Consider the following 108412-nt stretch of genomic DNA (forward strand, 5'->3'; position numbering starts at 1 on the left):
AGGAAAAGAAGGACCGCGTCGATGACGCCCTCAACGCGACCCGTGCGGCCGTCGAAGAAGGCATCGTTCCCGGCGGCGGCGTCGCACTGCTGCGAGCTTCGCTGAGCATCAAGGCAACCGGCGCCAACTCCGACCAGACCGCGGGCATCAGCATCGTGCGTCGCGCGCTGCAGGCTCCGGCCCGTCAGATCGCGGCCAACGCCGGTGCGGAAGCATCGATCGTTGCTGGCAAGATCCTTGAGAACAAGGGCGCGACCTTCGGCTACAACGCCCAGACCGGCGAATATGGCGACATGATCGCCATGGGTATCGTCGATCCGGTCAAGGTTGTGCGCACGGCCCTGCAGGACGCGGCCTCGGTCGCCGGCCTGCTGGTCACCACCGAAGCCATGATCGCGGAGGCTCCGAAGAAGGAGTCGGCTGGCGGCGGCATGCCTGGCGGCATGGGCGGCGGCGGCATGGGCGGCATGGGCGGCATGGACTTCTAATCCAGCCAATCTCGCAAGCTTACGGAAAGGGCGGCAGCGATGCCGCCCTTTTTCGTTGATGTGGCGGAGATTGAGAGGCCGTCCGATCCCAAGTAAGCAGGCGCGTATCCCGCAGGACGCGTCTGTTCGGCCACCATGCCGTTACTTCCAGGCGTCGCGGCGGCGCAGAACATGAATCGTCGAGCTGCAGCCTTGGCCCTTTTGGCGGAACGCCGCGCCGCCTTCGATGCGATGAAGGTATAAACGTCAATGCACCGCGGCAGTGGCACTCTTGGCCGGCAATGCCCCCTCAATCAGCGCCGCGACCTCATCGGCTACCGCCAGCACCGGGGCGCGGTCGTGGGTGGCGCGTGCGATCACCATCAGTCCTTCAAGCGATGATTCGACCAGCAATGCCAGCGCGTGTGCGCGTCGCTCGGGCACCCCTGCCCTGACGAAGGCCGCCCTGAGCAAGCCTATCCATTGCTCGAAGGCGGACCGGCACAACTCGGCCAGTTCCGGCATGTCGATCGGCGAGTCCAACACCACGGGTGCGATCGGGCAACCGAGCGTGAACCGATTGTCTTCCAGCATGCGCGCGACCGACTGGTAGATGTGGTGGACAGCCACCGCCGGGTCCTTTTCGGCAGCGAGCGCGGCGTCCAGCCTCTGCGTCACGTCGGCGACGCTGTCGCACGTCACCTCGATGACCAGCTGATCCTTGCCGCCCGGAAAGTGAAAGTAGAGCGAACCTCTCGGTGCGCCTGAGGCGCTCAAAATATCGTTGAGCGACGTGCCGTGGTAGCCGCGCTGCCTCAGCAGCAGCCCCGTCGTCTCGAGTATGCGGGTGCGGGTGTCGTTCGCCATGTCAACCTCTGTCAGGAGTGAGCATTATAGGCCTTGCCTCGAATATGACAATCGGTCTACATAATATGTAGATCAGTCTACATATTCGAGAGGCAAATGCGCTGTTATCGTCTTGAAGGAACCTGCGGTACCAAGTGCCTGGTGATGCGCGACGAGGCGCAGCCGACGCCGAAGCCGCACGAGATCGTCGTGCGTGCCCGCGCCACCGCGCTCAACCGCCGCGATACGATGATCCTCAACGGCACCTACCCGCTGGCGCCGCGCCAAGGCGTTATCCCGCTGAGCGACGGTGCCGGCGAAGTCGTTGCCGTCGGCGAGGCCGTCACACGCTTTGCCGTCGGCGACCGCGTCACCGGCAGTTATTTTGCGCGCTGGATCGATGGCCGCATCAATGCCGGTCTGATCGACCAGCTTGGCTGCACGCTGGACGGGATGCTGGCCGAATACGCCGTGCTCGACGAGCAATGGGCGGTGCGGCTTCCCGATCATCTCGACTGGCATCAAGCGGCGACGCTGACCTGCGCCGGCCTGACCGCCTGGAATGCCGTGACGGCGGCCGAAATGCCGAAGCCCGGCCAATGGGTTCTTGTCATCGGTTCAGGTGGCGTCGCGCTATTTGCGCTGCAATTCGCCAAGCTGCTCGGCTGCCGTGTCGTGGCAGTCAGCTCGCGCAACGAGAAGCTGGACCGGCTGCAGGCGCTGGGCGCCGACCTCGTCGTTTCGGGAAAGTGGTCGTCGACGGCGCCTGACTGGTCCGCCCCAAAATCTGATCGACCTCAAATCAAAGGAGAGACACAATGACCATTCGTGAAGCAGAGGCCCAATGGCAGGGATCGTTGAAGGATGGTTCGGGCCGGCTGAGGCTCGGTAGCGGCGTCTTCGAAGGTGCCTACTCGTTCCCGTCGCGTTTCGAGAACGGTGCCGGCACCAACCCAGAGGAATTGATTGCGGCGGCGCATGCCGGCTGCTTCTCGATGGCGCTGAGTGCCGTCCTCGGCCGCGAAGGTTACACTCCCGCACGCATCCACACGATCGCGAAAGCGCATCTCGGCGCCACCGCGGCTGGACCGACGCTGACCCGTATCGAGCTGGAGACCGAGGCAAGCGTCGCCGGGCTGGCGGCGGGGGAGTTCGAGCGGCTGGCGCAGACGGCCAAGGAGAGCTGCCTCGTGTCGCGGGCGCTGGCCGGCGTCGCAGTGATCACGCTCAAGGCCCGCCTCATCGAAACCGCTACCGATCACTGAAGGGAAGGAATATCCAATGACACAGGAACTCATCATCGACATCGCCGCAGCCAAACGCTCCGCCGAAACGGCCGAGATCATGCGGCGCTACAACGACGTCTTCCAGCGCCACGACCCGTCGGCGCTCGACGATCTGGTGGCGGAAGATTGCGTGATCGAGAACACCACGCCGGCCCCGGACGGCGCCCGCCGCATCGGCAAGGGCGCCTGCGTCGAACTGTGGTCGGCGATCGCGACCGGACCCGGCACGCGCTTCGACATCGAAGAAACTTTCGTCGCCGGCGACCGGGCGACGATCCGCTGGCGCTACTGGATGGCCGACGGCAATTCGCTGCGCGGCGTCAACCTGATGCGCGTGGCGGACGGGAATATCGTCGAGGCCATGGGCTATGTGAAGGGTTAGGTCCGCGATCTTCCTGTCTACCGGTCCGCCAGCGCCAGTTTGGCGCCGAGCATGACAAAGGCTCCGGCGAAGGTACGGCGCATCCAGGTCAGCACCTTTGGCCGCGACACGACATGGCTGCGGATCGACGCGGCAAAAATGCCATAGCCGACAAAGACCACGAAGGTGAGCAGCATGAAGATGCTGCTGAGCTCCAGCATTTTCGACAGCGCGTAGGGCTCGGTGGTGCTGACGAATTGCGGCAGGAAGGCAAAGAAGAAGATCGACAGCTTCGGATTGAGGATGTTGATGAGGATGCCCGAAGTGATCACCTTGCCGGCCGAGCGCGGCGCCACATTTTCGTCGACGCTCAGGCCGCCCTTCTCCTTCAGCGTGTTCCAGGCCATGTAGAGAAGATAGGCGACGCCGAGATATTTCAGCGTCTCGAAGGCGACGGCACTGGTATGCAGCAGAGCCGCGAGGCCGGTGATGGCGGCCGCCATGTGCGGAATGATGCCGAGCGTGCAGCCGAAAGCGGCAATGATGCTGGCGCGCGCACCACGCGAAAGCCCGGCGCTCAGCGTATAGAGAACGCCGGTACCGGGCGAAGCCACGACAATCAGCGACGTCAACAGAAATTCGATGCTCACGGATGGTCTCCCGGTGCTGGCCCTGCCGCCGGCAGCGTAATCAGCGAAACGTGCGGGCACAAGTCAGCCTGAGAGCCTATGCGCATTCAGATCATGCTGTTGGCGTGCAGCTTGCTATCGGCTATAGGCTGCCGAACTTCCCAGTGTTCGACCAGCTTGCTGTCCTTCAGCCTGAAAATGTCGACAATGGCTAGGCCCTCCTCCTCCGGTTCGCGTTTTGCGTGCATGTGCACGATGACGAAATCCCCTTCGGCAAAAATCCGCTTCACCTCTCCCTTCACGAGGGGCAATGACTGTTTGAGCTGCTGCAGATAGGCTTTGAAGCCTTCCGCACCATCCGCAATGTTCGGATTGTGTTGGATGTAGCGTTCGCCAAAATGCATCGAAGCAGCTTCGATGTTGCCTTGGTTTACTGCTTTGTCGATGAAGTCCAGGACGATCGCCTTGTTGGTGTCGAGCGAATTATGGATCTTGGCTGGAACTGGATTTGATGGTTCGTCACGCATGTTCTTGCTCCTTCAGGTGCCTGCTTCTGCCTGTTGTGGACAGGAGCGTCCGCAGGCCCGGCCGACATTGCCAACATAATCAGCCACGCTTGTGAGATGGTCGATATGCTATTCGCCTGGATTCTTATCCAATCGTCTAATATCGTCTGGTTCATTGTCGGAGGATGGTTCTCATGGACGCCTTGTCCGAACTTCTTGCTTCGCTGCGATTTGGCAGCGCCATGATCGGCAGCGCGACCCTGCATCGGCCATGGGGTATTTCAGTCGATCCGACAAGGAATGCCGCCATCCACGTCATACAGAACGGCGAATGCTGGCTGCGGTTAGCCGGTGAAAGGGAGCCGATCCGCTTAGGCGAGGGAGATGTCATCCTTGTCGCGAGCGGTATCGGGCATGCCCTTTGCAATCCGGCGGATGCACCGACGGCATCGATATCCGCCGTCCTTTCCGCAAATCGGAGCGGACTGGAACCGAAAAGCGAGAGCGGCGCGACAACTCTTCTTTGTGCGAGATATTCACTCGACGGCGTCGGGCCATATCCGATGGTTTCGCTGCTTCCTCCGCTGATTCATTTGACCCGGAATCAGATCGACACCAGCGAGCCGCTGCGGCTTGCCCTGGAACTTCTGCAGGTCGAAGCGAAAGGCGATCTCGGCGGCCACGACATTGTCGCCCCACGCCTTCTCGACAGCACGTTGATCTTCTTGTTGCGCGCCTGGATCGAACATCAGCCACTCGGAACAGGGGGATGGTTTGGCGCCTTGCGCGACAAAGGCATTGCGCAGGCTTTGCGCCTGATCCACGAGCGGCCGGGCAATCCCTGGACCATCGCTTCCCTTGCCAGCGGCGCAGCACAGTCCCGGGCCACCTTCGCGCGTCGCTTCGCTCAACTGGTAGGACAGCCGCCGCTGTCCTATGTGACCCGGTGGCGGATGAACCTTGCCGCCAAGGCTCTGCGGGAAACGAACCAGAACATTGGCGAGATCGGGCGCGCCGTCGGATATGAATCGGTGCCGTCGTTCTCGCAGGCATTCAAACGATTGACCGGACGATCGCCCGGCCTCTACCGCAGCGACTTTCGCCCATCTGATTGACGAAATTCAAACTGAGACGCCAGCCCGAGGGCCGTCATTACAGCGTCGGCAGACCTTGAGCCCGACGCGCGATCAGGCAGTCGTCATCGCCCGGCATGCAGGCGCGGCAGACGTCGGGGCGGATGTCGTAGATGCCGCAGGCCGTTGACTTGCCGACCTCGCCGCACAGTGCCGAACAGCGCGCGCCGTCGCAGCGCATACCGGCTTCGTCGGCAGCCACGTATTTTTGCGGGATAAGGTCGAGCTGCGCGTCATCCTCGGTGGAGAAGCGCGGCCATCTGGACGAGTAGGCGCAGCAGGCGCCACAGGTCTGGCAATCGAAGGCAATCGGACCGGCGCCCTCTTGTGGCGACGAAAACTCCTCTGCGACCGCCAAGGCAAGCAGCCTTGGCGCAGATTTCCGGTCGGCATTTTGCTGCAAGGGCGCTATTTCTTCTTGGGCTTGCGCGGCGGTGCTTCCGCCGGCGACCTGAACAGATCGGTGCCCGCTTCGGCGGCTTCGCCGGTTTTTGGCGCGGCGGCCGGCTTGGCCGGCTTCACGGCGGCAGCAGGCGCTGCCGGCTGGCCCTTGGCGGAAAACTTGATTGCCATATCAATCCTCGTCAGAGAAACGCGATGATGGCGCATTCGGATTGCGAAGGCGGCCGATGAGCGCCGAAACGGCCGTGATATTCATTTCTTCGGGCGACCAGTTCCTGGCTTCCTCGATGTGCCGGGGCGCCAGCTCGCGATGCGTGCTGCCGCTGTAGGCGGCATCCTGAAAGGTCACGCGCTCGCGGGTCTTGGCGTTTTCCCGGACGTATTCGATCAGATAATTGGGGCATTCGGCACGACCGCGCACGCCGAGCCGAACCTGGGCATCGCCGTGGACACGCCTGCAGCGCTCGAGCTTTTCGAGCACGCGCCGGACATATTCGACCGGCTTGTCTAGTTCGCCCACGACATCGGCGATGGTCGAATCTGCTGCGATCGCCTTTTGAGGCACGCGTTTGGTGGCCATCAGCGTTTGCCTGCGCGTTTCGGCGAGGCCGCGAGCGCAACCGCCGCCGCCATGTCGTCGGCTTCCTTCTCCAGGCGCAATTCGCGCAGCCGCGCGGTCTTGGCTTCGCGGGCCTGGCTGACGGCATCCCGTTCGGAATTGATGCGGTCGAGCGACATCGACTGGGTCCGCGTCTTGCTGAAAATGGATTCGGCCTGGTCGCGGGGTTTTTTTGAAGTTGCGGTCAAGGTCTTTCTCCCGGTTCGGAGCACGCCGCCGAAAAGTGGCGAGACTGGTCTTTCGGCCAGGATCCCGCACAAAGCAATACGGCAGCCGGTTTCAAATTGCTGGAACGTCCTTAGCACGTCCGGGCCGTCGAGCAGCGCTCTTTCGGCGATCGAAGCGCAAAAATGAAAAAGGCCAGGCACCGCCTGACCTTCCATGAGAGCGCCCGCGCATCCCGAGAGACGCGCAAGGAAACGTTCTTCTCATGCGCATGAGCGGGGACTTAACATCCCCGCGATCATGCGCTGGAATTTGCCATTCACCGGTGCCAGTACATCCGTGGTCACCGGTGAGGCTTAATTCCGTTTTAGGCCGCCTTCAACTGGTCGGCGGACATCTTGCCCGACTTGTTGTCGCGGACCATCTCGTAGCCAAGCTTCTGGCCCTCGACGATGTCGCGCATTCCGGCGCGCTCGACGGCTGAGATGTGGACGAAAACGTCGGCAGAACCGTCGTCAGGCTGAATAAAACCAAAACCCTTGGTGGCGTTGAACCATTTAACTGTGCCTGTGCTCATAACGAACCCTTTCCATGGCAAATATTCGTTCGCCGTCATGCGGATGCACAACAACGTTTGTCTCGATTTTGATGGGGGAAGTTCGCCAAAGGCGCGCCTAAGCACGCGGATAACAAAAGTCGGTCAAACAAATATCGACAAAATTCTTATAGACTTCTTTGCGCGTTGTGTCAATTTTTTTGATTTTCCACACTCGCGGAGACGCGCGGCGGCGGCCCGCGCCAGCACATCGGACGGCGAAAGCCGGGCTATTGCCCGCCGAAAAAACCAATCAGCCGGGAACCATTTTGGCACCGCGGGCATTCTTTCGGTGTCGAAAGCCGTTCTTGAAAGAGCGATCTTGAGAGAGGCGGACGACAAACAGGACGCCCCCCGCGCAGATAAAAGGCACGAGGGGCGTTCCTGTGATGCGACCATTCGCGCCGCTGCACCCTGCCCCTCACAGCATGGCCCGGCTGAACCCGCCATCCGCCGGCAAAGCCACGCCGGTGATATAGGCGGCGTCGTCGCTGGCCAGGAATGCGGCAACCGCGCCGAATTCGGCGGGGGTCCCGTAGCGCTTTGCCGGGATTTCGGCCTGACTCTCGCGGCGATCACAGCAGCGTCCACACCCCTGTCGGCGGCGTCCATCGCGTCGAACTGTTTCGTCCGGTCCGTCGCAAAACGGCCAGGCAGCAACAGGTTGACGGTGACGCCGTCCGCCGCCACTTCGCCGGCCAGCGTCTTGGCCCAGCCGGCAAGCGACGCGCGCAACGCATTCGAAGCGGTGAGGCCGGGGATCGGCTCGCGGACGGACGTGGAGGAAACGGCGATGATGCGCCCCCAGCGCCGCGACCGCATGCCTGGCAGGAAAGAAATGGCGATGCGCATCTGGCTCAGCACCATGCTGGTGAACTGCTTCTCCCAGACGCTCGCATCGAAGACGCTGGCCGCGAAGGGCGGCGGGCCGCCGCCATTGAGCAGGACGATGTCGATCCGCTGATGCTCGTCCTCGATGGCACGGATCAGCCGGGAGACGCTGTCGTTATCGGAAAGATCGGCGCTGAAGGTCGAGCAGACGGGGCCGGCGGACTCGATCGCGCGCCGCGCCGCATCCAGGGTCTCCTTCCCTCGTCCGGCCAGGATGATCTCGGCGCCTTTCGCCGCGAGCGCTTCGGCGACGCCGAAACCCAGGCCCTTGCCTCCGCCGAGAACCAGCGCCTTCCGCCCCTCAAAATTTGTACTTATCAAGCCAAGCCTCCCCTGGTTTCGCTGCGCACTCCCGGATAAGCCCTGAGTGCATGCTTTGGGCGTGCATCAGCGGACATGCACAATGGCGTCGGCTTCGACCGGAAAATTGGCCGGCAAGCCGGCCATGCCGAGCGAGCAGCGGGCATGCTCGCCACGCTCGCCGAAAACATGGAGCAGAAATTCGGATGCTCCGTTGCCGACCTCCGAATAGGCCGCAAAGCCGGCCGCCGCGTTCACATAGACGGTCAGCTTGGCGAATTTCACGACGCGGTCGAGATTGCCGTCCAGTTCCTTGTCGAGCCAATAGACGATGTTGGCCGCGCAGAGCCGGGCGGCGTTCCGCGCCGCGGCCAGATCGATCTCTGCGCCAACCTGGCCGATCGCAGCGATCTCCTGCCCGATCTCGGGGATCTGACCGGAGACATAGACGATGTCGGCGACCCGAGCCGTCGGCGAGAACGGCAAAGCAGGCCGATCGAGCGACGGCCAGGCGACACCGAGCCCCTCAAATCTTCTTCTGTAGGACAAGGTGGCTGCTCCTGTTTTCGTTGGCGCGAGCGGACCTTGAATTCAGATCGGGCTTTCGGATAGCCTGATAGTGCTGACACAGCTATCAGGAATTCTTATGACTGGAGATATCGACGTCCGGCTGTTGCGCGCCTTCGTCACCGTGGCCGATACGGGAACGGTGAGCCGGGCCGCCGATCGGCTTGCCCGCACGCAGGCGGCGGTGAGCATGCAGCTTCAGCGCCTCGAGGGCGAAGTCGGAGCCGAGCTGCTGCGCCGTTCGCCGCGCGGCGTGACGCTGACCGAGGCCGGCGAGATCCTGCTCGCCTTCGCCCGCAAGGCCATCGCGATCGGCGACGATGCCAGGCGCGAGATAGAAGGCCGCAGGCTGGTCGGCCGTGTCCGGCTGGGCATCGTCGAAGATTTGGCGGTGACACGGCTGCCGTTGATCATCGCCGACTTCCGCCGCCGGCATCCTTCCGTGGAGATCGAGCTGACGTCGGCCAGCAGCAGCGATCTCAGCAAGTCGCTGGGCGAAGGAAAATGCGACATCGTCATGGCCGATCCGGCGCGCTTCACAAAGGCGCCGCGAGGCCATCTGTCACGACAGTTGGTCTGGGCGGCAAGCCGCATGATCGAGATCGATGACGAGGTCGAGCTTCCGCTGATCATCTTCGAAGGCGCCTGCTCCTGGCAGGACAGGATGCTGGCCTCGCTCGCCGAGGCCGGGATCGGCTGGAAGATCGGCTGCCGCGTGTCGACCTTCGCGACACTGATCTCGGCGCTGAGGGCCGGGCTTGGCATCGGGCTTCTGCTGCAGGAAGGACTACCGCCCGACTGCCAAAGCCTCAACGGACGCTTCAACCTGCCGCCGGCGCCGATGGCGGATTTCGGCGTCTATCGCGAGGGACCCGTCGCGGCTGGTCGAGGAGTGTGGCGATTTCCTGCGAGCGGGATTCGAAGCGTAGCGAAATATCTGACGCCGTTCACGTTCCTGGTCGGTCGGGCGGATGACGATCTCGTTGACGTTGACATGTGCCGGCTGGCTCACGGCGTAGAAAATGGCCGCGGCGATGTCCTCGGCGGTCAGCGCCTCCATGGCGGCAAGCCGCTTATCCAGATCAGCCTTGAACGCCGGATTGGTGATGTGGTCGCCGAGCTCTGTGCGCACCAGGCCGGGCTCGATGACGGTGACGCGAACCTTGTCGGCGTAGACTTCGCGGCGCAGCGATTCGGAAAAGCCGACGACACCGAACTTGGTTGCCGCGTAGCCGCTGGCGCCCGGATTGGCGACACGGCCGGCGACCGACGAGACATTGACGATGTGACCCTTGGCGGCCCTCAGATGCGGCAGCGCCGCTTTGGTGACGCCCATCAGCGCCAGCAGGTTGAGCTCGACCATGCGGCGCCAGTCGTCGAGCATCGCCTCGGCGGCCGGCGACAGAAGCATCACTCCGGCATTGTTGACGAGGATGTCGAGACGGCTCCATTCGGCGACAACCTTGTCGACCATGGCCGTGACATCGTCATTGCTGGTGACGTCGGCCTCGATGCGGAGCGCCGTGCCGCCGGCCTTTTCGATACGCGCGGCCAGCGCTTCGAGACGATCGGCGCGGCGTGCGGCAATCGCAACCTTGGCCCCGGCGGCGGCCAGCGCCACAGCCGTTGCCTCGCCGATGCCCGAGGAGGCGCCGGTGACAAGCGCGACCTTGCCGGCCAGTGCGGAAGAAACAGCTGTCATTGTGAAATCTCCAAGGCCCCTGCCCGATCTTCAGATAGGCCGCGGGCCGCGAAGTGGAAGACCGGCTTTGCTTGGTTCTACTCGTCTGGGCCGGGCTCCGGCCAAGGCTCTTTCGCCGCCTCGGCATACCAGTGGCGCATCGCCGGCATCGAAAGCACGGCGTCGACATAGGCGCGGGTATCGGTTGCCAGCGTGCCACCATAGGTGTCGAAGCGGGTGACGACCGGCGCGTACATGGCGTCGGCCGCGGTGAAATGGCCAAACAGGAACGGGCCGCCTTTGCCGTGCTTTTCGCGGCATTGCCGCCACAAATCCTCGATGCGCGCCCGTTGCGCCTCACCTTCGGCGTCGAGCGGCCTGTGGCCTTTCGGCCGGCGCAAATTCATCGGCCAGCCATAGCGGACCTCGCGAAAGCCCGAATGCATCTCTGTCGCCGCCGAGCGGGCCAGCGCACGAGCGCCGATGTCGGCCGGCCAGAGCTTTTTCTCGGGAAACAGCTCAGCAAGATATTCAAGGATGGCAAGGGTTTCCCAGACGATCCGGACCTCGCCAGTCGGCAGCCGATGGTTCAGCACCGGCACCTGGCCGGTCGGCGATATCCTGGCCAGATTGGCCGCGGTCTCGGGCGTGCGCAGGCGCACAAGACCTTCCTCGAACGGGATCTCCAGATGCTTCATCGCCAGCCATGGCCTCAGCGACCAGGACGAGAAGCATTTGTTGCCGATGAAGAGCGTGAATTCAGCCATTGTCCCTCCGGCCCTGTCTGTTCGGGCTTCTCGCGCACCCTATCCTGTCGGCTTCGCGGCCGGAAGCTATCCCAATCGACGGGCAGAACCCGGAACCTAAGCGATCCGCGACCGTTTCTCCAGGCGAACGGTTCAGGAGATGCGAGATGGTGAACAAGGATCAGGTTGCCGGCGTTGCCAAGCAAGCCAAGGGCTCGGTCAAGCAGACCGCCGGCAAGGCCACCGGCAACAGGCGCACCGAGGCCGAAGGCGACGTCGACAAGGCGACCGGCAAGATGCAGAAGGCTTACGGCGACGTGAAGGACAAGGTGAAGAAGGCGCTTTGAGGGTGGCCCTTCGCAAACCAGGAAAAGGCGGCTCGGCCGCCTTTTTTGCGTCCTCTCCTGCCCGTCAGAAAGTCAGGCTTTTGCTGTATGCATTGGTGAAGGTGACCTCGCCATGATCTCCTGCGGCTTCGCCCAGCACCACATCCATGCTGTTTCCGGTCACCCGCGCCAAGGCAAAGCCGCCCATGAAGGCGGCCTTCGGCTTGAACAAATCGAGCCCGTCACGGTGGTAGATCATCGGCGTCGCGTGCTGGTGACCATGGAAGATGCCGACGACGTTGTAACCCTTCAGCACAGCCAGCAGCGCCTGCCTGTCAGCTTCGCTCCACCAGTGCGGCGGACCCTTGCCGCCTTCGTCGAAGGTCTTCTCGGCTGCGTCCCATCTTTCGATCGAAAAAGTATCCCAGCCATAATGCTGGAACAGGATGACCGGGCGGCCGTCGCCGGCATAAGTCGCCAGGTCCTGCTTCAGCCATGGCAGGCTGCTGGCGGCGCCATGGCCGGTATCGCCGGCAAAACGGTGCGTCTGGACAAGATGCAGACCGCCCCAATCCCATGAATAGCAGTCGGTCCCGACGTCGTAGTCGGTCGCCGGCGCGGGCGGCTTGAAGAACACGCCGGGGCGGTGGTTGACCTCGACGTAGTCGCGCATTTCGCGGCGGTACCAGTCGACATGCGAGCGCGGGCCGTTCTGGTCGAGGTCGTGGTTGCCGAGGCCGACATAGACCGGCATGTGCACATGGTCGGGGCCGACACCTTGCTGATAGCGCTGGCTGAACTGAAGCAGCTGCGTGCCCTCGCTGGGCTGGGTGATCTGGCCGCCGCCATCATCGGTGATGTCGCCGCCAACGACGAGGCCGAGCGGCGTGCCGATGTTGCCCGTCGAGCGCAGGGCGGTGGCAACGCCATCGATTTCAGCCGGCCATTGCCTGTCGCCGACGCCGTTGAGTGCGGCGACATTGCGCAGCAAGGCAGCGTCTGTCTTGCCCTCCTGCTCGCAATGCGGGCTCAATCCGTTTGCCATGCGGCAGGCATGGACATCGGCGATGAACAGAAAAGTGGCGTCGATCGGCGGGATGCGCTGCCCGGTCTGGCCGAAGGCCGGGCGCGAAACGGCGCCGGCCGCGGCAACGGCCGCTGCCTTCATCAGGAACCTGCGCCGGGAAACCGGCCGGGCGGAAATACGATGCATCATGCGCTAAAATTCAGCACGACGCGGACCGGCAGTCCAGTTGCTCGCAAAGTGTGTCGACACGTTCTCCCAGGTCTGGCATTGCTTTCGGCATTCAACTTGCGCGGGCAGAGGAGGACGCCATGAAAGCTACATCCATCGGCATGACAATGGCGATTCTGGCGGTGACGAGCGCAGCGCATGGCGCCGGGTGCATCGACGCCAAATCGGCCAAGGCCGGCTTCATTCTCGAAAGGCCCGGCATCCACAGCGAATTTCGTCCGGCGGCGGGCGGAATGGTGGCGGTTGCCAACAAATACCAGTCGCAATCGCCGCAGTCGCAGTACCTGTTCGGCGGGCTGATCGAAGTGTTTCGCGACAGCAGCACGGGGCAGCTGGCGATGATCCCGTTTTCCGATCTCAGGAAGGTGTTCCCGCTGAAGGCGGGTGCCAAGAGCAAGATCGTATTTGCCCGTCTCGCACCGAACAAGCCGCCGAAGGGCACCGAGACGCTGGAGATCAACGTCAAGGGCAAGGAGACGTTCAGCCTGGGTGATTGCAAATACTCCGTGCTCGCGGTCAAGCAGACGATCAGGAGCGAGGCCGGCGAGACGCGGGACGAATTCATCGCGCTTTACGCACCCGACCTGCAGGCAGTTGTGGCCAGGCGCTATGACGAGGGCACCAGTGCCGAAAGCGTGGTCGGCTACGAGCTGATCAAGCCGCTGCCGAATTAGGAGAGCTCGGCCTCCCCGCCTCGGTCGCGATATCAGCGACTGCGGCCTCTGTCCTGCCAGCGTTAAAGCGCTCTGTGCAGTATCCTGCGACGTCGCCTCGTGACTCCCTGTTCCAATGCCATCAGGCAATCGCGCAGCACGCTTGCGTCCTGCGCGGTCTTGGCCATCGACATGGCGCCGGAATAGCTGGCGACAGCCAACGCTGCGAAGCGCTGCGGATCGATGCCCTGCTCCCGGCCCGCCTGCTGGTCGGCCCTGATCTTGTCGGCGATCGCCTGACGCCAGGTAGAAAAAATGCTGGCAAGGGCAATGCGGAAATCCGGATCGGCAAGCGACAGTTCATGCGCCAGGTTGTTGAGCGGGCAGCCGCGCACGAAACCCTGCCGCTCCAGCTCCGCCGCGACGGCCGCGAACACGGAGCGCACGCCCTCGCGCGCTGAGGGAGCCATCCGCATCGGCGCGATCCATGTCTCTTCTACGGCGGCGGCGACCCGCTCCTCGATCACTGCGAGCGCGAGCGCCTTCTTGGTTGGGAAATGGTGGTGCAGCGCGCCGCCGGTGACGCCCGCCGTCGCCATCAGGTCGCCCATGCTGGACGCATGATAGCCGCGTGCCTGAAACGCCTCCTCGGCGACATCGAGCAGCTTTTTGCGCATGCCTTCGGGGTCGTTGGTGCGTTTTTGAGCACGCGAACTTGGGCGAGCGGATATCTCTGCTGACATCTTCACACGATAGCAGATTGACAAAACAGGACAACCGGTCTGTTTTGTAAAACAGGATGACTGTCCTGTTTTCGAGATCGCGCAATGAACCTGCCTTTGAACGCCCTACCTAATCCCGATCTGCTCGCCTCGCCCGTTGTCGAACTCAGGCAATACACGCTGAAACCCGGCCGGCGCGAGACGCTGATCGGTATCTTCGACAATCACCTGATCGAGGGCCAGGAAACCGCGGGGATGACCATCATCGGCCAGTTCCGCGATCTCGACCGGCCGGATATGTTCGTCTGGCTGCGCGGCTTTGACGGTATGGAAGCGCGGAAAAACGCTCTGACCGCCTTCTACGACGGGCCGGTCTGGGCTGCCTGGCGCGACGCCGCCAACGCCACGATGATTGATTCTGACGACGTGCTGCTGCTGAAGCCGGCTTGGCCAAGCGCCGGCCTAGACCTCTCGGGATTGCAACGATTACCCCAGGCGGACCTCGAAAAACCAAGCGCAAGCAGCGATTTGCAGGCAATTGTTGTCATCAGGATTCATCATTTGCAACCGGGCCTGGAAGCCCGTTTCGCCAACGACTTCCAGACCGCGGCCCTTCCGGTGCTCGTCGCATTTGGCGCGTCGCCGCTCGCCGCCTTCGTTACCGAACATGCCGAAAACAGCTTTCCGCGGCTGCCGGTGCGGGCCAGCGAAAACGTCTTCATCAGCATCACCGGTTTCGCCAGCGCCGATGCACATGCCCGCCACGAGGCAGCCTTGGCTGCCTCCCCGGAGTGGCAAGTGTTCGAGCAGAGCGTCCAGTCACGTATGGCCAAGCCGACTGAGACTTTGCGGCTGTCGCCAACCTCACAATCGCTGCTTGGGCGGTGAGACGAGGCGAAGTTTCATACGCTGGGATAGGCAGGCGACTTGACCCGGAGTGCAGGCAGCGCTGCTCTGGGGTCATGCCGCCGGCGGAAGGCGGCAATGCGCGGGAGTGTTGGATGAGACTAGGCGGCAAACGGGCACTGGTCACCGGTGGCTCGGACGGGATCGGGCTGGCAATCGCCGAGGCGTTTTTGCGCGAAGGCGCGGACGTGCTGATCGTCGGCCGCGACGGCAAAAAACTCGACGCCGCCCGCAAGCAGCTCGGGGATAATGTCGAAGCGCTTTCGGCCGACCTGTCGGCCAGCGCCGGCATCGATGCCGTGGTCGAGCATGCCAGGCGCGGCCCACCTGTCGATATCCTCGTCAACAATGCCGGCGTGGCGTTTCTTGTGCCGTTCGAAACCGTCAGCGAGGATCAGTTCCAGCAGTCCTTCGCACTCAACGTCACGGCGGTATTCTTCCTCACCCAGCGGCTGTTGCCGCATCTCGCGCCGGGCGCGGCCTCGGTGATCAACATCTCGTCCTATTTCGCGCACAAGATGATCCCGAAGCGGCCGTCCAGCCTCTATTCGCTGTCGAAGGGCGCGCTCAATTCGCTGACCAAGTCGCTCGCCTTCGAGCTCGGACCGCGCGGCATAAGAGTCAACGCCATCGCGCCCGGCACGGTCGACACAGCGATGCGGCGCAGGTCGATCGAAAACCTGCCTGAGGCCGCGCAAGCCGAGCTCAAGGCCTATGTCGAGCGCAGCTACCCGCTCGGCCGCATCGGCCGAACCGGCGACCTTGCCGGCATCGCCGTCTATCTCGCCAGCGACGAAGCGGCATGGACCAGCGGCGGCATCTTCGCCGTGGATGGAGGATACACGGCGGGGTGAGGTTGCGATCTCCCCCCTCGAGGGGGAGATGGCCGGCAGGCCAGAGGGGGTCGTCTCGCGTGGAACACCAGCCTGTTCCGTCCGCTATGGGAGTTGCGTCAAGACCTACCGACCCCCTCTGTCGCCTTCGGCGACATCTCCCCCTCAAGTGGGGAGATTGCCAGCACCTTCAACCGATTTGCATTCCCGTCACCCGCAATCTCCGCTTGAAGGCATTTGTGCAACGCGATACGCCGTTTGCAAATTGCAAACCGGAGAGACTTCGTGAGCGCGCCAGAGACCAGAACCGAAACCGACACGTTCGGTCCCATCGAGGTCGCCGCCGACCGTTACTGGGGCGCGCAGGCGCAGCGTTCGCTGGCCAATTTCAAGATCGGCTGGGAAAAGCAGCCGGCCTCGATCGTGCGGGCGCTGGGCATCGTCAAGCGGGCGGCAGCGGAGGCCAATATGGAGCTGAAGCGGCTCGATCCGGCGATCGGCAAGGCCATTATCGAGGCCTCCCAGGAGGTCATCGACGGCAAGCTCAACGAGCATTTCCCGCTGGTCGTCTGGCAGACCGGTTCGGGCACGCAGTCCAACATGAACGCCAATGAGGTGATCTCCAACCGGGCGATCCAGCTTTTGGGCGGCGTCATGGGGTCGAAGAAGCCGGTGCATCCCAACGACCACGTCAATATGAGCCAGTCGTCGAACGACACCTATCCGACTGCAATGCACATCGCCTGCGCCGAGCGCATCATCCACGACCTGCTGCCGGCGCTAAGACATTTGCATGCGGCACTCGAGGCCAAGACCAAGGCTTTCGCCCATATTGTGAAGATCGGCCGCACCCATACACAGGACGCGACGCCGCTGACGCTCGGCCAGGAATTCTCCGGTTATGCGGCGCAGGTCGCCTCGTCGGTCAAGCGCATCGAACTGACCCTGCCCGGCCTGCAGGAATTGGCGCAAGGCGGCACCGCGGTCGGCACCGGCCTCAACGCGCCGGTCGGTTTTGCCGAAAAGGTGGCGGCGCGTATCGCCGCGATCACCGGCATCGATTTCGTCACCGCGCCGAACAAGTTCGAGGCGCTTGCCGCCCATGATTCCATGGTCTTCTCGCACGGCGCCATCAATGCCTGCGCGGCGGCGCTGTTCAAGATCGCCAACGACATCCGTCTGCTCGGTTCCGGCCCGCGTTCGGGCCTCGGTGAATTGTCGCTGCCGGAAAACGAACCGGGCTCGTCGATCATGCCGGGCAAGGTCAACCCGACCCAGTGCGAAGCGATGACGCAGGTTTGCGTGCAGGTCTTCGGCAACAATGCGGCGATCAGCTTCGCCGGCAGCCAGGGCCATTTCGAACTCAACGTCTACAATCCGCTGATGGCCTATTGTTTCCTGCAGTCGGTGCAGCTGCTGGCCGACGCTTCGGTGTCGTTCACCGACAATTGCGTCGTCGGCATCGAGGCCCGCGAGGACAACATCAAGGCGGCACTCGACCGTTCGCTGATGCTGGTGACCGCGCTGGCGCCGACGATCGGCTACGACAACGCGGCCAAGATTGCAAAGGCGGCGCACAAGAACGGCACAACGCTGCGCGAGGAAGCGCTGGCCACCGGGCTGGTCAGCGAAGCCGACTATGAGCGGCTGGTGCGGCCGCAGGACATGACGCATCCGGGGTAAGTTGATCGCGAAAACGTTACCTGGGTGAACAATCCGTAACCAATCTGGCGTCTTTGGTGAACAGTCGGCCTGCGCTAACTAGACGGGTATCCCAAGCCGTTTGGCCAAACCCTTCTGGAGAGTTACGCATGTCCACCAACACGTCCACCAACACTTCGTTTGCCGGTTCCGGCACCGCCGCCGGCGCCTCGGGCACGATCCTGCTCGGCCGCATCCTGCTTTCGGTCATCTTCCTGCTTTCCGGCTTCGGCAAGCTGACGGCGATTGCCGGCACGGCCGGCTATTTCGGCAGCCTCGGCCTGCCGCTGCCGATGGTGACCGCCATTGTCGTCGGCCTGATCGAACTGCTTGGCGGCCTCGCCATCCTCGTCGGCTTCCAGACCCGGATCGTCGGCTGGGTGATGGCGATCTTCACCGTTGCCACCGCATTGGTCGCCCACACCGGCTGGGCCGATCAGATGCAGATGATCAATTTCCTGAAGAACGTTGCGATTGCCGGCGGCTTCCTCGTGCTGGCCTCCTCGGGCCCAGGCGCCTATTCGATCGACGCCAAGCGCGGCTGAAGCAGTCCAGCATTGCTTGGACAAAAGGGGTGCGGAATTTTCCGCGCCCCTTTTTCGTTGTCGGTTTGTGCCCTTCGGTCCGCTGACGGAAAACCTGCTAAGATCGGGCGCCAGGCCAAGCGGCCGTCGACAACGGAGGTGAAGATGCCCCGCAATGCGCTGCTTCTGCTTTCCCGATTGCTGCTCGCCGCGCTGTTCGTTCCGTCCGGCTTCCACGCGCTTACCGACATTGCCGGCACATCAGGCTATTTTGCCGGCCTCGGCCTGCCGCTGCCAACGCTCGTAGCCTGGGCGACGAGCCTGTTCGAGCTGATCGCCGGACTGCTCATCCTCGTCGGCCTCAAGACGCCGATCGTGGCGCTCCTGCTTGCCGCGTTCTGCATCGCGGCGGGCTTCATCGGCCACTATGGCCAGGGTGGCGACGATCCGACGCTGACCTTCATGCATTCACAGATGCTGATGAAGGACATCGCCATATCAGGCGGTTTTCTGGCGCTGGCGATGGCTGGCGCGGGTGCATGGTCGGCCGACGGCCGGATGGCTGCAGGGACGGGCTAAGCTGCCGCCCGGCTCGGCTCATTTGCTGTCGAGAAAGACGAACTCCGCAAGCCTGGTTATGTTTATGGGCTGAGAGAGAAAGGCGCCATGCCCCATTTGACCGACGCTGATGGTCAGGCAAACTTGTCTGCTTTCCACCGCGATCGGCAGCCATTCATATCCATATTGATCTGCGCCCTTGGGGGAGTAGCTCCGAAGATTGCTGTCAATCGCGACATACAGGTAGTTACGCAATTGGATCAGGCTTGCCCTCTTCAGGTATGGCAACAGGTCGGTTCGGCCCACGACAGGGTCAAGAAAGTTGCCGAGGGGCTGATGAACGGACAGAGTTCGATCGACAGCGCCAGGACAGAGATTAACGTCCGCAAAAAACGTGTTCATCGAAATCGATCTTTGAAATTTGATCATTTCGTCGCTTATTCTAAATACAAAGTAATTTATCTTTTGCCCACTTTTAGGTTTTAAAAAACCTTTGAGCAGATTGAATGGTGTTTTGCCGTCTGCGCCTTTTGGATAACTCTTCTCAAACTCAAACGCGCCTTTTGCAGCAACGGAAACCTTGGAAACCGTCTGAGCTCTGGCCGCGTCGACAATCAACAATGACAGGACGGAAAGCAGCAGCGGCAGGATTTGACTGGATTTCACGATCTTCTCCCAAGCGTGGAGCTTGCAGCGAATTGCCACATGCAATTGGCGTCGTGCCTGAAACTACTTCACAGAAACGCTTGGCCCGCCCTCGACTGCCAGCACCAGCCGGCGATTGGTGACCCTTGCCAGCTGTGCCAGCCGGCCGGCCGGCCGCTCGCCGTAAAGATCGGCCAGCGCTGCCGGCAGCACCAGCGCCAGCACGCCATTGCCGCGGTTTTCCCATTTCAGCCGTGGCATGACGCCCGGCATTGCCGCGGTCAGCAAATAGACGACGCGCAGCAGCGCGGCCAGCACGCGGGCGCGCTCGAGATAGCGCGGTGTCGCCAGTCCGCGGATTTCCGGAGCGGCTTCATTGAACACGCCCTCGTGGCGAAACAGGCTGACAAGCGCCAGGAAGGCGCGGCCGGGATGATCGACGCCGATGAACGAGGCGTGGGCGATGATGTTGAGCGATTGCTTGCCGCGATATTCGGGATGGGCACGCCAGCCGATATCGGCGAGCAGGCAGGCGGCGTGGCGGTAGCGCGCCTCATCCCTGGTCTCGTCGATGCCGAAGGCGGCGAACGCCTTGCCGGTCCACTCGACAAGCTCATGCGCGTGGTCGACCGAGCGCGAGCGCAGGCGGGCAAGCTCTTCCGCCGCCGAGATCAGCGGATCGGCCTTCTGCTCGGCCTCGTCGAGCAGCGAGTAGAGAAAGCCCTCGCGCACGCCCAGCGCCGACACGATGATCTTCGACGGCTGCATCGCCGCCATGATCTCCTGCAGCACGATGGCGCCATAGGGCAGCAGCGAACGGCGGTTCTTGGAGATGCCCTCGATGCCTTTGATCTTATCTATCTCGACCTTGGCGACCTGCCGGAGGAAGTTCGCGGCGCTTTCGATGCCGATCTCGTAATGGTGCATGACGCCGAGCGGGTAGTTGGTCATTTCCATGTGCAGTCGGGCGAGGTTTCGCCAGGTGCCGCCAACCGTGTAGAAGGCCCTGCCCTGCCCGGCTTTCAGCAATTTCGCCCGCGCCAGTTGCTCGCGCGTGATCTTTGCCGCCTGGGTCAGCGAGTTCTTCGCCATGTCCTGCAGGCGCAGGCCGCCCAACGGCAGCGTGATGCCGTCACCGATCGTCTCACCGTCGATGTCGATCAGTTCGAGGCTGCCGCCGCCAAGATCGCCGGCGATGCCGTTGGCCGGATGGAAACCGGAGATGACGCCGAGCGCCGAATAATGGGCTTCCTCGCGGCCGCTCAGCACCTGGATCTCGGTCTTGAGCACATCCTCGGCGCGGTGGATGAAGTCGGGGCCGTTGACGGCCTCGCGAGCGGCGGCGGTCGCCAGCACATATATGCGCTCGGCGCCGGCCTGGTCGGAGAGCGCGCGGAAGCGGCGGAACTCTTCCATCGAGCGCGTCACCGCCTCGGGATCGAGTTTTCCGGTCGAAACGATGCCGCGGCCGAGGCCGGCCAGCATCTTTTCGTTGAACAGCAAGGTCGGCGAACGCGCCAGCCCCTCATAGATGACAAGACGGATCGAGTTCGATCCGATATCGATGATGGACAGCGGTCGGCGGTCCTGAAGCCGGCCCTGGGACGCTGAAATCATCAGCCCGTCGCTGCGTTCTGTTTCTTGCGGCGCTTGAACTGCGCGATGCGCTTGGGCGCATGCGACTTCAACGCATCGCCCCGTCCGGACAGGCTCGGATTGGTCATGAAATATTCCTGCGCGTTGAACGGTTCCTCGCCCTCCTCCAGCACAACGCGCCGGGAGGTTCCGTCAGCCAATACGTCGAAACTTTGCTGGTTGTCCATGATGTTGCCGAGCATGATCTGGCCGAGCACCTGTTCGTGCACAGTTGGATTGGTGATCGGCACCATGGTCTCGACACGGCGGTCGAGATTGCGCGGCATCAGATCGGCCGAGGAGATGTAGACGATCGCCCCGTCCGATGGCAGGCCGTGGCCGTTGCCGAAGCAATAGATGCGGCTGTGCTCGAGGAAACGGCCGACGATCGACTTCACCCTAATGTTCTCCGATAGGCCGGGCACCTGCGGCCTCAGGCAGCAGATGCCGCGCACGACGAGATCGATCTCGACGCCGGCGCGGCTGGCATCGTAGAGCGCGTCAATGACGATCGGGTCGACCAAGGCGTTCATCTTCATCCAGATGCGGGCCGGCCTGCCCTCCAGCGCGTGGCTGATCTCATCGGAAATGTGCTTGAGGATGCGGTCGCGCAACGTGAACGGCGATATGGCCAGCCGCATCTGCTCGGCCGGCTCGGCATAGCCGGTGATGAAGTTGAACAGCTGGGCGACATCGCGCGCGATCGTCGGGGCGGTGGTGAAGAAGGACAGGTCGGTGTAGATGCGCGCGGTGACCGGGTGGTAGTTGCCGGTGCCGAGATGCACGTAATTGCGCAGCCTGCCATCCTCGCGGCGCACGACCAGCGACATTTTCGAATGGGTCTTCAGTTCGAGGAAGCCGAAGACGACCTGGACGCCGGCTCGCTCGAGGTCGCGGGCCCAGCGGATGTTGGCTTCTTCGTCGAAACGCGCCTTGAGCTCGACCAGCGCGGTCACCGACTTGCCGGCCTCGGCGGCGTCGACCAAAGCGCGTACAATCGGGCTGTCGTTGGAGGTGCGATAGAGCGTCTGCTTGATCGCTACCACTTCCGGATCGGCCATCGCCTGACGCAGGAACTGCACCACCACGTCGAAGGATTCGTAGGGGTGGTGGACGATGATGTCCTTCTCGCGGATCGCCGCAAAACAATCGCCGCCATGCTCGCGGATGCGCTCGGGAAAACGCGGGTTATAGGGCGTGAACTTCAGATCGTCGCGGGCGACGGCGACGATCTCCGAAATCTGGCTGAGCGCCAGCGGACCGGTGAGCACGCTGATCCGGCTTGCCGAGACACCAAGCTCGCCGGCGACGAAGTCGCGCAACTCGGGCGGCATCAGCCTGTCGAACTCGATCCGGATGACCGAACCGCGGCGGCGGCGCTTCAGCGCCGTCTCGAACAGGCGCACCAGATCCTCTGATTCTTCCTCGACCTCGATATCGCTATCGCGGATGATGCGGAACGTGCCGGAGCCCTTGACCTCATAGCCTGGGAACAGCTTGCCGATATAAAGACCGACCGCCTCCTCGAGCGGGATGAAGCGGACATGGCGCTTGCGATCCGGCAAACGGATGAAGCGCCTCAGCGCCACCGGCAGGCGCAGAAGCGCGCTCATTTCCTCGCCGTTCTTGCGATGGCGCAATTGCAGCGCCATCGAGAAACCGAGATTGGGAATGAACGGGAACGGATGCGCCGGATCGATCGACAACGGTGTCAGCACCGGAAATACCTGCTCCTGGAAATGGTCCTCCAGCCAGGCCTTCTCGTCCTTGCTCAGCGCCTCGCGAGTGATGCTTTCAATGCCTTCCTTGTCGAGGAGCAGCATCAGCGCCGAAAGGCTGTTCTGCTGGTCCTCCTGCAGGCGCTCGACCTCGCGTAGCAATTGTTCAAGCTGCTGCTCGGGCGTGCGTCCGTCCGGGCTCTTCAGCACGATGCCCTCGCGCACCTGGCCGGCAAGACCCGCAACGCGGACCATGAAGAACTCGTCGAGGTTGGCGGCCGATATCGACAGGAAGCGAACACGCTCGAGCAGCGGATGATTGGCGTTCAGCGACTCTTCGAGCACGCGCCGGTTGAATTGCAGCCAGGAAAACTCGCGGTTGACGAAGCGGTCGGGATTGCCGCCTTCGCGGCTCGCCGCCTCGACGGTGATGAATTCGTTCTGCACCGGCTTCAGTTCGTTCATGGTTTCCGCTCTTCCCACACCGTTCGACGACCATAGCCTTAACCGGCTTAACTTATCCTCTGACAGGCTTTTGCGACAGTTTCATTTCATCGATCTTGCAAAGAGACGGGTTATGATCCAGATGCAATCGACAAGATCAGGAGACGACGATGGCAGGCGGTTCCATTCCCCATTTCCAGAACGATGCGGGCTATCCGGCAATCGACATCGGCGTCAAGGAATTCATGTGCACCGGCGCCAATCCGCCTTTCGACCACCCCCATGTATTTCTCGATATGGGCGACGACAATGAAAAGGTCTGCCCCTATTGCTCGACGCTCTATCGCTATTCGCCGAAGCTGAAGGCGTTGGAAACGCAGCCGCCGGGCTGCCTCTATCTCGACCAGGCCGCCTGATTCTTCCGCGACAAGCCTGATGCAGGAAACGCAGTCCCGGCAGGTGGTCATCGCCGGGGCGGGCGTCGCTGGGCTGACCGCGGCACTGGCCTTCGCCGAGCGCGGCTATCGGATAAAACTGTTCGAACAGGCGCAGCACCTCGAGGCTGCCGGCGCCGGTATCCAGCTTTCGCCCAACGCGACGCGCATCCTACGGCAGCTCGGCGTACTCGATCGGCTGTTGCCGACGGCGGTGCGGCCGGAGGCGGTCGTGCTCAAGGATGCCGCCACGCTGCGCAAGCTGGCGCGCGTACCGCTTGGCCAGGCGGCCGAAACGCGCTGGGGAGCGCCCTATCTCGTTGCCCACCGCGCGGATCTGCAGTCAGCGCTGATGCAGCGAGTTTCGGAGCAGCCCGGTATCGATCTGATCGCCGGCGCGCGGGTGACCGACATCGCAGCCGGATCGAAAGGTGTTACCGTCACTGCATCGGCTGATGGCGCCACGGTCGAGGCTGGCTGTCTGCTGATCGGCGCCGATGGCGTCTGGTCGTCGGTGCGAGAAACGCTTGCCCGCAACGCAGCCGATTTCCGGAGAAGCCGGTTTTCGGGCGAGCTTGCCTGGCGCGCCACGGTGGCCGCCGACAGCCCCGCCGGACAAACCTTTGCAGCGATCGGTGCGCCCGATTGCGTTACTGCATTCCTCTATCCCGGCTTCCATATGGTCGCCTATCCGGTCAGTCGTGGCACTGCCTTCAACCTCGCCGCCTTCACTGGGGGCGAGCGCATCGCCGAGGGCTGGTCGGGGCATGCCAACCCCGCCAGCCTCGCCAGCGCCATGCGCGGTACCGCGCCGGCGCTGGTCCGTCTGGCGAGCGAGGCGGCGCCGTGGATGGCATGGCCGATCCACACCGTCGAGCAGCGGCGATGGACGACGCCGGAAGGCATCGCGCTGATCGGCGATGCGGCGCACGCGATGACGCCGTTTGCCGCACAGGGCGCGGCGATGGCGATCGAGGACGCGGCGACGCTTGCCGGCTTCGTTGCGGCCTCCACAGCCGATCTTGAGGGGGCGCTTGCCGCCTGGGAACAGGCGCGGCGGCCGCGCGTCGCCCAGGTCGCCCGCCGCGGCGCCATCAACCGCCTCGCCTGGCATGCGGCCGGGCCGGTGGCGATGGCCCGCAACCTGTTCCTGGCGATGCGCTCGCCCGAAAAGCTCGCCGCCGATCTCGACTGGCTCTATGGTTGGTGGGCGTAGGACGCTCGGCGGTCCTAAGTCGCCTTGTCAATTGTAAAGCCGCATCGACAGGCCGAGCGAGGCCGGCAGCGGATTCCACCAGCCGGTGCGCAGCCCGGCCGTGCGCAATGCCGCCGCCGTCCAGGTGTTGCAGCCGATCAGCGCGTTGAAATGACCATTGGCTTCGAAGAACCGATCGAAGCGGGAATAGGCCGCACTCTCGATCGGGATGGCCCCGTTCGGCCCCTGCCGGAAGCTTGCCGCAATGTAATCGAGCAGCGCCGTAAACCGCTCCTCGCCGATGTCGAAGCCGGCGACGTCGCGATGCGGCTCGGCGATGTCGACGGAAATGTCGACATGCATTGCCGAGGCATCGACCGTCAGCGCCTTCATCACCGGCACCGCCTTCAGCTCCGACCAGGTCGGCGTCTCCAGATAGAAGGCGCGGCCGCCCCAGCCGAAGACGATGTAGCGGACCTCCGCCACGTCTGCTGGAATGCCGGCATCGACCAGGAAATGGAAGCGCCGGCGCACATCGTCGTCGACCGGGATGGCGATGTCGGTGTGGATCGGATTTTGCAGCACCAGGATACGGTGGCTTGTGCCGATCGGATCGGCAACGGCCGCCGGCCAGAGCGGGCGCGGCAGCAGCGTGCCCAGCGCCACCGCAAGGACTGCTGCAACGACCAGCAGGCCAAGAAAACGGGCAAGCTTCTTCATGGGAAAGGCATAGAACAAGCCATGCTCAAGGTGAAGCCCCTCCGAAAGGTGCACAGCTGACTTAGAGCTTGACGCGTATCCTCCCCGGGAGGATATGCTGAAGGCATGTCAGATCATCTCCACGCTTCGCATCCTTCCATCGTAAAGCGCCTGAAGCGCGCGCAAGGCCACCTTGCGGCGGTGCTGGCGATGATCGAGGCGCATCGCCCTTGCGTTGACCTGGCGCAGCAGCTTCATGCCGTCGAAAGGGCCATCAGCAGCGCCAAGCGCGAGCTGATCAACGATCACATCGAGCATTGCCTGACGGACAGCGTCGAAACCGGCGGCAACTCGCTGGCGGAACTCAAGCAGCTGGCGAAATATCTATGAATTCCATCGTAGCCCCCATTCTGGAATGGCTCGGGCTCGGCTCGCACGCCGCACATCATCACGGCGGTCACGGTCCGCACGGTCACAGCCATGGCGTCATCGACGCGACAATTGCCACCACCGACCGGGGCATCTGGGCAATCAAATGGTCGTTCGTGATCCTGGCCATCACCGCGGCATTGCAGATGGTCGTGGTTGCGTTGTCGGGGAGCGTGGCATTGCTGGCCGATACGATCCATAACATCGGCGATGCGACCACGGCGATCCCGCTATGGATTGCGTTCGTGCTGGCGCGGCGCAAGCCGTCGCGGATCTTCACCTATGGCTTGGGCCGGGTCGAGGATCTGGCCGGCATCATCATCGTGCTCATCATCCTGTTCAGCGCTGTAGTCGCTGCCTACCAAGCCATCGACAGGCTGATCAATCCACAAGTGGTGACACACCTGGGCTGGCTGACTGCGGCGGGTATTGTCGGCTTCCTCGGCAACGAGGCGGTTGCCGTGTTCCGTATCCGCGTCGGTCGCGAAATCAACAGCGCGGCACTGATTGCCGACGGCTACCACGCCCGCACAGATGGACTTACCAGCCTTGCCGTGGTCATCGGAGCCATCGGCGTTTGGTTCGGCTTTTCCTTGGCCGATCCGATCGTCGGTCTGCTGATCACGATTGCGATCTTCGGTATCGTCTGGCAATCGGCCCGCTCGGTGCTGACCCGCATGCTGGATGGAATCGAACCCGGTGTGATGGACGAAATCCGACATGCCGCCGAGCATGTTCCGGGCGCGCGCATTGTCGATGCCAAGGCGCGCTGGATCGGTCATAGATTGCACGCCGACATCGCAATTGCCGCGGACGGAACCCTGCCGCTGTCGGCGGCGAACAAGATCGCCGCAGCGCTGAAGGACGAACTATCCCAGCATATGCCGGCCCTGGCTGAGGCGAATGTGCGGTTTTCAACGGAACGTGGAGAGAACGACCATCCTCACGAGCACACGCATGACCACGGCCACATGCACTGACGCTCGCCGATTTTCTGCTAGTCTCGTCCGATGTTCCAGACGCTCGTCGAATTTCAGCGCACGATCTATCTGACGCTCGGCGAACAGATCAAGCTGCTTGCGGCCGGAGGCAATTGGCTGGCGTTCGTGGCCTTCCTGCCGATGGGCGTCGTGTTCGGGGCTGCCCATGCGCTGACGCCGGGGCACAGCAAGGCCGTCCTGGCGACTTATCTTGCCGGTTCGGATGCGAAGGTCTCGCGTGGTCTGCTCGTATCTATCACGCTATCGTTCACGCATGTGACGATTGCCGTTCTGATTGCGGCTCTCTCGCTGCCACTGGTCTCAATAGCATTGGGCAGCGTCGGCCGCGCTCCGCTTCTGGAGCACATCAGTCGCGGGCTGCTCGGCCTCATTGGCGTCTGGATGCTCTGGCGCGCTTTGAGCCACAGCCATCACCACAGGCACGAGGGCGAGGCTGTCGGCGTCATGGCAGGCCTGATCCCATGTCCGCTTACGCTTTTCGCGATGACTTTCGCGATGTCCAGGGGTGTTCCGGCAGCGGGCGTCCTGTTTGCCATCACCATGATGGTCGGCGTGGCGCTGACGCTGTCCTGCGTCGCCATGTTGTCGATCGTGTTTCGGGAACGGCTTGTACAGTTTTTCGCGCGCCAGCCACGGCTGTTCGAAACCATCTCCCGGGCCATCGAGGGCGCCGCCGGTCTCGCCCTTGCCGGCGTCGCTGTCTGGCAGATCACCTCAGCTTGAGAGAAAATTTGGCCCCAGCCACTGCATGGCGTCCGGGCCGGTGCACCGGCTGGAACGAGCCTAGGCGACGCCGGGCGCACGGTCAGCGCTCGTCGAATACGCGCGAAGCCAGCAAGACAGAGAGCCCGGTCCGCCGGTCTTGTCCCGAACCGGCGTACAGGATCAGTGCAGGATCTGCGACAGGAACAGCTTCGTGCGCTCATGGCGCGGGTGGTCGAAGAACTCGGCCGGCGTGTTCTGCTCGACGATCTGACCCTGATCCATAAAGATCACCCGGTTGGCGACTTTGCGCGCAAAGCCCATTTCGTGGGTGACGCAGAGCATGGTCATGCCTTCCTCGGCCAGCCCGACCATCGTCTCTAGCACTTCCTTGATCATTTCCGGGTCGAGAGCCGAGGTCGGCTCATCGAACAGCATGATACGCGGGTTCATGCACAGCGAGCGGGCGATCGCCACGCGCTGTTGCTGGCCGCCGGAAAGCTGGCCGGGATATTTGTTGGCCTGTTCCGGGATCTTGACGCGCTTGAGGAAATGCATGGCGATTTCCTCGGCCTGTTTCCGCGGCATCTTGCGCACCCAGATCGGCGCCAGCGTGCAATTTTCCAGAATGGTCAGATGCGGGAACAGGTTGAAGTGCTGGAACACCATGCCGACCTCGCGGCGCACCTCGTCGATCTTCTTCAGATCGTTGGTCAGTTCCTTGCCGTCGACTATAATCTTGCCCTTCTGGTGTTCCTCCAGTCGGTTGATGCAGCGGATCATCGTCGATTTGCCGGAGCCCGACGGGCCGCAGATGACGATGCGCTCGCCGCGCATCACCTTTAGATTGATGTCCTTCAGCACATGGAATTCGCCGTACCATTTGTGCATGGCGATGATGTCGATGGCGACATCGGTGGTGGAAATATGCATCTTGGCGGCATTGACCTTGATCTCTTCCGCGCTGACGGCGTTTTCTATGGCCATGACAAGGTCCCCTTTTTTAGCGTTTGTGGCCGGTGTCGAGACGGCGTTCCGTGTACATTGAATAGCGCGACATGCCGAAGCAGAACAGCCAGAAGATGAAGGCCGCGAAGACCAGGCCGGATCTGGCCGTCTGCGGCGTCGCCCAATTGGCGTCGGAGAAGTTCTGCTTGACGATGCCGAGGAGGTCGAACATCGAGATGACGATGACCAGGCTGGTGTCCTTGAACATGCCGATGAAGGTGTTGACGATGCCGGGAATGACCAGCTTCAGCGCCTGCGGCATGACGACCAGACCCATCTTCTGCCAGTAGCTGAGGCCGAGCGAATCGGCGCCCTCATACTGGCCTTTGGGGATCGCCTGCAGGCCGCCGCGCACCACTTCGGCCATGTAGGCGGCGGCAAACAGCGACACGCCGATCAGCGCGCGCAGGAACTTGTCGAAGCTGACGCCGGCCGGCAGGAACAGCGGCAGCATCACGCTGGCAAAGAACAGCACCGTAATCAGCGGGATGCCGCGTACCGTCTCGATGAAGATCACGCACAGCAGCTTGACGATCGGCATGTTCGAGCGCCGGCCGAGCGCCAGCACGATGCCGACCGGCAGCGACACAGCTATGCCGACAAAGGACAGGCTGAGTGTCACCAGCAGTCCACCCCAGAGCGGGGTTTCGACATAGGGCAGGCCGAACATGCCGCCGATCAGCAGAACGAAGGCGACGACCGGCAGTGCAAAAAAGAGAAGAATGGCATTCAGCCCCTTGCGCGGTACGCGCGGAATGAGCAGCGGCACCAGCAGCGCCACGAACAGGATGGCCACCAGGATCGGGCGCCAACGCTCTTCCAGGGGATAGCGGCCGAACATGAACTGGCCGAACTTGGCGTTGACGAAAGCCCAGCAGGCGCCGGTCCAGCCGTCCGACTGGATGCCGCCCTGCGCCACGGTGGCGCAGACCGTGCGGTCCGGTCCCGTCCACTGGGCGTTGATGAAAGCCCAATTGACGATCTGCGGCAGGATCATGGCAACCAGCACGATGCCGATGATGGTCAGGATGGTGTCGCCGGTCGATGCGATCAGATTCTTGCGGACCCAGGCGGTGAGGCCGCGCTCGCTCGACGGCGCCGGCTGCGCCAGCGCCATCTCCGTCCGCACCCAGGACATATCGTGCTCTTGCATGGCCCTACCTCTCCACCAGCGCCATCCTGGCATTGACGACGTTCATGATCGCCGACGTGATCAGGCTGAGCGCCAGGTACACCGCCATCATGATCACCACACCTTCGACTGCCTGCCCGGTCTGATTCAAGACCGTGCCGGCCGTCGCCGTCAGGTCCGGATAGCCGATGGCGATGGCGAGCGAGGAATTCTTGGTCAGGTTGAGATACTGGCTGGTCAGCGGCGGAATAACGATGCGCATCGCCTGCGGCACGACGACAAGCCTGAGGATCGATCCCGAGCGCAGCCCGAGTGCCGCGGCCGCCTCGGTCTGGCCTGCGCTGACGCCCCTGATGCCGGCGCGCACGATCTCGGCGATAAAGGCGGCCGTATAGCAGGACAACGCCAGATAGAGTGACAGGAACTCGGGCCTGACCTGAAAGCCACCGACGAGATTGAAGGTCGACTGCTTTGGAAATTCAAAGCTCAGCGGAAAGCCGCTCAGCGCGTAGGCCAGCAGCGGCAGGCCGACGATCAACGCCATGGATGTCCAGAACACCGGGAATGGCTGTCCCGTCGCCATCTGCCGCTGCCGCGCCTTGCGGGCGACGAACCAGGCCATGGCGATGCCGAGGAGCAGTGCGACCAGGATCAGCCAGGAGCCCTCGCCCCATATAGCGCGGGGAAAATAGAAGCCGCGCTGGTTGAGAAAGGAGCCGAACGGCAGATTGATGCTCTCGCGTGGCGGCGGCAGCACGGCGAGCACGCCGGAATACCAGAAGAAGATGACCAGCAGCGGCGGGATGTTGCGGAACACCTCGACATAAACGGTGCAGATCTTCCTGATCAGCCAGTTATGCGACAGCCGGCCGATGCCGACGATGAAACCGATGATGGTGGCGGTGATGATGCCGACGACAGCAACGATCACGGTGTTGATAAAGCCAACCAGGATGGCACGGAAATAGGTCGAATCCGATGAATAAGCGATGGCGCTTTCGCTGATGTCGAAGCCGGCGCGGCCCTTAAGAAAGCCGAAGCCGGAAGCGATGTGCAGCCGCGTCAAATTGGCGATGACGTTGTGGGTAACCCACCAGATACCCGCTACCAGCAGGACGAGGACCAGTGCTTGAAAGAATATGCCGCGGACGCGCGGATCATTGATGAAGGAACCGCGGCTTGGCTCCTCGCGAAGAACTTCCTGCGATGCCATTCGACAGTCCCCTGGAAAGAGAGACCGGAAGGCAGACGATCTGCCTTCCGGATCCATTTTCGATCAGCGGATCGGCGGAGCGTACTGCAGGCCACCCTTGGTCCACAGCGCGTTGATGCCGCGGGCGATCTTCAGCGGGCTGCCGGAGCCGACATTGCGTTCGAACATCTCTCCGTAATTGCCGACGGCCTTGACGATGTTGACGACCCAGTCGTTGGAGACACCTAGATCGGTGCCGATCTTGGTGTCGGCTTCCTGGCCGAGCACGCGCTTGATCTCGGGATTGTCCGAGTTCTTCATCTCGTCGACATTGGCCTGGGTGATGCCCAGTTCCTCGGCGTTGAGCAGCGCGAAATAGGTCCACTTGACGATGTGATACCACTGGTCGTCACCCTGGCGCACGGCCGGCCCAAGCGGCTCCTTGGAGATGATCTCGGGCAACACGACGTGGTCGGCCGGCGAGCTGAGCGTCAGGCGAATGCCGTAGAGACCCGACTGGTCGGTGGTGTAGACGTCGCAGCGGCCGGCGTCATATGCGGCGTTGACCTCATCCAGCTTTTCGAAAACGACGGGGTTGTACTCCATCTTGTTCGACTTGAAATAGTCGGCAAGGTTGAGCTCGGTCGTGGTGCCGCTCTGCACACACACTGCCGCGCCCGAAAGCTGCAGTGCCGAATTCACGCCCGGAAGCTTCTTGGCGTTGATCATGAAGCCCTGACCGTCATAATAGGTGACGCCGACGAAGTTCAGGCCAAGCGCCGTATCGCGGTTGATGGTCCAGGTGGTGTTGCGCGACAGGATGTCGACCTCGCCCGACTGCAGCGCGGTGAACCGCTCCTTGGCGCTGAGCGGCGTGAACTTGACTTTGGTGCCATCGCCGAAGACGGCGGCCGCCACGGCGCGGCAGAAATCCACATCGATGCCTTTCCATTCACCCTTGTCGTCAGGCGCCGCGAAGCCAGCAAGACCCGTATTGGTGCCGCACTGGATGAAGCCTTTCGCCTTGACATCGTCGAGCGTGCTCGCCGATGCGGCCGAAGCCGCGAATCCAAACGCGGCGGCGCCCAAAAGGCCGATTGCAATGTGTTTCATGACCCACTGACCCTTTTCTGTTTTTTCCAGGCGAACCTGATTTTTTCCCGTGTGAACGCAGCTAAGTATCCCGGCCCGTTACCGGAATCCCGCATCGTCACCGACGCGCTGCCTCCCATTCACGAACAACATCGAAGGCGATTATTCCTGTGAGGTCAAGGGAAATGACCAAATCCGAAAGACTTTGAAAACCAACCGCCTGAAATGCCTGAAATTGCAGACAAACGCGCTCGCAAATTGGTCAGCGCGCCAATAAAGCCGGCAAAGTCCGACCGTGAGTTGCCAAGCGCACTTGGCAGCCTTCCCGCGGATCCACGGCTCGTTGCTGAATTGGCATATTCAAGACCTTGGCCTGGCGGGTGCGGTGCGGTTGCGCGGCCAATGCCGCCGCACTATGGCTAACGACCAACCCATGGGACGAAAAGCAATGGCAAAAGACGACAGCGAGATGGGCGTCAACACGCGGCTCGCCCATTCCGGCAACAACCCGCATGACTATTTCGGCTTCGTCAATCCGCCGGTGGTGCATGCCTCGACCGTGCTCTATCCCAATGCGGCGGCGATGGCTTCACGCAGCCAGAGATACACCTACGGCACGCGCGGCACGCCGACCACCGATGCGCTGAACAGCGCGATCGATGCGCTGGAAGGTTCGGCAGGCACGGTCGCGGTACCGTCCGGCCTGGCGGCGGTGACGCTGCCGCTGCTCGCATTCCTGTCGGCCGGCGATCATCTGCTGATCGTCGATTCCGTTTATCATCCGACCCGCAACTTCGCCGACACGATGCTGAAGCGGCTGGGCATCGAGGTCGAGTATTACGAACCGCGCATCGGCGCCGGCATCGCGGCGCTGATCAAGCCCAACACCAAGGTGGTGTTCACCGAATCGCCGGCCTCCAACACTTTCGAGGTGCAGGACATACCGGCCATCGCCAAGGCAGCGCATGCCGCCGGCGCCATCGTCATGATGGACAACACCTGGGCGACGCCGCTCTACTTTCGCCCCCTCGACCATGGCGTCGACATCTCGATCCACGCGGCGACGAAATACCCGGCCGGCCATTCCGACGTGCTGCTCGGCACGGTGTCGGCCAATGCGGACTGCTGGAAGCAGCTTTTCGAGACGTTCAACACGATGGGCTGCTGCGCCGGGCCTGACGACGTCTACCAGGTGCTGCGCGGCCTGCGCACGATGGGCGTGCGGCTGGAGCATCATCAAAAGAGCGCGCTTTCCCTCGCCGGCTGGCTGGAGGGTCAGCCGGGCGTAGCGCAGGTGCTGCATCCGGGGCTGCCCAGTCATCCCGACCACGCCATATGGAAGCGCGATTTTTGCGGATCGAGCGGCATCTTCTCGATCGTTCTCGCGGGCGGCGGACAGAAGCAGCAGCACGCCTTCCTCGACGCGTTGAAGTTTTTCGGCCTCGGCTATTCCTGGGGCGGCTATGAGAGCCTTGCCGTGCCGGTATTCCTTGGCGACCGCACCATCGCCAAGGGCCCGTATGACGGGCCGCTGGTGCGCCTGCAGATCGGGCTCGAGGATGTAGGGGATTTGAAGGCCGACCTGGCGCGCGGGCTGGCGGCGGCCGCTGGGGCCTGAGCCAGCACCTTTTCAAACTGAGTCAGAAAATCGGCGTAACAGCCTGGAAAAATTGCGATCCTGAGCGATATCATGGCGACCGATCGGGCGATGATACGGCTCTACAAAATAGAGGCGGCGGTGTGGTGAAGGCGGTAGAATAGCCTCTGCCAGTCCTTGACACGGATTGAGGCTGGCCGGCGGGATCAGTCGGGAACCTTTTGTCGGCCGATGCATCCAATGTCGCGATGAGAAGCCTATCAGGAGATCGGCTATGCCTGCTGCGTTGACGGCAACGCCCGCCGCTTCGGGCGACATGCAGCTTGTCGGCCGCGCGCTGGCACGTGATGGCGATGCGTTCCGCACCATCATCAAGACGCACAACCAAAGGCTCTACCGCATCGCCCGAGGCGTCGTGCGTAACGACAGCGAGGCCGAGGACATCGTCCAGGAGGCCTATGTCAGCGCCTTTGCCCATCTCGAGGCCTTTCGCGGCGATGCCTCGCTCGCCACGTGGCTATCGCGTATCGTCATCAACGAAGCGCTCGGCCGCTTGCGCAAAAGGCGGCGAATGGTAGCGATGCCTGAAAACCCGCAAGCCGAAATCATCCGGTTTCCCCTCAACCCGAGCGACGATCCGGAGCGGACGATGGCGCAACGGCAGATCCTTGAGCTTGTCGAACGGGCAACCGACAGTCTTCCCGATGTCTACCGGATGGTGTTCGTGGCGCGCGTCATCGAGGGATTGAGCATCGAGGAAACCGCCGAACTGCTTGGCGTGCGACCAGAAACCATCAAGACCCGGCTGCACCGCGCCCGCGCGCTGGTGCGCAAGGCGCTGGACGACCAGATCGGCCCGGTGCTGCTCGACGCCTTTCCCTTCGCGGGCCGGCGCTGCGAACGGCTGACCAATGCCGTGATGCAGCGGCTTGGTCTTTCCGGATAGGCCGCGCCGATTTTCGCGGGAACGTTTGGCGGCGACCTGCATCCAATGAGCATCACTGAAAACGAAGCCCGATGCAGTTCCGCGTCGGGGCGAAGGAGAGCATCATGTTTATTCGATCGACCACGGCACTGGCCGCAGTTTTCCTGCTTAGCGCAGCGCCCTTGTCGCAAGCTGCCGACAAACCGACCGATCCGCAGATCGCACATATCGCCTACACAGCGGGCGTGCTTGACGTCGAAGCGGCCAAGCAGGCGCTGAAGAAATCGAAGAACAAGGAGGTCGTGGATTTCGCCAAGGACATGGTGCGAGATCACGAGGCGGTCAACAAACAGGCTCTCGACCTGGTCAAGAAGCTCAAGGTCACGCCTGAGGATAATCCGACCAGCAAGGCGCTGACCAAGGCAGCGGCCGAAGAACGTGCCAAGCTTGCCAAGCTCAAGGGCGCCGCGTTCGACAAGGCCTATGTCGCCAGCGAGGTGGCCTACCACAAGCAGGTCAATGGCGCGCTCGAAACACTGCTGATTCCGTCGGCCAGCAATGCCGAGCTGAAAAGCCTGCTGGAAACCGGCCTGAAAATATTCCAGGGCCACGAACAGCACGCCGAACACGTCGCCGGCATGCTGAAGTGAGGATTGGGCCGATGATGTCGAGGCGGCATCTGTGGGTTGCGCTGGCATTGGCCATGGTTGCCGCGCCGGCCAAGGCCGAAACCATCGAGGTGACGATCGAGAAGCTTGTGTTTTCGCCGGCAAAGATCGAGGCGAAGGTCGGCGACACGATCAGGTGGGTAAACAAGGACGTGTTCGCCCACACGGCAACCGTCAACGGCGCCTGGGAAGTGATGATCCCGCCGAAGAAGGCGGCGAGCCTGACGGTGAAGAAGGCGGAATCGGTCGATTATTTCTGCCGCTTCCATCCCAACATGAGAGGCCATCTGACGGTGACATCGCCCTGACTGGCTGATGCATGTCGCGCAAAAGTGTGCAGCGGTTTTGCGATAACGACATGCATAAACAACAGCCCAATGCGTGTCGCATGAGGCCGGTCTAATGCGACGCGCTTTTAGGCCGCCAGCCATGCCGTCCCTACAAGAAGCGTGACCAGCGTCAACGGCAGGCCGACCTTGAAGAAGGCGATGAAGCCCAGCGGTTTGCCGGAGACCCGCGCGTGCTCGGCAACGATCAGATTGGCGACCGAGCCAAGCAGCGTGAAATTGCCGGCCAGCGTCGAGCTCATGGCGACGACTAGCCAGGCCCGCTCGGGGTTTTCCAGTCCGGGCACGAACGGCTTCAGCGCCAGCACGGCCGGGACATTGCTCATGATGTTGGACAGCACTGCGGTGAAGCCGGACAGCCGCCAGACATCATTCAGCCCGAGGTCCTTTGCCGAGGCGACGATGTCGGGCGTCAGCAGCGTCTTCTCCGCCCCGGCGACGACGATGAACAGCCCGGCGAACATGAACAGCAGCGGCCCATCGATCTCGCGATAGATGCGCTCAGGTTTGATGGCGCGGGTCAAAAGAAGAATGGCGCCGCCGATCAGCGCTGCCTTGGCGACTGGAACGCCGGCGAAGAAGGCGATCGCCAAACCGACACAGACGACCACCGCCTTCACCACCTGCCCCGGCAGCATGCGGCCGCGATAGACTTCGGGGCTGAGCTCGGCCTTGCGCGAAAATTCGGCGCGGTAGACGATGCGGATGATGACGATGACGGCGACGAGGCCGAACGCCGCGACCGGCGCCAGCGCCGCCGAGAAGGCCGGATAGGAAATCCCCGACAGCGCGCCGATGACCATGTTCTGCGGATTGCCGGTGATGGTGGCGACGCTGCCGCAATTGGACGCCGTGGCGGTGGCGATCAGATAGGGAACCGGATTGCGGTTGATGACGCGGGTGACATGGACGACGATCGGCGCCATGACCAGGCAGATGGCGTCGTTGACCAGGAACGCCGACAGGACGCCGGTCAACAGCGTCACCATCACCAGCAGCATGAACGGCGCATGCGCATGCTCGATGGCGAACCCGCCGAGCGCGCGAAAGGCGCCCGACACTTTCAGATGCGCCACGACGATCATCATGCCGAGCAGAAGCGTGATGGTGTCGAAGCTGATGGCGCGGTAGGCGTCCTCCATGTCGAGCGCGCCGATGGCGATCATCGCCGCACCGCCGAGCAGCGCGATCCCTGCCCGGTCGAGGCGCAGCCCGGGTATCCTGCCGATTGCGACGCCGGCATAGGTCAGGACAAGGATCAGCAATGCCGCCGCGCCCATCGCTGTCATGTGTTGGAAATCCTGTGCGACTGGCGAGTGAACCTGTCCGGAATGGACATTGAAAATATTGGCGATCCCGACAGGATTCGAACCTGTGACCATCGGCTTAGAAGGCCGGTGCTCTATCCAGCTGAGCTACGGGACCGCTGGCCGGCCGCACGACCGGCTGATTTGTTCTTGGCGCCGGCACGGGCCGGCATGGCCGTCAATGCGTCCAGGGCGTCCTGCGGTCATAGCGGAAATTCTCCGCATAAGAAATCTGGCGGCGCTTGATTTCCTTCGGCTCCTCGACGCGAAAAGCGAGCCCTTCCTTCTCGGCATAGGCCACCGCCTCTTCCCTGGTGTCGAAGGTCAGCCTGATCTGGCTTCGCATGTCGCCGGACGTGGTGTAGCCCATCAGCGGATCGATCTTCTTGCGCTGCTCCGGATCGAATTCCAGCACCCAATAGCCGGTCTTGGCCTTGCCGGACTGCATCGCGGTTTTGGCTGGGCTGAAAATGCGGGCTGACATGACCACCTCATTGCTGGTTGCAAGCACACGACCCCGAGACCACATTACTGTTCTCTGGCCATGCACTAGCCCGTCATTACTGCGCAATGCCGTCGGCAGCAAGGCCGATGGCTTTTTACGCTTGCTTTGGCGGGCCGAAATCACTAGGCAACAGACCGTTCGGAGTGTAGCGCAGCCTGGTAGCGCATCTGGTTTGGGACCAGAGGGTCGGGAGTTCGAATCTCTCCACTCCGACCATTCATCAAGCAAATCTCGTCGGCAGGGCAAGCGGATCACGCTCGAGTGTGTCTCCCGTCGCCGGTCATGTTTAAGCGACGGACGGACAGCACGAGCCCGCGCTGCCCGTCCGATATGCAAGCCGTCAGCCCTGGATGAAGGCCAGCAGATCCGGATTGATGATCTCCGGATGCGTGGTGCACATGCCGTGCGGCAGGCCCTTGTAGACCTTGAGCGTGCCGTGCTTCACCAGCTTGGCCGCAAGCAGCGCAGAATCGGCGATCGGCACGATCTGGTCGTCGTCGCCATGCATGATCAGGACGGGCACGTCAATCTTCTTGAGATCGTCGGTGAAGTCGGTCTCGGAAAAGGCCTCGATGCAGTCGTAATGGGCCTTGGCTCCGCCCATCATGCCCTGGCGCCACCAATTGTCGACGGCGCCTTGCGAGACCTTGGCGCCCTCGCGGTTGAAGCCATAAAACGGGCCGGCCGGCACGTCCCTGTAGAACTGGGCGCGGTTAGCGGCCAGAGCCGCGCGAAAGCCGTCGAAGACTTCGATCGGCAAGCCGCCGGGGTTGCTGTCGGTCTTGACCATAATCGGCGGCACGGCGCCGATCAGCACCGCCTTGGCAACACGGCCGCCGCCGCCATAAAGCGCGACGTAACGCGCCACCTCGCCGCCACCGGTCGAATGGCCGATGTGGATCGCATCCCTGAGATCGAGATGCGCCGCCAGCGCCGCAACGTCGGCGGCGTAGGTGTCCATCTCATTGCCAGTCGCGGTCTGCGACGAGCGGCCGTGGCCGCGGCGGTCATGTGCGATGACGCGGTAGCCCTTTTCGAGGAAGAACAGCATCTGGTTGTCCCAGTCGTCTGAGCTCAGCGGCCAGCCGTGATGGAACACGATCGGCTGGCCCTTGCCCCAATCCTTGTAGAAAATCTCGGTGCCGTCATGGGTGGTGAATGTGCTCATCGTTCTACTCCTTGATGAAAAAGCCGGGGGGTAACAGGGAAGCTTTTAGACCCTTCAGCTGGACAAATTATAACAGTGCGGTCAGGGTGAGCATTGGCAAAACGGACATTCAACGTGGCAAAACTGACAAATGACGGCTGCGCGTGATCTGATCGAAATCGGCCTTGTCTTGTATCCCGGCGTGCAGGAAGCGGCCGTGCTCGGCCTGACCGATCTTTTCATGCTGGCAAACCGGCTGGCTGTCGAGCGGTCGCCCGAGGCGGCGAGGCTTCGCGTCAGTCATTGGCAATTGGAGGACGCGGGCCACACCGTAGTCCGCACCTTCGACAGCGACCCCGGCGCCGACAATGAACCAGCCATGGTTATCCTCCCGCCGACCTTGGGAGATCCGATCGCTCGGGAAGCAGCCGCGCCCTATGCCGGCTGGCTCAGGGACCGTCATGCGGCAGGCGCGACGCTCGGTTCGGTCTGTGCCGGCGCTTTCGTGCTTGCCGAGACCGGCCTGCTGTCGGGTCGTGCTGCGACCACGCATTGGGCCTATCGCGACGCGCTGGCGCTACGCTTTCCAGACATCCTGCTCGACGCCGACAGGCTGGTCATCGACGATGGCGACATCATCACCGCGGGCGGCTACATGGCCTGGACCGATCTCGGCCTGAAGCTGGTGGACAGGGTGCTCGGGCCGACCGTGATGATGGACACGGCGCGTTTCATGCTGGTCGACCCGCCGGGCCGCGAGCAACGCTTTTACAGCCCGTTCGCGCCGCGGCTGACCCACGGCGACGAAGCGATCCTCAAGGTGCAGCACTGGCTGCAGGCGAACGGCGCGCGCGATGTGACGCTTGGCGCCATGGCCGATCACGCCGGGCTGGAGGAGCGGACTTTTCTGCGGCGCTTCCGCAGCGCCACCGGCCTCAAGCCGACCGAATATTGTCAGCACCTGCGGGTCGGCAAGGCGCGCGAGATGCTGGAAACCACGATACGAGCGATCGACCAGATCGCCTGGGAGGTCGGCTATGACGATCCCGGCTCCTTCCGCAAGGTATTCGCCAGGATAACCGGCCTCGTGCCCGGCGACTATCGCAAGCGCTTTGGCACGGAACGAGCGGTGATTGCAGGCGGAGAGAGCTGAGGCCAGCCGCGCAATGGCGCTATCGATTCGATGCTGCCAAAGGCAAGCTCGCCGGGCGAGAACCCCAACCACCCATCTCCCGGCGAGCCTACTACCTGATTTGATACGCAATCAGGACCGGGATTAGCCGGCAAGCTCTTTGCTGCAAGACAGATGCCAGCTTTTGTTCCCGAAATGGGACAGTGGCGGAACTGGAATCGTCAAATCTCGAACTCGCCCTGCCCTTCGTCCATGGCGCTGACGGTCTCGGCGGCGAGCGCGCGGGTGATCGGCGTCTTGCGCTCGAGCGCGGTGCGGTCGAGCCGTTCGACCACGCGCATGGCAGTGGCCAGCGAGCGCTCGATGCGGCGCACCAGATATTGCACGACATGCGGCTCGACCTCGACCTGGCGGTCGGCGAACAGCTTTGTGATGACGCCGGCCAGCAGAAGATCGTCGGGTTCGTGGATCTCGACGGTCGCCGCCGCCTTCAGCCGCGACGCCAGGTCGGGCAGCCTGACGCCCCAGGCGGACGGGAAGCGCCGCGCCGTCAACAGCAAGCTCGAGCCGGCGCCGCGCACCGCGTTGATCAGGTGGAAGAGGCCGTGCTCATCGATCGGTTCGGCATCGATATCGTCGATCAGGGCCGGATGCGGGCCGAGGTTTTCGATGCAGTCGCCGATGCGGCCGGCCTCCACTTTCACGGCGTCGGCGCGGGTCCGCCAAATCGAGGCCAGATGGGTTTTCCCCGAGCCGGCCGGCCCGGCCAGCACAACGACCGGCGACGGCCAGTCCGGCCAGCGGTCGACAAGCGCCGCCGCCTGGCTGTTGGTGCTGGAGACGACGAGCTCGTCGCGCGAATAGCCGGTGCCGTGGCCTAGATCGAGCGGCAATTGACGCGGCGGATCGATCTTGTCCGGCATCTGGCTCAACCGCGCGCGCCCCCGCGGCGCCGCACCTGCAGCGGCGGCACCGGCTCGTCGGCATGGCCCTTGTAGAGCGGCGATTCCAGATAGCGGGCGATGGCGAAACGCACCAGAACGGCAACGGCGGCGGAAGCCGGCACGGCAATCAGCAGGCCGACGAAGCCGAACAGCGCGCCGAAGGCAAACAGCGCAAACATCAGCCATACCGGATGCAGGCCAACGCTTTTGCCGACCAGCCTGGGCTGCAGGATGTTGCCCTCGATGAACTGGCCGACGAAGAACACACCGGCCACCGCCGCGATCATGGTCCAGTCTGGCCAGAACTGGACGAAGGCGACGCCGACGGCCAGCACCAGGCCGGTCAGCGAGCCGACATAGGGGATGAAGGAGATCAGCCCGGCGAACAGACCGATGAGGATGCCGAAATTCAGGCCCGTCAGTGTCAGGCCGGTGGCGTACATGGCGCCGAGCACCAGGCACAGCGTGCCCTGTCCGCGCACGAAGCCGGCGGTTGCCGTGTTGATGTCCCTGGCGATCGTCCTGACGGTCTTGACGTAATCGCGCGGCACCCAGCTGTCGACGATTGCCACCATGCGGTCCCAGTCGAGCAGCATGTAGAAGGCGACGACCGGCGTTACCACGAACAGGCTGACGACCGAGACCAGCGCCACGCCGGAGCTCCAGATCGAGGTGAAGACGGTGGTCAGGAGGCCGAAGCCGGAGGTCAGCAGCGAGTTCAGGCCTTCGCGCAGCCCGTTGGCGTCGACGCCGAATTTTTCTTCCAGCCATTTCGGGTCGAAGCTGGTGATCAGGCCCTGCAGCCGGGTCAGATAGTCCGGCAGCTTGCTGGCGAAATCAGCCATCTGCGAGGCGAGCACCGGAACCAGGATGACGACGGCCAGCACCAGGACGACGATGAAGGCGATCAGGATGACCACCGTTGCCATCAGCCTGGACAGGCCGAGCCGCTCCAGCCGGTCGGCCACAGGATCGAGGAAATAGGCGAGCACCATGCCGGCGACGAACGGCAGAAGGATGCCGCTGAAGACATAGAGGAAGACGGCGAGGATGATGGCGCTGACCAGCCAGAAGCGGATCTGCCGGCGAAACGACGCCGATGCCGCAGCCTCCGCTGCCGCGGCTTCGGCCTCGGCGTCGATGGACCGTTCGTCAGGTGCCCGGTGGTCAGGTGCCCCGCGTTCAGGTGCCGGGTGTGGAGCCTTCGCCATAGCCGCTCATATGCCTCAGCCAAGCCACGAGATAGGCCGCGGCCGAAGCCACGGTCAAGACCCCGGACAGCAATATGAGGGCCGGCCTCAGCGGATCGAGACGGATGTCGAAGGCGAGTTCGCCCAACACCACTGCCGCCAGCACGATCTGGATCGCGGTGTTGGCCTTCGACACCAGGAGCGGCTTCATCTCGACGGGATGCGCCATGACGGTGGACAAAAGCACGGCGCAGACGATCAGTGCGTCGCGCGACACCATGGTAACGACCAGCCACAGCGGCAGTTCGCCGCTGAAGCCCAGGACCACGAAAACCGAGACCAGCAGCAGCTTGTCGGCCATCGGATCGAGATAGGCGCCGAGCCTGGAAAACTGGTTGAAATGGCGGGCGATGAAGCCGTCGACGCCGTCGGAAATGCCGGCAATGAGGAAGCCGGCAAACGCCCAGTCCCAGCGTTCCTGCAGCATGGCCAGCACCACGGCCGGCACCAGCACGAAGCGCATGATCGTGATCATGTTGGGGATGGTCAAACGCATATCCCGTCGCTCTTGTTTGTCGATACATGATGGAGATGGACGGTTACGGCAAGTGAGAAGCGACACCGAAGCTGCCAATCTCCCCACGAGGGCGCCAGCAATGAAATAGTTCAAGACCAATGTCGATTTCGGGGAAACTCATTCGTCTCACGATAGGAAGCCGAAGAATTCGCCCAGGCAAGGAAACGGACGCGATGACAATCACTATCACAGCATTTGAACGATCGCCCGATGGCGGCAAGGGACTGGCGCGTGATACGCGCGTTCGCTGGGCGCTCGAAGAAGTGGGGCAGCCGTATGAGGTTCGTCTTGTTTCCTTCGCAGAGATGAAGGCGCCTGAACATCTGGCCATCCATCCCTTCGGCCAGATCCCCACCTATGAGGAAGGTTCTCTCTCGCTGTTCGAGACCGGCTCGATCGTCTTTCATCTTGCTGAGCAGCATGCGGGATTGCTGCCGAAGGATCGCAATGCCCGCGCGCGTGCGATCACGTGGATGTTTGCCGCACTTAACACCGTCGAACCGCCGATCCTCGAATTAACGACGGCAAGAATATTCGAACGTGACAAGCCTTGGAGCGAGGAGCGCTTGCCGTTGGTAAAGGACCGTGTTCGCGCTCGGCTGGACAAACTCTCGGCCCACTTGGGCGTCGCCGACTGGCTCGATGATACGTTCAGCGCCGGCGATTTATTGATGGTATCGGTGCTGCTGCGACTAAGAATGTCAGGCATTTTGGACGAATATCAAAACTTGGCTGCCTATGTAGCGCGCGGGGAAGCTCGGCCGGCTTATATCCGGGCTTTCGCCGCGCAATTTGCAATCAACGCAGGGGGCGTGAAGAATAGCCAGCGTTGAACTAACCAAATGGAAGCGAGCCCGAAGCGCGCTATCCTTTGGCCGTTAGGAAACAAGGCGCAGTGGATGGACTAATAGGCCGTTAGCAAGGCACGATGCGCAACAGAGAGGGAGTGGAACCTTGTCTTTGGCCGTTGGCGAAGCGCGTAAGTATCTCGATACGTTCATGACGGGACATGGCTTTCGCCGCACCCGGAAAGGCGTCTTCGAAGTCGACCGGAGCGACGATATCAGCCTGATTCTCGAAGAGGCCTTTACTGCAAGCCATGGCGATGTTCATGTGAACATGCTCGTTTACCTGGACTTTCTTACCGTCAGGCCGTTGCTTGAAAGGCTGTACGGCAAAAAATGGATCTGGCCCGGACTGTCGCAGTTTCATCCTGAAACGATATTTAACAATGAGCTGAAAGCTTATGCTCGTTACTTCGAGCACCTTGACCAGACGAGCATAGATAGGTTGCTGGGGAAATATGTCGAGCTGGCGCGACGGATCAGGGCTCAGAACCCGGACCTCGCCAGTTACGTCGCCGGACATAGCGAGTTGCTCGACAAACCTTACGAATTCACACAGCCCTTCGCAGTTCGAATCCTCGCGCTGATTGCCTGCGAAATCGAACTTGGGCACTACGAGCGGGTGAAGCAGGCTGTGCACTGGATTCGAACGAACAATGGCGGAATAGCGCTGAGCGGCTACGCCAAGGCACAACTCGACCGCGTCGACATGGTTCTGGCGGAACGAGAGGGGCGTCCATAAGGGGGGCAGCTTGGGCGACTGTCCACTCCTTTGTCGAGCCAAGACCGTCTGATCCCGCCGTCATCCTTGCGAGGTGCGGCCGTTCATGCGAAGAGCCCGTGAAGCGACAGCCTATTTCCCCACTGCTGAATGACGATGGCGCAGAGAATCACAATCGCTTGGCGAGTAACGCTTTGTTATCTGGCCGGACTGACGGAAAGTCTTTTGGTCTTCGCATTTTTCGGAGCCTCGCACCGCAACGTGGCAGCGCAGGATCTTCTTTCGACCTTCGCTCTTTATCTGGCCGTAGGCGTGGTCGTCTCTTGGCCCCTCTGGCTGACCGCCGCTGTCGTCGCGTTCGTTTTCTCAAGGTCAGTCGCTGCAAATCCAGGTCTGTGGACTGCCGCGGCGGCTTTGATCGCCGCCGGCTTCTCGTATGGGACCCTGCCCTTCGACGGTGAGATCAGGTCTCTTGCCACCGTCGGAGGCCTCGCCGCAATTCTGGCAGGGATTTCTTTTTACTGTTGGAGTGTATCACGCCCGGTTCCGCCGTTATCCAACTGAAACACCATCATCGCGCGCTTGCCTTGCGGGGCAAAACCGTTCATGCGAAGAGCCCGCACGCGAGTGAAAACAGCGACAGGCAAGCGCAACAGATGAGCAGGCGCCGGAAATGAGCAAGCGCAAGAACGGGCTCACCTATGCCGAAGCAGGCGTCGACATCGACGCCGGCAATCTCATGGTCGAGAAGATCAAGCCGCTGGTGCGCGCAACCCGCCGGCCGGGCGCCGATGGCGAGATCGGCGGCTTCGGCGGCCTGTTCGACCTCAAGGCCGCCGGCTTCACCGATCCGGTGCTGGTCGCCGCCAATGACGGCGTCGGCACCAAGCTGAAGATCGCCATCGACGCCGGCAAGCACGACACGATCGGCATCGACCTCGTCGCCATGTGCGTCAACGACATCGTCGTGCAAGGCGCCGAGCCGCTGTTCTTCCTCGACTATTTCGCCACCGGCAAGCTCGATCCCGACCAGGGTGCTTCGATCGTCGGCGGCATCGCCGCCGGCTGCCGGCAGGCCGGCTGCGCGCTGATCGGCGGCGAGACGGCGGAAATGCCCGGCATGTATCACGACAAGGATTACGACCTTGCCGGCTTTGCCGTCGGTGCCGCCGAACGCGGCCAGCTGTTGCCGACCGACGACATCGTCGAGGGCGATGTGCTGCTCGGCCTCGCCTCGTCGGGCCTGCATTCGAACGGCTTTTCGCTGGTCCGCCGCATCGTCGCGGTAAGCGGCCTTGGCTGGGGCGATCCGGCGCCGTTCAATGACGAGGCGACGCTGGCCGAGGCGCTGCTCGAGCCGACGCGCATCTACGTCAAGTCGATCCTCAAGGCGATCCGCAACACACATGGCATCAAGGCGCTGGCCCATATCACCGGCGGCGGCTTTCCCGAAAATATCCCGCGCGTTCTGCCCAAGGATTTTTCGGCCGAGCTCGATCTCGGCGCCATCGAGGTGCCGCCAGTGTTCTCATGGCTGGCCAAGACCGGCGGCGTCGCGCCGGAAGAGATGATGCGGACCTTCAATTGCGGCATCGGCATGATCCTGGTCGTCGCCTCCGGCCAGGCGGCGCAGGTCGCTGCCGTTCTGCAGGAGGCCGGCGAGACGGTGACGCCGATCGGCCAGATCGTGCCGCGCCGCGATGCCGGCGTCATCTATCGGGGCTCGATTGGCCTATGACCAGGAAACGGACGGTCGTACTGATCTCGGGGCGCGGCTCCAACATGACGGCGCTGGTTGCGGCGGCGAGCAACCCGGCCTATCCGGCCGAGATCGTCGGCGTCATCTCCGACCGCGCCAATGCCGCCGGCCTTGGCATCGCCGCGGCGCGCGGCATCGCCACCAGAGTGATTTCGCGCTCCGACTATGCCAGCAAGGAAGCCCATGACGAGGCGATCGATGCGGCCCTCTTGTCGTTCGGCGCCGAGATCGTCGCGCTGGCCGGCTATATGCGCATCCTCGGCGCGCGCTTCGTGGAGAAGTGGCAGGGCCGCATGATCAATATCCACCCTGCCCTGCTGCCTGCCTTCAAGGGGCTGGATACGCATGCGCGGGCGCTGCGCGCAGGCATGCGCATCCATGGCTGCACGGTGCATTTCGTCACGCTCGACATGGATGACGGGCCGATCATCGCCCAGGCCGCCGTGCCGGTGATGGTCGGCGACAATGAGGACACGCTGGCCGCGCGCGTGCTCAAGGCCGAGCACCAACTTTATCCGCTGGCGTTGGGCCTTGTCGCCGAAGGCAAGGCGCGGATGGAAGGCGGCCGCACGGTGTTTTCGCGCTTCGCCGACGATGCCGACAACGCCACGTCGGTGGTGATCGCGCCCGACCCGATGCGCGAAGAGACCGATCTCGAGCACCTGGCGCGGATAACGCCGTAAGGGTCCGCAGAAACGGCCAATAAATTGTCGGGGTATGACAGAATAGATCAATGGACGTTTTCGACAGCGCGATCCGGACAAAGCGTGATCTCGCCGGCGTCTTCGAGTACGACGAGACGGACGATCCGAAAAGTGCCACGGCATATTTTTATCTCTGTCGGATCGAGGACGGACGAGTAGGTCCCGTCGTCGGTGCAATTCACGTTCGATCGGGCGATTGGGCCATCACTGAAGCAGACATTTTGGTCAGATGGGATAAAGATGAACGGCGTGTAGGCCTGTTCATCTTTGGTGCACTTTGGGCGAGTTTTGATACCGTCACAGGTGCAAGACATGGCGGCGGATATGGGAAAGACTTTCAGCCCGACATCCCTTGGACTTGAGTTGAATCCATGAAGCAACTGCTGCTCCTGCGTCACGCCAAGTCGAGTTGGGACGATCCCGACCTCATCGACGTCGACCGGCCGCTGTCCGCGCGCGGGCTGAAGGTAGCACCACTGGTCGGGCGCGAACTGGCCCGGCGCGGCTGGCTGCCGGAGCTGGCGCTGGTGTCGCCGGCGCTGCGCACCCGCGACACGTGGCGGCTCGTCTCGGCGGAATTGCCGGCGAAGGTGCAGGCCAAATTTTCCCAGGCGCTCTACGAGGCAGCGGCGGCGGACATCCTCGCCAAGGTGCGGCAAGTAAAGGCGGGGACTGGAACGCTGCTGGTGCTTGGCCACAATCCCGGGCTGGAGGAGTTCGCGCGCGGGCTTGCCGGGGCTGGATCGGACCAAGCGGCGCTGAAGAAGCTGGCGGAAAAATACCCCACCGCGGCCCTGGCTCGGTTCGACGTCGACGGCGATTGGACCGGTCTCACCTTCGGCAGCGCCCGACTGACGCACTGCATTTGGCCGAAGGATCTTCGCTAGGGACTGCCTGACAGGCCGGGGGATCGCCGACCTTTCGGCCAAACCCGGCTTCGCACAAACAAGAGCGGCGGGCCAAGCCCGCCGCTCTTCGTGCTCCGGGGTTTGAGGAACTATCGGCCCCAGTTGCCCCGGCCAGATTGGGGCACTACGGGTTGATCCGTGCCGAACCGGGTCGTCGCCTCGGTGTCGACGGCGTTGTGCTCGGCCGTCAGCGGCTTGCGGATGGAACCGGTAAACCCGCTGTCGATGGTGCCGACAGGCGCGTTGCCAACAGGCGCGGCCGGCTGGTTGACGCCGTCCGAACCATAGTGATCACTGCCTGCAAAGGCGCTGCCCGTGGCGACGAGAACGATGGTGGCGACGGTAAGAGCAATCTTGGTCATTTCAGGTACTCCAATGTACTGGTCATTCGTGAGTTGTCGTTGCTTTCGACGCATTCGAGATGAGAGCGCTGTCCGCGCCGACGAATACGCACCCGGCTTTTTCCGATGTGCACGTTGCTGGACGATTTCAGCAACCGAGATTGTGGCTACAGATGAAACCTGCAAATCAAAGTATTCGATTGGCGCAGGATGCTATTCGGCGCACACGCCCGTTGATACGCGACAGCAAGAGTAGCGGGCCAAGCCCGCCGCTCTTTGTGTTGCGGGCCGTGATAATCAGCGGCCCCAGATGCCTTGGCCGGATTCAGGCGCCACCGACTCGGAGGTTGTCTTGGCACCGGTATGCTCGGAAGTAACTGGCTTGCGGATCAAACCGGTGAAGGTGTTGTCGACGTTGGCAGCAGCAGCGGCCGGCTGGTTGAAATTGTCCGAGCCATAATGGTCGCTGCCGGCAAAAGCAGTGCCGGTGGCAACGAGGATGGCGGCGGCGGTAAGAGCGAGCTTGGTCATTTCGGGTACTCCGGTAGTTCTTTGGTCTGTCCGTCAAGTGGCGTGCCTCGGGAGGAATTCGCGTCGCTCGGACCACCCCGAGATGGGTCGGCAAGTCTGTCGTTTCCAATCACGAAAATTTTGTACGGGTGCGCCAAATTGGCCGCTTGAAATTCGACATGCAGCTCCTGGCGCCACAATGTTCTTCTTTCTTTTCAGTTGGTTATGCGGTCAGTGGTGATTTGCCGCGCGAACATTCTTTGAGCCGGCGTCCACCGCTTCCTATACGCTCCGTCAACAGAACCGAACCGTTCGGTTCGCTTTGTACTGTTTCCTGTTCCTTTCGCAATGCTGATCGCGCGGCGAGTAAGAGAGACCGGCATTGCCGCCACTTGCCGGAGTGCCGACAGCGCGATGCCGAGCCTCGCCGCGCGACACCGAAGGGAGAGAATTTTCTGCCACTTGCGCAATATCGCGCCCTGAAAGACCATGTATTTAGCGCTTGAGGGGGAATCAGAGTGGACGCGATTACTTATAACGACGTCAGATCGATTCTGAAGATGAACAGCTACGACCCTGGTGGCCAAAATTCGCGCGAGGCAACTTCTCTTTACGCGCAGCAGCAGACTGAGATCTATAAGGGAATTACCCAGGCTTTTGCGGAAAGGATGATCCGCCTGAGAAATAATGAGACCGATGTCTATAGCAGCCTTAAGGATTTCACGGATGGCTTGATCAACCACGCCACAACCACTGCGCCTGCCACAGTGCTTGAAGTTGAAGGCCGAAGCGTTCTGTTTTCTGAAATCCCGATTGTTATCAATGACTCGCTCGACGAAGCTGTGAAGATAGGTAAATCTCGACCACAAAGTTCTGAAGACATCGCTGCAGCTTTCGCTGCGGGCCTCATTTACGAGATGGGGCGATTTGTGAAACCGAGTACCACCAACACGCCATTTGCCGTTATCCGGGAGCTGGGCAGTTACGCCGCCTGGAGAGTTGTGGAAGATGCCCCGCTTGACGGAACAGGCATTATCGCTCAGAGGTTGGCTGAGATCACATCCAAATCTAACACCCTCATTGACGATGTAAGAAGCCAAGCAGCGCTGACTTCTAATAACCTTCGAGAAACCACTGAAAGTTTGACCGAACGCGCAAACGGTGCACTGGAAGCAGCAGAAAATGCCGCGAAGCAAGCAGGGGCATTTGAGAATCGGGCCAAGGATCTGAGCGGGCAGATCGAAGCGTTCCAAGCAGCCATCGACGCCAATACGCAAGATGCGGAGGATAAGCTCTCCAGCTTCCTCGATGCGGCAAAAGCGAGATCTGCCTATCAAGGCGTAAGGATTTATTGGACCGATCGCGCGGGCGCCTCCTGGTGGGCACTTATGATTTCTGGCTTTGTCCTGTTTGTTCTGCTGGTAGGACTGCCAGCCTGGGCTATTTACGACAACGACGCGGTCATCAGGCTGCTGAAGCATCTGACGGAGGCAGCGGGCATTGAAATAGGCAATGTAACAAATCCCGTTGTGTTGACTGTTGCAACAGTTAGCCGGTTGGTAGTCGTCACAATACCGCTGGCGCTCTATTTTTGGCTGATTAGACTCGTGGTCCGGTTCAATATGAGATCCATGCTGCTGATGGACGATGCCCGCCAGCGAGCCACGATCATTGAGACGTACTACAAGATGATCGAGCAGCAAGCCGCAACGAAAGAGGATCGCGCGTTGATCCTTCAAGCTCTGTGCAGACCGCCGCCAGGACATGGCAGCGATAGTATTGAACCGCCGAACTTTACTGAGGTCATTGACAAGGCGATGGGGAAATGATGCCGCCTGAATGCTGGAGCACACGGAACTGCAAGTCAGCATGCGGCACCTGGTGCCGAAGGCCGGCCGCACGGTAGGATCGGGCGGAGAGATTTCCGAAATGGAAAGACATGAAGCTTGGTTTGTGGCCATCACCACGGCGGTGATTGGATTCATCGCGGGCATGGCCTGGTCCGATTTCGATCATCAAGCCAGATGGCTTTACGACTATCAAACACTCGTCACTGGGACGCTTGCTGTGGCTGCGGCCTTCATCACCGTAAACGCGATGAACAAGACTGAAGATCGCCAACAAAAGCGCCACGATCAGCTGATCGAAATGACGGCCGATTCTAGCCGACTGAAATTCCAAAGGGCCGCATTTTTCGCTCCACTTTTTTTGGAAGAGGCTAAAGACCTCGATATGGCTTTCGCTCGAATGATGGACGCGGAGGCAACCACACAAGAAGCTGGTGTGAAAATGTTTATCTATAGCTGGACAAACATCAATCGCCACATGAAAACACGGCAGATTCAGGATGCTCGGGAACTCTTTAACGTGCGGATGACCGGCTCTTGCGAAGTGATCGAAAGGGCATGCTTGGCTGTCGATGAGACCAGAAAGAAAATCTATCGATCCGGCAATGAGCAGCTCGATGAAGATACTCTTTCTCGCACGATACAAATATTCGCAAAGATTTCGCCGTCTACGCTCATCCTTAAAGACTTTGCGAATAAGCTTGGGATGTTGAAGAGCCAGCCTTCTTAGCATCACCGCTCATCGCCCTGGCTTTGCCATTCGGTACAGATAACGATGCCGCGGTAGAAGGTCTCGCCGTTTGATCGCGCCTTCTGGAATTGCTTCATCTGGCCATCCGGCCCCTCGAAGCTGCGCTCGGCCGACTTCGAAGGCGTGATAGAGGTCGATCGGTTTTTCCTTGTCGTCGGGATTGCCGGTGACATGGCAGGCGGGCCGGATGAAGGTTCCGATCGCATCGCTTTTCCTGCCTGTATTCGTTTTGATGCGGCGCGCACGCCCGGCGGAATATCCGCCCGAGATTGAGGTATTCGACCACGCCTTCCACCATCCAGGCAAAGACCGCGTAGGCCTCGGCGCGCAGCTTGCTCGGCAGTGCCCGGTCGGTGTCGGCTCGGCGATCTGGATCGCCCACGGCACCAGGAAGAACCGGCGCCGGATGCCGTCCGAATCGTCGTCGATGCGTGGTTTTTGGTTGCCGGACAGGATGATCGTGAAGTGCGGATCGACCTCGAAGAAATCCTTGTGCAGGCCCGCACCGGGATCTTCTCACCGTAGGTTAGCGTCGTGATCAGCGCGTTCTTCAGCTTGGCGCCGGCTTCCTGCTCGAATGCCGCCACCAGGCGCGCGTCGGGCAGCCGGCGATCAGGCGTCGCCTCGCCGCCGCGCTTGTTGTCGCGGGAAAAGCTGTCGATCGATAGCGTCGCCGCATAGTCGCTGAGGATGAAGCATAGCAGGTCGACGAAGGTCGACTTGCCGCTGTGGCCGGCGCCATAGAAGAAGAACAGCACGCCTGCTCGATCGCCAATCCGGTCAGCAGATGGCCGCGAGCGTTTTCACGTCCTTTCAAAGCCCTGATCGACAGCTGTCGCTTGACCGATGCGCCGTGAAATTCACGCTGCCAGCTCAGCGCCAGCGGCGTCGTGCTTGGGCCGCGCGCTGGCCAGAAGCACGACGGGGCAGTTGCAGGCGGCTAAAACAGCGCCGGCGGTTTCACCGAAGAACAGGTCCTCACCCGGACGTTGGGTGACGCCCATCACGACGATCGCCGCGCCTTTGGCCGCCTCCCGGGTGATCGCCTTGTCGGGTGTGACGCGGGTATGGAACGCTGTGTCGATATGCAGGCCGTAGCGGCCCGCCAGATCAGCGATGTCTTTCAGGACGGCCTCTTCGCGGCTATGCGACACCGATGTCGACCTGCGGCCCTTGGCTGCCGTTTGCGAGACGTAAAGTATCTTGACCCGCGCCCGGTTTGGACGGGCCAGCGCCAGCGCCAAGTCGGCGGCGCGACGCGCCACTTGGGTACCGTTGACGGGGACGAGAATGCTGGTGCCGGCCTTCAGAGTCGGCATCTTTTCGGCAGCATTGCCACCATTCAGGACCAGGCAAAGCGGGCCGTCAAATCCTCCGGCGATGTCGTTGAGGGCCGGCGCGAAGGCGCCATCGGCGGTCAGCACATTGTCAAGCCCGACCAGCAGCAGGCCGTATCCCTTGCGGGCCTCTTCGGCGATCGTCTCACCGGTGGCTTCCAATTCGGTGCGGGCCGTCAGGTGGACTTTGCCGACAAGCGTATCTTCAATCCGTTTCACCGCCCGGGCGCTTTTTTTTGCACCCTTCTTGATTTCCTTCAGGGTGCGCTCCTGTCCTTTGCTGTCGGTTGGCCTGTCAATTCGGCCGTCCTTCGGCTGAAGCAAGGTGGTGGGCATGCCGCTGCCTCCGCCGACCAGTCCGGCGAGATAGGCAGTGAACTTGCCGATCCTGCTGTCGTCGACCAGCACCAGCAGCCGCTCCAGCCTGGAAATGAAGCCGTATTCGTCCAACGCCTCGCGCTCGACACGCTGTTGCTCGTCGTGCCCAACCGGCAGCCGGCCGAGCGCCCAGCGCAGCATCGGCGGCATGGCCAAGGTGGTGATCACGGCCATGGTGACGATCATGGTGAAGAGATTGTGCGACAGGATGTTCATCGACAGGCCGATGCTGGCGACGATCACCTCGGTCGAGCCGCGCGCGTTCATGGCACTGCCGACGGCGATTGCTTCCTTGAACGACATGCCGGCGAGCTTGGCGCCGATGAACGCGCCGCCAAACTTGCCGATGCTGGCGATGACCACGAGAGCGCCCGTCAGCATGGCAAGCGTTGGATCGGCGAGCACGGTGAGATCGGCGGAAAGCCCCGCCATGCCGAAGAAGATCGGCATGAACAGCGCGGTGATGACGCCGCGAAGTTGGCCTTCGATATGGCTGGAGAGGATGGGCGATTCCCCGACAAGGATACCGGCGACGAACGCCCCCAGCACGGTATGGACGCCTATCATGTTGGTGATCAGCGCCATCACGCCCATGATGATGAGGATCATGGTGATCACCGCAAACTCGCTGCGGAATTGATCGTTGGTCCAGCGGATCAAGGTGAAGACAAGACGGCGGCCAATGGTGAAGGAGAACACCATGAACAGTGCCACGGCGGCGATGGTGGTCACCAGCGGCACGAGCTGCAGCCTGCCATTGGTGGCGATGCCGAAGGTTACGGCGATGACCAGCCAGCCGATCGTGTCCTCGATGATTGCCGAGGAAATAATCACCTGTCCGAGGTTGCGGCGCATGAAGTTCATCTCGCGCACCACCATGGCGACGATCTTGACCGACGAGATCGACAGCGCGGTGCCCAGGAACAGCCCGGCGACGGTACGTTGCGTGGGGTCAGCCAGCAATGCGTCCGGCAGGAACTGCGCCAGCGCGAAACCGCAGATGAAGGGCACCACGACGCCGGTAGCCGAAATGGAAAAACAGGCCGCGCCAACCCGGCGCACCAGCCGCAGGTCCGTCTCCATGCCGGTCAGCAAAAGCAGCATCAGGATGCCGAGCTGCGAGACGGCGTCGATCATGCCCTTTTGCGCAGGATCACTGGGAAAGATCAGGTGCTGGGCCGACGGCCACAGCCAGCCGAACAGCGAAGGACCGAGCAGGATGCCGCCGATCAGTTGGCCCATGATTGCCGGCTGGCCATAACGCTGCAGCACTTCGCCCAGGCCGCGCCCAACAAGCAGCAGAAGCACGATCTCGGCGACGAAAGCGCCTTCGCCCGAACCACCCATGCCGGAGGCCCGGGTACCGACAACGAGCGTCTCCGCTGCCCAGGCCGCGCCCGCGGGGACGAAAGCGCAAACCAGCAGTGTCAGGCTTGAACGTGTCGGAGCCTGCCAAGCCATGAAACCCCCATCGCCCAATGCACGTGTCCAACAACGCGCGACAGGGCGTTGCGTTGCTAGACGTGGACGTCACCGAAGGAGAGTTCGCCGTCGTCGCTCTCTGTCAGAAAGGCTGTCACCAGCAGGCCTGCATAGAGGACGGCGACCAGCACGACGATGGCGCCACCAGGAACGGGACCCAGGGCAGCACTGGCGACGGCCTCACGCATCGACCCGACGAAGCCGATGCGGACGCCTTCGGCCAGAAGACTGGGGGTCGACAGTTTGAGGATCCAGGCCAGCAGCAGAATCAGCAGCATGTAAATGTAATTGCGACGCAGGCGGCGCGCCAAAGCCACGCGTTGCGAAATCAGGAATTTCGGCGCGCGCAGGCTCTCGCCGACGATCAACAGCCAATCGGACGCGAAGTCCGGCTGCGGCGAGAATATCTGCGCGAAATAGTGCCGTTCGAACTGGCGCACGCGAGCCCGATAGAAGTCGAAGAAGCGATATCGGCGGGCCTCTATCCACAGCAGCAGCAGAACAAGCAGCATGGCAAACAGCAACACGCCATGGTGAGCGCTGGCTGTCGAAAGCGAAACGGACAGCATGGCTGCGACAACGGTTATCGCCCAGTTGCTCGTCCGGTCCAGGCGGTCACGCCACCCAGCCATGCGCGCAATCTCGGCGCGATGAAAGTGGGACATCGTGGTTACGAGTTCGCCGGACGACAGTGTCCTTCCGATGGGATCCGGCGCCGGCAACACTTCTGCCATGACAATGCCTCCACCCGCCACGCGAAAACGGCCGGATGGAGATATCGTTCCGACGCTCAATCCGCCGGGCGCAGCCAGACCTTGTTGTCGTGGAAGGCGGCGCCGCCATAGGGCGCTGGCGCATCGGCGCCGGTCAGCACGTTGATGCCCTCGCCGCGCTCATGGGCGCTGTTTGGCCAGATGCCTTCGGCGACGACGACGCCGCGCTTGATGCCGTCGAACAGTTTTGCGTGCAGCACCACTTCGCCACGCTGGTTGCCGACCTCGATGCGGCCACCGTCGGCGACGCCGAGTGCCGCCGCATCATCGGGATGCACGAGCAGCTCCGGCCGGCGCTCTTTTGCCTGCGACACCGGCGTTTCGGCAAAGGTCGAATTGAGGAAATTGCGCGCCGGCGAGGTGGTCAGCCGGAACGGGTGCGCCGCGTCCGCCACCTCGATCAGGTCGACGTGATCGGGAAATTCCGGCAGCCGCTGCACAGGCCCGAACAGGCCCATGCTTTTCGGCGGCCGGTTGGGCGCTGCCTGCCCGGTCCAGTTGGCGCGAAAATGGAACTTCTTGTCGGCATGGCCGAAGCCGTCGAGGAAATGCGCCGCCTCGAAATCCGGCTGCAAATCGACCCATTTCTGCTCTTTCAGGCTCGAAAAGCTGCCCAGCCCGCGCTTGCCCAGGATGATATCGATGTGCTGCTGTTCTGTCAGGCCGAAGCCCGGACGATCGGCGACACCGAGGCGCTTGCCGAGCTCCTCGATGACGAAATGGTTGGTGCGCGGGCCTTCCGGCGGGTCGATCAGCTTCGGCCCGAGTGTGATGTGCTGGTTGCCGCCACCCTTGTAGACGTCGTCATGCTCGAGAAACATCGTCGCCGGCAGCACCACATCGGCGAGCTTGGCGGTGTCGGTCATGAACTGCTCGTGCACGCAGGAAAACAGATCGTCGCGCAGAAAACCTTGCTTCACCAGCCGCTGCTCCGGCGCGACATTGACCGGATTGGTGTTCTGGATCAGCAGCGCCGTCACCGGCGGGCCGCCATAGAGCGCATCCTCAGCCCCGGTCAGCACCGGGCCGATGCGCGAATGGTCGAGATGACGGATCGCGGGGTCGCGCATCCGCGTGCCTTCGAGCAGTTCCTGGTTGAGCTTGAAGATGCCCGAATTGGTATGGAAGGCGCCGCCTCCCTCATACTGCCAGCAGCCGGTGACCGCCGCGATCGAGGCTGCGGCATGCATGTTGACCGAACCGTTGCGCTGCCGCGAAAAACCGTAGCCGAGGCGGAAATAGGTCTTCTTCGTCGTGCCGACGAGGCGGGCGAAGGCCTCGATTTCGTCGACGGAAAGCCCGGTGATGTCAGCGGCCCATTGCGGCGTCCGCGTCTTGAGATGCGCTTCCAGACCGTGCGGATCGTCGGTGTATTTTTCTAGATAGGCGCGGTCGGCCATGCCGTCACGGAACAGCACGTGCATCACCGCGCAGGCCAGCGCGCCGTCGGTGCCGGGCTTCAGCACCAGGCCGAGATCGGCCTGCTTCATCGTTGCATTTTCGTAGACGTCGATGACGACGATCTTGGCGCCGCGTTCCTTGCGCGCCTTGATGGCGTGGCTCATGACGTTGACCTGCGTGACCACGGCGTTGGTGCCCCAGATCACCACGCAGTCGGACTTCGCCATTTCGCGCGGGTCGGGGCCGCGCAGCGCGCCGGCGCCCATCATCCAGCCGGTCCAGGCCAGATTGGTGCAGATCGAACCGAAGAAGCCGGAGTATTTTTTGGCGTGCCTGAGCCGCTCGATGCCGTCGCGCTGCACCAGCCCCATCGTGCCGGCATAATAATAGGGCCAGACCGTCTCCGAGCCATATTTTGCCTCGGCGGCTATGAACCTTTCGGCGACGAGGTCGAGCGCCGCCTCCCAGCTGGATTCCTTCCAGGCGCCCTCGCCCTTGCCGCCGGCTCGGATCAGCGGCTTCAGCAGTCGGTCGGGGTGATGGACGCGATCGGCGTAACGGGCGACCTTGGCGCAGATGACGCCGGCCGTATAGCTGTTGGCCTTGGCGCCATGGACACGGCCGATGCGCTTTTCATCGAGCAGTTCGACCTCGAGCGCGCAGGTCGACGGACAATCATGCGGACAGGCCGAATGGCCGATTTTGAGCTTGGCATGCTGATTCATGGGGTCAAACTAGCTGCTTTGGACAACCAGGTGTAGGGCCAGATGACGAGCCAATCTCCCCCCAAGTGGGGGAGATGTCCGGCAGGACAGAGGGGGGGCGTGAAGGATCGCAACGTCGTCGGTGTGACTCGCTCTTGATCAAACTCCAACGACCGGCGGCTCCAAATGGCTGTCAGGCTGGCGGGAACCCACGAGCGGGGAGATTACGCTCTTCCTACTCCGCCGTGCCTTCCTCGTACTCCGCCGACATCGACAGCCATTTTTCCTCATGGCCGGCCAGCTGTTGCGCAAGTTGTGAGCGCTCCTTGGCCAGCCTTGTCGCGGTCGAGGGGTCCTTTTCGTAGACGGCCGGGTTGGCGAGTTCGTCCTCGATCAGGTCGATGCGCTTGCGGAGGCGGTCCATCAGCGCTTCGGTGGCGCGGATTTCCTTGGCCAGCGGCTCGAAGGCGGCGCGGCGCGCGGCCGCATCGCGGCGGCGGTCGGCCTTCGAGGCTTTGTCCGCCTCGCGCTTGCCGCGGCGGTCGCCGGAGACGCCGGTGACCAGCGTCTTGTAATCCTCGAGATCGCCGTCATACGGATTAACCGCGCCGTCCTTGACCAGCCACAGCCGGTCGGCGGTCGCTTCGAGCAGATGGCGGTCGTGCGAGATCAGGATGACCGCGCCGGGAAAATCGTTCAGCGCATGGATCAGCGATTCACGGCTGTCGATATCAAGATGGTTGGTCGGCTCGTCGAGGATGAACAGGTTCGGCCCCTCGAAGGCCGACAGGCCCATCAGGAGCCGCGCCTTTTCGCCGCCAGACAGATCCTTGGCGGCGGTATTCATCTTTTCGGTGGTCAGGCCGAACTGGGCGACGCGGCCGCGCACCTTGGATTCCGGCGCCTCCGGCATCAGCCGGCGGACATGCTCATAGGCGTTTTCGTCGGGCCTGAGGTCGTCGAGCTGGTGCTGGGCGAAGATTGCTACCTTCAGCCCGGGCGCCACCGTCATGCTGCCGGTCTCCGGCTTCAGCCGGCTGGCCAAAAGCTTGGCGAAAGTCGACTTGCCGTTGCCGTTGGCGCCGAGCAGCGCGATGCGATCGTCGGCATCGATGCGCAGCGTCATCTTCTTCAGGATCGGCTCGCCCTCGGTGTAGCCGACGTTGACGTTGTTCAGCGCAATGATCGGCGAGGCCACCGACTTCACCGGCTCCGGAAAGGAGAACGGCCGCACCGTGTCGTTCACGATCGCGGCGATCGGCTTCATCTTCTCCAACGCCTTGATGCGCGACTGCGCCTGCCTCGCCTTCGACGCCTTGGCGCGGAAGCGCTCGACGAAGGATTCCATGTGCTTGCGCGCGGCTTCCTGCTTGACGCGGCCCTTCTCCTGCAATTCGCGCTGCTCGGTGTATTGACGCTCGAACTGGTCGTAGCCGCCGCGCCAGAAGGTCAGCTTCTTCTGGTCGAGATGGACGATCGAGTTGACGGCGCGGTTGAGCAGGTCGCGATCGTGCGAAATCAGCAGCACGGTGTGCGGGTATTTCGACACGTAGTTTTCCAGCCACAGCGTGCCTTCGAGATCGAGATAATTGGTCGGCTCGTCGAGCAGCAGCAGATCGGGCTCGGCAAACAACACGGCGGCCAGCGCGACGCGCATGCGCCAGCCACCGGAGAAGGACGAGGCCGGGCGCCGCTGCGCGGCATCGTCGAAGCCGAGGCCGGCGAGAATGGTGGCCGCGCGTGACTCGGCCGAGTGCGCATCGATATCGGCCAGCCGCATGTGGATGTCGGCGATGCGGTGCGGGTCGGCCGCCGTCTTTTCCTCTTCGAGCAGCGCACTCCGTTCGAGGTCGGCCTTGAGCACGATCTCGATCAGCGGCTCCTCGGTGCCCGGCGCTTCCTGCGCGACCTGGCCGATGCGCGTGTTCTTGGGCAGGCTGATCGAGCCGGTCTCGGAGGCGAGGTCGCCGGTGATCGCCTTGAACAGGGTCGTCTTGCCGGTGCCGTTGCGGCCGACAAGGCCGGCCTTGCTGCCGGCCGGCAAGGTCAGTGAGGCATGGTCGAGAAGCAGGCGTCCGGCCATGCGGAGCGAAAGGTCGTTGATGATCAGCATGGCCGGGCTTTTGCACGGGACAACCATGCTTCGCAAGGGCTTGAGCCCCGGTTCGCCGCATAAGCCGCGAAAACCGGCAAGCAAGTCAGCGGCCGCGCCGCGACTTCCCGCAAAACGCAAAAAGAACCCGCTATCCTGAGGGGGGACAAGGAGAGCGGGCTCTTTCGTGAACGGCGGCCTTGGGAGCGTCCGATCGACATCCAAACACGCAGCAGCTTGGTTTGTTCCATGGGAAGAACGAACTATGTGATGAACAAACGCTGCTGTGGCCGGCAGGTTTGTCCACAGGGGCGTGCCGTCTGTACGCTATCGACCATGACGCTGCGGAAAGACTCGGCTATCCTTGGATGTGCGGCGGGCCTGATCTCCGCCTGGCCGGCGCCATCAGCTTCCTCCCAAGCGGCGCCGGCCACCTTCCTTGACCGGCGCCGCTTGCCCGATCGACGCCATTTGAGGCGGTCATTGTTTCGGCGGCGTGCCGGGCTGATCGCCGCCGGTCGTCGACTTCGGCACCGGATTCTTGTCGACCTGCGGGTTCTGATCGACCGTGTCGCCAGTGGCCTTGGTCGGCTGGATATTGTTGTCGCAACCCGCAACAGTCAGAGCTGCCATAAGCAGCAGGATTGAGCGCTTTTTCATCGCAGTCTCCTCTCGCCCGACAACGAGGCGTCGGCGATTTGGTTGCGCGGCCGGTGTCGTTCCTGCATTCGCCAAGGGGCCTGGGAACAAAATGCCGCGTCTCCGGTTGCTCCACAATCAATGGAGGAAGGCATGATCCGTCTGCTCATCGCCGGGGCAATCGTCTATGTTGCCTATCGCGTCGCCAAGAAAGTGATCGACGAGGTGCCCGACGATTTCGATCCGCTGCTGTTGCCACCGCCACAGGACGATCGCGAGGCGCTGCGGCGGCAATCGGCAAGGATGGGCGTCGAGCCCGAGCGTTAGTCGACAGGCCTGCCCGCAAGGCTTCTTCGTTCACGAGCCCTATTCCGGCTCCGCAAACCGTTGCGAACAAAGCAGAAACGATGCTTGATGGGCGATGAACCTCGCCGCCCGTGATTCGTCCTTCCAGCCCGCCTATCTGGCGAAGCTCAACGCCGAGCAGCGGCTTGCCGTCGAACATGGCGACGGCAAGATCGCCGGGCCGTTGCTGGTCATTGCCGGCGCCGGCTCCGGCAAGACCAACACGCTGGCGCACCGGGTCGCGCATCTGATCGTCAGGGGTGCCGACCCGCGCCGCATCCTTTTGATGACATTTTCGCGCCGTGCCGCAGCGGAAATGGCCAAGCGGGTCGAGCGCATCGCCGGCGAGGTGCTGGGGCGCGATGCCTCGGTGATTACCGATGCGCTGAGCTGGGCCGGCACGTTCCACGGCATCGGCGCCAGGCTGCTGCGCGATTATGCGCTGGAGATCGGTCTCGATCCGGCCTTCACCATCCACGATCGCGAGGATTCCGCCGACCTGATGAACCTCGCCCGCCACGAGCTTGGGTTTTCGAAGACCGAAGCCCGCTTCCCGACCAAGGGCACCTGCCTTGCGATCTATTCGCGCGCCGTCAACGCACAGGCGCCGCTCGGCGAGGTGCTGGGTTCGGTGTTCCCGTGGTGCGCCGGCTGGGCCGAACAGCTGAAGCAATTGTTCGCCCGATATGTCGAGGCCAAGCAGGGGCAGAACGTGCTCGATTACGACGACCTGCTGCTCTACTGGGCGCAGATGGCCGGCGAGCCGGAAATCGCCGCGCATCTGGGTGCACGTTTCGACCATGTGCTGGTCGATGAATACCAGGACACCAACCGGCTGCAGGCCTCGATCCTGACGGCGCTCAAGCCCGACGGATCGGGGCTGACGGTGGTCGGCGACGACGCGCAGTCGATCTATTCGTTCCGCGCCGCGGAAGTGCGCAATATCCTGGATTTTCCGAAGCAGTTCGCGCAGCCGGCCGAGGTCGTCATGCTGGAGCGCAACTACCGCTCGACCGAGACCATCCTGGCGGCAGCCAATGCGGTGATCGGCGAAGCGTCGGAACGTTTCACCAAAAATCTCTGGACCGAGCGCAAATCGGCGGAAAAGCCGAAGCTGGTGAGCGTGCGCGACGAGACCGAGCAGGCGAGCTATGTCTGCCAGGCGATACTCACCGAACGCGAGGCCGGCACCGTTCTCAAAGCACAGGCGGTGCTGTTTCGCGCCTCCCACCATAGCGGCCCGCTGGAGATCGAGCTGACGCGCCGCAACATCCCCTTCGTCAAGTTCGGCGGGCTGAAATTTCTCGATGCAGCTCACGTCAAGGACTTGCTGGCCGTACTGCGCTTTGCCGAAAACCCGCGCGACCGCGTCGCCGGCTTTCGCGTGCTGCAACTTCTGCCGGGCATCGGCCCTTCGGCCGCCAATGCGATCGTCGAGACCATGGCAAATTCGCTTGACGAGACGATGGGGCTTGCCCGCTATCGACCGCCGCAGCGTGCCGCCGACGACTGGCCGGGCTTTGTCGCGCTCTATAGCGGCCTGCGCGCCGGCGCGCAAAAATGGCCGGCCGACATCGAACAGGTCAGGCTCTGGTACGAGCCGCATCTGGAACGTATCCACGAGGATGCAACGACGCGCCGGGCCGATCTCCTGCAGCTCGAGCAGATCGCTTCCGGCTATGCGTCGCGCGAGCGCTTCCTCACCGAGCTGACACTCGATCCGCCGGACGCGACCAGCGACGAGGCCGGCCCGCCGCACCGCGACGAGGATTATCTGATCCTGTCGACGATCCATTCGGCCAAGGGCCAGGAGTGGAAGAACGTCTTCGTGCTCAACACCGTCGACGGCTGCATCCCGATCGATCTCGGCGTCGGCAGCAAGGAGGACGTCGACGAGGAGCGGCGGCTGCTCTACGTGGCGATGACGCGGGCCAAGGACAGCCTGCACCTGGTCATGCCGCATCGCTTTTTCGTCCACGGCCAGGCGGCGCGCGGCGACCGCCATGTCTATGCCTCGCGCACGCGCTTCATCCCGCGCTCTATCCTCGGCGCCTTCGAGCAGGTGGCATGGTCCAGCGTCCAGGCCAGAGACGATCCGCGCCGCCAGCCGCAGGTGCGTGTCGACCTCGGCGCCCGCATGCGCGGCATGTGGAAATAGGCACCCGCCTCGACGTCGGCGCTGCTCGCCCGGCGACCGCTCCCAGAGCCGGCGAAAAAACAATCCCGGCAACATGGAACCTCGCGCCGTGATCCGCGTTTCTGCCCGACCCCCAGACCGGAGAACGGCGTCCGCCGTGACCTCCGCCCATTCGAGAGGCCAGAATGCACGACAGGACGTTTTCCACCCCGGTCGCCCTAACTGTTGGCGCCGGCTACAAGCGTACGATCGCTTCGTTCTCCGAGATGCACGAATTCCTGACCGAGTTCCCGCCTTCGCGCCGCCGGCTGAGCTATGGCGCCGCGGTAAAGGCCTGCGAGGCGGCACGTGCCGGCGATATCTCGGCCGAAGCGGCACGCGACGCCCTGATCACCTTCGCCGTGACGGCAGGCATCCTCTGGCCGGCCGCCCAGCCGGCAGTCTCGGTCAAGCCGGTCGCCCGGGGCCTCGGCGGCTACGCCGCCTGACAAGACTCTTCGTCATCATGGCCGGCCGGATTCCGGTCATCAGTGCTGGCCCGGCGGATCCTAAATCAGCTGCCTTCTGATGCTCATCCGGGTGACCGCGGTCACAAGAATGGCGCCGATCATGAAATAGATGGTCGCGACAATGTCGCCCTGGTGGAAATAATAACCGGAGTTGAGAAGCGCCAGGACCACGGCGAAGAACGCCACAAGGCGCAAGGGTTCATTGGGCATGCGTGCCAATTCTCGCTGTTGCTGCTGAATGCTGCTGAAGCGGCCGCCCTCACGACCGTCCGCTCCATAAAATGTTTTGGCGCGTTTTGCAATCTCGGCAGATCGTCCTCTATCCACCGTCCGCGTCACCAGCCGCCCCAGGTTCAGGCGAAAGCCCTGCCCTCCTCGCTGCGCTGGAACATCGTCAGGTCCAGTCCGAGGCTTGGCTTGCCCAGGATGGTCAGGATCGCATGCGCCTGGCCGCGGTGGTGGGTCTGGTGGTTGAAGAAGTGGTCGAGCGCCGGCGCCAGCCGCTGCGAGACGGTGCGCATATCCGAGACGGTCATGTAGGAGAAGCGGCCCGACAGCGCCTTGTCGCTCAGGCCGTCGACCCAGTCGATGATCCGTTTGTCCTCGGCCTCGCGCGCCAGCCGCAAGCCTGACAAGGCGCGGTGCAGGATCGTGTCGAGCCTTGCCGGCGCGTCGCCCTCGCCGGTGAAGCGTTTCATCCAGATACGGTCGGCTGCCAGGAGGTGGTTGAGCGTTCCCATCATCGAACCGAAGAAGACGCCGATATTGCGGTCGAACTCTTCCTCATCGAGATCGGCGGCGGCATCGTAGATGCGGCCGTTAGCCCATTGATTGTAGGCCGCAAACATCCTGAAATGCTGTTTCATTCTTCTCTCGACCTGCGAGACCCTGTTTCGCGCGGGTCTGTTTCGGCCATAGTTAGACTGCAAGGACGCTGCCGCCAATGACCATTCTGCTCTATGACCTTGTCGGACGCGACGCCGCCCGCCCATTCAGCCCACATTGCTGGAAGGCGGCGATGGCGCTGGCCCACAAAGGGCTCGACATCGCCAGCGAGCCGACCCGTTTCCTCGAAGTGCCGAAGGTGGAAGGCGGCGTCTCGAAGCTCGTTCCGGTGATCCGCGACGGCGAGACGGTGGTCGCCGATTCCTTCGCTATCGCGCTCTATCTCGAGGAGGCCTATCCTGAGCGCCCGACATTGTTTTCCGGCGACGGCGGCAAGGCGACGGCGCGCTTCATCGAACGCTGGTCGCAGCTGACCATCCATCCCTACGTCACCACCGCTGCGATACTGGACCTGCACGCCATGCAGGACGAGGCGAACGCCGCCTATTTCCGGCAGAACCGCGAGCAGCGCTTCGGCAAGCCCCTGGAGGCGGTTTACGCCACCCGCGACGCCGGGCTCGCCGGCTTCCGCGCCTCGCTGGAGCCGCTCCGCTCGATGCTTGGCTATCAGCCCTTCATCGGCGGCCCGTCGCCGCTGTTTGCCGACTACATCGTTTTCGGCGCGCTGCAATGGGCGCGCATCGCCACGCCCTACCGGCTGCTCGACGACGGCGATGTCGTGGCGCAATGGTTCGAACGATGCCTCGATCTGCATGGCGGCCTCGGCCGCACGGTTGCGGCCGCAGCGATCTCCCGCCTTGAGAGTTGAAATCGGCAGTTTTCATCGGCGGCGGCACATTTTGTTCTTGCTTTGTGCCGGCAGCTATGCTACTAATCTCGATATGGTGATGATTCGCACCGACGCCCGCCCGGCCTGCCGAGGCGGGTTTTGTTTTGCCGATCGAGGTCCAACGGCGTTACCGGCAGGGACGTCGTCCGGCCTTAGCTGCAAGTTGCCAGCCGGCGAAATGCGACAATGCGGGTAGACGAAGTGTCGCTTGAAGCGCCTCATCAGCGCCTGGATCGAAGCAAACAAGACGAACATCCGGCGAACCGGGCAATCACAACAAAGGCAGCGCGCCATGATCGCAAACCCAGATTTCCCGGCCGATTTTCGCGCTGCGCTCGCCAACCTCTTCCTGTGGCGGCGCGACGTCAGGCGATTCAAGCCGACGCCGCTCCCCGATGGAGCGCTGGAGCGGCTGCTCGAGCTTGCCAGCGCCGCACCGTCCGTCGGGCTGAGCCAGCCCTGGCGCTTCGTCGTCGCCGAGAGCGAAGCATGCCGCGCCGCCGTCAGGGCCTGCTTCGAGCGCTGCAACGCGGAGGCACTCCAAAGCTTTTGCGGTGAACGCGCCGCCCTGTATTCGCGCCTGAAGCTTGCCGGCCTGAATGAGGCGCCCTGCCAGCTTGCGGTTTTCGCCGACCGCGCAACCGAGCAAGGGCATGGGCTCGGCCGCCTGACCATGCCAGCCACCATAGACTATTCCGCTGTCATGGCGGTCCACACGATGTGGCTGGCGGCGCGCGCCGAAGGAATAGGCATGGGCTGGGTCTCGATCCTCGATCCGGCCGAGGTGGCGACGATCATGGACGTGCCGGCGGAGTGGACGCTGATCGGCTATTTCTGCGTCGGCTATCCCTCGGAGGAACACAGCGTGCCGGAACTGGAACGGGAAGGCTGGGAGGTCCGGCGCGCTTCGATCGTGATAAGGCGGTAGTGCAACGGCGGCGCTGCCATCCTCTTTGCGGGGAAGAATGACTCCTCCCTGCAGGGCTGTGGACGTCAGGGATGGTTTCGCCGATCGTCATCATTGCCAGCAAGACACCATGGCAATGCCAGTCGTGACGGCCTTGATCTGAGGAAGGGCATTGAATGTTTCGCTGCGACGTGCAGGCCGAGATCTGGGTCTATCCGGGCAAGGGCGGCTGGCATTTCGTGACGCTGCCGCCGGAGCCTGGAGCATGGATCAAGACGGCGATGACGGGGCTGGCACGGCCCTGGGGCTCGCTCGGCGTGGAAGCCGTCATCGGCCAGACCAGATGGCGGACATCGCTGTTTCCCGACAAGAAATCCGGCAGCCTGCTCTTGCCGATCAAGACCGCGGTGCGGGTCCGCGAAGGCCTCGGGGCTGGCGACACGGCCAACCTGACGATCGAGATGCAGTTATGACGACGTTGGGTCAGGCTGACGACGACGCGCTATAGGGCGGCCAGTCGGTCGGATCCAAAGTGAGTACCGGTTTTTGGAAAATCCGATGCTCAACAAAAAGATGAGCGGCGGCATGGCCCGATGACGCTGCGGCTGTGGCTAGAAGCGATCGGCCTGGCACTTATCGTTGTGCGCATCGATGACGGCCGCAAGCCTCGGCCACGATGACCGGCAACTGTCGCTGGATCTCGTCGGCGGTCGAGTGAACAACGTTCTCATCAGCAAGGACTTCAAGCGCTATCGCTCTCCCTCATTGGCCGATGTCGTTGCCTGATTTGTACGTTTCTCAACTAGAGTACTACACGAAACACGAGTTTCGACATCGATGATGTCAAGGTGCTATACGTAGTAGGAGGCGGGGCAAGGGCCAGCAAAGAGCTGACCGTGGTGGGGCTAAATGGAAGTGGTTGACCGCGATGAGGGTAAAGCTTTCAGCTGGGTTCGGATCGGGTTTTTCTTCACGGCCATCTATTTCGGGGCTGTAGGGTGGGTGATCCTCAGATCAGGTCCAGAAAGCCTCGTTCAAATCAAATCCGGCTTGCAGCTGAATGAATTCGCGGACGCGATGGCCGGGATGTTCGCGCCTCTCGCATTCCTTTGGCTATTTATTGCCACCATGGTCCAATCCCAAGAGTTGGCCCTTCAGCGAAGGGAACTGAAGCTAACGAGGCGGGAGTTTGAGCTAAACCGTGACGTCGCTAAGGGCCAGGCTGAGGAGGCGCAGAAAACGGCCAAGTTCATCGGCGAGCAGACCAAGATCATGGCCACAGGCGAATACGACAAACTTATTGACGCTCAGATCGAGGGCTTTGAGCGAATGTATCCAGCGGTCGGATCGCGTGCTCTGATATTTCGTGGCAAAGAAGCCGATTCAAGCATGTTCATAAAGCTCTCAACGAATTCATACACTTTTCCGGCTATCAGTGAGAGGGTATGGTCGGCCTCGAATGAATACAGGACAGCTAAGCAGAAGTTCCCTGATCGAAAACTGTACTGTCAGACACCGGATGGCTTCAAAGTACTGAAACAGATGTTGGACCGGATGAGTGAGGCTAGAGAGGGAGCTTCCCCGCGGCATCTAGAGATCCTTAGGCTTGCAGCATTTGACGTTTTGGTACATTCGCTCGACTTCATTATGAGCGAATGTGAGAGAGGTGAATAGTCGGACATTTGGTTTTCTGAATCGGTCAAGAATGCTCGTCATGCCGTCGTTCTATGCCAGACACGGGCGACGTCAAACGATCCCTTGAATATCTTCCGCACTTCGAGTTGACTGATGGAGTTCGCTGGCGAACTCAGTATTTTGGGGGGATTAATGCAAATCATCCAACATACAACCTTAGCTCTACTACTGGGGTCGCTTGTCTTATTTGCGTCGCCGTCTAATGCAGCAGACTGCCCTACAGGCGAAACCCGACAAGAGCACCATGTCGGCAACTTCAATTTTGTCACCAACTCGTGGGTCGAGGAAAGCGGCAAGCTGCGCCGATACGTGTCCTGTGTTGGGAATTTTGATCGCGATTCCGACCTACTTGTCACTTGGCATGTCGCCGGCCCAACGGGCACATATGTACCCTCAGATGATGTGGCAACCGAACGGCGGATGAGCAACGATCTCAATCCTAGGCCGGTCAACGGCTGCATCAAATATGGCAATCTCGGTGACTACGCGGGGGCCCAGTTCATAGGCTCGGCCGCTGACGAAGACGAAAACGCCAAAGACAACCCGTGTACTGTAGCAAACACCTTGGGCGGTCCTGAGTTGGCCAAGCCCGGCATACCGGAGGACGGCTACAGTGACCAGGTGCGGGTGTTTTTTCCAAGCAATCCGGACAAGCCCCGCGAGACTATGCTTGAAATCAATGGGGTGATCGGAATCTCCCCGATCGATGGTGCGTTCGAAAGTTTCTTCACGTACAGCGCGCAAAAATACAAAGACAGACCCGACGGAAACCCTGACGCTATCCGAGTGCGGCCAATATTTGTGACAGCACCAGAATCGTATTATAAAGCTTTTTTCGACTATAATAAGGAAATTACACCGCTCGGATCTAAAGGCAATATTGTATTTACGGTTTTCAATTCTAATACGAATTTGGTTCCTGCTACAGCTTTCTATGAGTTTATCTCCTCTGATAACCGCGTTGTTGGTTCCATTCCTATGCCGATGTTCGGGCCTGAGCAGTGAAAAAGGCTTTTGAATTCATATTCAGTATAACGCCCAGCATCGCGCTGACGTTTGCAGAACCATGGGTTAACCTATTCAAAGGCACCGCTATCCTGCGCCCGGACGTACCGCACGCGCTCGTCAATACGGCACTCGCTCTCTCCGTGTTCCTTTCGATTGTGGTCGTTCTTATCGGAAAATCGTGGGATGGCTCCTACAAGCTGCGGACAACTAAAAACCTGCTGGTGATGACACTCGTGCTCGCCCTCGTTTGCTACGGATCGCGCTTGTTCCTTTCCTGGCCGCGCAGCAGGGTCGTTCAGAGCATGATTACCTCAATGTGGGACCTTTGCGGCTGGGTCTTCGTTGTGGTGGCTATAATGACAGTCACCTTCGCTGCCTTGTACGCGTTTTCCATCCCTGCGGAATCACGTTCTGTTCGCTCTGGCTAACATAAGCCGGCCTGAGCGTGACTGCCGCACAGGCCATACGGTAGCGCCGCATGGTCGCCTCGGCGATCGGCGTCTTCGTCGTCCGATTCTCGCCGGTTTCGAAATCGGCAATGCGGGGAACTGACACGCCGGTCAGCTCGGGTACCTCCGACCGGCCCATATGCGCCACGTTCTCGCGCCACCAGCGTGCACGAACGTGTTCGGGGCTATCGGGGGAGGAGGAACCATCGCGCCGGCCTCCCCTTGGCAAGGCGGCGGGCGGCTTGTATAGAGCCCGCCACCCTCATTTCCACTCTCCATCACAAGGACGATCTCATGGCGCTCGAACGCACCTTTTCCATGATCAAGCCGGACGCGACCCGTCGCAATCTCACCGGCGCTATCACCAAGATACTGGAAGATGCCGGCCTGCGCGTCGTCGCTTCGCGCCGGGTGTGGATGAGCCGCCGCGAGGCGGAAGGTTTCTATGCCGTCCACAAGGAGCGTCCGTTCTTCGGCGAGCTGGTCGAGTCCATGTCGTCGGGCCCGACAGTCGTGCAGGTGCTGGAAGGCGAGAACGCCATTGCCAAGAACCGCGAAGTGATGGGCGCCACCAATCCGGCAAGCGCAGCCGAAGGCACCATCCGCAAGCTGCACGCGCTGTCGATCGGCGAGAATTCCGTGCATGGTTCCGATGCGCCGGAAACCGCCGCGCAGGAGATCAAATACTGGTTCTCGGACACCGAGATCGTCGGCTGAGCCGGCATCCCGAACCCCATAAAAGAGGCCGGCGCAACGCCGGCCTTTTTTGCTAAAGCGCGTCGCGTTCGACCGGCCTCCTGCGACGCGCTTTAGGTTTCTTGTCTTGATGCATGTCGTTATCGCAAAACCGCTGCACACTTTTGCGCGACATGCAGTGGCGGACATTTTCAGCTTCAGGCTCCTCGACGGGTTACGGGTGCGTTAAGCTCGGAGGGGCGGATCAAACGCGGTCCCGACAATGGAGCCGACCAGGCCATGACCAGCACCATTCCCGGTTTCTTCCAAGGCACCGAAATGCCGACCGGCGGCTGGTGGGAAGCGTTGTGGCCCGACCCTGCCGGGGTGTTGACGGCGGTGGGAATGAAGCCCGGCATGGACGTGGTCGATCTCTGCTGCGGCGACGGCTGGTTCACGTTGCCAATCGCCAGGGTCGCCCGTCATGTGATCGCCATCGACATTGATGCCGATCTGCTCGAAGTCGCCAGGCGGCGGCTGGCCGAAGGAGGCGCGGGCAATTGCGAGTTTTTGGCGGGCGACGCCTATGAACTTGCCAGGCTGGTGCCTCAAGCCGTCGACTTCGTCTTTATCGCCAACGCTTTCCACGGCGTTCCGGATCGGCCGCGGCTTGCCCGCGCCGTGCGCGCGACGCTTGGCCCTGCCGGTCGTTTTGCCATCGTCAACTGGCACCAGTATCCGCGCGAGCAGACCACGGTCCTGGGCGAGCCGCGCGGGCCAAAGACCGAGCTGAGGCTGTCACCCGAACAGACCACCGCGTCGGTGGAAGCGAGCGGGTTCAAGCTCGCCGAGCTGGTTGATTTGCCGCCCTATCACTACGGCGCGGTATTCAAACTCGCGACGAATTGACGAAATATCGCATGAGATGCGGCGTCGTCGCCCGATACATGTCGCCCGCCGCCCCCTAGCGGCGGGTTCTGTCAGTCTATTTCGCCTCGCGTTCCTTCACGTTCGCATGTTCGTTCGCCGCTTCCGTGTCGGTGGACGGGGTCTTGGTCTCTTCACCTGAAAACGGGCTGCCCTGCCCCGGTGCGAGATCGCCGCTATGGCCGGCCTTGTTGGTCTGGAACGGTTGGCTGTCCGCTTTGAGACCGTGGTCAAGAGCATTGACGAGATGGTCGTCCGCCTTGGCAAGGCCGGTAAAGGCAAGGAGCGATGCACCGGTGGCGGCAAGGATAAGCGTGTGCGTTTTCATGTCTGGACTCCTTTGAGTTAAGGCCAGAACGAGCCGCAGCCATTCTGGCGGCTTCAACGAAGGGACAACGTCCCTTTTGCCTTACCCGCCATCTTATGTGGAACTAACGCGCCCTCTGCCCGGCCTATTCCCGCTGAAACACAATGTGATCGGCATGCAGCTGCCGCAGAGAGTAATCGGCTTGGGTGATGCGCTAGCTCGCGGCGTTGAAGCGCAGAATGTCGCGGCCGCCGCTGTCAATGATGACAAGCTTGCCGGCGTCGACGTGGTAGGATGCCGCTTTGGCCAGCGCCTCGAACAGCGCCTTTTCCTCGGCCATGACCTGAGGCGCGCAGGCCTTGAAGGTCGAGCCGATGTCGCTGATGGCGATCATCGAGCCGTCTACCTTGGCAGTGGCGAAATAGACGTTGCAAGGGCCGCTGCCGCCGGCCTTGCCGGCTTCGCTGATCCGGAATGTCGCCCGCGGCTCGGCAATCACGCCGACACCGTCGATATATTCGACCAGCCAGCTTTGGCCGAACACCGAAGCTGCCGCCGGCGCATCGCTCGGCGCCGCCATTTTCAGCATGATGGTCTGTGGCGCGTCGCTGAGCGGGTCGACCTGGTGGCGCGCATCTGTGACGAACAGCAGCCGGTCGTCGACAGTGATGCGCGCCTGCAGCGCGTAGGTCATATCAGGCCGGATCACCTGCGGATCGAAGCTGATCTCGAACTTGATCGGCACCTGGCCGGCCGGCACCACCTTGCGCTCACCGATGATTGCGGCCGGCGCGTCGGCCAGCGACACGTCGGCAAGCTGCACGGAAAGCACGGCATTGGGCGGCAGCGCGATGCGCTCGCGATACATCACCTCGCCCTTGAGGGTCTTTTCGGCAGCCGCGGAATGATCCGGAATGGCCAGGATGCCGACGGCCAGCGGCACCAGTCCGAAGATGAAGAACTCGGCAATCCTGTCCAGCATGATCCTGCTCCCCTTCCGGCGAAGGGTCTCGCAGGATTGCGGTCAATGAATGGCTGGCCGGGTATGGGATGGCTGTCGCAGGGATTTATTTGGACGGCGGCTGCTTCCAGCGGCTCGCCGCCTTGTCGTCTGCCTCCTTGGCGTCGACCCAGCCGCCTTCGGAACCGTCGCTATGGTGTTCCTTTTTCCAGAACGGCGCCCGTGATTTCAAATAGTCCATCAGGAAATTCGCGGCCTCGAACGCCGCCTGCCGGTGGGCGGAAGCCGCCACTACCAGCACGATGTTTTCGCCGGGCGCGATCTTGCCGTGGCGATGGATCGCGGTGAGCCCCTGCAGTGGCCAGCGCTCGATTGCCTCGCCGGCGATGCGGGATATCTCGGCTTCCGCCATGCCGGGATAATGTTCGAGCTCGAGCGCGGAGAGCCTGCCTTGCTCGTCGCGGCAAAGGCCGGAGAAGGTCACCACAGCGCCGATGTCGTTGCGACCCCTGGTCAGCCTGGCGATCTCGGCGGCGACGTCGAAATCCTCCGCCTGGATGCGCACGACCGGCACCACCGCGGACATGGTTCAGCCACCGGTCATCGGCGGGAACAGCGCGATCTCGCGCGCGCCGGCAATCTTCTCGCGGTGCTCGACATGTTCCTGATTGATGGCGACGCGGATCACGTCAGGATATTGCAGCGCGTTCTCGTACTCTTCGCCGCGCGATTTCAGCCAGCGCAACAGGTCGGCGACCGTTTCGATGCCGGCCGGCAGTTCGACCTCTTCCTCCGGTCTGCCGATCCGCTCGCGCACCCAGGCGAAATAGATGAGCTTGGTCGACATTTTATTCATCCATGATGTGCTTGAGGCCGGCGCGGAAATAGTCGTAGCCGGTGTAGAGCGTCACCAGGGCTGCGATCCACAGCAGCACCAGCCCGGTCTGGGTGGTCAGCGGGAAGATCTTGTCGCCGGCGGGACCTGCAAGCAGGAAGGCGATGGCGATCATCTGGATGGTGGTCTTCCATTTGGCCAACTGCGTCACCGGCACCGAAACCTTCAGGGCCGCCAGATATTCGCGCAGGCCCGAGACCAGGATCTCGCGGCACAGGATGATGATCGCCGCCCATAGCGACCAGCCGGCGATGCCGGCATGGCGGTCGGTGTCGGCGGCAAGCAGCAGCAGGCAAGTGGCGACCAGCAGCTTGTCGGCGATCGGGTCGAGCATCTTGCCGATGTTGGAGGTCTGCTGCCAGGCGCGCGCCAGATAGCCGTCGAAGTAATCGGTGATCGAGGCGAGCAGGAAAATGATGAGCGCCGACCAGCGCGCGAAGTCGCTCGATTTCAGATGGCCTTCCAGGAAGAAGCACAGCACCACCAGCGGCACCGCCAGGATGCGGGCATAAGTGAGCATGTTGGGCAGGTTGAATGCGCGCTGAGCCATGTTTTGGGAACTCTTTCTGCCTGCTTAGTCAAATCAGAAGCGAATGTGGGGGGTCAACAGGCCAGAATCGATTAGCCAGCCGAAATGTCGGCAATACGTCTTAGCTCTCGTGAAAATGATTGTAGACCAATTTCGCCACCTGCTCGGAAATGCCGTCGACCTTGACCAGGTCCTCGACGGCGGCGCGGCTGACCGCCTTGGCCGTACCAAAATGCATCAGCAGCGCGCGCTTGCGGCCGGGGCCGATGCCGCTGATCTCGTCGAGCGGGCTCTTGACCATCTCCTTCTTGCGGCGGGCGCGGTGCGAACCGATGGCGAAACGATGGACCTCGTCGCGCAGCCGCTGGACGAAATAGAGGACCGGATCGCGTACGGGCAGCGAGAATGGGGCCTTGCCCTTGACGAAGAAGCGTTCGCGGCCTGCATCACGGTCCTGACCCTTGGCGATGCCGATGGCCACGACGCGGTCCTCGATGCCGAGATCGGCGAGGATCTTGCGCACCGCCGTCATCTGCCCTTGGCCGCCGTCGATGAGGATGACGTCGGGCCAGGCGGGGAAGCCGCCGGCGTCCTCGATATCGTCGCCCGGTCCGGTAGGGCCCGCCTCGTCCGCGCCCTCGGTTTGCGGGGCATCGCCATGTTCCTTCAACAGCCGCGAGAAGCGCCGCTGCATCACCTCGCGCATCATGCCGAAATCGTCGCCCGGCGTGATCTCGGTCGAGCGGATGTTGAACTTTCGATACTGGTTCTTCACAAAACCTTCCGGCCCGGCGACGACCATGGCGCCGACGGCGTTGGTGCCCATGATGTGCGAGTTGTCATAGACCTCGATGCGCACCGGCGGTTTTTCCACGCCGAAGGTCTCGGCAAAGCCAGTGAGCAGCCGCGCCTGGGTCGAGGTTTCGGCGAGCCGCCGGCCGAGCGCCTCGCGCGCGTTCTGCCGCGCGTTGTCGGTCAGGTCCTTCTTCTCGCCGCGCTGCGGCACGGAGATCGACACCTTGCGGCCGGCGCGGGTGGAGAGGGCCTCCGCCAGCAAGTCCTGGTCCTCGACGCCATGCGACAACAGGATGGTGCGCGGCGTCGGCTTGTCGTCGTAGAACTGCGCCAGGAACGATCCCAGCACCTCGCCGGCTTCGAGCGCCGGATCGGCCTTGGGAAAATAGGCGCGGTTGCCCCAGTTCTGGCCGGTGCGGAAGAAGAACACCTGGATGCAGACCTGGCCGCCCTCCTGATGGATGGCGAAGACATCGGCCTCGTCGACGGTCTGCGGATTGATGCCTTGATGGCTCTGCACATGCGACAGCGCCGCCAGCCGATCGCGATAGATGGCGGCGCGTTCGAAATCGAGGTTCTCCGAAGCCTGCTGCATGGCGGCGGAGATCTCCGTCTTCACCTTCTGGCTGCGGCCGGAGAGAAAATCCTTCGCCTCGGCGACAAGCCTTGCATAGTCGCCGTGCGAGATTTCGCCGGTGCACGGGCCGGCGCAGCGCTTGATCTGGAACAAAAGGCAAGGCCGGGTGCGGTTCTCGTAGAAGGAGTCGGTGCAGCTCCTGAGCAGGAAGGCGCGCTGCAGCGAGTTGATGGTACGGCCAACTGCGCCGGCCGAGGCGAAGGGGCCGAAATAATCGCCCTTGCGCGAGCGCGCGCCGCGGTGCTTGTAAATACCGGGCGAGACATGATCGCCGGTCAATAGGATATAGGGGAACGACTTGTCGTCGCGCATCAGCACGTTGAAGCGTGGCCGCAAGCGCTTGATGAGGTTGGCTTCAAGCAGCAGCGCTTCGATCTCGGTACGGGTGACGACGAACTCCATGGTCGACGTCTCGCGCACCATGCGGCCGATGCGGCTGGTGTGGAACCGGCCTTGCGCGTAGCTGGTGACCCGCTTCTTCAGGCTGCGTGCCTTGCCGACATAGAGCACGTCGCCGGCGGCATTCATCATGCGGTAGACGCCGGGCGCATTGGGCAGCCGCTTTACCAGCGTCTGGATCACCTCGGCGCCGACCATGCCGTCGGCGTCGCCGGCATGCGGGGTCCAGTCGATGGCGGTGAAGGTAACGTCCGGACCGCTGGCTGCAGGCTCGACGACTTCCTCGGCCGCCTCGTCCTCGAGGTCGATTTCGGGCGGCAGGTCGTCGGCGCCACCGCGCGTTTTTTGTTTCTGGTCCATGGGGCTCATTCCGTCATGCCTGTCACATCGGGCGTCTGCCATGCAAGATGCTGGCCGCCGTCAAGCGCGATCATCTGGCCGGTGACCGAGCGTGCCGCCCAGAGATAACGGATAGTGGCACCGAATTCCGGCAATTCCGGGCCGCGTTTCAGGATCAGCCCGGCAATCTGGGCATCGAAATCGCTGTCGTGCTGGCGCGTGTTCTTCAAGGTCGGGCCAGGACCAATGGCGTTGACACGGATGCGGGGACCCAGCGCCTGCGCCATCATCTCGGTCGCCGCCCACAAGGTCGACTTCGACAGCGCATAGGAAAAATAACGCGGCGTCGGTCGCCAGACGCGCTGATCGATCATGTTGACGATCAGCCCCTCACTGTTCTGCGGCAAGGCCCGGGCGAAAGTCTGCGCCAACAGCGCCGGCGCCTTGACATGCATGGCGAAATGGCGATCCCAGGCCGGCCAGTCGAAATCCTCAACGCTGTCGTGCTCGAACAGCGAGGCGTTGTTGACCAGCAGCGACACCGGCCCGAGCGCCGCCGCCGCGCGACCGACCAGGTCGCCGACGGCGTCCATCTCGGTCAGGTCGGCAGCAATCACTGCGGCCCGGCCATGTCGACCAAAATGACCACTGGTGATCTGGGCCGCCAGTTCCTCCGCCTCGGCCAGCGAGCGATTGCAATGAATGGCGACGGCAAAACCATGCGCGGCAAGATCTTCGACGATCGCCCTGCCGATCCGCTTCGCCCCGCCCGTCACCAGTGCCGTCGCGGCGACCTTGCTCATCTGTCAATCCTTAATCCGATGCCGATTCCGACCTGCCGGGATCGCGCCGGCAAATTATGGCCCGCCAAGCGTTAAATCCCATTTCCACCTGGGGCAGGATTGTGGCAAAGTGGCCGGTGGGCGTTTTGGCTCGACCGGAATTCGGGCCAGCCCGCCCGCAATATAGGGCGCTGGAGCCCTTACACCAAGCCGTGTGCAGTGCAGCACGGCGAACCTGCTGACATTCGCTGTTGCGAAGATGCAACGTCAAGGTTCTGCCTCATTCGTGCCAGGTAATGACCCAAGTTCAGGTTCGCTTCAGCCGCATTTCGACACGACATTTGGAACCGTTGAACGCCGGATCCGTTTCACCCCCCGGACGGGTTGAGGGCGCTCATGAAAAAACAAGCCTGTGTCCTGTGGCTTAAGGAGTAAAGAACAATGCAAGCCAATCTTAAATTTGCGCGACCGCTCGCGGTGGCGTTTGGGCTGTTCGCCCTCGGCGGAACCGCCTATGCCGCGGACGTGGTTCAGGAAGAGCCGCCGGCACCTGCCCCGATCGCAGAACTTCCGGTCGCATCCTGGGCCGGTCCCTATGCCGGTGTGAGCGTCGGCTACGGCTTCGCTGGCCATGCCAAAGCCAAAGACATTGGCGTCGACGTTGACACCAAGGGTTTTGTCGGCGGCGTCTTCGGCGGCTACAACTGGCAGCAGGAGAACTTCGTCTACGGTGCCGAAGCCGATATCGGCTATAACGGCGTCAAGGGCGACGATGCCGGCATCGAGGCCAAGGGCGGCTTCGAGGGTTCGCTGCGTGCCCGTCTCGGCTACGCTGTCACCCCGGACATCCTGCTCTACGGCACCGCCGGTGGCGCGCTGAAGAACCAGAAGATAGAAGCGGCCGGCGTCAGCGACACCAACACCCAGTTTGGCTGGACAGCCGGCGTGGGTACCGACATCAAGATCACCGACAATGTGTTCGGCCGTGTCGAGTATCGTTACACGGACTTCGGCAGGAAGGACTTCGACGGTATCGGCAAGGTCAAGTCGACCGACAATCGCGTCACCTTCGGCGTCGGTATGAAGTTCTAAGTCGTCCAAGCCACGACACGAAAAAGCCGGGCCTCGCGCCCGGCTTTTTTTGTTGGCATCGGTTGAGACCGCTTGTCCTCAAGCCGGGATGGCGGGCTTCAGCTCCGGGAATTTCTCGTCGAAGCGTGCCGCCCAGCGCGTCAGCCGGCCGCGGCCCTTTTCCCATTTTCCAGCGAAGCGCAGCGAGAGATAGCCGAGGCAGGCGCGCAGTGCGATCTGGCCGAGGGTGATTTTCTTCGGCAGCTTCGGCGGGTTCGCGTTGAGCAGATCGAGCGCGGCCGAAATCTTCGTCCACTGGCGCTCGAGCCAAGGCTGGTAGACCATCTCTTCCGGCCGTGTGCGCCGCTCATAGACCATCGACAGCGCGCAGTCGCAGATGCCGTCGGCCAATGCCTCCAGCACCTCCGCCTCAAGGCGCTTGTCGGGATTGCGCGGAAACAATGCGTTCTTCGACATCCGGTTGAGATGCTGGGTGATGGCGCGGCTGTCGTGGACCGAGCGGCCGTCATCGAGCACCAGCACCGGGATCTTGCCGAGCGGATTGGCGCCGATCAGTTCGGCCGGCCTTTCCTCGGTCTTTATCGGCACGAGATCGACCGCAATGCGGGCATGAAGTGCTGCCATGCGCACCTTGGAACTATAGGGGGAAGTAGACGCGTAGAGCAGTCTGGGCATTGTCGATTCCTGTTTGTCGGCTACAGCTCCATACGTCCTGTTGGACGCGCAAAAGGACGCGGTAGCATTGTGACTTCGCGCATGACCCTTACCGAAAATCGATTCCGACAGGGGCTCGTGCGTGGCACTGTTGACCGATCATGCAGGGTTCATCAACGGCCAGAGGCGGAAAACCGCGCCGCCAGCGTGCAGCCATAGTCTCGCGTTCGGATGCGATGAGCCGGAGGTGCGGCGGCAGACGCGAGCAGGTCGGACAATCCAGATCCGAGCAACTACCAACTCGGCCTTGCACCGAAGGTTGGTTTTGGCAGCCACGAATATCCCACCGGACTTCGCCGCATGGCGAAGTCCTGGGAGCTGCGAAAAGACGTCTTCCTCCCGCCTCTTTCTGGTCCTGCCCGACTGTCAACCAAGAAGCGAGGCGCCTGTCCGGCATCCCGCCCTGGCTGTCTTGAGTACTGTCCCCTGCGACAGCAGGACCGCGACTACTTCTTGGCCTTCGCCTTTGCGGGCGCTGCCTTCGGCTTGGCCGCGGGCGCTGCTTTCTTCACTGCTGCAGAAGATTTCGCAGCGGCGGCCTTTGCCGGTGCTGCCTTCTTCGCAGCGGGCTTCGCCGCGGCCTTTGCAGCCGGCTTCTTGGCCGGTGCCGCCTTCTTTGCCGGTGCAGCCTTGGCCTTGGCCGGTGCTGCTTTTGCCTTGGCCGGTGCTGCTTTCTTCACGGCTGGTTTTGCCGCGGCCTTGGCGGCCGGCTTTTTGGCCGGCGCTGCTTTTGCCTTAGGCGCAGCGGCCTTCGCTTTGGCCGCGGGTGCTGCTTTCTTCACAGCAGTTGCGGCCTTTGCCGCGGCTGCTTTTGCCGGTGCTTTCTTTGCCGGTGACTTTGCCGGTGCCTTGGATGCCGGCGCTTTGGATGACTGCTTAGCCATATCATGCCCCTTCCGTTGTGCCGACGGCCGTTATTGACCCGGCGCGCATTGCATATCTGACTCGCGGCTTGCTAGCCAGCGAAGCATTAGAATGATTTTTGTAGCTTAAGTTTCGGTTACGGCGAGCGCGCGACCATTTTACCCGCGCAAAAATCGGCTGCGAATCTTTGTGTCCCGCAGCGAAGTTCTGCGACAGAAATTCTGGTCGCTCTATCTCGACCGGTCTTCTCGTCAAGCTCATGACCTGTTCGACCAGCTTTGCGCTTCAACGTCCGACGCTCGGCGCGAACATTGTCAAGAGCGAAGGCGGTCGCCCGCCTCGTCTTGTCCGAAACGATAAACTACAGGTAAGTAGGAAGCAACGCGACGAGCACGCCGCTGCACTATCTTGCACGACGCGATGAAAGTAAGCAGACAGCTCGCATTTCTGAAGGACAGGATATCCGTCGATAGATCCGGTCGAGCCGACCGTGATCGAAAGCGCTTGGCCGTTCAGGCGCCGAGCGGCTCACGGCCTATCTGCAGCCGGCGCGAAGGCTCGGCCCTGTGGAGATGGACGGCGAAGGTATCCCATGGCGGCATGACCGAAATCTGCGCCAGGATGCGCCCCGCTTCACCGCGATGATAGCCGCCGTGCAGTACGACGTGGGTCAGCATTTCCTGTCGCGACATCAATGCCTTATCCCCGTCGGTGAACACGAATGCGACGGGCTCGGACAGCTGCCGCGACGAAACGGTTTCGAGATAATCGAGATACCAGCGATCGGTCGCTGCGACCGCGGCGCGAAGTTCGTCGAACGCCGGCGTGTCCTCGGTGGTGTCGGCGGAGTAGCCATGGCTTGCGTCAACCAGGTGCGCCGAGAATATCCGCGACACCACATGGCTGTGATCGACGAGCCGTATCACGGCCTGCCGTTCCTTGCCGTGAACATGCGGGTCGAGACTCGCGAGCTTTTCCAGCAGTTCGTCATTGGCCCAGGCCTGATAGGCAAACAGGCTGCGAAGCAGAGCGAGCGCATTCATGGTCGGTGTCCTTTTCCGGAAATGCGAGTATGTTGTTTATATTTTCAGGAGAATGGGCGAACGTGTCTACTCGCATTGCAAAACCGCATCCGCGCATGCGCAAACAGCCGCGCCAGGCGCGTTCCAGAGCAACCGTCGAGGCGATCATCGAGGCGGCGGCTCATGTTCTGAGCGGGCTGGGGTGGGCCGGCTTCACCACCAACAAGGTTGCCGAGACAGCAGGTGTAAGCATCGGCACGCTCTACCAGTATTTTCCCGACAAGCTTTCCCTGCTCGCTGCCGTCCGGCGCCGTCACTTCGATCATGTGCTGTCGGTCATTCGCGATTCGGCGGAAGACCAAAAGCCGCTCAGGAAATTCGCGCAGGAGCTGGTGCGCGGCATGATCGCGGCGCACAGCATTCACCCGACACTACACCAGGTGCTGCTCGACGAGACGCCGGGCGATCGCGGCTCCAGGGCCGCCCATGCTTCGTTCCAGGCGCAATACCTCAATCACTATGCGACTGCTGTCGCCACTTATCGCAAGCCAAGGAAAGGCGCCGACATGCAGACCGTGGCGCGCGTGCTGTCGTCAGCGATCGAGGTGTGATCCACAATGCGGCACGCCGGAACATGCTCGCCGCGCCGGAGCTGCAAAAGCAACTCGTCGACCTGATCTGCGCCTACCTATCGGGAGCAGGCCGCATCGGTCGATAGCGCATGGCACGGCGGAAGTCGGGATTTCTGTGTGTCGTTCAAACCCGGCTTATGAGGTGCGGCAAGGACGATGCCAACAATGCCGCACCTGATGCGGCCAAGAGTGTGAGGACGATCTTTCGAAAAGTCGCCTCGCTAACGCCGATGTAGAGTCTCGCGCCAAGGAGTGTCGGTATCAACATCGCCGGCGCGACGACGGCAAACATCGGCAGCATTTCGAGCTTGATCTTTCCGGCCGCAAGATAGGCGGCCATCGTCATGGAGAGGGTCACAAGGTTGAAATTCTGGATGACAATACGCTGCCTGTCCTTTTCCCATTGGCGCAGCACGCACCACAGCGTTGGAACCGGGCCGGTGAAGCCGCCAAGTCCACCCATGATGCCGCCGACCAGACCTATTGCACCGTCTGCAACAGGACCCCCGACCGTGATGGGAGGGAGGCGACGCGCAAAGAGCATCAAGGGACACCAAACGACCAGCAGCGCGCCGAAGACCAGCTTGAACAACTGCACATCCAGCAAGGGCAGGATGGCGACACCGACCGGAATCCCTATGGTCCCGCCGATCAGGAAGGGCAGCAGAAGCCTGAGATCGAAACCCCGGCGGACGGTGACGGCAGCGATGATCTGACCGGTGAGCGCCCCAAAGACCGCCATGGCAGCAGCAAGCTGGGGCTCCACGGTCCAAACCCAAATCGACATGGCAACCAGGCTGAAAGCGAACCCGGAAAGCCCCTGGACGAAGCCTGCAACGACCGCGCCGAGAGCAACAGTATAAACAAGCGAATCCATGTGGTGCTGTTTCCCCGCAAACTCGTGACAGCAGATCGCGCTTCCCGCGAATGCTGCGCCGCATGGAAACGGTGACGGTCGATCAGGTGGCCGGTGCTAAAAAGTCGGAATCAGCGAGTGCGCGATCAGCGCAGGACGCGGCAGCGGCCGTTGTAGACCATCCAGCGGTCGAAGCCCGAGACGCAGAATTCGACATTGTCGCCGATCGAGGCAAAACCCTGGCCTTCCTCGATCAGGTACCAGATGGTGCGGGCGCCGCCGTCGGAGAGGCTGACGGTGGCGCCGCAATAACGGCGGCCGATCGGCCAGGTGTCGTCGGCCGGCAGATAGCGATGCTGGTGGATGCGCTGGAAGTCGACGATCTGCACATCGGGCAGATGCGGCACGTGATGCACCTGATAGGAGAAGCGGTCGGTGATCTTGTTCAGCACCCAGGCCTCGCCGCAGACGCCGCTATCCTCGTCGGTATAGATTGCAAGGTCGGCCGCCTGGACTGCCTGGGTGACGCCAAGAGGCGCGGCCAGCGGCGTGCAAAAGGCGAGCAGTGCGGCAAGGGCGGATTGGGCGAAGCGAGTCATGGCAGCCTCTCAAGGTCGACTGCGTGCACTGTGCGGATTCGCTGACGCGCGGTCAAGCGGTTGTAGCGACCGTGGTTGTGGTGACGATGGTTGCGCTGACGGAACGGCAGGGCCGCGCCTCAAACTACTCTCCCGCCAGCCAGTCCAGCGTCCAATGCGACGGCTGCTCAAGTGCAAGCAGCCGGTGCAGCGCCGGCAGCAGCGTCCGTAACTCGCCTTCCAGCGTGAAGGGCGGATTGACCACCACCATGCCGCAGCCGTCGAGGCTCGGCTCGACGGCGTCCGGCCTGATCTCAAAACCGATGTCGAGCAGCTTCGAAATGCCCGTCTGCTTCAGCGCCTTGCGGAAGGCGGCGACCGCCCTGCGGTCCTTGAGCGGATACCACAGCGCGTAAATCCCTCCTGGCCAGCGCCGATGGGCTCTTTGCAGCCCGTCGACCAAGCGACCGAACTCGCCCTCTTCCTCGAAAGGCGGATCGATGAGCACGAGGCCGCGCTTTTCCTTTGGCGGCAGATGCGCGCCGAGCGCCAGCCAGCCGTCGAGCTCGATCACCCGGGTCTGGAAGTCACCGTCGAACAGCGCCTTCAGCCTGACGACATCCTTAGGGTGCAGTTCGACTGCCGACAGCCGGTCCTGCTTGCGCATCAGGTGCCGGGCGATCAGCGGCGAACCCGGGTATTTTTTCACGCCGCCGTCCGGATTGAGCGAATTTACGGCTTCAAGATACGGTGACAGCAGTGCCGCCGCCGGCGCATCGAGGGCCGCATCGACGAGCCGGCCGATGCCGCCTTGCCATTCGCCGGTCTTTTGCGCTTCGGTCGAGGACAGATCGTAGCGACCGATCCCGGCATGGGTGTCGATGACCCGAAACGCCTTGTCCTTCTGCTTCAGATATTCGATCAGCCGACTGAGCACGACATGCTTGACGACATCGGCGAAGTTCCCGGCATGGTAGGCGTGGCGATAGTTCAATTGGAGCCCCTGCCCCAGCGCGGCGGTGGCGGCTGCGAGTTTGGATTTTCCGGCCGGCGGCCGCCGAAACGGAATGCCAGCACCAGCCCGACCAGGCCGGCCGCCATCAGGGAAAAACCGACCGGGCGCGCCCGGCGGTCGACCTCGCCGGCACCCGAGCGCAGGACGAGATCGACGGCCCGCATCGGAATGCCTTCGGCGTCGCCCGGACCGACGGTGAAGATGTAGGAACCAGGGGTAACGGTCGGGATCAGGCCGGCCTCGTCGCGAAAGATCCTGTCCGGCAGTTGCGGGCTGACCTGGCGCGGATTGTCGGAGTGATTGAACTGCAGCGTCGAGGCGAGCACCGTCCTGCCGCCGGTGGCGGCAGTGAGGGTCAACACAGTGCGCTGCTGCGAGACGATGCGCTCGGCTCTTGCCGTAAGATCGACCAGCACGCGTAGCGGCCCGTCGCGTGCGCTCAGGGGTACCGTCACCGGCTTGAACCGGCCCTGGTCATACACCCGCCAGGTGCCGATCTCACGGCCGGAGAAGTTGGTCATCGCCCAGGGGTAGACGACGCCGATGCCGGTACCGATGAGCAGGATCAGGGCGAACAGAGAGCGCATGAGGTCAAGACCCGGTATTCGGCGCGTTGGCGCCGTCGCGGGCGCGCTCCATTTCGTCCAGGAGCATGTCAAGGCCGAGATCAAACGTCCGGTCGAATTCGGCGGTGCCGAAATAACGCCCCGCCGCAGCTACTTTTGGAAAATCCTGCGCCAGTTGCTCATCGCTGACGGTGCTCACGGCCGAAGGCCCCTTTGCATAGCCGGCAGTCTCGTCGAGGATGGCACCCATCAGATAATAGCCGGTGGTGCGGAACAGCCGCGCACCCAGTTCCGGTCGGAAGCCGCCGGCCTCGAACAGGCCAAGGATGCCGTTCAGCCAAGTGAGACACGTCGGCGAATTCATCCGGTAGGTTACAAGGAACGTGGCAAAGGCCGGGTGCTCACGCGCGACGCGGCGGAAATCCTGCACGGCAATGCGTAACCTTTGTCGCCAAGGGAGGTCCGCGTCGGGCATTTCGAGGGAGCCGATCAGCCGATCCACCAAGGCTTCGAAGAGATGCGCCACCGAAGGAAAGTGGTGATAGATGCTCATGGCTTCGCAGCCGAGTTCTGCCGCCAGCTTGCGCATCGAAAACCCGGCGAGGCCCTCGCTCTCGATAACCTTCAAAGCCGCATCCTCGATCATCTCGCAAGACAGCCGGCCGCGCAGTCGCTTTTTTTTGATCGATGTGTCCATGGTGCCGCTTGACAACTTACGCTGTAAGGTTCATTTTGACATTACCTTACACCGTAAGGCAAACAAACGCCAGAGGAGAATGTCATGTCTGCCTATCGTACTCTTTCATCAACGCATTCTTCCATCCGCCGCGCCTGCCTGCTCGCCGCCACCTGTGTGCTGACCCTGGCTGCAGCTCCTTCTTATGCCGATGAGTATGACGCGACCGTCAAGGACATCCAGTCGACCATGGGCGGGGTGCCCGGTTTCGTAAAGCAGTTCCCGAAAGCCGGTCTGCCCGGTGCATGGGCCGAGGTCAAGGCCATCCAGCTCAGCGACAAGACGGCGCTGCCGCCGAAGGTCAAGTCGCTGATCTCGCTGGCGGTGGCGGCGCAAATCCCGTGCAACTACTGTATCTGGTCGGACACGCAGGACGCCAAGCGCGCCGGCGCCACCGACGAGGAGATCCAGGAGGCGGTCGCCGTTTCAGCGCTGACCCGCCATTGGAGCACCATCTTCAACGGCATGCAGGTCGATTTCGATACGTTCAGGAAGGAGATGGGCGGGCAGTAATGCTTTCGTTATTAGAGCGGGACGCGTTCAGACTGAATTAGCCTTCCCGCTCCGACTGTTTGTGTGATCCGCCAGCACCTCATTGATGACCCGCCACGATTTTTCCGCCTCGCGCTGGTTGCCGTCATGTCCCGAAGCGACGATCAGCGCCTTCCACAACGCCCAGCCCCGTGCGCGCGCCCAGCTGTGCTCGTCAAGGGCAATGGCGTCGCGGAACGCCTGACGGCTCTCGCCGTAAAATTCCGTCCACGCGATCACCAGATCACAGGCAGGATCGCCGATAGCCGAACTACCGAAATCGACGACCGCGTAGAGCTTGCCATCTTCGACGAGCAGATTGCCCGAGGCGACGTCGCCATGGACCCAGACCGGCGGCCCTTGCCTTCGCGCGGAAAGGGCCGTCGCCCACACGGCCTCGGCGGCGGCCTTGTCGATGCGGCCGCCGAGCGCCGAGAGCGCGGCTCGGGTCTCGGCGTCGTAGACCGAAAGCCGGCCACCGCGGTGGAAATTATGCTGCCCTGCCGGTGGCCCATCGGCAGCGTCGATCCGGTAGAGCGCAACCAGAAAGCCGGCCAGCGAACGGGCGAACTCGGTAAGATCGGCAATCAGTCCACCAGCCGCCGGTCTGCCGCCAAGCCAGCGATAGACGGACCAAGGCCATGGATAGCCTTCCCCGGGCGCGCCTTTGGCCAGCGGCACGGGTATCGGCAGAGGCAGGTGAGGCGCCAGGCGGGGCAGCCAGCGATGCTCCTTCTCGACCTGGGCGACATAGGCGGCAGCGCTCGGCAGCCGCACCGACATGCTGTCGCCCAGCCGGAACGTGCGGTTGTCCCAGCCGCCAGGCTCGACCGTCTCTACCGGCAGGTCCGCCCATTTGGGGAACTGCGCGGCAATCAGCCGGCGAACAAGTGCGGCATCTATCGGCATGCCTGGCGTTCGTTCATCGGGCGGCATCGAGCTTGCTCCGGTCTTCTGAATAGCCGGCGGTCCATCTTTTTGTCATCGCACTCTTGCGGCGCCAGTGATTCCCTTGCCGGCAAATTCTCTAAGCCTTGCGTTCCCAGCGCCGGTCAGGCGTTTGCTGCCAGTAGGTCACGGTGTGGCCGGCCTCCTTCATTGTCTTCCAATGCGTGCGTGCCGCCTCTAGCTGGGCTGCATCGTGGCCGTCGAACAGGAACACGGCGCGCTGGTAGCCGCCAAGCTCCGGCGGCGCCGCCCCATCGACCAGGAAGCGTATCTGCGCCTGGTTCGGATTGTCGGGGCCGACGGTCAGAAGCACCGGCTGCTCGGCGGGATGGGCTTCGCGATCCGTTGCGTGGGCCAGGAATGAATCGTCCCGGAAAGTCCACAGATGCTGGTCCAGCGCGTCGCGCCGTTCCTCGGTGCCGGTCTGCACCACGGCGCGCCAACCGCGATCGACACTGCGCTCCAGGAGGCCGGGCAGCGCATCCTCCAGCGTCGATTCGGTCAGGTGATAAAACAGAATCTCGGCCATGCGTTCAGTCTACATTGTCGGAGTCCCGCCCCAGCCGCTCATTGCTCGTAATGATCGCGCACCAGCCGGTCGAGCAGCCTGACGCCGAAGCCGGAAGCCCATGACTGGTTGATCTCGTTGGAAGGCGCGCCCATCGCGGTGCCGGCGATGTCGAGATGCGCCCAGGGCGTGTCCTTGACGAAGCGCTGCAGGAACTGCGCGGCGATGATGGCGCCGCCATGGCGGCCGCCGATGTTCTTCATGTCAGCATTCTTGGAATCGATCAGCTTGTCGTATTCGGCACCGAGCGGCATGCGCCACACCCGCTCCTGCGTCGCCTGTCCGGCCGCCGTCAGCCGGTCCGCCAACTCGTCATTGTTGGAGAACAGGCCGGCATAATGCTGGCCGAGCGCGACCATGATGGCGCCGGTCAGCGTCGCCAGATTGATCATGAATTTCGGCTGGAAGCGGTCGTTGCAGTACCAGAGCGCATCGGCCAGCACCAGGCGGCCCTCGGCGTCGGTATTGAGCACTTCGATAGTCTGGCCCGACATCGAGGTGACAATGTCGCCCGGTCGCTGAGCGTGGCCGTCGACGGCGTTTTCAACCAGCCCGACAATGCCGACGACATTGACCTTCGCCTTGCGCGCGGCCAGCGCGTGCATCAGCCCGGTGACGGCAGCAGCGCCGCCCATGTCGCCCTTCATGTCCTCCATGCCCGACGCCGGCTTGATCGAATTGCCGCCGGTGTCGAAGGTGACGCCCTTGCCGACGAAGGCGACCGGGCTTTCCTTGGCCTTGCCGCCGTCCCACCGCATGACCGCGATGCGGGCGCCACGCGGCGAACCCTGCGCTACGCCCAGCAGCGAACCCATGCCGAGCTTCTTCATCTCCTTCTCGGCCAGGATCTCGACCGTGACGCCGAGCGCCTCCAGTTCGGCGATGCGGGCGGCGAATTCCACCGGTCCCAAAACATTGGCCGGTTCATTGACCAAATCGCGCGCCAGCAAGACGCCGTCGATCACCGCCGCTTCATCGGCGAAGGCCTTCTTTGCAGCTGCCGGATCGGCGGTGTGAATAGTCACCTTGACCGGCTTTTTTGGCTCGCGCTTGTCGTCACCATTGTTCTTTTTGGTCTTGTACTTGTCGAAGGAATAGCTGCGCAGCAGGATGCCCGCTGCAAGCTGAACGGCTTGCCTGCCGCTGACGGCCGCACCGGGAAGATCGAGCACGACGGCCACTTCGGTTGCCTTGCGAAAGGACGCGGCAATCGTGCCGCCGAGCTTCAGCCAGGCGTAATCATCGAGATTGGAACCCTTGCCGGCACCGACCGCCACCAGCCGCTCGAGCGATGTCCCTTCCGGTGCCAGCACTTCGACCAGGCTGGCGAATTTGCCGATGAAGTCGGCGACCGGAAAAGCCCGCTCGAGGGTCTTTGCCGGATCGCAAGCCCTGGCGGCATCGCTGAGGCCGCCCTCGTCGGCCACCAGAACGAAAACGCTGCCCTTTTTGGGCGCGGCGAATTTGGCGAAGGCGATCGAGGGTCTCGAATTCATCATGTCCTGCTTTCGGGGAAGTGCGTTGGATTATCGCGAGAAACGTTCGTCAGTGAGCGGCGGGTTGAAACAGCTCGATGACATTGCCCGATGGGTCTTCGAGCAGCGTCTGGGAACCGCCGACGCCCGTTATGATATCGTTGCGAAAGACAAGTCCAGCACTCTTGAGGTGCGCAACCTCTTCTTTCAGGTCCGGCACCACCAACAGGATGCGATTCCAACCTCCCGGCACCGGCTGCCGGCCATCCGGCATCGCCCGTGCACCCGAACTGCCGGGTCCGCTTAGAAGGAGCCGTAAAGCGCCGCGTGTGACGGAAGCGAAAGCCGGTCGCGCGTCCTGTTCAACAGCGAAGCCCAGATGTCCACAGTAGAAGTCGATCGAGGCGGCGACATCATCGACCATGTAGCGAATGCTGACTGGCGTCATGACCATTGACCTTTCGGTTTGAGCACGTTTCAACAAGGCGTGTCTATTGCGGGCGGAACAGTCGGCATAGTCCGGCTCATTATCGCTGCTTGACAATCCGCGCCGCTATCGTCCTGGCCTGAATGCGGGCGTTGGCGAAACAACCGCGAATGCTCGGCCGCATGCCGGTAAACCACAGGCCGGGCAATTTCGGATCGGCATCGCCGCCGTTGAAAAGCGGAACGCCCTTGCCGTCGAGAACGCCGAGCTTGCCGACCATCTGCTCCAGACCGGTGCGATAGCCGGTCGCTGCAATGACGATATCGGGCGTGATCAACCTGCCGTCATTCAATACGATGCCGTCTTGGGTAAATTCCCGCAATGGTGGCAGCACCACGATCGTGCCTGCCTTGATGGCGCGAACCGCGCCGTCATCGGCTGCGATCGCGGTGTAGTCGGCGCTCAGACGGCTCGCACCGCCTGTGGGAGCCGGCGGAAGCCCAAATTTCGTCAAGTCGCCGAAAACCAGGCGCTGGGTTGTCGCCATCACCGCATCGGCCAGCCGCACCGGCAAGCTCGCCATTAACGGTGAAAGCCTGTGGACGGCGACCTTGCCGATGCGTTTCGGCAGCAGCGACGGGCCGTTGCGGGCCGACAGCCAGATGCTTTGGGCATCTGCATTCGCAAGATGATTGAGTGCATCGAACCCCGAATTGCCGGCTCCGACGACCAGCACCTTTTTGCCGACGTAGTCCTTCGCCTCGCCAAAATCGGCCGAATGGATAATCCGGCCTGCAAAATCCTTCATGCCTTTCCACGCGGGAATAAACGGCTGCCGGTCGCGCCCGGTGGCGACGACGACATGACGCGCCAGACGACGTCCGGAGTTCGTCCGCACGGTCCAGTGATCGCCGTCGAACGTGATCTCTTCAACGGCAACGCCGAATGCGACCGGCAGACCATGCGCCTGGCTGAAATCGTTCAGATGGCGAATGACGGCCGATTTATGCGGAAAAGCCGGGGTGCCTGCGGGATAGCCGACGCCGGGCAGCGTCGAGAGATCGCGATGCGTATTGAGGTGCAGCCGCTGGTGCCGCCGATGCCAGGGTTCGGCAAGCCGGCTCTCCTTTTCCAGGACGAGCGTCGGTACGCCGGCCTTCATCAAGGCGTGGGCGGCGGCAAGGCCGGCCGCGCCGGCGCCGACCACGATCGCGCCGTCAAAGACGGTTTCCCGACCGGTTTGATCGCGCAATTTTTCCGCTTCCATGCTGGGGCTCGACAGATCCTGACCCGTCTTATCATGTCGCGGCGGTCGCGACCGGCGCGACATTTGGTCGTTTTGCCGCATTTGACAAGACTTTGGCCGAAATCGCTCCCATATGCGATATCGAACCATCCACGATTCGTCGCGGCACGGCCCCGCTTCCCGCCGCAACCTGTTGTTAACCAACAATGTTCGCTCTTTCTTATCCATTGCCGCCGACACTCCGGCCCAGCGGATTTTGCGATCCGGGACAGAACCCAGATCGAACCGCCAAACTGAGCCAGTTGTGCAGCCGGCGCCGGACGACTACCTTGTTCCAAGGCATGATGCCGTTCGAAATCGCCGAGAAAAGCCTTCATGAAGGTCGTTGAACGTTACATCATGCGCCGTGCTTTCGCGGTATTCGCGCTGGCGCTCGTCTGGACGCTGGCGATCGTCTGGACGACTCAGGTGCTCGCCCGCATCGACCTCGTCACCGATAGCGGTCAGTCGGCCCTCACCTTCTTCGAAGTCGCAGCGCTGATCATCCCGACGATCGTTCCGATTGTCGTGCCGTTCGCCCTGGTGGTCGCGGTCGCCCAGATCCTCAGCGTGATGAATTCGGATTCGGAGCTGGCCGTCATCAATGCCGCCGGCGCTTCACGCTGGACCATCGTCAGGCCGATCATGCTTCTGGCACTTGCAGCCAGCGTTTTTTCCTTCGCCGTCGACAATGGCGTCGACCCTTACGCACGCCAGAAGAACCGCGAGTTGATTGCGTCGTCGCGTGCCGATCTGTTGTCGTTGATCATCCAGGAAGGCACCTTCCGTAAGATCGATGACGGCCTGTTCCTGCAGGTTGGCGAACGGCTTCCCGACAACCGTCTCGGCGGCATCTTTGTCGCCGATTCGCGCGAAGAAGGCGTCAATCTCATCTACTACGCCAAGACCGGCAGCATCATCGAACGCGGCGACGAGAAGGTGCTGATGATGAATGACGGCGTCATCCATCGCAAAACCATGACTGGCGACCTCTCGGTGATCCGGTTCACCTCCTACGCCTTCGACTTGTCCGCTTTCATGTCGGCATCATCTGACATCCTGCTCTTGCCGAAGGACCGGACGACCCAGTATCTGCTCAATCCCAGTCCGAACGACAAGATGTACCAGCAAAAGCCGAACAGGTACCTGGCCGAGCTCAACCAGCGTTTTTCCGAGTGGTCCTATTCGCTCGTCTTCGCGCTGATCGCGCTCGCCGTTGCCGGAGATGCGCGCTCGCATCGCGAGGCGCGTGTGCACCCGCTGATCACGGCAATCGCGATCGCACTGTTCGTGCGCTGGCTCGGGTTCTTTGCCGCCGGCAAGGCCGACAAGGTGCCGCAATATGCCTATATGGTCTACGGCGTCCCGATCGTCGCATCGGCGATCGCCATCTGGTTCATCGTGTCCAACCGGACCATGGAACTGCCGGTTGCCTGGGCCGATTGGATAACCAATCTTGCCGGCCGCTTCAGTGACGGCTGGAGCGCCATCAAGCTCCGTTTTGCCAGGCGTGGCGCATCCGGACAGGGGGCCGGCTGATGGGCTGGACTCTGGGTCGGTACTTCTTCTTTCGCTATGTGACGATCACCATCTGGTTCTTCATCGGCCTCTTGGCGCTGGTGTTCCTGATCGATTTCACCGAGCTTTCCGGCCGCACGACCGGCGTGCCGGGCTTCACCTACGCAACTGCGTTCGCCATTTCGGGGCTCAGGATGCCGATGATCATGCTGCAGACGGTGCCGTTCGTCGGCCTGTTCTCGGCGATGGCGACGTTGGTGTCGCTCAACCGCAAATATGAATTGGTCATTGCCCGTTCCGCCGGGGTTTCCGCATGGCAATTCCTGCTGCCGTGCTGCATCGGGGCGCTGCTGTTTGGAGCCTTGTCGGTCGGCGTCATCAATCCGGTAGCCGCGCACGCCTATTCCTGGTCCGAGGAGATCGAGACCCAGCTCCGTTCGGGCAAGTCGAACAGCGTCTCGGCCGATGCTGCGCCCTGGATCAGGCAGAAAACCAACGCCGGCGACACCATCATCGGCGCGCGCGCCATTCTCAATCAAGGCCTGGAGATGGCCGACGCGGTCTTCTTCAGCTTCAGCCCGCAAGGCGACATCATCGAGCGCAAGGATGCGGCGCGCGCCTTTTTGCGGGACGGCTACTGGGAATTGCAGGACGTCAAGGTGTTCCGGGACGGTACCATCCAGTCGTTACCCAGCGATCGGCTGCCGACCAATCTCAAGCCGGAATTCGTGCAAGAGCGGTTGGCGCGCCCTGAGACCATTCCCTTCTACGATCTGCCCGGCAAGATCGAAGTGGCCCGCTCCTTCGGCCTCAAGGCAAATGCCTTCGCCATGCAGTTCAATTCCCTGATTGCGCTGCCCTTCCTGCTTGTCGCGATGACACTGATTGCGGCAACGGTATCAATGCGATTTGCGAGGATGGGGCAGTCGGCAACGATGATTCTGGGTGGCATCGTGGCCGGCTTTCTGCTTTATGTCGTTTCGGTGCTGGTCAAGGCATTCGGCGTAGCGGGATTCGTACCCACGGCCGTAGCGGCTTGGGTGCCGGTTGTCGTGGCTATGTTCTTCGGGGTGACATTCCTGCTATACAAGGAAGACGGCTAGTGAGGGAGGCGGTTTTGCGCAGCCATAGGCACGCCGGTTTGGCACGCCTCTCTGCGGCGAGCGCCTTGGCGTGCCTGCTTGCCAGCGCCGCCCCGGTTGCTCCGGCTTTTGCCCAGGACGTCGGTGAGCTGGCAACGAAGGTTCCGAGCGGCACGCAGATGCTGCTGGCAGCCGATACGCTGGTCTACGACAACGACAAGCAGACCGTGACGGCCGTCGGCGGCGTCCAGATCGACTACGGCGGCAACCGTCTGGTCGCCCAGCGGGTCGAATACAACCGCAACACCAAACGCCTCGTCGCCAGCGGCAATGTCGAACTCGTCAATAGCGACGGCACCAAAATCTATTCGCAGCATGCCGACATCACTGACGATTTCGCCGACGGCTTCGTCAACGCGCTGCGGGTCGAGACCATAGACAAGGCGTATTTCGCCGCCGAAAGCGCGGAGCGCATGGGCGGCGTGCTGACGACGTTCCACAATGGCGTCTACACCGCCTGCGAGCCGTGCGAGGACAAGCCCGACAAAGCGCCGACCTGGCGTATCAAGGCCAGGAAGATCATCTGGAACGGCGAGAAGAAGACGGTTCGCTTCGAGAACTCGAATTTCGAGTTCTTCGGCTTTCCGCTGGCCTATCTGCCGGCTTTCGAGATCGCCGACCCGACGGTCAAGCGCAAGAGCGGCTTCCTGATCCCCGGCGTCGCCTACAAGAGCGATCTCGGCGTCGGTGTTAAAGTCCCCTATTATTTCGCGCTCTCGCCGACCTACGATCTCACTGTCACTGGCAGCGGCTATACCAAGCAAGGTTTCCTTGGTGAGGCCGAGTGGAGGCAGCGCTTCAACAACGGTCAGTACAGCCTGAAGATTGCGGGCATCCGGCAGGAGAATCCCGACGCCTTCATCGACGACAATGGCCACAACGTGAATTCGGGTACCGAAGGCGACCCGAACAGGTTCCGCGGCATGATGGGCACCCAGGGCCAGTTCGCCATCAACCCGCGCTGGGACTTCGGCTGGGACATCCTGCTGCAGAGCGACAAGAATTTCGCGCGCACCTACGACATCGATGGCTTCAACGATAGCGTGCACCGCTCCGAGGTGTACCTGACGGGGCTCAACGATCGCAATTACTTCGACGTGCGCGCCATGCACTTCGAGGTTCAGGAAGACACGCTCGCCAGCGATCCGACTGCACGCGCCGCCAAGCAGCCCTGGGTGCTGCCCTCGCTCGACTACGCCTATATCCCCGACATGCCGGTGGCCGGCGGGCAGCTGTCGTTCGACGTCAACGCGCGGGTCATTGACCGCGACAGGCTCGATACGGCTCTTGCAAATTCGGGCATCCCTTCGTCCGTCAACAACGTCCGCGGCATCGACGGTCAATCCGGCCGCCTTACCGCGGAAGCCGAATGGAAGCGCACCTTCACCACCGATGGCGGGCTTCTGCTGACACCGCTCCTGGCGCTGCGCGGCGACGCCGGCTACGTCAACGCCTCCTCGGCCTCGCTCGACGCCATCAACCAGATGGCGACCAATCTCGGCGTCGAGGACGATATGCGTTCATCGCTTGCCCGCTACATGGCGACCGCCGGCCTTGAGATGCGCTGGCCGGTGCTGTTTTCGATGACCAGTTCCAGCCATGTCTTCGAACCGATGGCGCAGGTATTCATGCGTCCGAACGAGCAATATGTCGGCGGGCTGGCGGTCCCCAACGAGGACGCCCAGAGCTTCGTCTTCGACGCCACGACGCTGTTCGAGCGCGACAAATTCTCGGGCTATGACCGCATGGAAGGCGGCACACGCGCCAATGTCGGGCTGCGCTATTCCGGCGCATATGACAATGGCTGGGGCACCAATGCGGTGTTCGGCCAATCCTACCAGCTCGGCGGCCAGAACTCGTTCGGCACGCCGGACCTGGTCAATGTCGGCGCCTATTCGGGTCTTGAAACTGCAACCTCCGACTATGTCGGCCTTGTCGGCTTCAACAGCCCCAGCGGGTTTTCCGGCTCGGTCAGCGGCCGTTTCGACGAGCAAAGCTTCGAGATCCGCCGCGCTGAGGTAAAGGCCGCCTTTTCAGGCCTGCCGGTATCGCTGAGCGCCAAATACGCCTTCATCCAGGCGCAGCCGCTCTATGGCTTCTCGACCGATCGCCATGAGGTTACGCTCGGCGCCTCGACACATCTTGCCGAGAATTGGCGCGTCTTTGGCACCGGCACGTATGATCTGGAGCAGAGCGTTCTGGTTAAGGACGGGGTCGGCTTTGCCTATAGTGATTCGTGCTTTACCTATTTGATGACGTTTTCGGAAAGACGTGACCTGAACACCAAAGAAGTATCGCAGAACGTCGGCTTCAACCTGTCGTTCCGCACGCTCGGCGATTTCGGCTCGTCGCAACGCTCCATCGACACCATTCAATAACGGGCAGCGGTCGGCAACGGGGCGGCTGGCGGACGACATTGTTTCGCCGCATAGAGCAGGCACGAAGTTTGACGGCCTGAACTGGGATAGGTTGGGCCGAATCGGGATGGAATTGGGATGCTTTCGATGAGGAAATACCTCTTTTCGGCAGGGTTCGCGCTGCTGGTGGCGTTCTCGACCACCGCGGTGACGCGGCCAGTTTTCGCCACCGAGATCAAATACGTCGTCAACAATATACCGATAACCACCGGCGACATCCAGCATCGGGCCGCTTTCCTGCGCCTGCAGCACAGAAAGGGCGATGCCGGCCAGGAAATGATCGACCAGACGCTGCGCCTGGCCGAAGCCCGGCGGCTCGGCATCCGCATCAGCGACGCGCAGGTCGATGCCGCTTATCAGCGTTTCGCCACCAGCAACAAGATGCCGCTCAAGCAGCTTGACGGCGCGATGGCGCAATCCGGCGTCACCAAGGAGCATTTCAAGGACTTTATCCGGGCGCAGATGGCCTGGAACCAGGCGCTGACCGCGCGTTCCCGTTCCGGAGACGGTGGCGGCGCAATGAGCGAGCAGGACCTCGTCAAGCGCATGCTCGAAAAAGGCGGCAGCAAACCGAGCGCCACAGAGTACATGCTGCAGCAGGTCATCTTCGTGGTGCCGGCCGCCGAGCGAACCGCCACGCTGGCCAAGCGCAAACGCGAAGCCGACGCCATGCGCGCCCGCTTCAACGGCTGCAACACCACGCGCGAATTCGCCAAGGGCCTGATCGATGTCACCGTTCGCGATCTCGGCCGGGTGCTGGCGCCCCAATTGCCGGCGGACTGGGCCGAGCAGATAAAGGCTACAAAGGTCGGCGGCGCCACCACGACGCGCGAAACCGACCGCGGTGTCGAATTCATCGGCATCTGCTCGTCGCGCGAAGTGTCAGACGACAAAGCCGCGCAGATGGTGTTCCAGAGTGAAGGTTCGAACGACAAGAACGCCGACGAACTCTCGAAGAAATATGTCGAGGAGTTGCGGAAGAAAGCCCGCATAATCGAGCGCTGAAGTCGAAGCGCCGTGCCTGACGCAGAGCTTCCGCTGGCGTTGAGCGTCGGCGATCCGTCCGGCGTGGGGCCGGACATCGCCATCGCTGCTTGGCAGGCCCGCGATAGCGCTGGCGTTCCGTCTTTTTATCTCCTTGCCGATCCGGCACTGATTGCCGCGCGGGCGCACAGGCTCGGCACCGATATCGCGATTGCCGAGACGACGCCGGCGTTAGCGCCGGGGGTGTTTTCGCGCGCGCTGCCGGTGGTGGCGCTTGCTGCCCGTTTCGTCGACAGTCCCGGCCGCCCGGATCCAGCCAACGCCGCCGGCATCATCGAGGCGATCGACCGCGCCGTTGCCGACTGCCTGGCCGGCCGCGCTGCCGCGGTCGTCACCTGCCCCATTGCCAAGAAGCCGCTCTACGACGCCGGCTTTCGCTTTCCCGGCCACACCGAATATCTGGCGCATCTGGCATCGCTTCACACCGGCACCGAAGTGACGCCTGTGATGCTGCTTGCCGGACCGGACCTGCGGACCGTGCCGGTCACCATCCACATCGCGCTGGCCGAGGTGCCGAAAGCGCTGACGACGGACCTTATCGTCGCTACCGGCCGCATCACCGCCGCCGACCTTGCGAACCGCTTCGGAATTGCCAAGCCGCGGCTCGCCATTGCCGGCCTCAACCCGCATGCCGGCGAAGGCGGCACGATGGGCACCGAAGACGAGCGGATCGTGCGCCCGGCGGTCGACCGGCTGAGGCAGGAAGGGATCGACGCCTTCGGGCCATTGCCGGCCGACACGCTGTTTCATGCTCGCGCCCGCGCCGGCTACGACGTGGCGCTCTGTATGTATCACGACCAGGCGCTGATCCCGGCCAAGGCGCTGGCGTTTGACGAGGCGGTCAACGTCACGCTCGGCCTGCCCTTCGTCCGCACCTCGCCCGACCACGGCACCGCCTTCGACATCGCCGGCAAGGGCATCGCCCGTGCCGGCAGCCTGATTGCAGCGCTGAAACTCGCTCGCGTTCTTGCCGATACCGGGAAAAGGCCGTAGGCCCTGAGCCCAATCAGCCAAATTCGATGGCCTTAACCCGATGAGCCCGCCTGATGAGCCCAGCCCGATGAGCATAGACGGCCTGCCGCCACTGCGCGAGGTGATCGAGCGCCATGGGCTGCAGGCGAAAAAGGCGCTGGGCCAGAATTTTCTGCACGACCTTAACCTGACAAGCAAGATTGCGCGAACCGCCGGCGACCTGAGCGACGTTACGGTTATCGAGGTCGGTCCCGGTCCGGGCGGGCTGACTCGGGCCCTGCTCCTCAACGGCGCCCGGCGGGTCGTCGCGATCGAGCGCGACGAGCGCTGCCTGGCGGCCTTGACCGAGATCGCGAACCACTATCCGGGTCGGCTCGAGATCGTAGCCGGCGATGCGCTGAAAGCTGATTTTGCAGCGCTTGCAAAAGGAGTGCCGGGAAGCGGCGGGTCGGCGAAAATCGTTGCCAACCTGCCCTACAATATCGGCACCGAATTGCTGATCCGCTGGCTGACCGTTACCGAGTGGCCGCCGTTCTACACATCGATGACGCTGATGTTCCAGCGCGAGGTCGCCGAACGCATTGCAGCCAGCCCCGGCAGCGAGGCCTATGGTCGGCTCGGCGTGCTGGCCGGCTGGCGGACGGAGGCGAGGATTGCCTTCGACGTACCGCCGCAGGCGTTCACGCCGCCACCCAAGGTGACGTCCTCTGTGGTGCATCTTGTGCCGCGCGCCAACCCCTTGCCGGCAGAGGTGAAACGGCTCAGCCACGTCACCGAAGCGGCATTCGGCCAGCGCCGGAAAATGCTGCGGCAGAGCGTGAAAAGCCTCGGCGGCGAGGCACTGCTCACCCGCGCCGGCATCGATCCGACCAGGCGTGCGGAGACGCTCAGCGTCGAGGAATTCGTTCGCCTGACCAACGCGGTGTGATGCCGGGAAGCGTCCGCGTGGAATTTCCGCTCTCATGGCATAGATAGCCGGACAAACCCTGCCCGGAGACAAACAGTGGCCGCCTATGTCATTTCCGACGTCACGATCCGTGACGCAGAGGCTATCGAAGCCTATCGCGCCCGCGCGGCTGCCTCCATCGCCCAGCATGGCGGGCGCTATCTGGTACGCGGCGGCGAGGTGGAAAGGTTGGAAGGCGACTGGTCTCCCCGGCCGCTGATCATCGTGGAATTCCCCGACATGGACACGGCGCGGCGTTGGTACCGCTCCGCCGAATATGCCGCGGCATTGGAACTGCGCGACGCCGCGCTCAGCCGCAATCTGATCCTGGTCGAGGGGATAACGCCTTGATCAATCCGTCTTCTCGTCGAGCAGCCCCGAAACGAAATCGAACAGGCCAGGCCGGCGATCGCGTCTGAGCCGTTCGGCGGTGACGATGCCGCGCACCTCGGCGAAAGCGCGGTCGAGATCGTCGTTGACGATGACGAAATCATATTCCTTCCAGTGCTCGATCTCGTTGCGGGCGTTCTTGAGCCGCGTCTCGATCACCGCTTCCTGGTCCTCGGCGCGACGCTTCAGCCGCGCCTTCAATTCCTTCATCGATGGCGGCAGGATGAATATCGAGACGATGTCGGCGCGCATCTTCTCCTTGAGCTGCTGAGCGCCTTGCCAGTCGATGTCGAACAGCATGTCGCGGCCTTCGGCCAGCGCCTGTTCAGCCGGCTCGCGCGGCGTCGCGTAGCAATTGCCGTGCACCTCCGCCCATTCGAGCAGCGCATCGGAATCGCGCAGCCGCTCGAACTCGCGCATGGTACGGAAGTGGTAATGGACGCCCTCGATCTCGCTGCCGCGGCGTGGCCGCGTGGTGACCGAGACCGACAATTCCAGGCTGGAATCGCTCTCCAGCAGATTGCGCGCAATCGTCGATTTGCCGGCGCCTGACGGCGACGACAAGACCAGCATCAGCCCGCGGCGCCGAATGCGGGAACCCACATCCCTAGCGGTCATGGGGCTTGGCAGTCATGTGGCTTGGCATCGGGATCATTCCAGATTCTGGACCTGTTCGCGAAACTGGTCGACGACCGCCTTCAGTTCCAGCCCGATGGCGGTGACCGCGGCAGCATTCGACTTGGAACACAGCGTATTCGATTCGCGGTTGAATTCCTGTGCCAGGAAATCGAGCTTGCGGCCGATGGCCCCACCTCCGGCGAGCAGTGCCCGCCCCGACACCACGTGCGTCTTCAGCCGGTCGATTTCCTCGCGTATGTCGGCCTTGGTGGCCAGGAACGCCGCTTCCATATGCAGCCGGCTGGCGTCCAGGTTGGCAGACGCGTCCATCAACAGGCGGATCTGCTCGGCGAGCCTTTCGCGGATCGTGGCCGGTTCGCGTGATGGATCGGCCTCGGCCCGCAGCGTCAGCGCCTCGATGGCGTCGATATGGCCGGACAGCAGGGAACGAAGTGCCGCACCTTCGCCCTGGCGCGCCTGGTGCAGCCCGTTCAGTGCTGCTTCCAGCGCCGACAGTATTGCGGTATCGAGCGCACTGCGCGCCTCTTCGGTTTCGATGGTTTCGGGAATGTCGAGGACGCCGCGCAGCGCAAGCAGCCCGTCGGCCGCCGCAGGGGCTACTCCGAACTGCTCCTGCAGCCGCTTGGCCAACCCCGCCAGATCCTTCAGGAAAGCCTCGTTGACCACGGGTTGCGCTTGCGCGCCGGCGGCGCGGCCAATGGTCAGCGTCATCTGGAAATTGCCGCGCGCAAAACGCTTCTGCACCGTCTGCCGGACGGCCGGCTCCAGCCGGTCGAAACCTTGCGGCAGCCGCAGCCTGACCTCGACGCTTTTGCCGTTGACGGACTTGGCTTCCCAGGCAATCGAAGTGCCGTCGTGTTCGGCGACACTGCGCGCAAAACCGGTCATGCTCTGCAAGTTCATGTAGCCGTGCGTCCCTTTGCCGAATGCCCCTCAAGCCGGAGCGATTTTCTCCGGACAGGATCATGTGAATTTCAATGCCATAGCAGCCCTTGCACATCCACCCGGACATGCACAGGGCCAACCTGATGGCGTCCGGCCCTACTGGGCGGCGGTGGCGCCCGCATCGTCAACGATGGCTCCCGCCGGCGTGTCGGCTCCGGTATTGGTTGCCCCGGCCTTGGCGGCGTCCTGCGCCTGCTTTTTCAGCAGTGCCCGGTAGCGAGCGACATTCTCGTTATGCTCATCGAGCGTCGAGGCAAAGACGTGCCCGCCGGTGCCGTCGGCGACGAAGTAGAGATCGCTGGTCTTCGACGGATTAGCGACTGCCTCCAGCGCCGCACGGCCGGGATTGGCGATCGGCGTCGGCGGTAAGCCGTTGATCAGATAGGTGTTGTAGGGCGTCGGCTTCTGGATGTCCGACTGATAGATCGGGCGGTCGATGGGTTTGCCCTTGCCGCCGAACAGGCCGTAGATGATGGTCGGGTCCGACTGCAGCCGCATACCCTTGGCCAGCCGGTTGAGGAAGACGGCGGCTACGCGCGAGCGTTCATCGCCCTTGCCGGTCTCCTTCTCGACGATAGAGGCTAGGGTGACAAAATCCTCAACGTTGGCGATCGGCAAATCCGGCGCTCGGCGCTGCCAGACCTCGTCGACCAGCTTCTTCTGGTCGGCCAGAAGCTTGTCGACCATCTGCTGGCGTGTTGCGCCGCGGGTGAAACGCAGCGTGTCGGTGGCGAGGCTGCCCTCAGGTGGAGTGGTCGACGGCATATCGCCGGTCAGCGCGTCCTGCTCGGCAATCCGTTGCAGCGCCTGCGCGACCGTCAGCCCCTCGGGGATAGTCAGCGAATACATCACCGACTTGCCGCTCTTCAGCAGTTCCATGATATCGTGCATCGACGCCTGCGGCTTGATCTCGTATTCGCCGGCCTTCAGGGCGGAATCATTGCCGAAGGCGCGTACGCCAAGGCGGAAAATGCGGGCGTCGCTGATCAGCCCTCGCCGCTCAAGCTGGTCGGCGATCTCCTGGACGCCGCTATTCGGCTTGACCAGGAAAGTGTCGCCATTGGCCGACGGGCCGGGCTCGTTGAACTCCTGCTTGCCGAAATACAGCGCAACGCCTGCCGCCAGCACCATCAGCATCACCGAAGAGATGACGAAGTTCATGAACACGACGAACTGGCTGCGCGAGGCACGCGAGCGCTTCGGCGGCGGCGTGCCGGCCTCGGGCCGCAACGCCTCACTGGCCGTCTTCGGCACGATCGGGCCGGGCGTTGCTGCCCGTTGCCCGAATTCCCCGTTATCGGCCGGATTTGTGTTCATAGCGCCCTACCATTTGATCTTGCGACGAATCCCCTCGGGCAGAGTAGGGGCGAATATGGCAAAATTGACGGCAGACGGAAACCGGCAGAGCGGTCAGCCATTGTAGCGCTGGAAGACGAGCGAGGCGTTGGTGCCACCGAAGCCGAAGGAGTTGGACAGCGCCACGTCGATCTGCCGGGCCCGCGGCTTGTGCGGCACCAGGTCGATCGCCGTTTCGCGCTCCGGATTGTCAAGATTGATGGTCGGCGGCGCGATGTTGTCGCGAATGGCGAGGATCGAAAAGATCGCCTCGGCAGCGCCAGCCGCGCCCAGCAGGTGGCCAATCGACGATTTGGTCGACGACATCGATATCTTCGAGGCGGCGTTGCCGACCAGCCGCTCGACGGCGCCGAGTTCGATCGTATCGGCCATGGTCGAGGTGCCGTGCGCGTTGATGTAGTCGACATCGGCCGGCGTCAGCTTCGCCCGGTTCAGCGCCGCAGTCATGCAACGGAAAGCGCCGTCGCCGTCTTCGGCAGGCGCGGTGATGTGATAGGCGTCACCGGTCAGACCGTAGCCGGTGACCTCGGCATAGATCTTGGCGCCGCGGGCCTTGGCGTGTTCGAGCTCCTCGAGCACGACAACACCGGCGCCCTCGCCCATGACGAAGCCGTCGCGATCGCGATCATAGGGGCGTGAGGCCGTTTGTGGCGCGTCGTTGCGCTCGGTGGAGAGCGCGCGGCAAGCGGCGAACCCGGCGATCGACAGTCTCGTCACCGGCGCTTCGGCGCCGCCTGCGACCATAACGTCGGCATCGCCCCAGATGATCAGCCGGGCGGCATCGCCGATGGCGTGCGCACCGGTCGAGCAAGCGGTGACGACGGCATGGTTGGGGCCTTTCAGCCCATGCCGGATCGAGACCTGACCGGAGACGAGGTTGATGATCTGGCCAGGGATGAAGAATGGGCTGATGCGGCGCGGACCGCGTTCCTTGAGGATCATCGCATTCTCGGCGATGCCTTCGATGCCGCCGATGCCCGAACCGATCAGCACGCCGGTGGCGCACTGTTCCTCATGCGTCTTCGGCTGCCAGCCGGAATCCTTGAGTGCCTCGTCGGCGGCCGCGATCCCGTACAGGATGAAGTCGCCGATCTTGCGCAGTTCCTTCGGCTCGAGAACGGCTTCAGGATTGAAAGTGGCATTGGAGCCGTCACCGCGCGGAATGACGTGGGCGACCTTGCAGGCAAGGTCTTCCACCTCGAATTCGGTGATGCGCTTGGCTGCGCTGCGGCCGGTCAGAAGCTCCTTCCAGCTGTGCTCGAAGCCCATGCCGAACGGCGAAAGCAGCCCAAGGCCCGTGACGACGACACGCCTCATCGCAGGTCCTCCCCGGTGATGACTGCAAATAGCGTCAGGCGGAGGCCTTGTCGATGTATTTCACCGCATCGCCAACAGTCAGGATGGTCTCGGCGGCGTCGTCCGGGATTTCGACACCGAACTCTTCTTCGAACGCCATGACAAGTTCGACCGTGTCGAGGCTGTCCGCGCCCAGATCATCGATGAAGCTCGCCTGCTCCGTCACCTTCTCGGCATCGACGCCAAGGTGCTCGATGACGATCTTCTTGACGCGCTCTGCGGTGTCACTCATTTGGGCATCCTCGTCTTTTGGTTGTCTGTCTTCGTTAGCGGGCAGAATGCCGCTAATCAAGCTGAAAGATGGTCCTGCCGGAAACGCAGCGGAACAGGACCGGTTTTTGCCCGAACCGCCGGGTTGCGGGCGGCATTACACGAAAAATCCCGTGCATCCAAGACGGAATGAAGCGTTTTCCCAAGTGTTAGATCATTGCCATGCCGCCATTCACATGAATGGTCTGGCCGGTGACGTAGGCTGCCTCGTTGGAAGCTAGGTAGGCGACGGCAGAGGCGACTTCGGCGCCCGTGCCCATGCGCCGGGTCGGGATCGCCGCCATGATCGCCTCTTTCTGCTTGTCGTTGAGCTTGGCGGTCATCGCCGATTCGATGAAGCCCGGGGCGACGCAGTTGACGGTGATATTGCGGGTGGCGATCTCCTGCGCCAGCGATTTGGAAAAGCCGATCATACCGGCTTTGGAGGCGCAGTAGTTGGTCTGGCCGGGATTGCCGGTGACGCCAACCACTGAAGTGATGTTGATGATGCGGCCATGGCGGCGCCGCATCATCGGATGGGTAAGCTCGCGGGTCAGCCGGAACACGGCGGTCAGGTTGACCTCGAGCACGCTATCCCAGTCGGCGTCAGCCATGCGTACGAACAACCCGTCCTTGGTGATGCCGGCATTGTTGACGAGGATGTCGACGCCTTCGAGGTCGGCCTCCGCCTTCTGGCCGAGCGCCTTGACGTCGTCGCGGTTGGAAAGATTGGCCGGGAAAAGCTTGACCCGGTCGCCTAGTTCGGCGGCCAGCGCCTCCAGTTTCTCGATACGTGTGCCATGCAGGCCGACGATGGCGCCCTGGCCGTGCAGCACGCGGGCGATCGCCTCGCCGATACCTCCCGATGCACCGGTGACGAGCGCCTTGCGGCCGGTCAATTCGAACATTCTTGCCTCCTGATCTGAGCGAACACCCTTCGCATGGAGCGGGGTCAAATCGCCAGTTGATTATGCAAGCGCCGCCAGCGCCGCCTCGACATCCGCCGCGGATCCGATGGCAGTGGTGGCAATATCGCGGTTGATGCGGCGGGCCAGCCCCGACAGCACCTTGCCGGCGCCCACTTCGTAAAGCGTCGCAACGCCGTTGCTGCCGAACCACTCCACCGTTTCGCGCCAGCGCACGCGCCCGATCACCTGTTCGACGAGTCGGCGGGCGATCTCGTCGGGATCGCTCGTCGGGGTCACCGTAACATTGGAGACCAGCGGCACGACCGGCGCACTCTTCGTCACGGCGGCCAGCGCCTCCCGCATGATCTCGGCCGCAGGCTTCATCAATGCCGAATGGAAGGGCGCCGAGACCTGCAGCATCAGCGCCCGCTTGGCGCCCTTCTCCGTGCATAGCCTCGCCGCCAGTTCGACCGCTGGCCTAGCGCCGGAGATCACCAGCTGGCCGCCGCCATTGTCATTGGCGATCTGGCAAACCAAGGCTTGTGCGCGATCTTTGGCGGCGCCCTGGGCGGCCTCTGCGCAAGCGGCTTCGACGTCGGCCTGCTCCAGCCCGATGATCGCCGCCATGGCGCCCTCGCCGGCCGGCACAGCCGCCTGCATGGCATTGCCGCGGATGCGCAATAGCCGGGCGGCGTCGGCGACCGAAACGAAACCTGCGGCCGCAAGTGCCGAATATTCGCCGAGCGAGTGGCCGGCGACATAGGTGACCTTGCCGTTCAGGGAGAAGCCGCGCGCCTCCAGCGCCCGGATTGCGGCAAGCGACACCGCCATCAGCGCCGGCTGGGCGTTGGCGGTCAGCGTCAGCGTCTCTTCCGGGCCTTCCCAGATCAGCTTCGATAGGTTTTCGCCGAGCGCGTCGTCAACTTCCTCGAAGATCCGCCGCGATTCCACAAAGGTATCGGCGAGGTCCTTGCCCATGCCGACAGCCTGGCTGCCCTGCCCCGGAAAGGTGAATGCGATGGCCATCGGCGGCTCCCAGCTGCTGGTTCACGTTGCCTGTGACGCAAGGCGTGCGGCCAAGTCAAGTCCAACCTTGATCGCGTAATATCGGCCGAGTGCCTGTTTCGGCAGGCTTTTTGGCGATCACTCATGATGAAAACCGCTCACGATTTGTTTGCTGGCTCTTCTTATTTCCGCCGCAGGCGCTAGGCTTTGCGTGACAGTTCGATGACAATCGAGTGACGCTTTTGTTGTGGGCCGGGGAACTATTGAAGTGGCAAAGACCAAGCAGAGCGCAGCCGAGGCGGCGCCCCAGTTTCTTGAAGGCGATCCGTCGACCGGCTATCTGCCGGCGCGCAAATGGCCTGTCATCCGCTATGGCCTTATCAGCTTGCTGGCTGCGGCCATCCTTGTGTTTGCCATCGAACTGATCGTGCGCGGCAACTTTGCCGGCACCATTGATTTCTTTCTGCAGCCTTTCAAACCCGGCTGGACCACGATCATCATTTTTGCGCTGATCCTCATCGGCCTCGACGCCGTGCTCGGCCGCAGTCATCAGAGCCTGATGATCGTCGCGCCGCTGACATTGTCGCTGGCGTTCGTCGGCCACCAGAAGTCGCTGTATCTCGGCGATCCGCTCTATCCGACCGATTTCCTCTATTCCCGGCAGATTGTGGCACTGATGCCGCTTCTGGTACGCGATCGCCCGGGAACCGCCATTGCCCTGGCGATCGGCATCGTCGGCGGGCTGTCGCTGCTCGTCTATGGCTGGCGGCTATGGCGCCGCCGCGTTCCGGCACTCAGCCACAAGGGCCGCCTTGCCCGGCTGACGCTGACGGTGCCGCTGATCGCCTTCTTCGTCTCCATCATGGACTATGCCACTTTCTCGTGGACACGCGACCGGCTGCAGATCATCCCGATCATGTGGGACCAGAAGGAAAACTATGCCTCGAACGGTTTTGCGCTCGCCTTCGCGCTGAACGTCCCGATGGCGCATGTCTCGGCGCCGCCCGGCTATTCCGGCAAGGCGATCGAAGCGATCGGCAAACCGCAGGTGACGGCTTCGGTACCCGCCGAGAAGCCCGACATCATCGTCGTCATGAGCGAATCCTTCTGGGATCCGACCAAGCTACCCGGCGTCACCATCACGCCCGACCCTATCCCCAATGTGCGGGCACTGCGCACGGGTTACATGTTCTCGCCCGAGTTCGGCGGCATGACGGCCAACATTGAGTTCGAGGCCCTGACCGGCTTTTCCAACGCCTTCCTACCGGCGGGCAGCATTCCCTACCAGCAATATGTGCGGACACCGACTCCCTCGCTGGCGACATTCCTGAAAAGTCAAGGCTACCGGGCGCGCGCTATCCATCCCGGCACTAACTGGTTCTGGAACCGGGGGGCCGTCTATGCCGATTTCGGCTTCAACGACTTCAAGTCCGAGGAGACGTTGCCGCCCATGCAGAAGCGCGGACCGCTCGCGTCGGACGCTGCGATGACCGACGAGATCATCCACGAAGCCGATACCAGCGCCGAGCCGGTCTTCTTTTTCGCCGTCAGCCTGCAGAACCACGGGCCGTATGAGCCGTATCGCTATAACAATCCGACCCACAAGGTGCAGGCGCCGATCAGCCAATGGGCGCGTGAATCGCTGTTGAGCTATGCCGAAGGCTCTTCCGACGCGGACCGCGGCCTCGAGCGGCTGATCGAATGGGCGAAGAAACGCGAGCGGCCGACCGTCATCGCGTTCTTCGGCGACCATCTGCCGCCACTTGGGCCGGTCTACGTCGAGACCGGCTTCCTGAAGGACAATGTTGCGCCGCGCAAGGAGGCGGCCGACCAGATGCTGCTGCACCACCAGACGCCGCTGATCGTCTGGTCGAATCGCAGCGGCCCGGCCGAGGATCTGGGCGCCGTCAGCCCGTCCTTCCTGCCCTACCATATCCTGAAGACAGCCGGCATCAGCCATCCCTATTACACCGGCTTCCTCGGACAGTTGCGAGAGCGCTACCGCGTTATCGACCGCAATTTGCTTTTGGCACCGGGGGGCGACGCCACCCCCGATTGGTCGCGTCAGAAAGAGATCGATCCGGCAATCCGCGACTTCCGTCTGCTGCAATACGACATGATGTTCGGCAAGCGCCATGCGGCGCCCGATTTCTTCCCCGAAACCACAGGCAAAGTGGCTGCACACACGAGTTGAGCAGCGGCGGCGGGAGAGCGGCCGACGTCGTTCAGTTCGTCAAGTGCAGCTGCGAAATCGAGCTTCCGATTTTCAGGAAGACGCTTTCGAGCTGACTGACGTCGTTGGTCGGGTAATAATCCGACGGCGACGATGCGCAGGCCTCGTAGAGCTTGCGGTTGGCTGCGGTGTCGGCCTGCAGCAGCACTGTGAAGATCTGCACGTCCTGCTTCTTCAATGTGTTGCATACATTGGTTGTCCAATCGTCGACATTGCGCGCAGCCGCGGTCTGGTCGCTGGATCCAAACCGACCCGAGGCCAGGAATCCGTAGGAGCCATAGTCCGACTTCTGTGGCGTATCCTTCGCGCCATAGACAACATTCTCGCCGTCGGTGAGCAGCAGCACCGTTTTGGTCGTGCCTGACGCCCTGAACGGCGCGCCGTCGCTGTAAGGCGGTTCCGGCGAGAGCACCCGCATCCCCCATGACAAGCCTTCCGAAACATTGGTCCCCGAGCCGTTCCATTCGATCATCTCACCGACGGCCTTCCGCAATTTGTCGAAATCATCGGTCAGCGGCACTATCGGCGTCGGACAGGCCCGGTTTGGGCCGATAGTCAGTGGGCCTCTCTTGTCGTTGATCAGCTTCATCGTCGAAACACTGTACTTCGCCATGTCGCTGGTGAGGCCGGGAAGCACGGTGACAACGGTATCGTCGAGATAGGAATTGTTGTAGCCGGTCGCTGAATTGCCGTAGGAGCTGGTTGGATTTTTAGCGTTACCTGGATCGTCCGGCGCGAAATAGGGTACGAACAGGGTGTCCGGTTTGTTTTGGTCGGGCGAAATGTCGGAAACATTGTTGGTTCCGGGCCGCGCTTCGACGCAGCCTCTCCATTCGACGCCCAATTGCTTGAACAGGTCCATATGGTTGACGCGCTTGCCGCCGACCAAGGGGAAATTGGCGCCATTGTTCGGCGATTTGCCGGCCATGTCGATCCAGGCCGGATCGTAGTCCTCGCCCTTGACGTTGACGGCGGTGACGAACGGCACCACCGCGACACGTACGCTGCGCGTCGGCGACTTCGCCGCTTCGAGCATATCGATCAGGGCCGTCGCCGCCGTCCGCAATGCGCCGATGCGATCGTTGCTGGCCATCGACCCGGTATTGTCGAGCACTAGCACGACTTCGAGCTGATTGGTCGATTCGACGGCGCCGGCATCGACGGTGATGCGCTTGTCGTTGCCGAACAGGAAGGCGAAGTTCAAATTGACGTCCGCCATGGCGACAGCCTTTGTCTGGATGTAATTGAGGCCCCTTTCCACGGTAAGCGTCGCTTCGGCGTTCCTCAACTCGCTGTGGCCGGCGACATTGGTCTGGAAGTAGCGGTCGAAGACGTCCTTGCGCGAAGCCTCGATGTCGCCGAGATGCGAAGATGCAAGGTTCGCGGCATCGAGCGCGTTCTGCAAGCTGACCTTGGCCCTCATCAAGGTGGACACGTCCACAGCAAAGGCGACGGCGGTCAGAACCGCAGGCAGCCCGAACGCCAGCATCAGGGCAAAGTTGCCGCTCTTCGAACGGCAGAATTTGTCGAAAAGCATTTTTGTCCCCAAAACCGCCTTGCTGCCGACCTCGCGCAGACTGTTTGCTTTTGCATCGGCATGATGAACGACGGGTTGCCGCCACGCCCGCCGGTGCTGGAACTTCGCATGGTGGTTAAGGTCCGGTTTCAGGAAATCCGTAAGCCTTGCCATCGAGGCCCGTGGCGCTCTGGGACGGTAGGGCCGTTTGCCCTGTCGTTTGGCCTTGCTTTGCGGTCAAATTCCTGTATAGACGCCCGCAATCTGCCGGTCCTTGCTGGGGGCTGAACGGAGGGCCGGAGGTTTTTCGAAACCTTCGTGTGAAGCCAGAAGCGCTTCCGCCTCCCGTGTCTCCGCTCTCGACCGTCTCGTCATGCTCCTTTCTTCCCCGCCTTCGCAAGGATTGCGGGTCAGAGAAGTTGCAGAGGCTTTTGCCGCCGGGAACCGGGAGAGAAACGAAGAAAGGCACGAACACTATGGCTCTATACGAACATGTGTTTCTTGCCCGGCAGGACCTCTCGCAGCAGCAGGTCGATGCGCTTGTCGAACAGTACAAGGGCGTCATCACCGCGAATGGCGGGTCCGTCGGCCGGGTCGAGAACTGGGGACTGAAGTCCCTCACCTACCGGGTCAACAAGAACCGGAAGGCATATTATACACTCATGGACATCACCTGCCCGCCGGCCGCGCTCAATGAAATGGAGCGCCAGATGGGCCTGTCCGAGGACGTACTGCGTTTCCTGACCATCAAGGTCGATGCGCATGAGGAGGGTCCGTCGGCAATGATGCAGAAGCGCGAAGAGCGCTCGGAACGCGGCGGCTTCGGCGATCGCGACCGTGGCGATCGTGGCCCGCGCTCATTCGGCGACCGCGATCGCGGTGACCGTGGTGATCGTCCGCCGCGCAGCTTCGGCGATGGCGGTGCCGATCGTGGCCCGCGCCGTCCGCGCGAAGGCTTTGAAGGAGC

The 108412-nt window shown here is 62.4% G+C and carries 121 protein-coding genes, 2 tRNA genes and 2 pseudogenes (1 of these 125 cut by a window edge); 57 read left to right on the forward strand and 68 right to left on the reverse strand.

The genetic code is table 11. The annotated features are described in order from the left end of the window. A partial coding sequence (locus NKI16_RS12915) for a TCP-1/cpn60 chaperonin family protein (RefSeq protein ID WP_352843670.1) occupies nt 1-488 on the forward strand: 488 nt, incomplete at its 5' end. Nucleotides 489-734: 246 nt separating this feature from the next. Here the strand turns inward: NKI16_RS12915 and NKI16_RS12920 are convergent. Continuing rightward, nucleotides 735-1334, reverse strand: coding sequence for a TetR/AcrR family transcriptional regulator (locus NKI16_RS12920; RefSeq protein WP_352783862.1), 600 nt, complete (start codon nt 1332-1334; stop codon nt 735-737). Nucleotides 1335-1430: 96 nt separating this feature from the next. Here NKI16_RS12920 and NKI16_RS12925 point away from each other — a divergent pair, with 96 nt between their 5' ends. From NKI16_RS12925 to NKI16_RS12935, 3 genes are read left to right on the forward strand one after another with little or no spacing between them, the layout of a single operon-like run. Continuing rightward, complete coding sequence (locus NKI16_RS12925) at nt 1431-2135, forward strand: zinc-dependent alcohol dehydrogenase family protein (RefSeq protein WP_352783864.1); 705 nt, start codon at nt 1431-1433, stop codon at nt 2133-2135. Further along, nucleotides 2132-2578, forward strand: a complete 447-nt coding sequence (locus NKI16_RS12930) for an OsmC family protein (protein ID WP_352783865.1) — start codon at nt 2132-2134, stop codon at nt 2576-2578. Before NKI16_RS12925 ends, NKI16_RS12930 begins: the two co-directional genes overlap by 4 nt. Nucleotides 2579-2594: 16 nt before the next feature. After that, nucleotides 2595-2981, forward strand: coding sequence for a nuclear transport factor 2 family protein (locus NKI16_RS12935; protein ID WP_352783867.1), 387 nt, complete (start codon nt 2595-2597; stop codon nt 2979-2981). A gap of 17 nt (nt 2982-2998) precedes the next feature. Here the strand turns inward: NKI16_RS12935 and NKI16_RS12940 are convergent, their stop codons facing one another. Together NKI16_RS12940 and NKI16_RS12945 are read right to left on the reverse strand one after the other, a co-directional pair. Beyond that, the gene (locus NKI16_RS12940; protein WP_352783869.1) at nt 2999-3610 is read right to left on the reverse strand and encodes a LysE family translocator; all 612 of its coding nucleotides are present in this window, start codon (nt 3608-3610) and stop codon (nt 2999-3001) included. 86 nt (nt 3611-3696) lie between these two features. After that, a complete protein-coding gene (locus tag NKI16_RS12945; RefSeq protein WP_352783870.1) occupies nt 3697-4116 on the reverse strand; it encodes a nuclear transport factor 2 family protein in 420 nt (139 codons plus the stop codon). Between the two features lie 173 nt (nt 4117-4289). On the opposite strand from NKI16_RS12945, the gene NKI16_RS12950 reads away from it, so the two are divergent. Next, on the forward strand, nt 4290-5210 hold the full coding sequence (locus NKI16_RS12950; protein WP_352922897.1) for an AraC family transcriptional regulator: 921 nt from the start codon (nt 4290-4292) through the stop codon (nt 5208-5210). Nucleotides 5211-5247: 37 nt separating this feature from the next. On the opposite strand, the gene NKI16_RS12955 is transcribed toward NKI16_RS12950, so the two are convergent. The 8 genes and pseudogenes from NKI16_RS12955 to NKI16_RS12990 all read right to left on the reverse strand — a co-directional run bounded on the left by NKI16_RS12955 (nt 5248) and on the right by NKI16_RS12990 (nt 8749). After that, nucleotides 5248-5586 (reverse strand): YkgJ family cysteine cluster protein, encoded by a 339-nt coding sequence (locus tag NKI16_RS12955; RefSeq protein ID WP_352468390.1) that lies wholly within the window; start codon nt 5584-5586, stop codon nt 5248-5250. A 50-nt stretch (nt 5587-5636) separates the two neighbouring features. After that, on the reverse strand, nt 5637-5801 hold the full coding sequence (locus NKI16_RS12960) for a hypothetical protein (protein WP_023722752.1): 165 nt from the start codon (nt 5799-5801) through the stop codon (nt 5637-5639). A 1-nt stretch (nt 5802) separates the two neighbouring features. After that, the gene (locus NKI16_RS12965; RefSeq protein ID WP_292664441.1) at nt 5803-6210 is read right to left on the reverse strand and encodes a hypothetical protein; all 408 of its coding nucleotides are present in this window, start codon (nt 6208-6210) and stop codon (nt 5803-5805) included. Next, complete coding sequence (locus tag NKI16_RS12970; RefSeq protein WP_023677608.1) at nt 6210-6437, reverse strand: hypothetical protein; 228 nt, start codon at nt 6435-6437, stop codon at nt 6210-6212. The genes NKI16_RS12965 and NKI16_RS12970 overlap by 1 nt, the downstream gene beginning before the upstream one ends. A gap of 344 nt (nt 6438-6781) precedes the next feature. Continuing rightward, nucleotides 6782-6991: a cold-shock protein gene (locus NKI16_RS12975; RefSeq protein WP_010915421.1), complete on the reverse strand. Its 210-nt coding sequence runs from the start codon at nt 6989-6991 to the stop codon at nt 6782-6784. 439 nt (nt 6992-7430) lie between these two features. Beyond that, complete coding sequence (locus NKI16_RS12980; RefSeq protein WP_352923097.1) at nt 7431-7724, reverse strand: SDR family oxidoreductase; 294 nt, start codon at nt 7722-7724, stop codon at nt 7431-7433. Continuing rightward, a pseudogene (locus NKI16_RS12985) lies at nt 7637-8221 on the reverse strand (SDR family NAD(P)-dependent oxidoreductase); the annotation flags it as partial. The pseudogene NKI16_RS12985 and the gene NKI16_RS12980, both read right to left, overlap by 88 nt. A 66-nt stretch (nt 8222-8287) precedes the next feature. After that, nucleotides 8288-8749, reverse strand: a complete 462-nt coding sequence (locus tag NKI16_RS12990; protein ID WP_352468357.1) for a RidA family protein — start codon at nt 8747-8749, stop codon at nt 8288-8290. Nucleotides 8750-8846: 97 nt separating this feature from the next. Between NKI16_RS12990 and NKI16_RS12995 the strand changes: the two are divergent. Next, nucleotides 8847-9509, forward strand: a pseudogene (locus tag NKI16_RS12995) (LysR family transcriptional regulator); the annotation flags it as partial. Nucleotides 9510-9554: 45 nt separating this feature from the next. Here NKI16_RS12995 and NKI16_RS13000 read toward each other — a convergent pair. Both NKI16_RS13000 and NKI16_RS13005 read right to left on the reverse strand, forming a co-directional pair. After that, the gene (locus NKI16_RS13000) at nt 9555-10469 is read right to left on the reverse strand and encodes an SDR family NAD(P)-dependent oxidoreductase (protein WP_352922901.1); all 915 of its coding nucleotides are present in this window, start codon (nt 10467-10469) and stop codon (nt 9555-9557) included. A gap of 77 nt (nt 10470-10546) precedes the next feature. Then, on the reverse strand, nt 10547-11215 hold the full coding sequence (locus NKI16_RS13005; RefSeq protein ID WP_352468360.1) for a glutathione S-transferase family protein: 669 nt from the start codon (nt 11213-11215) through the stop codon (nt 10547-10549). Between the two features lie 146 nt (nt 11216-11361). On the opposite strand from NKI16_RS13005, the gene NKI16_RS13010 reads away from it, so the two are divergent. Continuing rightward, nucleotides 11362-11541, forward strand: coding sequence for a CsbD family protein (locus tag NKI16_RS13010; RefSeq protein WP_254820647.1), 180 nt, complete (start codon nt 11362-11364; stop codon nt 11539-11541). A gap of 64 nt (nt 11542-11605) precedes the next feature. Here NKI16_RS13010 and NKI16_RS13015 read toward each other — a convergent pair whose 3' ends face one another. Continuing rightward, nucleotides 11606-12736 carry a metallophosphoesterase gene (locus tag NKI16_RS13015; protein WP_352468361.1) on the reverse strand — a complete coding sequence of 377 codons (1131 nt, stop codon included), beginning with the start codon at nt 12734-12736 and terminating at the stop codon, nt 11606-11608. A 119-nt stretch (nt 12737-12855) separates the two neighbouring features. Here NKI16_RS13015 and NKI16_RS13020 point away from each other — a divergent pair, with 119 nt between their 5' ends. Beyond that, complete coding sequence (locus tag NKI16_RS13020) at nt 12856-13449, forward strand: hypothetical protein (RefSeq protein ID WP_352452760.1); 594 nt, start codon at nt 12856-12858, stop codon at nt 13447-13449. A gap of 62 nt (nt 13450-13511) precedes the next feature. On the opposite strand, the gene NKI16_RS13025 is transcribed toward NKI16_RS13020, so the two are convergent. After that, a complete protein-coding gene (locus NKI16_RS13025) occupies nt 13512-14105 on the reverse strand; it encodes a TetR/AcrR family transcriptional regulator (protein WP_352622143.1) in 594 nt (197 codons plus the stop codon). A 150-nt stretch (nt 14106-14255) separates the two neighbouring features. Between NKI16_RS13025 and NKI16_RS13030 the strand changes: the two genes are divergently transcribed. The 5 genes from NKI16_RS13030 (at nt 14256) to NKI16_RS13050 (ending at nt 18693) form a co-directional block, all read left to right on the forward strand. Continuing rightward, nucleotides 14256-15038: an NIPSNAP family protein gene (locus NKI16_RS13030; protein WP_352922905.1), complete on the forward strand. Its 783-nt coding sequence runs from the start codon at nt 14256-14258 to the stop codon at nt 15036-15038. A gap of 113 nt (nt 15039-15151) precedes the next feature. Further along, complete coding sequence (locus tag NKI16_RS13035) at nt 15152-15910, forward strand: SDR family NAD(P)-dependent oxidoreductase (protein ID WP_023677620.1); 759 nt, start codon at nt 15152-15154, stop codon at nt 15908-15910. A 264-nt stretch (nt 15911-16174) separates the two neighbouring features. Beyond that, nucleotides 16175-17572, forward strand: coding sequence for a class II fumarate hydratase (gene fumC / locus NKI16_RS13040; RefSeq protein WP_023677621.1), 1398 nt, complete (start codon nt 16175-16177; stop codon nt 17570-17572). A 128-nt stretch (nt 17573-17700) separates the two neighbouring features. Next, nucleotides 17701-18135 (forward strand): DoxX family protein, encoded by a 435-nt coding sequence (locus NKI16_RS13045; protein WP_023677622.1) that lies wholly within the window; start codon nt 17701-17703, stop codon nt 18133-18135. A 144-nt stretch (nt 18136-18279) separates the two neighbouring features. After that, the gene (locus tag NKI16_RS13050; RefSeq protein ID WP_352594427.1) at nt 18280-18693 is read left to right on the forward strand and encodes a DoxX family protein; all 414 of its coding nucleotides are present in this window, start codon (nt 18280-18282) and stop codon (nt 18691-18693) included. 18 nt (nt 18694-18711) lie between these two features. On the opposite strand, the gene NKI16_RS13055 is transcribed toward NKI16_RS13050, so the two are convergent. From NKI16_RS13055 to NKI16_RS13065, 3 genes are all read right to left on the reverse strand, one after another. Continuing rightward, a complete protein-coding gene (locus NKI16_RS13055) occupies nt 18712-19338 on the reverse strand; it encodes a hypothetical protein (protein WP_352594426.1) in 627 nt (208 codons plus the stop codon). A 63-nt stretch (nt 19339-19401) separates the two neighbouring features. Next, nucleotides 19402-20934, reverse strand: a complete 1533-nt coding sequence (ppx, locus tag NKI16_RS13060; RefSeq protein WP_352922910.1) for an exopolyphosphatase — start codon at nt 20932-20934, stop codon at nt 19402-19404. Continuing rightward, nucleotides 20934-23135: an RNA degradosome polyphosphate kinase gene (locus tag NKI16_RS13065; RefSeq protein WP_352906929.1), complete on the reverse strand. Its 2202-nt coding sequence runs from the start codon at nt 23133-23135 to the stop codon at nt 20934-20936. The genes ppx and NKI16_RS13065 overlap by 1 nt, the downstream gene beginning before the upstream one ends. 149 nt (nt 23136-23284) lie before the next feature. Here NKI16_RS13065 and NKI16_RS13070 point away from each other — a divergent pair, with 149 nt between their 5' ends. Both NKI16_RS13070 and NKI16_RS13075 read left to right on the forward strand, forming a co-directional pair. Then, the gene (locus NKI16_RS13070) at nt 23285-23530 is read left to right on the forward strand and encodes a zinc-finger domain-containing protein (protein WP_023677627.1); all 246 of its coding nucleotides are present in this window, start codon (nt 23285-23287) and stop codon (nt 23528-23530) included. Between the two features lie 19 nt (nt 23531-23549). Continuing rightward, nucleotides 23550-24764 (forward strand): FAD-dependent monooxygenase, encoded by a 1215-nt coding sequence (locus tag NKI16_RS13075; RefSeq protein WP_352906928.1) that lies wholly within the window; start codon nt 23550-23552, stop codon nt 24762-24764. Between the two features lie 27 nt (nt 24765-24791). Here the strand turns inward: NKI16_RS13075 and NKI16_RS13080 are convergent, their stop codons facing one another. Next, nucleotides 24792-25463 (reverse strand): TIGR02117 family protein, encoded by a 672-nt coding sequence (locus NKI16_RS13080; protein WP_352636532.1) that lies wholly within the window; start codon nt 25461-25463, stop codon nt 24792-24794. Between the two features lie 105 nt (nt 25464-25568). Here NKI16_RS13080 and NKI16_RS13085 point away from each other — a divergent pair, with 105 nt between their 5' ends. The 3 genes from NKI16_RS13085 to NKI16_RS13095 are packed head-to-tail and all read left to right on the forward strand — an operon-like array spanning nt 25569 to nt 27595. Then, nucleotides 25569-25832 (forward strand): metal-sensing transcriptional repressor, encoded by a 264-nt coding sequence (locus NKI16_RS13085; RefSeq protein ID WP_023677629.1) that lies wholly within the window; start codon nt 25569-25571, stop codon nt 25830-25832. Then, entirely contained in the window at nt 25829-26851 is a 1023-nt protein-coding gene (locus tag NKI16_RS13090) for a cation diffusion facilitator family transporter (RefSeq protein ID WP_502894598.1), read from the forward strand. The genes NKI16_RS13085 and NKI16_RS13090 overlap by 4 nt, the downstream gene beginning before the upstream one ends. A gap of 30 nt (nt 26852-26881) precedes the next feature. Further along, nucleotides 26882-27595: a HoxN/HupN/NixA family nickel/cobalt transporter gene (locus NKI16_RS13095; protein WP_352922914.1), complete on the forward strand. Its 714-nt coding sequence runs from the start codon at nt 26882-26884 to the stop codon at nt 27593-27595. 162 nt (nt 27596-27757) lie between these two features. Here the strand turns inward: NKI16_RS13095 and NKI16_RS13100 are convergent, their stop codons facing one another. From NKI16_RS13100 to NKI16_RS13115, 4 genes are all read right to left on the reverse strand, one after another. Then, nucleotides 27758-28507 carry an amino acid ABC transporter ATP-binding protein gene (locus NKI16_RS13100; RefSeq protein WP_031212005.1) on the reverse strand — a complete coding sequence of 250 codons (750 nt, stop codon included), beginning with the start codon at nt 28505-28507 and terminating at the stop codon, nt 27758-27760. Between the two features lie 70 nt (nt 28508-28577). After that, entirely contained in the window at nt 28578-29735 is a 1158-nt protein-coding gene (locus tag NKI16_RS13105) for an amino acid ABC transporter permease (RefSeq protein WP_352569728.1), read from the reverse strand. A 4-nt stretch (nt 29736-29739) separates the two neighbouring features. Further along, entirely contained in the window at nt 29740-30927 is a 1188-nt protein-coding gene (locus NKI16_RS13110) for an amino acid ABC transporter permease (RefSeq protein WP_352922917.1), read from the reverse strand. Between the two features lie 63 nt (nt 30928-30990). After that, entirely contained in the window at nt 30991-32019 is a 1029-nt protein-coding gene (locus NKI16_RS13115) for an amino acid ABC transporter substrate-binding protein (protein ID WP_023677635.1), read from the reverse strand. 427 nt (nt 32020-32446) lie between these two features. Between NKI16_RS13115 and NKI16_RS13120 the strand changes: the two genes are divergently transcribed. From NKI16_RS13120 to NKI16_RS13135, 4 genes are all read left to right on the forward strand, one after another. Next, nucleotides 32447-33616, forward strand: coding sequence for a cystathionine beta-lyase (locus tag NKI16_RS13120; RefSeq protein WP_352569727.1), 1170 nt, complete (start codon nt 32447-32449; stop codon nt 33614-33616). A 253-nt stretch (nt 33617-33869) separates the two neighbouring features. After that, entirely contained in the window at nt 33870-34541 is a 672-nt protein-coding gene (locus NKI16_RS13125; protein WP_023677637.1) for an RNA polymerase sigma factor, read from the forward strand. Between the two features lie 104 nt (nt 34542-34645). Continuing rightward, nucleotides 34646-35170, forward strand: a complete 525-nt coding sequence (locus NKI16_RS13130) for a DUF4142 domain-containing protein (protein WP_023677638.1) — start codon at nt 34646-34648, stop codon at nt 35168-35170. Between the two features lie 14 nt (nt 35171-35184). Further along, nucleotides 35185-35496, forward strand: coding sequence for a cupredoxin domain-containing protein (locus tag NKI16_RS13135; protein WP_352569824.1), 312 nt, complete (start codon nt 35185-35187; stop codon nt 35494-35496). Nucleotides 35497-35603: 107 nt separating this feature from the next. Here the strand turns inward: NKI16_RS13135 and NKI16_RS13140 are convergent, their stop codons facing one another. The 3 genes from NKI16_RS13140 to NKI16_RS13150 form a co-directional block, all read right to left on the reverse strand. Further along, nucleotides 35604-36824, reverse strand: coding sequence for an anion transporter (locus tag NKI16_RS13140; RefSeq protein ID WP_352569726.1), 1221 nt, complete (start codon nt 36822-36824; stop codon nt 35604-35606). Between the two features lie 59 nt (nt 36825-36883). Continuing rightward, nucleotides 36884-36960: transfer RNA gene (locus tag NKI16_RS13145), tRNA-Arg, on the reverse strand. Nucleotides 36961-37020: 60 nt separating this feature from the next. After that, nucleotides 37021-37326, reverse strand: coding sequence for an ETC complex I subunit (locus NKI16_RS13150; protein ID WP_023677641.1), 306 nt, complete (start codon nt 37324-37326; stop codon nt 37021-37023). 160 nt (nt 37327-37486) lie between these two features. Here NKI16_RS13150 and NKI16_RS13155 point away from each other — a divergent pair. Then, a tRNA-Pro gene (locus NKI16_RS13155) sits at nt 37487-37563 on the forward strand. A 124-nt stretch (nt 37564-37687) separates the two neighbouring features. On the opposite strand, the gene NKI16_RS13160 is transcribed toward NKI16_RS13155, so the two are convergent. Continuing rightward, entirely contained in the window at nt 37688-38515 is an 828-nt protein-coding gene (locus tag NKI16_RS13160; RefSeq protein WP_352622345.1) for an alpha/beta fold hydrolase, read from the reverse strand. Between the two features lie 130 nt (nt 38516-38645). Between NKI16_RS13160 and NKI16_RS13165 the strand changes: the two genes are divergently transcribed. After that, entirely contained in the window at nt 38646-39647 is a 1002-nt protein-coding gene (locus NKI16_RS13165) for a GlxA family transcriptional regulator (protein WP_352622346.1), read from the forward strand. A gap of 200 nt (nt 39648-39847) precedes the next feature. Here the strand turns inward: NKI16_RS13165 and hdaA are convergent, their stop codons facing one another. From hdaA to NKI16_RS13180, 3 genes are read right to left on the reverse strand one after another with little or no spacing between them, the layout of a single operon-like run. Then, nucleotides 39848-40549: a DnaA regulatory inactivator HdaA gene (gene hdaA, locus NKI16_RS13170; RefSeq protein WP_023677644.1), complete on the reverse strand. Its 702-nt coding sequence runs from the start codon at nt 40547-40549 to the stop codon at nt 39848-39850. Between the two features lie 5 nt (nt 40550-40554). Then, nucleotides 40555-41781: an AI-2E family transporter gene (locus NKI16_RS13175; RefSeq protein ID WP_031212006.1), complete on the reverse strand. Its 1227-nt coding sequence runs from the start codon at nt 41779-41781 to the stop codon at nt 40555-40557. Further along, complete coding sequence (locus NKI16_RS13180) at nt 41753-42310, reverse strand: CDP-alcohol phosphatidyltransferase family protein (RefSeq protein WP_023677645.1); 558 nt, start codon at nt 42308-42310, stop codon at nt 41753-41755. The genes NKI16_RS13175 and NKI16_RS13180 overlap by 29 nt, the downstream gene beginning before the upstream one ends. A 200-nt stretch (nt 42311-42510) precedes the next feature. Here NKI16_RS13180 and NKI16_RS13185 point away from each other — a divergent pair, with 200 nt between their 5' ends. The 7 genes from NKI16_RS13185 to NKI16_RS13215 all read left to right on the forward strand — a co-directional run bounded on the left by NKI16_RS13185 (nt 42511) and on the right by NKI16_RS13215 (nt 47253). Continuing rightward, nucleotides 42511-43170: a glutathione S-transferase family protein gene (locus NKI16_RS13185; RefSeq protein WP_023677646.1), complete on the forward strand. Its 660-nt coding sequence runs from the start codon at nt 42511-42513 to the stop codon at nt 43168-43170. Between the two features lie 121 nt (nt 43171-43291). Then, the gene (locus NKI16_RS13190; protein ID WP_156937367.1) at nt 43292-43924 is read left to right on the forward strand and encodes a hypothetical protein; all 633 of its coding nucleotides are present in this window, start codon (nt 43292-43294) and stop codon (nt 43922-43924) included. Between the two features lie 135 nt (nt 43925-44059). Next, a complete protein-coding gene (locus NKI16_RS13195) occupies nt 44060-44467 on the forward strand; it encodes a hypothetical protein (RefSeq protein ID WP_156937368.1) in 408 nt (135 codons plus the stop codon). Nucleotides 44468-44576: 109 nt separating this feature from the next. Further along, nucleotides 44577-45641 (forward strand): phosphoribosylformylglycinamidine cyclo-ligase, encoded by a 1065-nt coding sequence (gene purM / locus NKI16_RS13200; RefSeq protein ID WP_352472623.1) that lies wholly within the window; start codon nt 44577-44579, stop codon nt 45639-45641. Further along, a complete protein-coding gene (gene purN, locus NKI16_RS13205; RefSeq protein ID WP_352622348.1) occupies nt 45638-46345 on the forward strand; it encodes a phosphoribosylglycinamide formyltransferase in 708 nt (235 codons plus the stop codon). Before purM ends, purN begins: the two co-directional genes overlap by 4 nt. Before the next feature lie 50 nt (nt 46346-46395). Beyond that, nucleotides 46396-46728, forward strand: a complete 333-nt coding sequence (locus tag NKI16_RS13210; RefSeq protein WP_352622349.1) for a hypothetical protein — start codon at nt 46396-46398, stop codon at nt 46726-46728. 9 nt (nt 46729-46737) lie between these two features. Then, entirely contained in the window at nt 46738-47253 is a 516-nt protein-coding gene (locus tag NKI16_RS13215; protein ID WP_352452972.1) for a SixA phosphatase family protein, read from the forward strand. Between the two features lie 110 nt (nt 47254-47363). On the opposite strand, the gene NKI16_RS13220 is transcribed toward NKI16_RS13215, so the two are convergent. Then, nucleotides 47364-47636 carry a DUF680 domain-containing protein gene (locus NKI16_RS13220; RefSeq protein ID WP_352452971.1) on the reverse strand — a complete coding sequence of 91 codons (273 nt, stop codon included), beginning with the start codon at nt 47634-47636 and terminating at the stop codon, nt 47364-47366. 276 nt (nt 47637-47912) lie between these two features. Continuing rightward, nucleotides 47913-48146 carry a DUF680 domain-containing protein gene (locus NKI16_RS13225; RefSeq protein WP_352922925.1) on the reverse strand — a complete coding sequence of 78 codons (234 nt, stop codon included), beginning with the start codon at nt 48144-48146 and terminating at the stop codon, nt 47913-47915. A 539-nt stretch (nt 48147-48685) separates the two neighbouring features. Between NKI16_RS13225 and NKI16_RS13230 the strand changes: the two genes are divergently transcribed. After that, the gene (locus NKI16_RS13230) at nt 48686-49954 is read left to right on the forward strand and encodes a DUF6161 domain-containing protein (protein WP_352622355.1); all 1269 of its coding nucleotides are present in this window, start codon (nt 48686-48688) and stop codon (nt 49952-49954) included. A 10-nt stretch (nt 49955-49964) separates the two neighbouring features. Continuing rightward, the gene (locus tag NKI16_RS13235; RefSeq protein WP_352641931.1) at nt 49965-50702 is read left to right on the forward strand and encodes a hypothetical protein; all 738 of its coding nucleotides are present in this window, start codon (nt 49965-49967) and stop codon (nt 50700-50702) included. 2 nt (nt 50703-50704) lie between these two features. Here NKI16_RS13235 and NKI16_RS13240 read toward each other — a convergent pair whose 3' ends face one another. The 6 genes from NKI16_RS13240 to NKI16_RS13265 all read right to left on the reverse strand — a co-directional run bounded on the left by NKI16_RS13240 (nt 50705) and on the right by NKI16_RS13265 (nt 59550). Beyond that, the gene (locus NKI16_RS13240; protein WP_352622359.1) at nt 50705-51481 is read right to left on the reverse strand and encodes a hypothetical protein; all 777 of its coding nucleotides are present in this window, start codon (nt 51479-51481) and stop codon (nt 50705-50707) included. Between the two features lie 102 nt (nt 51482-51583). Then, nucleotides 51584-53785 (reverse strand): cation:proton antiporter domain-containing protein, encoded by a 2202-nt coding sequence (locus NKI16_RS13245; protein ID WP_502897602.1) that lies wholly within the window; start codon nt 53783-53785, stop codon nt 51584-51586. Between the two features lie 170 nt (nt 53786-53955). Next, nucleotides 53956-54654 (reverse strand): DUF2270 domain-containing protein, encoded by a 699-nt coding sequence (locus NKI16_RS13250; RefSeq protein WP_352622363.1) that lies wholly within the window; start codon nt 54652-54654, stop codon nt 53956-53958. Between the two features lie 56 nt (nt 54655-54710). Next, nucleotides 54711-56819: a molybdopterin-containing oxidoreductase family protein gene (locus NKI16_RS13255; protein WP_352922930.1), complete on the reverse strand. Its 2109-nt coding sequence runs from the start codon at nt 56817-56819 to the stop codon at nt 54711-54713. A gap of 214 nt (nt 56820-57033) precedes the next feature. Continuing rightward, nucleotides 57034-58911 carry an ABC-F family ATP-binding cassette domain-containing protein gene (locus NKI16_RS13260; protein WP_352622367.1) on the reverse strand — a complete coding sequence of 626 codons (1878 nt, stop codon included), beginning with the start codon at nt 58909-58911 and terminating at the stop codon, nt 57034-57036. Between the two features lie 459 nt (nt 58912-59370). Next, complete coding sequence (locus tag NKI16_RS13265) at nt 59371-59550, reverse strand: hypothetical protein (RefSeq protein ID WP_352457655.1); 180 nt, start codon at nt 59548-59550, stop codon at nt 59371-59373. Nucleotides 59551-59682: 132 nt separating this feature from the next. Between NKI16_RS13265 and NKI16_RS13270 the strand changes: the two genes are divergently transcribed. The 3 genes from NKI16_RS13270 to NKI16_RS13280 all read left to right on the forward strand — a co-directional run bounded on the left by NKI16_RS13270 (nt 59683) and on the right by NKI16_RS13280 (nt 62499). Further along, on the forward strand, nt 59683-59856 hold the full coding sequence (locus tag NKI16_RS13270) for a hypothetical protein (RefSeq protein WP_023677660.1): 174 nt from the start codon (nt 59683-59685) through the stop codon (nt 59854-59856). A 94-nt stretch (nt 59857-59950) separates the two neighbouring features. Then, nucleotides 59951-62032 (forward strand): ATP-dependent helicase, encoded by a 2082-nt coding sequence (locus NKI16_RS13275; protein ID WP_352622369.1) that lies wholly within the window; start codon nt 59951-59953, stop codon nt 62030-62032. Between the two features lie 164 nt (nt 62033-62196). Next, a complete protein-coding gene (locus NKI16_RS13280) occupies nt 62197-62499 on the forward strand; it encodes a DUF982 domain-containing protein (protein WP_023677662.1) in 303 nt (100 codons plus the stop codon). A 60-nt stretch (nt 62500-62559) separates the two neighbouring features. Here NKI16_RS13280 and NKI16_RS13285 read toward each other — a convergent pair whose 3' ends face one another. Together NKI16_RS13285 and NKI16_RS13290 are read right to left on the reverse strand one after the other, a co-directional pair. Further along, complete coding sequence (locus tag NKI16_RS13285) at nt 62560-62859, reverse strand: hypothetical protein (protein ID WP_352594406.1); 300 nt, start codon at nt 62857-62859, stop codon at nt 62560-62562. A 14-nt stretch (nt 62860-62873) separates the two neighbouring features. Beyond that, on the reverse strand, nt 62874-63386 hold the full coding sequence (locus NKI16_RS13290; protein WP_352622371.1) for a DinB family protein: 513 nt from the start codon (nt 63384-63386) through the stop codon (nt 62874-62876). A gap of 77 nt (nt 63387-63463) precedes the next feature. Here NKI16_RS13290 and NKI16_RS13295 point away from each other — a divergent pair, with 77 nt between their 5' ends. The 9 genes from NKI16_RS13295 to NKI16_RS13335 all read left to right on the forward strand — a co-directional run bounded on the left by NKI16_RS13295 (nt 63464) and on the right by NKI16_RS13335 (nt 69838). Beyond that, nucleotides 63464-64174: a glutathione S-transferase family protein gene (locus NKI16_RS13295; RefSeq protein WP_352622373.1), complete on the forward strand. Its 711-nt coding sequence runs from the start codon at nt 63464-63466 to the stop codon at nt 64172-64174. Between the two features lie 313 nt (nt 64175-64487). Beyond that, a complete protein-coding gene (gene bluB / locus NKI16_RS13300; RefSeq protein WP_352622375.1) occupies nt 64488-65123 on the forward strand; it encodes a 5,6-dimethylbenzimidazole synthase in 636 nt (211 codons plus the stop codon). Nucleotides 65124-65278: 155 nt separating this feature from the next. Then, on the forward strand, nt 65279-65575 hold the full coding sequence (locus tag NKI16_RS13305) for a DUF1905 domain-containing protein (protein WP_023677668.1): 297 nt from the start codon (nt 65279-65281) through the stop codon (nt 65573-65575). Nucleotides 65576-65753: 178 nt separating this feature from the next. Further along, nucleotides 65754-65888 (forward strand): hypothetical protein, encoded by a 135-nt coding sequence (locus tag NKI16_RS13310; protein WP_352594402.1) that lies wholly within the window; start codon nt 65754-65756, stop codon nt 65886-65888. 123 nt (nt 65889-66011) lie between these two features. After that, the gene (locus NKI16_RS13315) at nt 66012-66776 is read left to right on the forward strand and encodes a hypothetical protein (RefSeq protein ID WP_352594401.1); all 765 of its coding nucleotides are present in this window, start codon (nt 66012-66014) and stop codon (nt 66774-66776) included. A 114-nt stretch (nt 66777-66890) separates the two neighbouring features. Beyond that, nucleotides 66891-67802, forward strand: coding sequence for a hypothetical protein (locus NKI16_RS13320; RefSeq protein WP_352622378.1), 912 nt, complete (start codon nt 66891-66893; stop codon nt 67800-67802). Continuing rightward, nucleotides 67799-68233 carry a hypothetical protein gene (locus NKI16_RS13325; RefSeq protein ID WP_352594399.1) on the forward strand — a complete coding sequence of 145 codons (435 nt, stop codon included), beginning with the start codon at nt 67799-67801 and terminating at the stop codon, nt 68231-68233. The genes NKI16_RS13320 and NKI16_RS13325 overlap by 4 nt, the downstream gene beginning before the upstream one ends. A 315-nt stretch (nt 68234-68548) precedes the next feature. After that, nucleotides 68549-68971, forward strand: coding sequence for a nucleoside-diphosphate kinase (gene ndk, locus NKI16_RS13330; RefSeq protein ID WP_023677669.1), 423 nt, complete (start codon nt 68549-68551; stop codon nt 68969-68971). A gap of 258 nt (nt 68972-69229) precedes the next feature. Then, nucleotides 69230-69838: a class I SAM-dependent methyltransferase gene (locus NKI16_RS13335; RefSeq protein ID WP_352622380.1), complete on the forward strand. Its 609-nt coding sequence runs from the start codon at nt 69230-69232 to the stop codon at nt 69836-69838. 76 nt (nt 69839-69914) lie between these two features. On the opposite strand, the gene NKI16_RS13340 is transcribed toward NKI16_RS13335, so the two are convergent. The 7 genes from NKI16_RS13340 to NKI16_RS13370 form a co-directional block, all read right to left on the reverse strand. Continuing rightward, on the reverse strand, nt 69915-70184 hold the full coding sequence (locus NKI16_RS13340; RefSeq protein WP_023677671.1) for a hypothetical protein: 270 nt from the start codon (nt 70182-70184) through the stop codon (nt 69915-69917). Between the two features lie 193 nt (nt 70185-70377). Then, nucleotides 70378-71145, reverse strand: coding sequence for a YbaY family lipoprotein (locus NKI16_RS13345; protein ID WP_352622382.1), 768 nt, complete (start codon nt 71143-71145; stop codon nt 70378-70380). A gap of 85 nt (nt 71146-71230) precedes the next feature. Further along, the gene (locus NKI16_RS13350) at nt 71231-71710 is read right to left on the reverse strand and encodes a molybdenum cofactor biosynthesis protein MoaE (protein ID WP_352622384.1); all 480 of its coding nucleotides are present in this window, start codon (nt 71708-71710) and stop codon (nt 71231-71233) included. 3 nt (nt 71711-71713) lie between these two features. Then, nucleotides 71714-71971, reverse strand: coding sequence for a molybdopterin converting factor subunit 1 (moaD, locus tag NKI16_RS13355; protein ID WP_023677674.1), 258 nt, complete (start codon nt 71969-71971; stop codon nt 71714-71716). 1 nt (nt 71972) lies between these two features. Continuing rightward, nucleotides 71973-72569 (reverse strand): CDP-diacylglycerol--glycerol-3-phosphate 3-phosphatidyltransferase, encoded by a 597-nt coding sequence (gene pgsA / locus NKI16_RS13360; protein WP_352481786.1) that lies wholly within the window; start codon nt 72567-72569, stop codon nt 71973-71975. Nucleotides 72570-72669: 100 nt separating this feature from the next. Then, a complete protein-coding gene (uvrC, locus tag NKI16_RS13365; protein ID WP_352622386.1) occupies nt 72670-74748 on the reverse strand; it encodes an excinuclease ABC subunit UvrC in 2079 nt (692 codons plus the stop codon). Continuing rightward, on the reverse strand, nt 74745-75521 hold the full coding sequence (locus NKI16_RS13370; RefSeq protein ID WP_352594394.1) for an SDR family oxidoreductase: 777 nt from the start codon (nt 75519-75521) through the stop codon (nt 74745-74747). Before NKI16_RS13370 ends, uvrC begins: the two co-directional genes overlap by 4 nt. A 420-nt stretch (nt 75522-75941) precedes the next feature. Between NKI16_RS13370 and NKI16_RS13375 the strand changes: the two genes are divergently transcribed. Further along, nucleotides 75942-76592 (forward strand): outer membrane protein, encoded by a 651-nt coding sequence (locus NKI16_RS13375; RefSeq protein ID WP_292662341.1) that lies wholly within the window; start codon nt 75942-75944, stop codon nt 76590-76592. A gap of 78 nt (nt 76593-76670) precedes the next feature. Here NKI16_RS13375 and NKI16_RS13380 read toward each other — a convergent pair whose 3' ends face one another. From NKI16_RS13380 to NKI16_RS13390, 3 genes are all read right to left on the reverse strand, one after another. After that, nucleotides 76671-77267 (reverse strand): glutathione S-transferase family protein, encoded by a 597-nt coding sequence (locus NKI16_RS13380; RefSeq protein ID WP_352569696.1) that lies wholly within the window; start codon nt 77265-77267, stop codon nt 76671-76673. A gap of 485 nt (nt 77268-77752) precedes the next feature. Next, nucleotides 77753-78190, reverse strand: a complete 438-nt coding sequence (locus NKI16_RS13385; RefSeq protein ID WP_084641221.1) for a hypothetical protein — start codon at nt 78188-78190, stop codon at nt 77753-77755. Between the two features lie 492 nt (nt 78191-78682). Continuing rightward, on the reverse strand, nt 78683-79213 hold the full coding sequence (locus NKI16_RS13390; RefSeq protein ID WP_352569694.1) for a DinB family protein: 531 nt from the start codon (nt 79211-79213) through the stop codon (nt 78683-78685). Between the two features lie 62 nt (nt 79214-79275). Between NKI16_RS13390 and NKI16_RS13395 the strand changes: the two genes are divergently transcribed. Next, nucleotides 79276-79803 carry a TetR/AcrR family transcriptional regulator gene (locus NKI16_RS13395; protein ID WP_352922940.1) on the forward strand — a complete coding sequence of 176 codons (528 nt, stop codon included), beginning with the start codon at nt 79276-79278 and terminating at the stop codon, nt 79801-79803. Between the two features lie 145 nt (nt 79804-79948). Here NKI16_RS13395 and NKI16_RS13400 read toward each other — a convergent pair whose 3' ends face one another. The 5 genes from NKI16_RS13400 to NKI16_RS13420 form a co-directional block, all read right to left on the reverse strand. Continuing rightward, a complete protein-coding gene (locus NKI16_RS13400) occupies nt 79949-80701 on the reverse strand; it encodes a sulfite exporter TauE/SafE family protein (RefSeq protein WP_352622388.1) in 753 nt (250 codons plus the stop codon). Between the two features lie 125 nt (nt 80702-80826). Next, nucleotides 80827-81279 (reverse strand): hypothetical protein, encoded by a 453-nt coding sequence (locus NKI16_RS13405; RefSeq protein WP_023677684.1) that lies wholly within the window; start codon nt 81277-81279, stop codon nt 80827-80829. Between the two features lie 124 nt (nt 81280-81403). Further along, nucleotides 81404-82252: a 23S rRNA (adenine(2030)-N(6))-methyltransferase RlmJ gene (locus NKI16_RS13410; protein ID WP_352622390.1), complete on the reverse strand. Its 849-nt coding sequence runs from the start codon at nt 82250-82252 to the stop codon at nt 81404-81406. After that, entirely contained in the window at nt 82249-82860 is a 612-nt protein-coding gene (locus NKI16_RS13415; protein ID WP_023677686.1) for a hypothetical protein, read from the reverse strand. The genes NKI16_RS13410 and NKI16_RS13415 overlap by 4 nt, the downstream gene beginning before the upstream one ends. Before the next feature lie 4 nt (nt 82861-82864). Next, the gene (locus tag NKI16_RS13420) at nt 82865-83536 is read right to left on the reverse strand and encodes a TetR/AcrR family transcriptional regulator (protein WP_352622392.1); all 672 of its coding nucleotides are present in this window, start codon (nt 83534-83536) and stop codon (nt 82865-82867) included. Nucleotides 83537-83620: 84 nt separating this feature from the next. Between NKI16_RS13420 and NKI16_RS13425 the strand changes: the two genes are divergently transcribed. Then, nucleotides 83621-84088 (forward strand): carboxymuconolactone decarboxylase family protein, encoded by a 468-nt coding sequence (locus NKI16_RS13425; RefSeq protein WP_352454415.1) that lies wholly within the window; start codon nt 83621-83623, stop codon nt 84086-84088. Between the two features lie 27 nt (nt 84089-84115). On the opposite strand, the gene NKI16_RS13430 is transcribed toward NKI16_RS13425, so the two are convergent. From NKI16_RS13430 to NKI16_RS13450, 5 genes are all read right to left on the reverse strand, one after another. Then, nucleotides 84116-85042, reverse strand: coding sequence for an aminoglycoside phosphotransferase family protein (locus NKI16_RS13430; RefSeq protein ID WP_352922943.1), 927 nt, complete (start codon nt 85040-85042; stop codon nt 84116-84118). A gap of 91 nt (nt 85043-85133) precedes the next feature. Next, on the reverse strand, nt 85134-85583 hold the full coding sequence (locus NKI16_RS13435; RefSeq protein ID WP_352625021.1) for a DNA polymerase III subunit chi: 450 nt from the start codon (nt 85581-85583) through the stop codon (nt 85134-85136). A 38-nt stretch (nt 85584-85621) separates the two neighbouring features. Beyond that, nucleotides 85622-87118, reverse strand: coding sequence for a leucyl aminopeptidase (locus tag NKI16_RS13440; RefSeq protein WP_352625019.1), 1497 nt, complete (start codon nt 87116-87118; stop codon nt 85622-85624). Nucleotides 87119-87167: 49 nt separating this feature from the next. After that, entirely contained in the window at nt 87168-87551 is a 384-nt protein-coding gene (locus tag NKI16_RS13445; protein WP_352625017.1) for a VOC family protein, read from the reverse strand. Nucleotides 87552-87624: 73 nt separating this feature from the next. Continuing rightward, nucleotides 87625-88791 carry a flavin-containing monooxygenase gene (locus NKI16_RS13450; RefSeq protein WP_352641001.1) on the reverse strand — a complete coding sequence of 389 codons (1167 nt, stop codon included), beginning with the start codon at nt 88789-88791 and terminating at the stop codon, nt 87625-87627. Nucleotides 88792-89145: 354 nt separating this feature from the next. Here NKI16_RS13450 and lptF point away from each other — a divergent pair, with 354 nt between their 5' ends. The 7 genes from lptF to NKI16_RS13485 all read left to right on the forward strand — a co-directional run bounded on the left by lptF (nt 89146) and on the right by NKI16_RS13485 (nt 97199). Then, a complete protein-coding gene (gene lptF, locus NKI16_RS13455; protein WP_352569685.1) occupies nt 89146-90348 on the forward strand; it encodes an LPS export ABC transporter permease LptF in 1203 nt (400 codons plus the stop codon). Next, nucleotides 90345-91430 carry an LPS export ABC transporter permease LptG gene (gene lptG / locus NKI16_RS13460; protein WP_023677695.1) on the forward strand — a complete coding sequence of 362 codons (1086 nt, stop codon included), beginning with the start codon at nt 90345-90347 and terminating at the stop codon, nt 91428-91430. Before lptF ends, lptG begins: the two co-directional genes overlap by 4 nt. Further along, nucleotides 91430-93847, forward strand: coding sequence for an LPS-assembly protein LptD (locus NKI16_RS13465; RefSeq protein ID WP_352922947.1), 2418 nt, complete (start codon nt 91430-91432; stop codon nt 93845-93847). Before lptG ends, NKI16_RS13465 begins: the two co-directional genes overlap by 1 nt. Before the next feature lie 117 nt (nt 93848-93964). Further along, nucleotides 93965-94891 (forward strand): peptidylprolyl isomerase, encoded by a 927-nt coding sequence (locus tag NKI16_RS13470; RefSeq protein ID WP_352625014.1) that lies wholly within the window; start codon nt 93965-93967, stop codon nt 94889-94891. Nucleotides 94892-94903: 12 nt separating this feature from the next. Beyond that, on the forward strand, nt 94904-95923 hold the full coding sequence (pdxA, locus tag NKI16_RS13475; RefSeq protein WP_352621263.1) for a 4-hydroxythreonine-4-phosphate dehydrogenase PdxA: 1020 nt from the start codon (nt 94904-94906) through the stop codon (nt 95921-95923). Nucleotides 95924-95990: 67 nt separating this feature from the next. Further along, nucleotides 95991-96830: a 16S rRNA (adenine(1518)-N(6)/adenine(1519)-N(6))-dimethyltransferase RsmA gene (gene rsmA / locus NKI16_RS13480; protein ID WP_352625012.1), complete on the forward strand. Its 840-nt coding sequence runs from the start codon at nt 95991-95993 to the stop codon at nt 96828-96830. A gap of 75 nt (nt 96831-96905) precedes the next feature. Further along, nucleotides 96906-97199 carry a DUF1330 domain-containing protein gene (locus NKI16_RS13485; protein WP_352625010.1) on the forward strand — a complete coding sequence of 98 codons (294 nt, stop codon included), beginning with the start codon at nt 96906-96908 and terminating at the stop codon, nt 97197-97199. On the opposite strand, the gene gmk is transcribed toward NKI16_RS13485, so the two are convergent. The 7 genes from gmk to fabD form a co-directional block, all read right to left on the reverse strand. Beyond that, nucleotides 97200-97856 carry a guanylate kinase gene (gmk, locus tag NKI16_RS13490; RefSeq protein WP_023677701.1) on the reverse strand — a complete coding sequence of 219 codons (657 nt, stop codon included), beginning with the start codon at nt 97854-97856 and terminating at the stop codon, nt 97200-97202. A gap of 33 nt (nt 97857-97889) precedes the next feature. After that, nucleotides 97890-98780 (reverse strand): YicC/YloC family endoribonuclease, encoded by an 891-nt coding sequence (locus NKI16_RS13495; protein ID WP_352454404.1) that lies wholly within the window; start codon nt 98778-98780, stop codon nt 97890-97892. Between the two features lie 138 nt (nt 98781-98918). After that, nucleotides 98919-100139, reverse strand: a complete 1221-nt coding sequence (mltG, locus tag NKI16_RS13500; protein WP_023677703.1) for an endolytic transglycosylase MltG — start codon at nt 100137-100139, stop codon at nt 98919-98921. A 93-nt stretch (nt 100140-100232) separates the two neighbouring features. Beyond that, nucleotides 100233-101495, reverse strand: a complete 1263-nt coding sequence (gene fabF, locus NKI16_RS13505) for a beta-ketoacyl-ACP synthase II (protein ID WP_352467164.1) — start codon at nt 101493-101495, stop codon at nt 100233-100235. Nucleotides 101496-101529: 34 nt separating this feature from the next. Next, nucleotides 101530-101766, reverse strand: a complete 237-nt coding sequence (locus tag NKI16_RS13510) for an acyl carrier protein (protein WP_127851501.1) — start codon at nt 101764-101766, stop codon at nt 101530-101532. A 187-nt stretch (nt 101767-101953) separates the two neighbouring features. Next, complete coding sequence (fabG, locus tag NKI16_RS13515) at nt 101954-102691, reverse strand: 3-oxoacyl-[acyl-carrier-protein] reductase (protein ID WP_352453223.1); 738 nt, start codon at nt 102689-102691, stop codon at nt 101954-101956. Nucleotides 102692-102751: 60 nt separating this feature from the next. Continuing rightward, nucleotides 102752-103717 carry an ACP S-malonyltransferase gene (fabD, locus tag NKI16_RS13520; protein WP_352625007.1) on the reverse strand — a complete coding sequence of 322 codons (966 nt, stop codon included), beginning with the start codon at nt 103715-103717 and terminating at the stop codon, nt 102752-102754. Nucleotides 103718-103964: 247 nt separating this feature from the next. Between fabD and NKI16_RS13525 the strand changes: the two genes are divergently transcribed. Continuing rightward, on the forward strand, nt 103965-105890 hold the full coding sequence (locus NKI16_RS13525) for an LTA synthase family protein (protein ID WP_023677707.1): 1926 nt from the start codon (nt 103965-103967) through the stop codon (nt 105888-105890). A 31-nt stretch (nt 105891-105921) separates the two neighbouring features. Here NKI16_RS13525 and NKI16_RS13530 read toward each other — a convergent pair whose 3' ends face one another. Beyond that, nucleotides 105922-107466, reverse strand: a complete 1545-nt coding sequence (locus NKI16_RS13530) for a pilus assembly protein TadG-related protein (protein ID WP_352625006.1) — start codon at nt 107464-107466, stop codon at nt 105922-105924. 455 nt (nt 107467-107921) lie between these two features. Between NKI16_RS13530 and rpsF the strand changes: the two genes are divergently transcribed. Continuing rightward, nucleotides 107922-108412, forward strand: the 5' portion of a protein-coding gene (gene rpsF / locus NKI16_RS13535) for a 30S ribosomal protein S6 (protein WP_292663863.1). The gene runs 10 nt beyond the window's last position; only the first 491 of its 501 coding nucleotides appear in the window; its start codon is at nt 107922-107924; its stop codon lies off the right edge, out of view.

It is taken from the genome of Mesorhizobium sp. M0698, assembly GCF_040320455.1.
Classification (GTDB): Bacteria; Pseudomonadota; Alphaproteobacteria; order Rhizobiales; family Rhizobiaceae; genus Mesorhizobium.

Excerpts from the sequence above, each read along its gene's own strand:
- NKI16_RS12920 (WP_352783862.1), bottom strand. The coding sequence starts at position 1,334 with ATGGCGAACGACACCCGCACCCGCATACTCGAGACGACGGGGCTGCTG.
- NKI16_RS12925 (WP_352783864.1), top strand. The coding sequence starts at position 1,431 with ATGCGCTGTTATCGTCTTGAAGGAACCTGCGGTACCAAGTGCCTGGTG.
- NKI16_RS12930 (WP_352783865.1), top strand. The coding sequence starts at position 2,132 with ATGACCATTCGTGAAGCAGAGGCCCAATGGCAGGGATCGTTGAAGGAT.
- NKI16_RS12935 (WP_352783867.1), top strand. The coding sequence starts at position 2,595 with ATGACACAGGAACTCATCATCGACATCGCCGCAGCCAAACGCTCCGCC.
- NKI16_RS12945 (WP_352783870.1), bottom strand. The coding sequence starts at position 4,116 with ATGCGTGACGAACCATCAAATCCAGTTCCAGCCAAGATCCATAATTCG.
- NKI16_RS12950 (WP_352922897.1), top strand. The coding sequence starts at position 4,290 with ATGGACGCCTTGTCCGAACTTCTTGCTTCGCTGCGATTTGGCAGCGCC.
- NKI16_RS12960 (WP_023722752.1), bottom strand. The coding sequence starts at position 5,801 with ATGGCAATCAAGTTTTCCGCCAAGGGCCAGCCGGCAGCGCCTGCTGCC.
- NKI16_RS12965 (WP_292664441.1), bottom strand. The coding sequence starts at position 6,210 with ATGGCCACCAAACGCGTGCCTCAAAAGGCGATCGCAGCAGATTCGACC.
- NKI16_RS12975 (WP_010915421.1), bottom strand. The coding sequence starts at position 6,991 with ATGAGCACAGGCACAGTTAAATGGTTCAACGCCACCAAGGGTTTTGGT.
- NKI16_RS13000 (WP_352922901.1), bottom strand. The coding sequence starts at position 10,469 with ATGACAGCTGTTTCTTCCGCACTGGCCGGCAAGGTCGCGCTTGTCACC.
- NKI16_RS13005 (WP_352468360.1), bottom strand. The coding sequence starts at position 11,215 with ATGGCTGAATTCACGCTCTTCATCGGCAACAAATGCTTCTCGTCCTGG.
- NKI16_RS13010 (WP_254820647.1), top strand. The coding sequence starts at position 11,362 with ATGGTGAACAAGGATCAGGTTGCCGGCGTTGCCAAGCAAGCCAAGGGC.
- NKI16_RS13015 (WP_352468361.1), bottom strand. The coding sequence starts at position 12,736 with ATGATGCATCGTATTTCCGCCCGGCCGGTTTCCCGGCGCAGGTTCCTG.
- NKI16_RS13020 (WP_352452760.1), top strand. The coding sequence starts at position 12,856 with ATGAAAGCTACATCCATCGGCATGACAATGGCGATTCTGGCGGTGACG.
- NKI16_RS13025 (WP_352622143.1), bottom strand. The coding sequence starts at position 14,105 with ATGCGCAAAAAGCTGCTCGATGTCGCCGAGGAGGCGTTTCAGGCACGC.
- NKI16_RS13030 (WP_352922905.1), top strand. The coding sequence starts at position 14,256 with ATGAACCTGCCTTTGAACGCCCTACCTAATCCCGATCTGCTCGCCTCG.
- NKI16_RS13035 (WP_023677620.1), top strand. The coding sequence starts at position 15,152 with ATGAGACTAGGCGGCAAACGGGCACTGGTCACCGGTGGCTCGGACGGG.
- NKI16_RS13045 (WP_023677622.1), top strand. The coding sequence starts at position 17,701 with ATGTCCACCAACACGTCCACCAACACTTCGTTTGCCGGTTCCGGCACC.
- NKI16_RS13050 (WP_352594427.1), top strand. The coding sequence starts at position 18,280 with ATGCCCCGCAATGCGCTGCTTCTGCTTTCCCGATTGCTGCTCGCCGCG.
- ppx (WP_352922910.1), bottom strand. The coding sequence starts at position 20,934 with ATGATTTCAGCGTCCCAGGGCCGGCTTCAGGACCGCCGACCGCTGTCC.
- NKI16_RS13065 (WP_352906929.1), bottom strand. The coding sequence starts at position 23,135 with ATGAACGAACTGAAGCCGGTGCAGAACGAATTCATCACCGTCGAGGCG.
- NKI16_RS13070 (WP_023677627.1), top strand. The coding sequence starts at position 23,285 with ATGGCAGGCGGTTCCATTCCCCATTTCCAGAACGATGCGGGCTATCCG.
- NKI16_RS13075 (WP_352906928.1), top strand. The coding sequence starts at position 23,550 with ATGCAGGAAACGCAGTCCCGGCAGGTGGTCATCGCCGGGGCGGGCGTC.
- NKI16_RS13080 (WP_352636532.1), bottom strand. The coding sequence starts at position 25,463 with ATGAAGAAGCTTGCCCGTTTTCTTGGCCTGCTGGTCGTTGCAGCAGTC.
- NKI16_RS13085 (WP_023677629.1), top strand. The coding sequence starts at position 25,569 with ATGTCAGATCATCTCCACGCTTCGCATCCTTCCATCGTAAAGCGCCTG.
- NKI16_RS13090 (WP_502894598.1), top strand. The coding sequence starts at position 25,829 with ATGAATTCCATCGTAGCCCCCATTCTGGAATGGCTCGGGCTCGGCTCG.
- NKI16_RS13095 (WP_352922914.1), top strand. The coding sequence starts at position 26,882 with ATGTTCCAGACGCTCGTCGAATTTCAGCGCACGATCTATCTGACGCTC.
- NKI16_RS13100 (WP_031212005.1), bottom strand. The coding sequence starts at position 28,507 with ATGCATATTTCCACCACCGATGTCGCCATCGACATCATCGCCATGCAC.
- NKI16_RS13105 (WP_352569728.1), bottom strand. The coding sequence starts at position 29,735 with ATGCAAGAGCACGATATGTCCTGGGTGCGGACGGAGATGGCGCTGGCG.
- NKI16_RS13110 (WP_352922917.1), bottom strand. The coding sequence starts at position 30,927 with ATGGCATCGCAGGAAGTTCTTCGCGAGGAGCCAAGCCGCGGTTCCTTC.
- NKI16_RS13115 (WP_023677635.1), bottom strand. The coding sequence starts at position 32,019 with ATGAAACACATTGCAATCGGCCTTTTGGGCGCCGCCGCGTTTGGATTC.
- NKI16_RS13120 (WP_352569727.1), top strand. The coding sequence starts at position 32,447 with ATGGCAAAAGACGACAGCGAGATGGGCGTCAACACGCGGCTCGCCCAT.
- NKI16_RS13125 (WP_023677637.1), top strand. The coding sequence starts at position 33,870 with ATGCCTGCTGCGTTGACGGCAACGCCCGCCGCTTCGGGCGACATGCAG.
- NKI16_RS13130 (WP_023677638.1), top strand. The coding sequence starts at position 34,646 with ATGTTTATTCGATCGACCACGGCACTGGCCGCAGTTTTCCTGCTTAGC.
- NKI16_RS13135 (WP_352569824.1), top strand. The coding sequence starts at position 35,185 with ATGTCGAGGCGGCATCTGTGGGTTGCGCTGGCATTGGCCATGGTTGCC.
- NKI16_RS13140 (WP_352569726.1), bottom strand. The coding sequence starts at position 36,824 with ATGACAGCGATGGGCGCGGCGGCATTGCTGATCCTTGTCCTGACCTAT.
- NKI16_RS13150 (WP_023677641.1), bottom strand. The coding sequence starts at position 37,326 with ATGTCAGCCCGCATTTTCAGCCCAGCCAAAACCGCGATGCAGTCCGGC.
- NKI16_RS13160 (WP_352622345.1), bottom strand. The coding sequence starts at position 38,515 with ATGAGCACATTCACCACCCATGACGGCACCGAGATTTTCTACAAGGAT.
- NKI16_RS13165 (WP_352622346.1), top strand. The coding sequence starts at position 38,646 with ATGACGGCTGCGCGTGATCTGATCGAAATCGGCCTTGTCTTGTATCCC.
- hdaA (WP_023677644.1), bottom strand. The coding sequence starts at position 40,549 with ATGCCGGACAAGATCGATCCGCCGCGTCAATTGCCGCTCGATCTAGGC.
- NKI16_RS13175 (WP_031212006.1), bottom strand. The coding sequence starts at position 41,781 with ATGGCGAAGGCTCCACACCCGGCACCTGAACGCGGGGCACCTGACCAC.
- NKI16_RS13185 (WP_023677646.1), top strand. The coding sequence starts at position 42,511 with ATGACAATCACTATCACAGCATTTGAACGATCGCCCGATGGCGGCAAG.
- NKI16_RS13195 (WP_156937368.1), top strand. The coding sequence starts at position 44,060 with ATGGCGCAGAGAATCACAATCGCTTGGCGAGTAACGCTTTGTTATCTG.
- purM (WP_352472623.1), top strand. The coding sequence starts at position 44,577 with ATGAGCAAGCGCAAGAACGGGCTCACCTATGCCGAAGCAGGCGTCGAC.
- purN (WP_352622348.1), top strand. The coding sequence starts at position 45,638 with ATGACCAGGAAACGGACGGTCGTACTGATCTCGGGGCGCGGCTCCAAC.
- NKI16_RS13210 (WP_352622349.1), top strand. The coding sequence starts at position 46,396 with ATGGACGTTTTCGACAGCGCGATCCGGACAAAGCGTGATCTCGCCGGC.
- NKI16_RS13215 (WP_352452972.1), top strand. The coding sequence starts at position 46,738 with ATGAAGCAACTGCTGCTCCTGCGTCACGCCAAGTCGAGTTGGGACGAT.
- NKI16_RS13220 (WP_352452971.1), bottom strand. The coding sequence starts at position 47,636 with ATGACCAAGATTGCTCTTACCGTCGCCACCATCGTTCTCGTCGCCACG.
- NKI16_RS13225 (WP_352922925.1), bottom strand. The coding sequence starts at position 48,146 with ATGACCAAGCTCGCTCTTACCGCCGCCGCCATCCTCGTTGCCACCGGC.
- NKI16_RS13230 (WP_352622355.1), top strand. The coding sequence starts at position 48,686 with ATGAACAGCTACGACCCTGGTGGCCAAAATTCGCGCGAGGCAACTTCT.
- NKI16_RS13235 (WP_352641931.1), top strand. The coding sequence starts at position 49,965 with ATGCTGGAGCACACGGAACTGCAAGTCAGCATGCGGCACCTGGTGCCG.
- NKI16_RS13245 (WP_502897602.1), bottom strand. The coding sequence starts at position 53,785 with ATGGGTGGTTCGGGCGAAGGCGCTTTCGTCGCCGAGATCGTGCTTCTG.
- NKI16_RS13250 (WP_352622363.1), bottom strand. The coding sequence starts at position 54,654 with ATGGCAGAAGTGTTGCCGGCGCCGGATCCCATCGGAAGGACACTGTCG.
- NKI16_RS13255 (WP_352922930.1), bottom strand. The coding sequence starts at position 56,819 with ATGAATCAGCATGCCAAGCTCAAAATCGGCCATTCGGCCTGTCCGCAT.
- NKI16_RS13260 (WP_352622367.1), bottom strand. The coding sequence starts at position 58,911 with ATGCTGATCATCAACGACCTTTCGCTCCGCATGGCCGGACGCCTGCTT.
- NKI16_RS13265 (WP_352457655.1), bottom strand. The coding sequence starts at position 59,550 with ATGAAAAAGCGCTCAATCCTGCTGCTTATGGCAGCTCTGACTGTTGCG.
- NKI16_RS13270 (WP_023677660.1), top strand. The coding sequence starts at position 59,683 with ATGATCCGTCTGCTCATCGCCGGGGCAATCGTCTATGTTGCCTATCGC.
- NKI16_RS13275 (WP_352622369.1), top strand. The coding sequence starts at position 59,951 with ATGAACCTCGCCGCCCGTGATTCGTCCTTCCAGCCCGCCTATCTGGCG.
- NKI16_RS13280 (WP_023677662.1), top strand. The coding sequence starts at position 62,197 with ATGCACGACAGGACGTTTTCCACCCCGGTCGCCCTAACTGTTGGCGCC.
- NKI16_RS13290 (WP_352622371.1), bottom strand. The coding sequence starts at position 63,386 with ATGAAACAGCATTTCAGGATGTTTGCGGCCTACAATCAATGGGCTAAC.
- NKI16_RS13295 (WP_352622373.1), top strand. The coding sequence starts at position 63,464 with ATGACCATTCTGCTCTATGACCTTGTCGGACGCGACGCCGCCCGCCCA.
- bluB (WP_352622375.1), top strand. The coding sequence starts at position 64,488 with ATGATCGCAAACCCAGATTTCCCGGCCGATTTTCGCGCTGCGCTCGCC.
- NKI16_RS13305 (WP_023677668.1), top strand. The coding sequence starts at position 65,279 with ATGTTTCGCTGCGACGTGCAGGCCGAGATCTGGGTCTATCCGGGCAAG.
- NKI16_RS13310 (WP_352594402.1), top strand. The coding sequence starts at position 65,754 with ATGACGGCCGCAAGCCTCGGCCACGATGACCGGCAACTGTCGCTGGAT.
- NKI16_RS13315 (WP_352594401.1), top strand. The coding sequence starts at position 66,012 with ATGGAAGTGGTTGACCGCGATGAGGGTAAAGCTTTCAGCTGGGTTCGG.
- NKI16_RS13320 (WP_352622378.1), top strand. The coding sequence starts at position 66,891 with ATGGAGTTCGCTGGCGAACTCAGTATTTTGGGGGGATTAATGCAAATC.
- ndk (WP_023677669.1), top strand. The coding sequence starts at position 68,549 with ATGGCGCTCGAACGCACCTTTTCCATGATCAAGCCGGACGCGACCCGT.
- NKI16_RS13335 (WP_352622380.1), top strand. The coding sequence starts at position 69,230 with ATGACCAGCACCATTCCCGGTTTCTTCCAAGGCACCGAAATGCCGACC.
- NKI16_RS13340 (WP_023677671.1), bottom strand. The coding sequence starts at position 70,184 with ATGAAAACGCACACGCTTATCCTTGCCGCCACCGGTGCATCGCTCCTT.
- NKI16_RS13345 (WP_352622382.1), bottom strand. The coding sequence starts at position 71,145 with ATGCTGGACAGGATTGCCGAGTTCTTCATCTTCGGACTGGTGCCGCTG.
- NKI16_RS13350 (WP_352622384.1), bottom strand. The coding sequence starts at position 71,710 with ATGTCCGCGGTGGTGCCGGTCGTGCGCATCCAGGCGGAGGATTTCGAC.
- moaD (WP_023677674.1), bottom strand. The coding sequence starts at position 71,971 with ATGTCGACCAAGCTCATCTATTTCGCCTGGGTGCGCGAGCGGATCGGC.
- pgsA (WP_352481786.1), bottom strand. The coding sequence starts at position 72,569 with ATGGCTCAGCGCGCATTCAACCTGCCCAACATGCTCACTTATGCCCGC.
- uvrC (WP_352622386.1), bottom strand. The coding sequence starts at position 74,748 with ATGAGCCCCATGGACCAGAAACAAAAAACGCGCGGTGGCGCCGACGAC.
- NKI16_RS13370 (WP_352594394.1), bottom strand. The coding sequence starts at position 75,521 with ATGAGCAAGGTCGCCGCGACGGCACTGGTGACGGGCGGGGCGAAGCGG.
- NKI16_RS13375 (WP_292662341.1), top strand. The coding sequence starts at position 75,942 with ATGCAAGCCAATCTTAAATTTGCGCGACCGCTCGCGGTGGCGTTTGGG.
- NKI16_RS13380 (WP_352569696.1), bottom strand. The coding sequence starts at position 77,267 with ATGCCCAGACTGCTCTACGCGTCTACTTCCCCCTATAGTTCCAAGGTG.
- NKI16_RS13385 (WP_084641221.1), bottom strand. The coding sequence starts at position 78,190 with ATGGCTAAGCAGTCATCCAAAGCGCCGGCATCCAAGGCACCGGCAAAG.
- NKI16_RS13390 (WP_352569694.1), bottom strand. The coding sequence starts at position 79,213 with ATGAATGCGCTCGCTCTGCTTCGCAGCCTGTTTGCCTATCAGGCCTGG.
- NKI16_RS13400 (WP_352622388.1), bottom strand. The coding sequence starts at position 80,701 with ATGGATTCGCTTGTTTATACTGTTGCTCTCGGCGCGGTCGTTGCAGGC.
- NKI16_RS13405 (WP_023677684.1), bottom strand. The coding sequence starts at position 81,279 with ATGACTCGCTTCGCCCAATCCGCCCTTGCCGCACTGCTCGCCTTTTGC.
- NKI16_RS13415 (WP_023677686.1), bottom strand. The coding sequence starts at position 82,860 with ATGCGCTCTCTGTTCGCCCTGATCCTGCTCATCGGTACCGGCATCGGC.
- NKI16_RS13420 (WP_352622392.1), bottom strand. The coding sequence starts at position 83,536 with ATGGACACATCGATCAAAAAAAAGCGACTGCGCGGCCGGCTGTCTTGC.
- NKI16_RS13425 (WP_352454415.1), top strand. The coding sequence starts at position 83,621 with ATGTCTGCCTATCGTACTCTTTCATCAACGCATTCTTCCATCCGCCGC.
- NKI16_RS13430 (WP_352922943.1), bottom strand. The coding sequence starts at position 85,042 with ATGCCGCCCGATGAACGAACGCCAGGCATGCCGATAGATGCCGCACTT.
- NKI16_RS13435 (WP_352625021.1), bottom strand. The coding sequence starts at position 85,583 with ATGGCCGAGATTCTGTTTTATCACCTGACCGAATCGACGCTGGAGGAT.
- NKI16_RS13440 (WP_352625019.1), bottom strand. The coding sequence starts at position 87,118 with ATGAATTCGAGACCCTCGATCGCCTTCGCCAAATTCGCCGCGCCCAAA.
- NKI16_RS13445 (WP_352625017.1), bottom strand. The coding sequence starts at position 87,551 with ATGGTCATGACGCCAGTCAGCATTCGCTACATGGTCGATGATGTCGCC.
- NKI16_RS13450 (WP_352641001.1), bottom strand. The coding sequence starts at position 88,791 with ATGGAAGCGGAAAAATTGCGCGATCAAACCGGTCGGGAAACCGTCTTT.
- lptF (WP_352569685.1), top strand. The coding sequence starts at position 89,146 with ATGAAGGTCGTTGAACGTTACATCATGCGCCGTGCTTTCGCGGTATTC.
- NKI16_RS13470 (WP_352625014.1), top strand. The coding sequence starts at position 93,965 with ATGCTTTCGATGAGGAAATACCTCTTTTCGGCAGGGTTCGCGCTGCTG.
- rsmA (WP_352625012.1), top strand. The coding sequence starts at position 95,991 with ATGAGCATAGACGGCCTGCCGCCACTGCGCGAGGTGATCGAGCGCCAT.
- gmk (WP_023677701.1), bottom strand. The coding sequence starts at position 97,856 with ATGACCGCTAGGGATGTGGGTTCCCGCATTCGGCGCCGCGGGCTGATG.
- NKI16_RS13495 (WP_352454404.1), bottom strand. The coding sequence starts at position 98,780 with ATGAACTTGCAGAGCATGACCGGTTTTGCGCGCAGTGTCGCCGAACAC.
- mltG (WP_023677703.1), bottom strand. The coding sequence starts at position 100,139 with ATGAACACAAATCCGGCCGATAACGGGGAATTCGGGCAACGGGCAGCA.
- fabF (WP_352467164.1), bottom strand. The coding sequence starts at position 101,495 with ATGAGGCGTGTCGTCGTCACGGGCCTTGGGCTGCTTTCGCCGTTCGGC.
- NKI16_RS13510 (WP_127851501.1), bottom strand. The coding sequence starts at position 101,766 with ATGAGTGACACCGCAGAGCGCGTCAAGAAGATCGTCATCGAGCACCTT.
- fabG (WP_352453223.1), bottom strand. The coding sequence starts at position 102,691 with ATGTTCGAATTGACCGGCCGCAAGGCGCTCGTCACCGGTGCATCGGGA.
- fabD (WP_352625007.1), bottom strand. The coding sequence starts at position 103,717 with ATGGCCATCGCATTCACCTTTCCGGGGCAGGGCAGCCAGGCTGTCGGC.
- NKI16_RS13530 (WP_352625006.1), bottom strand. The coding sequence starts at position 107,466 with ATGCTTTTCGACAAATTCTGCCGTTCGAAGAGCGGCAACTTTGCCCTG.